Origin of the sequence: Moraxella porci DSM 25326 (assembly GCF_002014855.1) — a bacterium.
Lineage (GTDB): Bacteria > Pseudomonadota > Gammaproteobacteria > Pseudomonadales > Moraxellaceae > Moraxella > Moraxella porci.
In genome coordinates this window covers 1-115,343 of the sequence record NZ_MUYV01000011.1, presented here as the reverse complement: position 1 = coordinate 115,343, position 115,343 = coordinate 1, and the positions used below count along the sequence as shown (strand labels likewise).

The following is a 115,343-nucleotide window of genomic DNA, read 5'->3' as shown; positions in this document are numbered from 1 at the left end:
CCACTCGCACTCAATATGCTGACAAACTTGTCGCAGCAGGCGTGATTACTGCCGAAGAAAACGCTAAATACGAAGATGATTATCGTGTCGCTCTAGACAATGGCCAAAACGTCGCAAGTGGCTGGGTCAGTGAGCCAAATACCGAACTGTTCGTGGATTGGAAACCTTACTTGGGTCACAAGCTAGAAGATAACTGGGAAACTGGTGTCGATATCAATAAGCTAAAAGCTTATGGCGAAGCGATGGCAAAAATTCCAGAAGGCTTCACCTTGCAGCGTCAAGTGGCAAAAGTCATCGAACAACGTCTAGCCATGCAAACTGGTCAAGAGCCATTGAACTGGGGTGCGGCTGAGACTTTGGCTTATGCAAGTCTGGCTGATGAAGGTGCATTGGTACGTATCACTGGTGAAGATGTGGGTCGTGGTACATTCTCGCATCGTCATAGTGAGCTGTACAACATGAATGACGGCAGTATGTACATTCCGCTACAGCACATTTCGCCAAACCAAGCCCGTTTTGCGACTTATAACTCGCTGCTATCAGAAGAAGCGGTATTGGCATTCGAATACGGCTATGCAACCACTGTCCCAAATGCTTTGATTATTTGGGAAGCGCAGTTTGGTGACTTTGTGAACGGTGCACAGGTCGTGATTGACCAGTTCATCTCATCAGGTGAGACCAAGTGGCAGCGTCTGTGTGGTCTGACCATGCTATTGCCACATGGCTTTGAAGGTCAAGGCCCTGAGCATTCATCAGCGCGTCTTGAGCGTTTCTTGCAGCTATGTGCCGAAGACAATATGCAAGTCATCACGCCGACGACTCCTGCGCAGATTTTCCATGCATTGCGTCGCCAAGTGGTTCGCCCAGTGCGTAAGCCGTTGATTGTCATGTCGCCTAAGAGCTTGCTACGTCATCCATTGGCGACTTCTGAGCTGTCAGAATTGGCATCAGGTAAGTTTGAAACCGTATTGCCAGAGATTGATACCATCGACAACAGCAAAGTGACTCGTTTGGTGCTGTGTGGCGGTAAAGTTTACTATGATCTACTTGATCAGCGTCGCAAACTGGCTCAAGAGCACGTGGCAATCGTTCGTATCGAGCAGCTGTATCCACTACCAGAAGCACGTATCCTAGAAGAGATCGCTAAGTATCCAAATCTAGAAGAGATCATCTGGTCACAAGAAGAGCCATTGAACCAAGGTGCATGGTACTATCTAGCACCAGAACTATATCGCATCGTGGTGCCTGCACCAACCAAGGCAAAAATCATCGCACCATCAGCTCGCCCAGCGGCAGCTGCTCCTGCGACTGGTTCACCGAAGATGCACGCAGAACAACAAAAAGCCCTAGTTGCACAAGCGCTTGGCGTGACTGTTGATGAGCTACAATAATTGATCCGCAGCCAAATCATTTGACTGGTTTGGCTGTTACTTTTACGACTATAAATTAACAAATTTATAAACTTGAAGGAGTTTATTATGGCTGAAATCAAAGCCCCAGTATTCCCAGAATCAGTTCAAGATGGTACGATCGTTGAGTGGCACGTTGCCGAAGGCGAAGCAGTGAGCCGTGACCAGCTATTGGCTGAAGTTGAGACTGATAAAGTTGTTCTAGAAATCGTTGCCCCTGATGATGGCGTGATCACCAGCATCGTCAAAAATGTCGATGACACTGTATTGTCAGCAGAAGTGGTTGCAACTTTTGAAGCGGGCGCTGCCGCACCAGCAGGCGAAACCAAAGTGGCTAGCAAAGATGAAGCTGATGGCAACACCACAGTAGATCCTGCATCTGTTGCTGCCCCAGTACAGCCAAAAGCTGACACTGGTGCTGAAGGTGATTTTAAAGATCAAAGCCCAGCTGTGCGTAAAGCTGCCAAAGAAACTGGTGTAAACCCTGCTGATGTCCAAGGCTCAGGCCGTGGCGGTCGTGTGACCAAAGCAGATATGGTGAACCCAACCCTAAAAGGTGTCAACGGTCAAGTGATCGCAACAGCTGTTGGTCAGCGTATCGAAAAACGCGAACCAATGACGCGTCTTCGTAAGCGTATCGCTGAGCGTCTATTGTCAGCTACCCAAGAAACTGCAATGTTGACCACTTTCAACGAAGTGAACATGAAGCCATTGATGGATTTGCGTGCCAAGTACAAAGATCGCTTCGAAAAACGCCACGGCGTAAAACTTGGCTTTATGTCACTATTTGTAAAAGCTGCAACCGAAGCACTAAAACGCTTCCCAGCAGTGAACGCATCAATCGATGGCAACGACATCATCTATCATGGCTACTATGATGTGGGCGTGGCAGTATCTTCTGACCGCGGTCTGGTCGTACCTGTTCTACGCGACACTGATGTGATGAGCATGGCTGATGTTGAAGCAGGTATCCGTGACTATGCAATCAAAGCGCGTGAAGGCAAACTATCTATCGAAGAGATGACTGGTGGTACTTTCACCATCACCAACGGCGGCGTGTTCGGCTCACTACTATCTACTCCGATCATCAACCCACCACAAACTGCTATCCTAGGTATGCACGCAATCAATGAGCGTCCAATGGCAGTCAATGGTGAAGTGGTTATCCTGCCAATGATGTATCTTGCACTATCTTATGACCATCGTCTAATCGATGGTAAAGAAGCGGTACAGTTCCTAGTGACCATCAAGGAGCTGATCGAAGATCCACAAATGCTACTACTAGACCTATAATGTCTGTAGTGTAATTCATACAAAGGATTGTCAGCCGATGGCTTGGCAATTCTTTGTCCATTTTATAAATCGATAATAAAGAGTGTGTTATGAAACAATCATATGATCTAGTCGTCATCGGCGGTGGCCCAGGTGGCTATGAAGCGGCAATCCGTGGTGCACAGCTTGGCTTTAGCGTCGCGTGTATCGAAAAGCGTGTACACAAAGGCGAGCCAGCACTTGGTGGTACTTGCTTGAATGTCGGCTGTATCCCATCAAAAGCATTGCTTGACAGCTCACATCGTTATGAAGCAACCAAGCATGAGCTGGCTGAACACGGCATCACCACAGGCGAGGTGAATATCGACATCGCCAAGATGCTTGAGCGTAAAGATGCCATCGTCAAAGGCCTAACTGCTGGTGTGGCAGGCCTACTAAAAGGCAATGGCGTTGATTGGCTACAAGGCTGGGGTACGCTAGTTGATGGTAAATCTGCTGAAAAACAAGTGAAATTCACTTCACTAGCAGGCGAAGAGTCTACCATCACGGCTAAGTATGTCATTCTAGCAGCAGGTTCTGTGCCAATCGAGATCCCAGTAGCGAAGACTGATGGTGAATACATCGTTGATTCAACAGGCGCACTAGAGTTCGCTGAAGTGCCAAAACGCCTAGGCGTGATCGGTGCAGGCGTTATCGGTCTTGAGCTTGGTTCTGTATGGCGTCGCCTAGGCGCTGAGGTTGTCGTTTATGAAGCGATGCCTGAGTTCTTGGCAGTGGCTGATAAAGAAATCTCAAAAGAAGCAGCCAAGCTACTGAAAAAACAAGGCCTAGATATCCGTGTTGATACCAAAGTGACCAATGCTGAAGTGGTTAATGGTGAAGTTGTGGTTACCACTGATGTGAAAGGCGAAGTGAAAACTGAAACCTTTGACAAGTTGATCGTTTGTGTAGGCCGTCGTGCTTATAGCGAAAAACTACTTGCTGAAGGCTGTGGCATCGAGCTGACTGAGCGTGGCTTGGTGGCAGTCGATGATCAATGCAAAACCAACCTAGACGGCGTCTATGCCATCGGCGACCTAGTGCGTGGCCCAATGCTTGCACACAAAGCGATGGAAGAAGGTATGATGGCGGTTGAGCGTCTGCATGGCGAAAAAGCACAAGTTAACTACGACACCATCATCAGCGTCATCTATACCCATCCTGAGATTGCATGGGTAGGTTTGACCGAAGAAGCAGCCATCGCTAAGGGTTATGAAGTGAAAACTGGTAACTTTAGCCTATCAGCGAACGGCCGTGCGTTGGCACAGGGCGAAGGCATGGGTCTGGTGAAAGTTGTGGCAGATGCCAAAACTGATCGCCTGCTAGGTATGCACATGGTCGGCGTTGGTGCTGGCGACATCGTCCACCAAGGCATGATTGCGATGGAATTTGTATCTAGCATCGAAGATCTACAGTTGATGACATTTGCTCACCCAACCATCTCTGAAGCGGTACATGAAGCAGCACTATCTGCTGATGGTCGTGCGATCCACGCTATCCAACGCAAAAAACGCAAGTAATTAATGTAATACATTAATTTAACTTAAGTTTTATACACCCCAAAAGTTTGAAGCTTTTGGGGTGTTTTTGTGGCAAAATAACATAAAAAAATCACGACGGTTGATAACAGGAGTTTTGATCAGATGGCGAGCACATCACGCAAATCCAATAAGCAAGGGGCGATTTACTTGCTTGAAATACTTAAGAAAATTCCCAAACAGCCCAAAAGTATCAGTTGTGGCGAGCTGCATCACGCACTGACAGCACAGGGCTATACACAAAGCTTGCGTACATTACAACGGGATTTACAAGTACTGTGCGATGCGTTTGGGATTATGTGTGATGATCGTCAGACGCCTTATCGTTATCAGTGGTCAGCACAGTCTCGCGGATTGAGCATCTCGCAGATGAATGATCAAGAAGCGCTGCTATTGCAGTTGGCATATCAGCATCTGAAGCATTTTTTGCCAAATTCTGCCAAGGCATCATTGGAGTCGCTCTTTATGCAAGCAGGCTATGAGCTGTATCATCGGGATGCTGGCGATGATCACGCCAAGACATGGATGAAAAAGGTGGCGATTGCACCGATGGCTCAGCCGCTATTACCACCTGTCATTTTGCCTGAAGTGCTCGAAGCGGTCAGTGCGGCATTGTATGACAACCGATATTTGAACATCACTTATGCCAATCAGGCTCAGCGTCGCCACAATTTTTGTAGTGAATACAGTGTGAAACCACTGGCACTCGTGCAGCAAGGGAGCAATCTGTATTTGGTTGCGCAGTTTGATGGCTTTGATGATATTCGCCATTTGGCACTGCATCGCTGTCAGACGGCATCGGTGTCATCCTTGACATTTGAGTACCCAAGTGAGTTTGATTTATCGGAGTATATCAATCAGCAGGCAGGGTTTGGCTTTGGGCGAGAGCGGATTTGTCTTGAGTTTTGTATTGATAAGATCGAAGGATTTCATCTGACTGAGACGCCTTTGTCAGCAGACCAAGTGATACAGGCGCATGATGGCTATTATCATGTCCGTGCCACTGTGATGGATAGTGATATGCTTGATCGCTGGCTGAATGGCTTTGGCAAGAGCGTGTGGCAGGTGAAGAAGACAGTGGTGTGATGTGCGACATAAATTGTCGCCACATGGTGTTATCATGATAAAAAATAGCAGGAGAGTGTTATGAGCAAGACAGACTCAGATCCAAAATTGGGCGTCTATAAGATCAATGAGGTGTATGAAGAAGATCTATCCATCCCTAATTATCAGCGGCCGTATAAGTGGCGTGTGGAGAATGTACGCCAGCTACTTGATGACCTAAATCATCATTGTATCAATCAACCAAACAGCACCTATCGTCTGGGTACTTTAGTGATTCACAAAAATCAAGATAAATATGACATCGTTGATGGTCAGCAGCGCTTAGTAACTTTGGCGTTGATTTTGCATCGTTTGAAAGATACAAGCATTGATGCATTTTTGGAAAAAGATCAATTCGCCCACCCAATCAGCCAATACAATATCTACCATAATTATCAACTGATTAAGCAATATCTGGGCGCATTGGATGACAATAGTAAAACAAGCTTGCGGGAATTTATCCAAAAGCAGTGTGAGTTTGTGTGGATTGAGCTGACCAATCAAAATGAAGCGTTTCAGTTTTTTGATTCACAAAATGCTCGTGGCAAAAGCCTTGCGCCGTATGATTTGCTCAAAGCGTATCATCTGCGAGCCATCCCATCCGATCACCCAAATAAGCTTGACTATGTCATGCGCTGGGAGCGGGCTATTGATGGTACGCCAAGCTTAGATCAAGTCATCAGCAAGACATTGTTTTGCTTGCGTCAGTGGTCAAAATCTCGTCGGGCAGATGAGTTTACGGCCAAACAGCTGCCTGTGTTTAAAGGTGTGACGCTTGATGACCCTTACCCCTATCTCAATGCTGTGCGTGCCAATTTGGCATTATACCAAGAGCATCAAGCAAACCCATGGCGTATGGTACAGCCACCACCCTCACCATTTCAGACCACGCAGCCATTGATTGATGGTGAGTTGTTTTTTATGTATATCGACCATTATGTGCAAATGTATCAGCGGTTGTTTGATAAAGATCAAGGTGCGTTAAATGGCTATTTTTTCACCTATGGTGCCAGCGAAGACAAAAAGCAAATCAGCTATTTGAAAGCGATGGACTATGATGGTTCGCATCGTACAGGTGATGGCTATTTACGCATCTTATTTTATGCGATGGTATTGATGTATTATGATAAATTTGAGACACATGGCTTGGATGTGGCATTATCACGGATTTTTAATTGGGCGTTTCAAGTGCGTTTAGACAAAGACCGAATTGATTGGGGTGCGATTGAAAAAATCGTCGCTGAGCGTGATGGTTTGTTTGATGTGTTGTTGCACGCCATCCATCCTGAACAAATTGCCAATTTTATCGTGATGCCTTTATCTGAGCCTAATGTCAAATATGTCAAATCCGAGAAATTGGCAGAGTATCTATCAGCACTAAAGCCGTCATCATAAGAGGAAAAGTTATGAGTGAAGCAGTCAAATTATTAACCATCGAGCAGCTATTAAGCCAAGAAAGCCAAGATCACTATCTAATCCCCGTCTATCAGCGCAACTATGCATGGGGCGGTGTTGAGATTGGGCAATTGGTTCAGGATTTGTATAAAGCGTTTGAGCAGGATAAGGACAAGGCTTATTATCTCGGTACTTTAGTGGTGCATCACCGAGCTGATGGCAGGTATGAAGTCATTGATGGTCAGCAGCGATTGACAACTTTGCATATTTTGAACAAATGTTTATCAAAGTTTGATGGCGGTCTTACATTGAGTGAAATTCAATGGGATGCAGAACAAACCAACCTTGACTTTGAATCTCGTCCAGAGTCCAAAGCACAAATTGATAATCCAGCGGTGGCGATAAAAGCCGATAGCGGTATCGCTCATGGCTTTGAAGCAATGTGGCAGGCATTGATCAATCTTAAAAATTTAGAAGATGCAAAATTGAAAGATCGCGAATTAATTGATCAATTTAAAGAATTTATCAATAAGCAAGTAAAAATCTGTCGTACCATCGTACCCAAAGATACGGATCTGAACCATTATTTTGAAATCATGAACACACGCGGCGAACAGCTTGAAAAGCATGAAATCATCAAGGCGCAGTTGATGGGTAAATTAAACCAAGAAGACCAAAAAGCGTTTGCGACGATTTGGGATGCCTGCTCGGATATGAGCCGCTTTGCGGTATCGGGCTTGCCGACTCAGATGCGAGAGGAATTCTTTAAACAGAAATTTATTGGTCAATACAACTTAGGATTTGATGAATTTAAAAATTCAATACAGCCAACGGAAGGGCAGCAGGATAATGAGGAAGCTGATGACTCAGAGAATCAATCGAATGCCGAGAAAGACGGAGACTCACAGAATCAATCGAATACCGCAATGCCAATACTAAGTTTGATTGATTCAAATAAAAACCCATCCATCAACAAACCCGAAGATAAGGATAATACCGATGATGGCAAATACCAATCGGTGATTGATTTTCCAAACTTTTTATTGCATGTGCTAAAAGTGCGAGCAGATGACGCAGAAAAAGAAAAAATCAGCTTGGATGATGAGTCTTTGCTGACAGCATTTGAACATTTGACAGATGCAGATGCAGATGCAGATGCAATAAAGCAATTTGTGATGGATTTATTAAAATGCCGTTTGTTGTTTGATTATTATGTCATCAAACAGGACAATCGCAAGGCAAGTGACGGGACGGAGGTTAAATGGGCGATTTTACAGCCTGAGCTCAGTAATAATAGTATCTATGCCAAAAATACTTTTCAAACCAATCAGGGTGGGGAGTCTACATTTAATGAGCAACTGGTGATGGCGCAGGCGATGTTTCATGTGTCGCACTCGAGTCGTATTTATAAAACTTGGCTACAGGATGTTTTGGCGTATTTGTGGAAGAATTATTCGTCGATTCAGAATGGCGGTGAGGCATTTCTTGATGAGCTGCATCGTTTGGCGCATAACTATTACAAAAAGCAGCGGGACAAACTAAGCTATCCTAATGTGTCTTATTTTATGCTTAATTATGTTGATTATCGTTTGTGGTATGAGTGGAAACAGGAATGGAAACAGGCTGGGCAGAAAGGTGAACGAGATTTTTTTGAAAAATACGCACCAAATCAAAACTCCAGTGCCAAAGAACTAAAAAAGGCTTTTGATAAGTTTGTCTTTATGCATCGTTCATCGATTGAGCATTGCTATCCACGCAATCCAGAAGATGATGCCAAAAAAGTGGATGAGCGTCAATTGGATGAGCTGAATCAATTGGGCAATCTGTGTTTGGTGAGCCATAGTGAAAACTCACGGCTATCCAATCTGCTACCTGATGCAAAACGAGGAAAGGTCATCGCACGGCTCAATAGTGGGCGTAGCACCCAAAGCCTAAGTCAGCTGATCATGCTGATGCATGAAAAATGGGAAGTAAGTCAGATTGATGGGGAAGTAAGTCAGATTGATATCTATACAGGCGAATTAAAAAACTTGATCGAAAATCAAATTGAAGCTATTGCTCAATAATAAATAACCGCCATTGTGCGGTTATTTTTATGCACTCTCCTGTGCGCGACACAAAATGTCGCACTGTGTTGTTATACTGCCCTCGGTGCCTAGTAATAAAAAAGGTGATTGTCTTACCAATAGCAAGTCTGTGCTTGATATGATCAGCAGGTGCGATCTTGATGAAAAAACCTCATCTGTTGCAACCGATTGGGTTTGCGGTGTGATCCAAAGGTAGTAATACGCTGTTAAGAGCAGTTATGATTTATAAGATTTACCTATAAATTACAGCACAGATCGGCCGCAGATTATGCATCATCCTTGTCTTAATTATGCAGATAATCCGACATATTTATCAGAAAAAACATAGAATCAACCAAAGTATGATGGCTAAAACTTTAGACAAGGGCTGATTTATAAGTTATTTTTCTGATAATAGTAAAAATATCTGAAATGGTGACAGGTGGTGCCGATGGGTATTTTTTTATTCCAAAATTGCATAAAAATTATAATGATTTTTTAAGAAATTGGCTTTTACTTTAGACCGAATTATGGTTTAATTTAGTAAATTTAGAAACAATTAGCAGTAATTGGCAACAATTTTTATACATATCAGCTTCAATAGGATTTTGTGATGAATAAAGTATTTAAAGTAGTGTTCAATTGAACGACTCAACAATGGACAGTGACATCTGAGCTGGCTCGTGGTGCGGTCAAATCATCAAGCAGCGAGGTCAAAAAACCATCCTTAATAAAGGCGGTGAGTACGGCTGCACTGGCTGGTGGCGTCTGCATCGGTGACCGCGTTGGCTTTTGATGATCTTGAGCTTGATTTTGAAATGACGGATGAGCAGTATCATAAAAATGTCGCCGCTCAGACAACGCCTTCTGCGCCAAACACGACGCCTGTGACGACGCCTTCGCACACCGTTGAGATCGATGGTACTGTGCTGCCACCAGCGACCAGTCCGACGCCTGTGCATGAAGTTGTGATCGATGGTGAGGTCTTGGCACCTGCACCAAAAACCAAACCGATGCCAAGCACACCTGTGACACCGCCGACTTCTGGGCATAATGTGACGATCGATGCTGGTCCAAATGAAGTGACAAATCCGACGCCAGACACAATGCTTGCGACGGTGGCTTATGTCGATGCACAAAATCAAGTGCAGGATGCAGCGATCGCAACCAAGGCCGATCAATCAGCTTTGAATGACCTTAGCCAAACTGTCGATGCCAAGGCCGATCAAGTGACGCTGGATGCGCTGAATGAAAAAGTCAAACAGATCGACAATGCCAAAGCAACCAAGCAATCGGTAAGTGCTGCGACAACGCGTATCAAAGAGATCCAGACTCAGTTAACCACCTTGTCTGAACAAGTGGATACTAAAGCCGATGCTGCCACTGTCAATGATTTGACTACAAAAGTAGAAGCTAACACCCAAGCAATTGCTACCAAAGCCGATGCCACAACTGTCACTGCTTTGACCGAAACCGTCAATACCAAAGCAGGTAAAGAAGAGGTATCAGCAGCACTTTCTCAAGTTGCTAATCATGCTAAAGGTTATGCCGATCGTCAAGATGCTGCTATCAAAACACTTGCAGATGCTGCTCAAGCTACTGCTGATAAAGCACAAAAAACTGCTGATGCAAACACTCAAGCAATTGCAACCAAAGCAGATACTGAAACTGTAAATGCTTTATCTACAAAAGTAGACACCAAAGCAAGCAAACAAGAAGTATCAGCAGCACTACTCAAGTTGCTTCACACGCAGAAGGTTATGCGAATCGTGTTGTTCGTGATATAAAAGTGGATATTGACAAGGCTCAATTGGTTGCAGAAGCTTCAGCAACCACCGCCAAAGCGTCACAAGATGCGGCAGCTCAATCGGCAAGCACTGCCCAAGCCGCTCAAGTTAAATCAGCTGAACAAGCAGCTGCCGCTGCAACTTCAGCTAATAAAGCACTGACTGCTCAATCAGCTGCTGAAAAATCAGCCCTTGATGCCAGTGCTTCAATGAGTGCAGCAACTCAACAAGCAGCTGCTGCCAACACTTCAGCTGCCAATGCCACCCAATCAGCGACAACTGCTGCAGAACAAGCTAAAACCGCAACTACAGCTCAAGCTGCATCGACCCAGTCTGCAAGTGATGCTCAAAAATCAGCCACTGCCGCACAACAAGCACAAATTGCTGCGACTGCATCTGCGACAAAAGCAGCTGATTCAGCTCAAACTGCCGCTACTGCTCAAGTTAAAGCGACTGAACAAGCAGCGGCTGCTGAACAATCAGCAACCGCTGCAGCTGGCGCACAAACTGCCGCTGCAACTTCAGCTGATAAAGCCCAGACCGCTCAATCAGCTGCAGAAACTGCAGCAACAGCCGCTAAGGCTTCACAAGACGCCGCCAAAGCCTCTGCAGAAAAAGCAGTTGAGCAAGTCATCTTGGCTACCGAACAAGCACAAGTTGCCAAAGCATCTCAAGATGCTGCTAACACATCAGCACAAGCTGCTTTAGCTGCTCAAACCCTTGCAACCACTCAAGCTGGTCTTGCTCAAAACTCAGCAACTGCTGCCAATCTATCAGCCGATGCCGCTAAAGCTTCAGTGCTAGCTGCTGAACAATCAGCAACCGCTGCAGCTGGCGCACAAACTGCCGCTGCAACTTCAGCTGATAAAGCTTTGACCGCTCAATCAGCTGCTGAAAAATCAGCCCTAGATGCCAGTGCTTCATTAACCGCAGCAGCCGACCAAGCAGCTGCCGCCAAAACTTCAGCAGCCGATGCCGCCCAATCAGCAACAACTGCTGCAGAACAAGCTAAAACCGCAACTACAGCCCAAGCTGCATCGACGCAGTCTGCAAGCGATGCTCAAAACTCAGCCACTGCCGCACAGCAAGCACAAACTGCTGCCACTGAGCAAGCTGCCGCTGCCAAAGCGTCACAACAAGCCGCATCTGCATCGGCCGCCACTGCCAGCGAACAGGCAAGCGTCGCCCAAACTGCTGCCACTGCCGCCACCGACTCAGCGCAGCAGGCCAAAACCTTGGTGGTCAATGCTCAGCAGCTGGCCAGCGAAGTACGCACCACCGCAGCCAATGCTCAGCAGCTTGCCAATCAGGCAAATATCACCGCAGCCAGCGCTTTGAGCATCGCTGAAAATAAAGCCGATGCCGGTGTGGTGACAGCACTGGGTCAGCAGGTGGCTGCACACAGTACAGCGATCGAGACACTAAACACCCAAACGCTGCAACACACTCAAGCCATCAGCCGCTTGGACACCCAAGTCGGTGCGCTTGACAATAAAGTCACCGAGCTGTCTGGCAGAATGGATGTGCTAGAAAAAGACTTTGAAAGCGGTATGGCGGCGAACGCAGCATTGAGTGGTCTGTTCCAGCCATATGGCATCGGCAAATTTAACGCAACTGCAGCGATTGGCGGCTATCAGTCACAGCAGGCCGTCGCCGTCGGCGCAGGCTATCGCTTTAATCAGAACTTTGCTACCAAAATGGGTGTTGCCACCAGCACCAATGGTGGTGGTACAGCCTATAATGTCGGCGTTAATTTTGAATGGTAATTCACCATCATAAAAAAACCGAGCCATCATCAGCTCGGTTTTTTTATTTATAAATACTTATTATTTAAACTTTACTACACCCACGCCATCGGCTTTGGCATTTTGTTCTTGGATGATGGCGGTCTCATCAGGGGTGGGGCGGTGTTCGCTATGACCGCAGTCGATGCACTCGATGTACTCATCAAAATCAGGCGTGAATACCTGAATCTGCACGATGACATCGACTTTTTTGCACGATGGGCAAGCGACGCCAGCCAAGAACTGCCGCTTTGGGCGAGTGGATTGATAGCGCATCTTAAGCCTCCAGATTGCCGGTGATGCCACGATGGCGCAGCAGGGCATCGGGTGTGGCAGTGCGACCACGGAAGGCCAGATAGTTATCCTTGGCGTCACGCGAGCTGCCACGAGCCAAAATCTCAGCACGGAAGGCACGGCCAGTGGCGGGATTAAAGATGCCATCTTCTTCAAATTTAGCAAAGGCATCCGCCGAAAGCACTTCTGCCCAGATGTACGAATAATAGCCACAGGCATAACCACCAGCGAAAATATGGCTAAAGCCATTACCAAATCGCTGATAAGCAGGCGGCATCACCACCGCAACCTCTTGGCGGACGGCATCGGCGACAGACAGGATGTCTGTATAGCTGACATGGCCAAAATTTGTCATCGTAGCGGTATGCAGACGCAAATCATACAGCCCAAACTCCATCTGGCGCAGAATCTGCATCCCTGCTTGGAAATGTTGGGCATTTAACAGCGCGGCTTTTTTGTCGCTTGGCAATGCCTCACCCGTATCGACATGGCGGCTGATCAGCGCCAAGCCCTCATCAGTGATGGCAAAATTTTCCATAAACTGACTGGGCAGCTCAACAGCATCCCACTCCACGCCATTGATGCCAGAGACCTCAGCGACATCGACCTCAGTGAGCAGATGATGCAGCGCATGGCCAAATTCGTGGAATAAGGTAGTGACCTCATCAAAAGACAGCAGGCTTGGCTTATCACCCAATGGCGGGGCAAAATTGCCCACGATCACACCCGTCGGCAGCTGCAAGTCATCGCCCGCTTTGCGCCGAGACCCAAAGCCATTTAGCCATGCGCCGCCTTGCTTGCCACTGCGCGCGAACAGATCCAGATATAAACCGCCAAGCAGCGTATCATGGTCATCATCCATCACTTGACAAAACAGTACATCCTCGTGCCAAGCGCTGTAGTCGCTTTTATCCACCATCGCAAGGCGCACACCAAACAGCGTGCAAAAAATTTCAAACATGCCATCTAAGACCACAGGCAGCGGAAAATAAGGACGCAGCTCATCTGAGGTGAGGCTAAATTTAGCTTGGCGCAGTTTTTCGCTGACATAGGCGACATCCCAAGGCTTGAGCTCATCAATGCCCAACGATTTGGCAAAGTCTTGTAGCTCGGCATATTCCGCCATCGCTTGTGGCTTGGCAGCTTTTGATAGGCTTAATAAAAAGCGTTCGATTTCATCGCTGCTGTCAGCCATTTTGGGCGCCAAAGAGTACTCGCTGTAATCGTTTAGGCCAAGCAATTTGGCTTTTTGGGTGCGCAGATTTAAGATATCGACCATCACCTTGGCATTATCAAACGCTGTGGTATCAGGGCTTTGGTCGGATGCGCGCGTATTATAAGCATGATACAGCTCTTCGCGCAAAGATGCATCGTGAGCAAACTGCATCACCGCCAAATACATCGGCACATCCAGTGTCGCTACATAATCAGTCGGCGTTTTGGCATCGGGATGGGCAGCGCGGTAAGCATCACCTGCGGCCTTGAGCAGCGCCAAGCCATTCTCACTTATCCCCGATAACTCATCAGCGGTCAGTGGGCGAGCATAGTGGCGCGTGGCATCCATCACATTGTCGGCAAATTTGGCAGAAAGTAGGCTAAGCTTGCTTTGGATGTCGCCAAATTCTGCTTTTTTGGCATCATCGAGCGCCACGCCTGAGCGGATAAAGCTTTGTAATTGTTTATCGATCGCTGCACGCCACGCATCGGTCTGATAATCGCTTGGTAGGCTGTCAAATTGATCGCTGACCAGCTGATATAGCTGATACAAGGCAGTCGATTGCCCCACGCGTGTGCTAAAGTCGGATAGTTTGGGCAGCATCTCATGATGGGCTTGGCGAATCTCATCGGTGCTTGCCACGCTGTTTAAATGGGATAATGCCCCAAAATAGCGCTCGATGGCGACATTGGATTCATCGAACTTTTCTATGAGGGCGATGGCGGCAGTGGCATCGGTTGGCAGTGCATCAGTTTCAATGACATCCAAAGCTGTGATGGCATCGTGTAGTGCCGCTTCAATGAGCGTCATCAAGGTGTCGGGCGTGGCCTTGGCATAGTCAATCAGCTGTAGGCGGCCATCAAGTGTGGTGTTTGTTAAATCAATCATCATTTTCCCCGATTTTTGTATTTGATGGCATATAGATGCGTTCGATTTTCGATTTTACAAGCAAATCAGCAGGTAAATGATAACATGAATTCACACCAAATCGCTGCCATCGTGCTAAAATACGCTGCAAAATTTCATCCAAATTCACGGATAAGCACGCATGAACACCATCACCATCACCAGTTATAATATCCATAAAGGCATGTCGCCGATGAACCGTTTGGTGCGACTTTTGGGCATGAAAAATGCGCTGGCACAAATCGATCCTGACATCATCTGCCTACAAGAAGTCCAAGGGCAAAACCTAAAGCGGGCGCTAAGTTTTGCTGAATTTCCCGATGGTGCGCAGCATGAATGGTTTGGCGAGTTTTTGGGCGTATCCTCAAGTTATGGCAAAAATGCCGAGTACGAGCATGGTCATCATGGTAATGCCGTGCTGTCACGCCATCCACTCGACCCTAAGCACAATCTGAACATCACCGTCAATCGCCTAGAAAAGCGCGGCGTGCTACACTGTGAGGTGCATCCTGAGGGTTGGCCGAATCCTGTGGTCGTGCTGTGCTGTCATTTAAATTTACTACATAAAGACAGGCTAAAACAGTATCAAGCCATCCGTGAGTATATCGCCACATTGGATGCACAGGTGCCATTGATTTTGGCAGGGGATTTTAATGATTGGTCAAAAAAGTCTTGCCAAGCATTGTCAGGACTTGGGCTGGTTGAAGTGTTTGATGCCTGTCATGGTGCATATCCTGCGACTTATCCTGCCAAGATGCCTGTGCTGAGTCTTGATCGTATCTATGTGCGTGGACTGCAGGTGCATAATGCGGTGGTGCATGGCGGTGTGCCGTGGTCAAATTTATCCGATCATCTGCCAATCAGTGCGGTGGTGTCATTAGTTTAATTGAGTAATATTGAAGGAAATCTTATGAAGCAATGGGTCTTAGCCAGCAATAACAAAGGTAAGCTTGCCGAATTTCAAGCACTGTTTGATCAGGCAAATCTAGGCGTTCAAATCATCAGCCAAGGCAGCTTAGGCATTGATGATGCCATCGAAGATGGGCAAAGCTTTGTCGAAAATGCCATCATCAAAGCCCGTCATGCCTCGGCTGCCAGTGGCCTACCTGCCATCGCTGATGACAGTGGCCTGTGCGTGCCTATCCTTGGCAATGCCCCTGGTATCTACTCGGCGCGCTATGCAGGCGTGCATGGTGATGATGCCGCGAACAATGCCAAGCTGCTTAATGATCTGCTGCCACATCGAGCGAATGCACCGATTGCAGGGTTTTTTGTCTGTGTGCTTGCGATGGTGCGTCATGCCGATGATCCACTGCCACTGATAGCCATTGGCAAATGGCAGGGCGAGATTTTGGATGCACCGCGTGGCGAGCAGGGCTTTGGCTATGATCCGCTGTTTTTGATCCCAGATCTTGGCAAATCATCGGCTGAGCTCAATAAAGCAGATAAAAATGCCATCAGCCACCGCGCTCAGGCGATGGCACAATTATTGGCACAGCTTTAAACATCAGATAGTCAATTAGCCACCATGAAATCCGTGAAAAATCAATCACTTTTGGTATTTATGGGTGATATTTTGTCAAAATTTACAATGAAACTTTTGGTGTTTTGGTTGTAATTTTTGTGATGATTGGCTATACTGTGTTACTTTTAGTATTTTTATGTGCTTATTGTTAATTATCATTAAAAAATTAAGTTAGTTATCATTGGCACAGCCAGATTTTTGGTCAGTTTTTGACCGACCTGTTTTGTTTTTTATTTTAATATTAAGGTGAGTTATGAGCGATCTACAAGTATCTGTGAATGTCATCTCTGACAAAGAAACACAGCTAACCGTTAAAGTGCCAGTGGGCAATATCCAAAGCAAAGTCGAAAGCCGTATCCGCAGCGTCGCTAAGACTGCTAAGATTGATGGCTTCCGCAAAGGTAAAGTGCCAGTGTCGCACATCCGTGCCCAATACGGCGCAGGCATCCAGCAAGAAGTGATCAACGATGTGATTCGTGACACCGTATTTGAAGCTTTGGCTGCCGAAAAAGTACGCGTGGTTGGCGTGCCAAACATCGATGATGTCAAGCTAGAAAATGATTTCTTGGTATATCAAGCGACTGTTGAGACTTTCCCAGAAGTGGAAGTTAAAGGTCTTGGCGAGATCGAAGTTGAGCGTCAAGTTGCAAGCGTCTCTGACGAAGATGTCGATGTGATGATCGAAAGTCTACAAAAACAACGCCAAACTTTTGAAACCAAAGATGGTGCAATCGAAGATGGCGACCAAGCGACATTTGATTTCTCAGGCTCAATCGATGGCGAAAAATTCGAAGGCGGCAGCGCTGAGAACTACAACCTAGTCATCGGCTCAGGTCGTATGATTCCAGGCTTTGAAGATGGCATGAAAGGCATGAAAGCTGGTGAAGAAAAAACCATCACCGTCACTTTCCCTGAAGACTATCAAGCAGAACACCTAGCGGGCAAAGAAGCTCAATTTGTCATCACTGTCAAAGAAGTCAAAGCAGCTGCATTGCCTGAACTAAACGACGAATTCTTTGCACTATTTGGTGTGACCGAAGGTGGTCTTGACAAGCTAAAAGCCGATGTTCGCAAGAACATGGAGCGTGAAGTTAAGCACGCAGCACGCAACCAAGTCAAGCAAGCGGCATTTGATGCACTGCTAGAAAAGAACGAATTTGATGTGCCAAAAGCGATGCTAGATCAAGAGATCGATCGTCAGCGTCAAATGATGCTAAACCGATTTGCACAGCAGTTCGGTGCCAACCCAGCGACTTTTGATGCAAATATGCTACCAAATGAGCTATTTGAAGACCAAGCACTTCGTTCAGTGCGCCTAGGCGTATTGGTCAGCCAACTCATCGAAGCACAAAAGCTAGAAGTGGATCAAGAGCGTGTTTCTGCGTTCATCGCTGAGGCTGCTGAAAACTACGAAGACCCACAAGAAGTCATCGACTACTATACCAACGACAAGCAACAACGCGCTCAAGTTGAGTCTGTGGTGCTAGAAGATCAAGTCGTGGATTATCTACTGGGTCAAGCCAAAGTGACTGACAAAGAAGTCAAGTACCAAGAGCTATTGGCGGCAGCACAACAACAAGCCATCTAATTGCCCAGTACTTAGACGGCTAAAAGTTGAATTTAGCAAATTGACAAATGCCCCAAAGCGTATGCATTGGGGTTTTTGTTCTCAAGTATGGCAATTTACTCAATACAATGTTGGAAAAATTATGAATATCAAGCAAAATCCTTTTTATGATCAGCTGGCGGATGCTTATCATGCACCACAAAATGCACTGGTGCCGATGGTCATTGAGCAGTCAGGCCGTGGCGAGCGTTCATTTGACATTTTCTCTCGTCTATTGCGTGAGCGGGTGATCTTTTTGACTGGTCAAGTCGAAGATAATATGGCAAATCTAATCGTCGCTCAGCTACTGTTCTTAGAAGCGGACAATCCTGAAAAAGACATCCATCTGTATATCAACTCACCCGGCGGTGTGGTGACGGCAGGTATGGCGATTTATGATACGATGAACTTCATCAAGCCAGATGTCTCAACCATCTGCCTAGGTCAAGCCGCATCGATGGGGTCATTCCTATTGTCAGCTGGCGAAAAGGGCAAACGCTATGCACTGGCGAACTCTCGCATCATGATCCATCAGCCGTTGGGCGGATTCCGTGGTCAGGCATCGGACATCGAGATCCATGCTCGTGAGATCATTGAGCTAAAAGCCAAGCTGAACCGCCTATTGGCCGAGCATACCGGTCAGCCTGTGGAGAAGCTTGAGCGTGATACCGATCGTGATAACTTTATGAGTGCCGAACAAGCCAAAGACTATGGCTTGGTCGATACTGTCCTACAAAAACGCCCAAAAGAATTATAAGAGAAGAGTGCTATGACTAAAACACAAGTGCCAAGCTGCTCTTTTTGTGGCAAGAAAAAAACCGAAGTCGAAAAACTCATCGCAGGCACTGATGCCAATATCTGCAACGAGTGCATTGAGGTATGTGGTGATTTATTGGGCAATCAAAAAGTTGATAAGGATCAGCCTGCCAAAGCCAAAAAAGCAGACGACCGCAAGGCAGAAAAATCAGCAAGCGATGCCGATGACTGGTTAAATCAGCCTCTGCCAAAGCCAACAGAGCTGCGAGCGCATCTGGATGACTATGTCATCGGTCAAGATGCTGCCAAAAAAGCGCTGTCGGTGGCGGTCTATAACCACTATAAGCGTCTAAAAGTCGCCCAAAGTGAGATCGCTGATGCTGGCGTGGAGCTTGCCAAGAGTAACATCCTATTGATCGGGCCGACAGGTTCGGGTAAGACCTTGCTGGCCCAGACGCTTGCCAAGATGCTTGATGTGCCGTTTGCGATGGCGGATGCGACGACCCTGACTGAAGCAGGCTATGTCGGTGAAGATGTCGAAAATATCGTCCAAAAATTGCTACAAGCAGCGGACTATGATGTCGAAAAAACCCAAAAAGGCATCATCTATATCGATGAGATTGATAAGATTTCTCGTAAGAGCGAAAACCCATCCATCACCCGTGATGTCTCAGGCGAAGGCGTGCAGCAAGCACTACTAAAGCTCATCGAAGGCACGGTGGCAAATATCCCGCCGCAAGGCGGTCGTAAGCATCCACGCCAAGAGATGATTCAGGTGGATACCAGCAATATCTTGATGATTGTTGGTGGGGCGTTTGCAGGACTGGATAAAGTCATTCGTCAGCGTACCGAGAAGACAGGTATCGGCTTTAATGCCGATGTCAAGGCGGCGGATGAATCAAGCATCACTGAGCTGTTCCGTGAAGTGGAGGTTGAGGACTTGATTAAGTTTGGTTTGATTCCTGAGCTGATCGGTCGTCTGCCTGTGATTGCAAGTCTTGAAGAGCTGGACGAAGCGGCGTTGGTGCAGATTTTGACCGAACCAAAAAATGCACTGGTCAAGCAGTATCAGTACCTGTTTGATATGGAAGGGGTGAAATTAAGCTTTGAGCCTGATGCACTGACCGCCATTGCTAAGCGTGCCATGACTCGCAAAACTGGCGCCCGAGGTCTAAGATCGATCATCGAAAATGCCTTGATGGACACCATGTACGAGCTACCAAGCATGACCGATGTCAGCGAAGTCATCGTCACCCAAGATGTCATCGAACAAGGCGCTAAGCCAACGATCAAGCACAAATAAGCAAATCAGCTTGGCATGATTAAGCCCATCGATCATTATATCGGTGGGCTTTGTTGATTATTCGCCAGTCGGAAAGGGGCGTAGCCTATCGGCATCGATCCATGCTTGCACCCATGTATCAGGTGGTATGCTAAGCTCACCCATCCCAAGCGCATCCAAGACTTGCTTGGTGTCAATAACTTTGCCTGTCATCAGATTGGTGACGCCAGTACGCAGCAGTGCATGAGAGGTCGGCACGCCTTTAGCATACATCGTCTGTTCGATATAAAACCAGCGTTCATCGATGGCGCAGATGCGTGTCTTGATGGTGATTTTATCAAATAAGCGGATGCGTTTGCGGTACTGAATGGTGCTGCCTGCCACCACCAGTCCCCAGCGGTTGGTGAGGAGTTTTTTGCCCAAGCCTGTACGGATGGCAAAATCATTGCGTCCCAAATCAAACAGCGTCAAAATCCGCCCATTATTCATCTCAAGAAAATTATCAATGTCATTGACATTACACACAAAGCTGACTTCGCTGGTGTCAGTCACGCCAAGCGTCTCGCCTTTTAGTGTGTGATAGATGCTTTTGCCGATGCCTGTGCCAAGGCGGATAAATGGGTACATGGGTGATTCCTAATGTATGTAATGAGATTTGCCCATGATAGCAAATTTTACCCAATTTCCATAGGGGAATGATGACTGGTGGGTCGTAGAATTCCCAAGTTCTAGAATCTAAAAAGCCTAAAGAATAAAATGTAGACTTACAAAAAAGAACCAAATACAAAATCAATTTGACGCCTTATATGATAAACATCAAATTGATTTTTTTGATAAATGTCGCCGAACAGAAGCTGTCAAGATGCTAAATTTGATAGTTGCCAGATGTTATTTTATGATGTTGATTTCGGCAGTAGGAAATCTAATGCCGTCAATATAAACTTGATGAATATATTTACCAGTCGGCGTCTCTGGGTGAAATTTCCAGCAGTTATATATGCCTTCACCATTTTGATTGACACTAGTACCCAAGACGACAGCATCATTTTGGCTTCCAAAGATCTCAAACGGCATTGTTGATTTGGCTTGTAGTCGAGCACCATTTAAGCCGCTAAAAACTTCGGTGGCATTGTAGGCACGATAAGGGTCTAAATTGCGCACAGACCAACAAAACATATCTCCATCTTTAATGGATATGCGTTTTGACCATTTGCTTGAGCCATCAGAGTTTAAAAAATCATATGAAATAGTGGGTGATGACGGATAATAGCCGTAATATCCGCTTTGTCTATTGGCTTGCCTTGCTGCTTCTGCACCCCTTTCGTAAGAGCCGAACAAGTCGGGAATAACAATAGCCTGAGCGGTTGGGATGCCAAGCGTAAGCAAGGATGCAAATAGTGTGAATTTTTTCATGAGATTACCTTTAGATGCAGTAATTAGTTGTATTATCGCTAAACCGCCATTTGCGACCATTTTGGTCATTGCCTTCGGTTTGGAACATCATGCCGCCTAGAACATAAGGTGATGTAATTTCGACCACGGTTGTGGGCGCATTTGACCAATTGATAAATGCATAGTTGGCGTAACTTTTGATATTTGGGTTGTAAGCACCACGTGATAATTCCATGCCGCTATAGATCTGAATAGTCATGGCTTGAGAACGCGTCCATTGAAAACCGCTCTGATAGCTGCCACAGACTTTTTTGACTTCATAAGCATAAGCTTGACTGCTCAATATCAAAAGAGCACCTGCTAATAGTAATTTTTTCATTGCGACACCTATCATACTAGTAAACATCCTGGGCTGTGGTCAGCGACTCGCCACTGGCGACCGCCCTGATCCACACCAGTTGGGCTAAGCAACAATGAGCCGCTATACATACCATCAAGCTTGATAACGCTGGCTTGACCATAATCCCACCAAATGACCACATAACTGGTGAAAAAATTGGCAAACAGGCTTGATTGGCCTATGGCTTCAAAGTATTCTTGTTCGCTGTAGATTTGTGCTTGCAATTCATAGGCTTTTGACCAACCTTGTTGGGTTTGGTATTTGGCACAGATATTTTTGACTTCATAGGCGTGAGCGTTAATACCAACCGTAAGTCCAATTAAAGACAATGCGAGCGTTTTTAAAATGCTTTTCAAAATGACTCCAATGACTAAAAAATAATCAATAATCCAATGGTGACGAAACAAATTTGTCTTGGCTGATGGTTTAATGATATGATAACTCTTGCTTAATTTCTACCAACTCATAATGTGCAAACGCACCCACTGCCAGTAGGTTTTTTATGATGATTTATGACACAATTCGAGACTATCGAGAAGAACGCCAATGGTCGCAAGAACAGATGGCAGAAAGGCTTGGTATGTCAAAAAACGGCTATGCCAAAATTGAGCGTGGGGAAGTAACCTTGAATCTTGAAAGGCTTGAGCAAATTGCACAGATTTTGGGTGTGGGTATTGTGGATTTGCTACAAAATAAAGATAAAAATGTCGTGGTACAAACGCAGAATCATAACGCAATTTATTATGCAAATTATGCCAGCGATAACATGGTTCTACAGGCGGAAATTGAGAAACTGCAATTAATCATCAGTCATAAAGATGAGTTGCTTGCACAAAAAGATGCTTATATCACTGCACTTCAAGCATTGCTAAATAAGCAATAAAACAAAAGCCCGTCGGATTTGACGGGCTTTGACCTTAATAATACGCCGCCAATTCTTCGGCGCGGGCATCCATCTCAGGCACTTCACACAGATAGCGAGCGATGGTTTGTTCAGATCGGCTGGCATAATTTTCTTGGGCAAATTGTCTGCAGCGCGCCTCACGATCGGCATTGATCATGCGCTGATCCGCACGCAGCGCTTCACGCGTCTCATCAGGCAGCGCATTCCACACACCATTAAGATTGGCGACGGCATCATCATACAGTTGTTTGGCTTCAGCGGTGCTCAGGTTATACACAGGGTCATCACTGCCCTCATTGATGTAGCTTGTGTCGGTGTCGCTTGGCTCATCGACATAGCTGATTTGGGCAGCATAAATTTGTAAGGCCTCTGTGCGCGCATTTAGCTGCGGCACTTCACAGCGATAGCGCGCGGTCTCGATCTCGATGGCTGTCGTAAATTGACTGGCTGCTTGGGCTTTACAATTGGCTTCGCGTTGGTTGTTGATACTGCGCTGTTCAGCACGCAACGCCTCTTGGATGGAAGCAGGCAGATTATTCCAAACGGCGTTGATTTGATTCACCGCGGCCAGATATTCAGCATGTGCTTGATCGCGGGCAGCTTGTTGCTTGGGCGTGACGACAGGCTCTGCTGGGGCGATGGGTTTGATGGGCTGCAGGTTGGCTGGGTTTTGTTGGGCAGTTGTTACAGGGGTAACGGGCGCTTCATTATTCCCAAAAAATCCTGTCGAGGACACCAAATAATAAGCCAAAGCCGCCACAGCAGCCAGCATGATGATCAGCCCAAGGATCCATCGGATCACCGAACCAGATTTCTTGGCAGGCGCGCTGCTACGATATTCTGGCGCCGATGTTGGTGTACCATAATGTGGCGCGCTGTAAGCATTTGGCTGATGAGGGCTTGCTTGCATATGATTAAAACGCAGCCATGCATCATAATCAGCGCGCTTGATCGGATCTGACAGCACATCATAAGCCTGACGGATGAGGCTGGTCATATAAGCGGCATCATTGGGCGGCAGGGCGGCGTATTTTTTGGTGAGCGCTTGATAAGCGGCATGAATGATTTCAAAGTCGGCCGTCTGGGAGACGCCAAGCATGTCATAATAAGTTTGTTGGTTCATGAGATCTTTTGGTTAAGATTGATTAAAGTGGATATTATTTCGCTTATCTTACATAAAATACGAATTATTGTAAATAATTATTATGCCAAAAGTACGCAAATCGCCAAAAATGCTCAGTTTCGTCGCGGGATGGCTGATAAGCAGGGTGGGTAAAGCCATAAATTTCACGATGATTCGTCTTAAAGCCAAAACAAGCCAAAACTTTGATGACCCATCGGTCATATTTGTCGAATGGGTCAATGTATGAAATGGGGATAGGGGTGTGCTATATTATGGATTACCACGGTCGCGCGAGCAGCACGGCTATGACTAACACTCAATAAGGAGTAGGCATGATTTTCCAAGGAAATAAAATTCAGGTCGATTTTCTTGACCAAGCGGCGGGTATCGTCGAGTTTCGCTATGACGCCAAAGATGGCAGCGTAAATAAATTTGACCAACAAACCAGTACCGAATACGAGCAAGCGGTCGGCGCACTCGAGGCTCGTGATGACATCAAAGGCCTGGTGGTCACCTCAGGCAAAAGCGTCTTTATTGCAGGGGCGGACATCACTGAGTTTGTGGGACACTTTCAAAGATCTCAACAAGAGCTTGAGAGCTGGCTGTACGAATTTAACCAAGTATTTAACCGTTTTGAAGATTTGCCATTTCCAAAAGTCGCCGCCATCAATGGTGCGGCATTGGGCGGTGGCTGTGAGATGACTTTGGTTTGTGAATACCGTGTGATGGGTGCATCAGGTCAAATCGGTCTGCCTGAGACCAAGCTTGGCATTTTCCCAGGCTGGGGTGGCACGATCCGTGGTTCACGCTTACTTGGTATCGATAACATCCTAGAAGCGGTGGCGACGGCGAAGTTTTATAAGCCTGATGAAGCTTTGAAAGTGGGTTTTGTGGATGCGGTCGTGGCGGATGATGCTTTGGTGGATTCTGCTGTCGATTTGGTCAAAAAATGCATCAAAGGCGAGCTGGATTGGCAGGCCAAACGCCAAGAAAAGCTTGAGCCGATTAAGCTTAATCAACTTGAGCAGGCGATGGCGTTCAATAGCGGTAAGGGCATGATTTTTGCCAAAGCCAATCCAAAGCAGTATCCTGCGATTGCTCTTGCGGTCGAGGCCATCGAAAAACACGCCAATCTTCAGCGTGATGAGGCGGTGAAAGTCGAGGTGGCGGGCTTTGCTAAGGCTGCCAAGACCCCGCAAGCAGCGGCATTGGTTGGCTTGTTTCTCAATGATCAGCTGGTCAAAAAGCTTGCCAAAGAGCATAGCAAAGCAGCGCATGACATCACAGAGGCTGCCGTACTTGGTGCAGGCATCATGGGTGGTGGCATCGCCTATCAAGCAGCAAGCAAGGGCTTGCCAATCATCATGAAAGACATCAAGAGCGAGCAGCTTGAGCTGGGTATGAGCGAAGCAACTAAGCTGCTATCTAAGCAAGTGGAGCGTGGCAAATTCACCCCAGCCAAGATGGGTGAGACCTTATCTCGTATTCGCCCGACGCTCAACTACGGCGATTTTGGTGAGACTGACATCGTCATCGAAGCCGTGGTAGAAAATCCAAAGGTTAAAGAAGCGGTGCTTGCCGAAGTCGAAAGCTTGGTCAAAGAAGATGCTATCTTGGCGTCGAACACTTCGACCATCTCAATCACTCGTCTCGCCAAAGCATTAAAACGCCCAGAAAACTTCGTCGGTATGCATTTTTTTAACCCTGTGCATCGTATGCCGCTTGTGGAAGTCATCCGTGGCGAGCAGACGAGCGAAAAAGCCATCGCCACCACTGTTGCCTTGGCTCAAAAAATGGGTAAGACACCGATTGTGGTCAATGACTGCCCAGGTTTCTTGGTGAACCGTGTGCTATTCCCGTACTTTGGTGCGTTTGATTTGCTGCTCAAAGAGGGCGTGGACTTTGTACAGATCGATAAAGTCATGGAGCGTTTCGGCTGGCCGATGGGTCCTGCTTATCTGATCGATGTCGTCGGTCTAGATACAGGCGTGCATGGCGCTGAAGTGATGGCAGAAGGTTTCCCTGACCGTATGAAGCCTGATTATAAAGGCGGTATCAAGCATTTGTTTGAAAATAACCGCTTGGGTCAGAAAAATGGCGTTGGCTTTTATAAATATGAAACGGACAAAAAAGGCAAACCAAAAAAAATGGCTGATGAAGCAACCTATGAGCTGTTAAAAGCAGTGCAAACCGACAGCCGTCAAGTGGATGATCAAGAGATCATCGACCGCATGATGATCGCGTTTTGTAATGAGACCGTCCGCTGCCTAGAAGATAATATCGTGGCATCGGCAGGTGAGGCGGATATGGCGATGATTATGGGCGTCGGCTTCCCACCGTTCCGTGGCGGTCCATGCCGCTATATCGACCAGATTGGCGTGGCTAACTATGTCGAGCTGTGCAATAAATATGCACATCTTGGCAAGGCGTATGAAGCACCTGCCAAGCTTGTGACTATGGCTGCCAATGGCGAAACCTTTTACTAATAAAAGATAAGGAATATTATAATGACAGTATTAAGTCCAAAAGATGTAGTCATCGTCGATGGCGTCCGCACGGCGATGGGCAAGACCAAAAATGGTATGTTTCGTCATGTGCGTGCCGATGAGCTGTCGGCAAGCCTAATCAGTGCGTTGATTGCGCGTAATGGTATCGATCCAAGCGAGCTTGAAGATGTGATTTGGGGCTGTGTCAACCAAACGCTAGAGCAAGGCTGGAACATCGGCCGCTACGCATCACTATTGGCAGGCGTGCCAAAATCAGTCGCTGCTCAGACGGTGAACCGTCTATGTGGCTCATCAATGCAGGCACTACACACCGCGGCCGCTCAGATTATGACCAACCAAGGCGATATGTTCATCATCGGTGGTGTCGAGCATATGGGCCATGTGGGTATGATGCATGGTGTCGATCCGAACCTAAAAGCATCTAAGCACTTCGCACGTGCGTCAAACATGATGGGCTTGACCGCTGAAATGCTCGGTCGCCTAAACGGCATCACTCGTGAAGAGCAAGACCAATTCGGCGTCAATTCACACAAAAAAGCTTGGGCGGCGACCGTCGAAGGCAGATTTGCTAACGAAATCGTCGGTGTCGAAGGTCATGACGCTGATGGCAATCTACAGCTCTGCACTGTCGATGAAGTAATCCGCCCTGATGCCAATATCGAAGCATTCCAAGCGCTCAAGCCTGTCTTTGACCCAAAAGGCGGCACAGTCACCGCAGGCACATCATCAGCACTATCAGATGGGGCATCGGCGATGCTGGTGATGAGTGCTGCCAAGGCAAAAGCACTGGGGCTAAAACCACGCGCTCGCATCCGCTCTATGGCGGTCGCAGGCTGTGATGCTGCCATCATGGGCTATGGCCCTGTGCCTGCCACCCAAAAGGCGCTCAAGCGTGCAGGTTTATCATTGTCTGATATTCAGACCATCGAGCTCAACGAAGCATTTGCCGCCCAAGGTCTATCAGTGCTCAAAGGTCTAGACCTACTGGATAAGCAAGACATCGTCAATCATAACGGCGGTGCCATCGCCCTAGGTCATCCGCTCGGCTGCTCAGGCGCTCGTATCACCACGACGCTACTGAATGTCATGGAGCAACAAGACACCCAAATCGGTCTTGCCACCATGTGCATCGGTCTGGGTCAAGGTATCGCCACGATTATTGAGCGTGTGTGATGGACTGATCGTATTTACAACGCCAAACCCAATTGTGTACAATGCAATTGGGTTTTTTGTTGAGTGGTAAATGGTAGGCGTAAATCCGATGTTGTCCAATCGATCATTGGTTATCGCTTAAGATTTGAGAATATGAACTTTTTTGAAAATCTTGATTTATTACTAGATGACATTGATAATCAAAAGATTGTCGATGAGTGGTATTTGTGTGATTTTATAGACAATCATATAAAAACATTAAGTGCTCAACAGGCATTTGATACGCTTAAATCATATGTGCCATATTTAGTAAATAGACAGGGTTTTGATTATGAAATGCTGAATGTGTTATTTGCGCTCAAAAATCAAGCAAATACAAATGAGAAATTTTACACCGAAGAACAAAAAAATATCATTTTAAATAACTATCGTCAAGATGTTGAGATAGATAAAATCCGTGATATTTTTTATTGATTGGGCGTGTCAGTGGTATGGTGCGTATAATGAACCGTAAATCTGTTTCAATGGTGCGTTGTACGCACCCTACGCACTAAAATAGATTCTTTTTTAGATTCTAGGAATCGTATACATAAGGGGCAGGATCTTGATAAAAGAGTTTAAGCAAAAGCATGAGGTGAGATAATGAATGAATATTATTCTGAATTTACCCTGATGTTGGTATCAATAATAGTTGGATTTTTTGTTATCCAACCCTTATCCCTGTTGATTGTGTTGATGTTTTTGTATCGCTATTGGATGAACAATGATTCGCTTGAATTAAGAATAGCGATCTATGTACTACTCGCTATTCATGGTTATTCCTGTATACTTTTTATTTTAAATTTGGTGTTTTTTAGTGATTTTGCTCTATCCGTTTTTAATGATATTGACGAAATGGCTGAACTATTTGTCGTGTATGCCTTATCACTTGTTTGGATTCTATCTTCTTTGTTTGTTCTTGTTGGTTGGAGTGCTTTAATAACACGCAAATATTTTTTTGCATTTTGTTGGCATTTGTCAATATTGCTTATTAGTTTGGTTGTAGGTGTTGTTTGGTTTGTTTCTAGGGTTTAACTGAGATCGACCAATAAGGATTCAATCACATGACAACCTAAGAATCTTTGACGGCATCACATCAGCCTTGTACGCACCTACGCACTAATCCCAACACAACCAAAACAAGGCTTTCTCGGGGTGGCTTTGAATTTCGCCTGCCCAATTGGCAAGGGGTAAGATGCAATTCAAATGGTGAATTTAGAGGCTTTTTAGATCCAAAAAATTAAAGGAGGAAAGTATGTTGAAAGTGGACTATATCAATCAGGGCAAACATGACTATCTTGGTGCGGAGATTTCAATCAATGATCAGATTATCTGTTTGATTGGCATTGGAGATGATTTAGATATTTTTATTGAGTTTTTTCATGACTACAGATTGATAGAGACGCATGATTTGAAAATTTCTTTTGACAGTCTTTTGTCCGTTCTTATGGACTGTAGAAAAGAACTGAATGAAATTATCGCAAATATAAACAGCCCGTAGATACCATCTATCCCCCCTCTGCCAAATCAAACTATTAGCTGAGTTTTACTTGGCTTTAGTAGGGAGTTTGGTGCTTAATCACACCAAAACAGATTTGAACCAATTTACGCGTACAAGCATATAATTAAGTGGCAAGGTGTGTACAACGCACCATAAATCTGTTTCAATGGTGCGTTGTATGCACCCTACGCACTAATTATCATTAGGCTGTCCACAATTAATACACTTTGTCTGATGATAAAAATTAATTGATTTTGTTCCATCTTTTTTGAAAATAAAAAATTTATCATCACACCAAGGGCAACGATTGCGTTTATAAAACCAAAACACACCAATACACAACAAAATAACCACTACATCAATAAAAATCATCGGATTGTGATAGACAAATTTAAATAAAACAAATGCTATCATTAGTCCAAAAATAGGATAGCCAAACAATATAAATGTTTTAAATGACATTAAACTTTCATATTCATCTATTTTTTGAGTAAGTAATATTTGTTCATCATTGATAGTAGAAGTGGTTTTAATTGCGATGGGTTTGTTAGTATCATTGGCAACTGGCTTAAATACCAATTCTTGATGGTTATATTTTTCTTTTGATGTAGAGTGTGCCAAGCTATTTTCTTTATGGTTATTTGGTGTTAAGTCATTACCATGGGGTCGTCCGCAGTTAATACATTGGGTTTGGGTAAATATCTTAAAGCTAATATCTTGTGTACCATCTTTTCTAAAAAGAAAAAAACTATTTCCACACCAGGGGCATATATTTTTCTTTCTAAACCAAAAATCTATGGGGATTTGCATTAAAATAGTAATAAAAAAAGTATAAGAGGGCTTTTAATACCCAAAAAATGGTATAAAGACCAAAAAGTTATTATATAAAGAGGAGGATAAAAGTTAAATATCCTGCTTTTAAAATTTAATAGGCTTTCGTATTGCTTCTGCTTATCATTTTCCATGGTTACTTCTTGCCTTTTTTACGCCACCATCTTTCATGCGATTAGACTGTACCGGTCAACTATTTTCAAATAACCCCTAAGAGGGTTTTGTAAAAAAACTGTCGTTCTTTTTTTCAACAGGGCTTAGGTAGTGGTAGGACGCATACCACGCACCATAAATCCAAACCGTTTCTAATTTCCTTGATTGTTTTATTGGTGGCAAGCGTGTTACCTGCATTATTTTAATTCAACAAAAACGGTCAATATACCATTGACCGTTGTTTGAAACAAGAAAGCATTATTGAGTGTTGCCCACGTAGCGATATTGTGCGGTGGCGATGGCTTGTTTGATGGCATCGATTTGGGCATCGGTGGCGGTTTTGCCAGCTTGAATCAGTGCGGTACGACCTGTGGTATCAAACACTGCTGACTTGGACAAATCAGGCGCAATCAGCACATCACTGGCTTTGATATCGGCAGGATTGGCTTTGATATTGGCGCCGACATTGCCAAACAGTTGCCAAAATTCTGATGGACTCTTTGGCAGGGTCTTTGGCAGTTCTTTTGGCAGTTCGATTTGGGTGTTTGCAGGGATGGCTTTTAGCACATTGCCAAAAATATCCCCAAGTGGCAGCTCAAACGGCAAGCCCTTGGCGGCATCATTCATCTGAGCGAGATCAATCGGAATGCGGATGGTTTCATTGCCCCATTTGGCATGGACGCCTGTGTCATCACGGCCGATGCTGACGGTGTTTGGGGTGTCTGGCTTGTCGGTGCTTGTCTTGGTATCGCTGTCGGTATCGATGGTATCGGCATTTGCCATCAAATCCACCGCAATCACCACATCAGCGCCCATGTTCTTGGCGATGCGAGCAGGCAGTAGGGCAGACTGTGAGCCGTCGATGTATTTTTTGCCGCCGTTTTCGGGGATGCGTGGTGGGATAAATAGGTTTGGCACACTGGCAGAAGCCTGTACAGCCAGACCTGCTTCACCTTGGCGGAAAGTGACCGCTTGCTTGCTTTGCATCTCGGTGGCGACAGCAGCAAAGCGAATTGCAAATGCTTCTATCGGGCGATTGCCCACTTGGGTATTGATATACTGACGCAGGCGAGAGCCATCGATGAAGCCTTGTTTGGATGGGCTGATATCAATCAAATCAGTTTCTTTGAGTTCATCTGCCATCGCGACAAGCTTGGCAGATGTCGCACCACTGGCATAGACACTGCCGACCATCGCACCGACGCTCGTACCCACCACCAAATCAGGGCGGATGCCGTGTGCTTCGAGCGACTCAATCACCCCAATGTGCGCAAAGCCACGAGCACCACCACCGCCAAGCACGAGTGCTACGACAGGACGCTGTGGTGTATCGGCTGTTTGGCTGATGGTTGATGTGGGGGTCGGCGTCGTACTGGCACAAGCACTCACAAATAAAGTGGCAAGCACGGCACTGACAGCAGGTACAAGGCGTGTCATCATCGCAAATTTTTCCTAATTTGGGTCAATTTCATGGTTCAATGTCATCCTGATGTCGGCATTGATGGATTGATTGTACACACTATAGCATAATTTATTGGCACAATTTTTATCATTTGACGGTGTTGTGTGGCAGATTTGTAGCGACAAAACCGACCAAAACCAAGCAAAAAAATCAGCATCTGCTCAGCATCTGTGATGGTTATAATTTTCTAATGCCAAAAAGCGATTTACTTTGTACAAAAAGTAATTTTCGATTTTGCCGTTTCAGTGATAATTTTATCATGTTTATTTAAATGCTCATTTTCACGCCGCATTGACATCATTATAACAAGGCAAGCCACCTGCAATAGGGAGCCACTATGATTACTAAGCCAAAATTTTGGCAGATACCCACGCCAAGCGATGCTGATTTTGCCGCTTTGGACGACAAAATTATCACGCTACACGAGCGACTACGCCAAATCGACAGCCAACACAGCCAAGTCAAATTTGCAAGCTCTCTTGCAGTCGAAGATATGGTGATTACCGATGCTTTGGTGAATGTCGGTGCCAAGATTGAAGTCTTTACCCTTGAGACAGGGCGTCTGAATGCTGAAACGCTGGCTTTGATTGATGTGGTCAAAACTTGCTATCCAGACCTAAATTTTAAGCTGTATCATCCCATCGATACGGCAGTCGATGAGTATGTCAAAACACAGGGGCTTAATGCCTTTTATGACAGTGTCGATGCGCGCAAACAATGCTGTTTTATCCGCAAAGTTGAACCATTAAACCGAGCATTGGCAGATGCTGATGCATGGCTAACAGGACAACGCCGTGAACAGTCGGTCACCCGCACGGATTTACCCTTTGAAGAGCATGATGATGGTCGTGGCATTGCTAAATATAATCCGATTTATGATTGGTCAGAGATCGATGTTTGGGCATATATTTTAAAGTTTAACATTCCATTTAATGAATTATACCGTCAAGGTTATCCAAGCATTGGCTGTGAGCCATGCACCATGCCTGTCAAAGAAGGCGAAGACATCCGCTCTGGGCGTTGGTGGTGGGAAAACCGAGACAGTAAGGAATGTGGACTTCATAAGTAATTATTTTTTGTTAAATTGTCCAATGGCGTCGCAAAACTTACTGATCAAGCCTTGCATAATTGACACAAAAATTCTTGGTTTAAGTTTTTAAGAGTTAATAAAATTAGGTACTGATTATGACAGAACAAACAACCCTGCAAAATAAACACCTTGACTGGCTCGAAGCGGAGTCAATTTATATCATTCGAGAAGTCATTGCCGAATGTAGTAACCCTGCTTTGCTGTTTTCGGGTGGTAAAGATTCGGTGGTGCTGTTGGCATTGGCACGCAAAGCCTTTGCCATTGAAGGACGAGACATTGAACTGCCGTTCCCACTTGTGCATATCGATACAGGGCATAACTATCCAGAAGTAATTGCCTTCCGTGATGAACAAGTCAAAAAATTAAATGCTCGCTTGGTGGTCGGTCATGTTGAAGATTCGATTGCCAAAGGCACGGTCGTTTTGCGTAAAGAAACCGATTCACGCAATGGTGCTCAAGCCGTCACTTTGCTTGAAACCATTGCCGAGCATAAATTTGATGCTTTGATGGGTGGTGCAAGACGAGATGAAGAAAAAGCCCGTGCCAAAGAGCGTATTTTCTCTTTTCGTGATGAATTTGGACAATGGGACCCGAAAGCCCAACGCCCAGAATTATGGTCATTGTACAATGCCAAACACCATAAAGGCGAAAATATGCGTGTTTTCCCAATTTCAAACTGGACAGAATTAGACATCTGGCAATATATCGCGCGTGAAAACTTAGAATTACCATCGATTTACTATGCACATGAACGAGAAGTTGTGGCAAAAAATGGCTTACTTGTACCTGTTACCCCATTAACGCCAAAAGGTGCTGATGATGTCAGCGAAATTCGCTCGGTACGTTTCCGTACGGTTGGTGATATTTCATGTACTTGTCCTGTGGCAAGTACGGCAAGCACTCCAGAAGAAATTATTGCTGAAACTGCTGTGGTTGAAATCTCTGAACGCAGTGCCACTCGCCTTGATGACCAAGTGAGTGAAGCGGCGATGGAAGAGCGTAAAAAGCAGGGCTACTTCTAACAAGTCATCCGAAATTGCCTGCCAAATGACTTCTGCTACGTCGTTAAACTCGCTCGTAGTACTACTTGTACAACTTCGCTCGTTTGCCTAGTAGCAAAAGCCATTTGTATGGCAATTGCATCAGATAACGTATTAAATTGAAAAAAAGGATAACAAGATGTCAAATTTAAATCAATATGCACCATTACGCTTTATTACCGCTGGTAGCGTGGACGATGGTAAAAGTACGCTCATTGGACGCCTGCTATACGATAGCAAGGCATTATTGACCGACCAACTCAATAACCTTGCTAAAACCAAAAATCAATCTGAAGTGATTGACTTCTCTGTTTTAACTGATGGCTTAGAAGCTGAACGAGAGCAAGGCATTACCATTGATGTGGCGTATCGCTACTTTTCAACGGCAAAACGCAAATTTATCATCGCCGATACCCCAGGGCATGAACAATATACCCGTAACATGGTCACAGGGGCATCAACAGCACATGCGGCGGTGGTATTACTTGACGCATCACAAATTGATTTTAGTCAAGAACCCGTCCAATTATTACCACAAACCAAACGCCATTCAGCGATCTTAAAGCACCTACGCTGTCCACACGTTTTAGTAGCGGTCAATAAAATGGATTTACTTGGCTTTAGTGAAGATAAATTTAATGCCATTGTCCGTGCTTACGAAACTTTGGCGGAACAATTGGGCTTAAATGATGTACGATTTATCCCAATTTCAGCGTTAAATGGCGATAATATCGTCCACGAAAGCGACAATACACCGTGGTATCAAGGCGGTGCATTGCTGGGTATTTTAGAAGAGTTACCGACAGGCGAATTTGTCCAAGAAGATAAAGCGAATTTCCATTTCCCTGTACAATTTGTTCTGCGTGCAGATGGTGATAAACAAGATGATTTCCGTGGTTATCAAGGGCGTATCGAAGCAGGTCAAGTGGCTGTTGGCGATGAAATTCGTGTTGAGCCATCAGGTCATGTGAGCCGTGTGAGCGAAATTATCAGTCCAAATGGGATTGTACAATCTGCCAGCAGTGGTGAACAAGTTACCATTCGCCTTGCAGATGATATTGACATTTCTCGTGGTGATACGCTGATTTCAAGCAATTCAAAGCGTATGCCAACCAAAGAAATTAAAGCAACTTTATGCTGGTTTGATAGCCGTGCATTAAACCCTGCTCGTAAATATTTATTAAAACACACCACGCAAACTGTGTTTGCCAAAGTCGATAGCATTGACCATGTGTGGGATGTACATACCCTAAGCAACTTTAGCGATAAAGATACTTTAAATATGAATGACTTAGGTGAAGTTACTTTACGCCTACAAAAGCCAATTTTGGCGACACCATATGCCGAAAATACAGCAACAGGGTCATTTATTTTGATTGATGAAGCAACCTACCATACCGTTGCAGGCGGTATGATTCTACAAAATGATAGCGAAGATGATGATTGGTAATCTACAAAAATCATCATCATGGCAAAAAGTCGGCAGGGTGTCGGCTTTTTGCTTTTTTGGGTGAATTATTTTAAAATTCTCTCATACAATTCACACTAGGTACCATCATGAACGCATCTGCCATGACCATCCATCTGCCTGTCACTGCCCTTGCTGGGGTGGGATCAGCCTTGGCAAATCGCTTGGCAGAGCTTGGGATTTATCGCATTTTTGATATGCTGATGCACTTGCCACGAGATTATGAAGATCGCAGCCGTATCGTGCCGATCGGTGAGCTTGAGCATGGGATGAGTGCGTTGGTGTCAGGGACAGTGACTTGGGTCGAAAAAAACAAAACTGGCCTGTCGGTGACTTTGGAGGATAAAACTGGGCTTGTGGTGCTTAGGTTTTTTAAGACTTATGCCAGTTTGCTATCTACAATGGAAGTAGGGGCGCGCATCACCGCTTTTGGTGAGGTGAAAATCAGTCGTTTTGGTACGCAGATGTCGCATCCTGAATATCATATCACAGGCAGTAAGTCCTTTGAGACGGGGCTGTTACCCATTTATCCTGCGGTCAAAGGACTGCATCAAAATAAGCTACGCCAACTGGTGCGATTGGCGCTACAAGCCGTGAGCCGTGAGGGTATCAGCTGTCTGTCGGATGATGAGCTGCGTGCGGTGGGCGTGGGGCTGTCGGGCGATTTGTTGCCTGCTCTGCATCAGATTCATTTGCCCAAGCAAGATGCGGATATTTTTGGGCAGACGGCACTGCTAAACGGACTTAAAGACCGCTCACATCCTGCGTGTCGGCGTATCATCATTGAGGAGCTGGTGGCGCATCAGCTGAGTTTCTTATTTCGTCGTAATAATGTCTATCATCACAAAGCGCCAAAATGCCAAAGTCATAGCCCATTGGCACAGAGTTTGGCAAGCAGTTTGCCATTTGCACTCACGGGTGCACAGCAGCGAGTGATCGGTGAAGCGGTGGCGGATATGGCGACATCGCAGCCGATGCTCAGGCTCATCCAAGGCGATGTCGGTGCGGGCAAGACTTTGGTGGCGGCGATGACGGCGTGCTATGCACTCGATAGCGGCTGGCAGGTGGCAGTGATGGCACCGACGGAGATTTTGGCGGAGCAGCATTTGCTGAATTTTAAAAAATGGTTTGAGCCACTGGGCATCGGTGTGGGTTGGCTTGCTGGCAAACAAACCGCTAAAGAGCGAGCGGCTGCCCTTGAACAAGTAGCCAATAACGAAGTGCAAGTGGTGGTGGGGACGCACGCGCTGTTTTCAGATACGGTGATATTTGCCAAGCTTGGACTGGTTATCATCGATGAACAGCATCGCTTTGGGGTGGAGCAGCGGCTTAAGCTGACCAACAAAGGCGTCGCAGGCGGTACACCGCATCAGCTGACAATGACGGCGACGCCCATTCCCAGAACGCTTGCGATGAGTATGTATGGTGATATGGATGTGTCAGTGATTGATGAGCTGCCGCCCAATCGCACACCAATTACCACCGTGACCATCAATCGTGATCGCCGTGATGAAGTCATCGAGCGTATTCGTGAAAACTGCAAACAGGGCAAGCAAGCCTACTGGGTCTGCCCACTGGTCGAAGAGTCAAGCGTGCTTGATGCGCAGTCGGCAGAGCTGTTGTACGAGGATTTGACCGATAGGCTGGATATCCGCACGGGGCTTGTGCATGGTAAGATGAAGCCTATAGATAAGCAAGCGGTGATGACGGCTTTTAAACATGGTGAAATTGATCTACTGGTGGCGACGACGGTGATTGAGGTGGGCGTGGATGTACCAAATGCATCACTCATGGTGATCGAAAATGCCGAACGACTGGGCTTATCTCAGCTGCATCAGCTGCGTGGGCGTGTCGGCCGTGGCAGTGCCAAAAGCTTCTGCGTGCTATTGTATCAGCTGCCGCTGTCACCGACAGGCATCGAGCGGCTCAATGTACTGCGTGATAGCACCGATGGCTTTGTCATTGCCCAAAAAGACCTTGAGCTGCGCGGAGCAGGCGAGCTACTGGGCAAGCGACAAACGGGCGATATGGGCTATTATCTGGCGGACATCGTGCGTGATGAAGCACTGCTAGAAGCAGCAGGCAAAATCGCCCATCAGCTGATCGCTACCCCTGATGCCATCCCAAAAGCCGTGTCCATCATGAATACTTGGATACCGACTGCCAAGGAATATGTCGGTGTGTGACATAAATTATTGAATAATAAGGAAAAACTGTGCCATTATCCATCCAAGACAGACCCAAGCTTGTCATCTCATCCGATGCCGTCTGGCGGATGTCTGCCGTTGAGATCAAAGACATGATCACCGCGCATCTGGGTGAGTGTATGCCATCACTGCATGAAGATAAGCTTGCCACCATCACTGCAGCGATGACAGTGGTGCGTCTGCCCGCCAAGCACTGCTGGTGTCAGGCAGGACAAAGCATGGATAAGATGGCATTTATCGTCTCAGGTCTGTGTAAGCTTAGCTATCAGACGGCGGATGGTGATGAGATTAATGTGCAATTTATGGCAGAGCAAGACGGCGTGGGCGACTATATGGCAGCGATTGAGAATCTGCCGAGCAAATACAGTGTCTATACCATCGAGCCGACGATTTTGATGGCGTTTGATAAGTCGCATTTTGAGCGATGTTTAGAAGATTTCCCAGAATTTTTCCGCTATGTGCATGAACATACGCTCAAGTTGCTATTTAAATATATCGAACGCACTGAGAGTTTTTTGATCAGTGACAGCACCGCACGCTATGTCAGTTTTGTTACGGATAATCCCGAGCTTGCCAAGCGTCTTTCTATCCAAGATCTCAGCTCATATCTGGGCATGACTCGCCAAAGCATCACTCGTATCCGCAAAAAACTGGGTCAGGCTGATAATTTGTAGCAAAATGGTAAAAATGTGTCAGTCATTGCTTATCAAAATACCGTATAATGAAGCATTTTTAGTATTTTTTTGGCGAATTTGACACAGCTTATGACGACTTCTTATAAAAACTCACAATCGCAAAAATCCAAGTTTGCATGGTGGCAACTTGTGGTAGCCGTTGTTTTGGTGGCTGTCGGTGTGTTCATCGGTAAAAGTGGGCTGATTGGCGCGACGCCGGCAGCACAAACTAAAGCGACCAAGTCCGACACCCCAGAGATTGCCGAACCAAAAGCAGTGATGGCAGTCGAAGCTGTCACGCCAATGCTACACACTATCGAGCAGACACTGTTTGCCAATGGCTTGGTGGCGGCGACCGAGACTGCCGAAGTCAGTGGACAGCTGACAGGCGTGACCGTTGAGCGTGTGCTCGTCGATGTCGGCGATGTGGTCAAGGCAGGTCAAGTGCTTGCTGTGCTAGACACCAAGACACTCTCTGAACAAACCGCCCAAGCCCAAGCGGATTTGGCGGTGGCCGAAGCCAGTTATGAAAAGGCACAAACAGACCTAAATCGCACCGAGCCACTGCTTGCCATCGATGCGGTCTCTCGCCAAGAAGTCGATGGCTATCGCACAGCGCTCAAGCAGGCACAGGCGAATATCACCGCTGCCAAAGCACGGCTTAATACCGCCAAAAATAACGAAGCCAATGCCAAAGTAACCGCCCCAGTATCAGGCGTCATCAGTGCCAAGAGCGCCCAAGTCGGCGTACTGGTGACAGGTGCATCGCTATTTAGCATCATTAAAGATGGCGCAGTCGAATGGCAAGCCACACTCTCAAGCGCAGATGCTGGCTCGGTGCGTGTTGGTCAGCCTGCCCAAGTGACATTCAATAACCAGCTACTCACAGGTACAGTCACCAAGCTATCCCCGACAGCGAACAGTAGCCGTGAGATGATTGCTCATGTCAAGCTGTCCAATGGCACAGGCATCAAAGCAGGGATGTACCTATCAGGGCAGTTTATCCTAACTAGCCAAAGCCTGCCAACCGTACCATTGACCGCCATCCTAAATAATGACGGCATGGACTATGTATGGGCATTGACCAAAACCGATACAGAGCTGTACAAGGTGGTACGTACCCAAGTCACCATTCAAGGTCAAAAAGATGAGCTGGTGGCGGTGGATGTGCCAACCGACCAGCTGATTGTCGCCAAAAGTGCCAGTTTCTTGAATGATGGTGATTTGGTCACTGTTGCCAGTGTCAATGCACAGGGTGCGACCGATGTGACCAATCAGCCAGCGGTTATCAAGGAATAAGCCATGAATTTTTCTGCCTATTCCATCAAAAATCCGTTGGTGGCGATTTTATTTTTTAGCTTATTGACCTTGCTTGGGGTGTTTGGCTTTTATCAGATGAAAGTCCAGCAGTTTCCTGATATTGACTTTCCGGGTGTGGTGACGACCATCACCCTAGCAGGGGCAACGCCTGACCAGCTTGAGAGTGATATCGCCAAAAAAGTTGAGAATAAAATCACCAATATCGAAGGTGTCAAAACCATCCGTACCACGCTACAAACGGGGGCGGTGACGGTTTTTACCGAGTTTGTACTCGAAAAAGATGTCGATGAAGCGCTCGATGATGTACGCTCGGCAGTGAGTGAAGTGCAGGGCGATTTGCCCGCTGCTGCCAATGCGCCGATTGTCTCAAAAGTCTCTACCGCAGGCTTTCCTGTGGTGACTTATTCGGTGTCGGCGGACAATATGAGCGATACACAGTTGTCATGGTTTGTCGATGACACCTTGACCAAAAGACTTTCGGACATCGCAGGCGTGGGTAGTATCAGCCGTATCGGCGGTGTTGAGCGACAAATCATGGTACAGCCCAAGCCGGATATCTTGGCAAGTCTAAGTATGCCCATCACCACCTTATCACAGCAGTTATATGCCAAGTGGCAAGACGGCTCGGGCGGTGAAGCCAAAATCGGTGGCAATACCCAGACAGTGCGTGTGCTTGGCATGGGTCAGCAGGTGCGTGAGCTCAATGATATCCAAATCACCACGCCACATGGTACGGCGGTCAAGCTCGGTAGTCTTGCAAGTATCCAAGATACGCACGCGGATATCACATCGCTTGCCAAGCTAGACGGCAAATCGGTCGTCGCCTTTAATATCACTCGCTCAAAAGGTGCAGGCGAAGTGGCGGTGGTCAAGGCAGTCGATGAAGAAATCGCCAAATTGTACAGCGAAATGGATGGCATTAAAATTGACAAAATCGTCGATTATGCCGCACCCATCGAAGAAAACTACCACGCCACCATGCGAATGCTCATCGAAGGCGGTATCTTGGCGGTGATTGTGGTCTTTGTGTTTTTGCGTGATTGGCGCGCGACATTGGTGGCGGCTGCGGCATTGCCATTGTCCATCGTGCCTGCGTTTTTTGCGATGTATTGGTTTGGCTTTAGCCTAAATACGATTTCGCTACTGGCGCTGACCTTAGTGGTGGGCGTGCTCGTTGATGATGCCATCGTTGAGATTGAGAACATTGTCCGACATCTGAATATGGGTAAGACGCCGATGGCCGCTGCAATGGAAGCGGCTGATGAAATTGGACTTGCGGTGATTGCCACCACCTTTACGCTGATTGCGGTGTTTTTGCCGACGGCGTTTATGAGTGGGATTGTTGGGCAGTTTTTCCGCCAGTTTGGCTGGACGGCGGTGATTGCTATCTTTATGTCGCTACTGGTGGCGCGCCTTGTGACGCCGATGATGGCAGCCTATATACTAAAGCCGACCAAGCATCAAGATAAGCCACCAAGCCGTGTGATGCGTGCGTATTTGTCCGTGGTCAAATGGACGCTTCACCATCGCTTGATGACGATGCTGATGGCGTTTGGATTTTTTGTGGCATCGCTTGGCTTGGCAGGGCTATTGCCGACGGCGTTTATCCCACCTGATGAGATGAATCAAACCAAGGTTTCGATTGAGCTGACCCCTGATGCGACCATCGATGATACCTTGCGTATCAGCCAGATGGCACTTGACAAGGTGCAAGCCATCGATGGCGTGAGTGAAGCGCTGTTAAGCGTTGGCGAAGGTCAAAGCACAGACGACCCAAGCAGTATGCGTGGCGGTTCGGTCAATGTGGCAAGTCTTGAAGTCAAACTCGTCAATCGTACCGAGCGTGCAAGCAAAACTGACATCGAAAACCAAATCAACCAAACCCTAAAATCCGTGCCATCGGCTCGCTTTAATGTCGGTATCGAAGGTGGCGGTCAAGAAGGTTATAGTTTCTCGGTCAAAAGTAGCGACAAAAGACTATTGGATGACACAGTCAAAGCCATCATGAATGATGTGCGAGCCTTGCCAAGTGTCGCCAATGTCATCAGCAACAAATCACTGCCCAAGCCTGAATTGGCAGTGATACCCAATGAGCTTGCGATGGCGGATAAAGGGGTGACGACAGCGGATTTGGCGGCGACATTGCGTGTGGCGACGGTGGGGGATTATGACCAAACCTTGCCCAAGCTGAATCTTGATACTCGCCAAGTGCCGATTTTGATTCGCTTATCAGATGCGGACAAAAAGAACCTGAGTGATTTACAAAATCTATATGTCCCAAGCTCAAAAGGACAACCGGTACAAGTCAAAGAAGTGGCGACACTACGCTTTGGCACGGGTGAATCAAGCGTCAGCCGTCTCAATCGTGAACGAGCGATTAAGATTACCGTATTCCCAAATGGCGGTGAAGTCGGTGAGCTGATGACGGCGGTCAAAGCCACCCAAACCCTAAGCCGTCTGCCTGCAGGCGTGTCGGTGATGGATGAAGGTCAAGCCGAAAACATGGCGGAGTTGTTCTCAGGCTTTGTGATGGCGATGGGCGTGGGGGTGTTTTGTATCTTTGCGGTGCTGATGCTACTATTCCATCGAGTCTTGCAGCCGTTTACCATTTTGATGGCGTTGCCGTTGTCGATTGGCGGGGCGTTTGTGGGCTTGCTCACTACAGGCAGTAGTATGTCGATGCCTGCGATGATTGGCTTTATTTTGCTGATGGGTATTGCCACCAAAAACTCGATTTTGCTCGTTGATTATGCCATCATCGCCCAAGACCAAGGCGGGCTATCTCGCTTTGATGCACTGATGGATGCGTGTCGCAAGCGTGCTCAGCCGATTATCATGACGACCATCGCGATGGGTGCGGGGATGTTGCCATTAATCATCGGCTTTGGCGGTGTGGATTCGACCTTTAGCCGTCCGATGGCAGCAGCGGTGCTTGGCGGTCTGATTACATCGACTTTTTTGAGCCTTGTGGTGATTCCTGTGGTTTATACGCTGATGGATGATTTGGGCAGGGTGTTTCGTCGCAAGACTGCTCAGTGATGTCCGCTGATGCATAAATCAACCCCAAAAGTTGTTCGGCTTTTGGGGTTTGGCTATTTGACGGTCTGTCTTTTTTCTAGTGTGTGGCGATATATTCACGCAGTGCTAGATTTAGGCGCGTCTGCCAGCCTTTGCCACCTGCTTTGAAATACTCAAGCACATCTGCATCTAGGCGAATGGTCGTGGCTTGTTTGGGATTGTCAAGGCGTGGTCTGCCTTGGCGAACCAAAGTATTACCATGATACATATCCGCACGCTCAAAAAACGCATCATCAAGCTCTGGTGCATCATCGATGGACAGCGGCGGTAAATTTCTTAATTTCTCGGTCATTGGCTCTCCTCATTGAAATAATACGGCGGTGTGTCGGTGCATCGATAGGGCGATAAGTCCAAACACAAACCACCAATCTGCCTTGTAAATAACCCATGCTGATATAACGCATCTCACCATAATCTGTACGGTCATCAACGGCGGTCAGGTGTATGCCATCGAATAGTTGGGCAGCGTGAGCAAAGTCCAAACCACGCTCATCTAAGGTGTGCTGTCGTTTGTTTTCGTCGTATTCAATTAACACGGCAATGATCCATAGAGTTTGATTTATTGTAATAACAAAAAGTCAAGCTGTCAATATATTGATGATTGAACGCTATCCAAGTCGCTAATGAGATGGCAAGATGGTTAAAAGAATAGAAACTGGATAAATAATGTATAAAAATCAAACTCATGGCGTAATGTCATGGGTTTGATTTAGCCAAAAGTAAAAAACTTAACCCCAAAAACATCACGTATTTTTGGGGTTTAAAAACTGATAACAAAATCAATCCACCCGCTGACCTTGTTTGTTGATATAAAATTCTTCACCGTCTTTGTAAACCCATGCCAATCCTTCATAAAAGGCACCAATATCATCATATTGCAAAGGAACAATTATTTTGCCTGTTTTATTAATAAAACCGTATTTGCCATCTTTTTAACCACCGCCAAGCCTTCAAAGAAGCTGTAAGCATCATCATATTGCAAGGGAATAACCACTTTACCTGTTTTATCAATATATCCCCATTTACCATCTTTTTGAACCCATGCCAATCCTTCGGATAAACAGCTAACGCGAGTATATCCTGCAACTTGCGGTTTGTGGCATTCCCAAATGTTCGCCCATGTAGGTTGGGCAAAACAGGTGGCACTGATCAAAGCAATGAGCGGAAGTTTGTGCAGGGCTTGGGGCAGATGGTTCATGATGATTTCTTTAAGTGCTATTTGTTGACCATGTTGGCGGTGATTTTTTTTGGAAAATGACTATACCCAATAATCATCCGGCGAATGTGGCATATCGAGCAAAATCTGCTTCAACCCTTCTGACCAACGTGTGCGTAGCATCTGAAAATACTCATCATGCTCATCGATGCGCTTGCCTTCGGGCAGGGCTAGGCTGTCAGCTTGATACACCATCAAATCAATCGGCAGACCGACCGACAGATTGGATCGCAAAGTCGAATCAAATGAGATCAAGATCGCCCTCAATGCATCTTGTAAGCTAGAATCATAATCCAGCGAACGATCTAAAATGGGCTTGCCGTATTTAAATTCACCCAGCTGAAAAAACGGCGTATCGGTGGTAGCTTTGATAAAATTACCTTCAGGATAAATCAAAAAAATCTCAGGCGCTTGGTCTTTGATTTGACCACCAAGAATGAAGCTGCTGGTAAAGCCGCCACTATCTTGGGCGAGTGTCTGTGAATAGATAGTCACCTCGCGCACGCATTCACCGACCATCTGCGCTGCCTCAAATAGGCTACTGGCGTTGTGCAGATTGCGCTCAAGGTTTTGGTCGATGGCCTGCTGAATCTTGCCAAACACCGCTTGGCTCGTGGCAAGATTGCCTGCTGTTTGTAGGGTCAAAAATCGCTCACCTTCGATGCCGTATCGGTACATCTTTCGAAAGGTAGAAATGTTATCAATTCCCGCATTGGTGCGTGTATCACTGACAAAAATCATACCCGCTTTTAGGCGAATGGCGACACAATAAGTCATAAAAAACTTCCAAATCAATCAGCGCCCAAAACCATCTTGGGCACAATCGGCCAATTATACTGTAAGTCTTGGACGGATGGCGATAAAATTTTGTATCTGTCTTGTGCAAAATCTCATGACGCCACCACTCTAATCCATCCGTTATAGCTGATGAATCAGCACTTGGCTGTACAGATTCTCATAGCCGCCGCCGATTCTGACGCCGCGCACGGGCGCTGCATCCAAATAATCACGACCGATGGCGACATAGACATGCGCCTCTGGTCGAAAATGCTGATTGGAGACATCAAATGTGTACCAATTACCCTCGATCCAAGCCTCAGCCCAAGCATGACTGGCCATGTGCTGGCCGCCAGCTTCATACAGATAGCCTGAGACATAGCGAGCAGGGATCTGCATATCGCGCAGACAGGCGATGAAAATGTGGGTATGATCTTGGCAGACGCCCATGCCCAGATCAAAGGCCTCAGCTGCGGTGGTGCCGACATGGGTGGTGTTTTTGGTATAAGGTACGCGTGCGAGTAGGGCGTGGGCAAAGCGCTGAAGCAGGGTTTTTTTGTCTGCTTCATTCGCCTGATGATACCCAGACAGATGCACCTGATAAAAGGCGCGCATCGCCTCATCACAGGCGGTTAGTGGTGTCGGCACTGCGAATAATAGGTACGGCACGCTTGGATCATCGGCGATACATGCGGTATTTGGGTCGATCTCGATCACGCCTGAGGCTTGGATTTGTAAATTATCATGCGGCTCATTGCGACTTAATACCAGCCACTGATTGCCAAAGCCATCTGCCTGAGCTTTGGCGACTTTGGGCAGCATCACCTGCCAATGCTCAATGCGCTGATGTGCCAAAGTCATCGGCGTCATGCGGATGTATTGAACGCTACGCTGCGCCAATTCATGATAAAAATAATTAGTTTGATGGGTGATTTGTAGTTTCATGATCATACCCCCTGTGCCAAGATGGCTTGAAATTCTTCGCTCAATGCCCAAAAGTTCTCCTCAAGCTGTGATTTGGCGACCTGATTGGCCAGTCGCTCAAGCTCACGCCAGCGGGTGTTTTCGGGCAAGGCAGTGACCAACAGGCGAAATTCTTCGGAAGCTTCTTTCCAGTCTTCTTGTAATAAAATAGTACGCTCCAAGATCTCATAGCGTCGCCCAAGTCGCCAAAACAGCATTACGGTGGCATCTTCTAGCTTCATCGCTTGGTTACAGGCGTACAGCTGGATGGTGGCGGCATGGTATTTGCCGGTGTTGGCTAGGCGTTTGATGAATTGGTACAGCTCGGCGCTGTCTTTGCCGATGACGCCTTTGACATCTTGGACATTTTGGTCGATGGCTTTGGTGGTCTCGGGGATTTTTTGACCAAGTAAATAGCGATACAGCTGTTCGGCACTTTGCTCTTTGGTATCGCCAAGCACGACGCCAAGTCCCAGTTTTAAGACGATATGCTCGATCTCTTGTAAGGTCAGCTCGTCTTTTTTGAGGGCGCTGATGATGCCATCATAATGCCGTAGCCGCTCACTGTATCGACCCAGCCATACCAGACAGCTGGCGGTTGATAGCAGTAGAATCAGCGTGCGTCGTTTATCGCTTTCGCTGGCGATGTCACGGCTGATTTGGGTTAAGGATAAATGATGATCACTTGTGATGTCTTGATGCTCGGTCGGGGTGTGGCTATCGACAACCCAGGTGTCTTTGATGCCACCGCCTTGGGATGAGTTCACCACTAGCGAGCCTTTGACCATCGCCACACGCGTCAAGCCGCCAGGCACGATATCGACACTGCCATCACCATGCGATAGGATGAATGGGCGCAGATCGATGTGGCGTGGCTCGATGCCATCTTCGGTGATGGTCGGGTTGGTGGACAGTGACAAGGTTGGCTGTGCGATGAAGCCCTCAGGATTGGCAAGTAAGCGCTTGCGGTAGGCTTCGATTTCTTTTTTGGTGGCAGCAGGGCCGATGAGCATGCCATAGCCGCCTGAGCCTTGGGTTTCTTTGACCACCAGATCGGCTAGATTATCCAACACATACGACAGATCATCTTCTTTTCGGCATTGATAAGTATCGACATTCGGCAGGATTGGCTTTTCGTTCAGATAATAGTCAATCATCTGCGGCACAAACGGATACATGCTCTTGTCATCAGCGACACCAGTGCCAGGGGCGTTGGTGATGACGACATTGCCTGCTCGATAAGCGCTCATCAAGCCTGAGACCCCAAGGATCGAGTCTGAGCGAAACGCCAAGGGATCCAAGAACGGATCATCGATGCGTCGATAGATGACATCGACCTGTAGTCTGCCGCGCACACCTTGGATATAGACTTTGTTATCCTCGACGATCAGATCATAGCCATGCACCAATGGCACATTCATCTCTCGTGCTAAATACGCATGCTCATAATAGGCAGAATTGAAGCGGCCAGGGGTCAGCACGACGATTTGGGGATCGTATTTATTGGTGGCACTGCTCAGGCAGCGCTTGAGCCTTTTGGGATAATCCATGATCGGCTTGACCGCCATGCTGCGATACACATCGCCCATCAAGGCCTCTGAGATGCCGCGACTCTCTAGCATATAAGACACACCCGATGGCGTGCGTAGATTATCCTCGAGCACTCGGTATTGCCCTTGTTCATCACGGATCAGATCGATGCCTGAAATGTGCGAGTAGATCGGCTTATCCAGCTTGATATTCATCATCCATGGCTCATAGCAGCCGCTGGCATAGACATAGTCGGCAGGGATGATGCCGTCTTTGATGATGGATTGACCGTGATAGATGTCATCCAAGAAGTGGTTGAGTGCTTTGATGCGCTGCTTGCAGCCCGCTTCAATCATCTGCCATTCGGACAGCTCGATGATGCGGGGGATGATGTCAAACGGAATCATCCGCTCGATGTTGTCAGCGTCGCTATAAACGGTAAAGGTGACGCCTTTGCGATAAAAAATATTCGCCGCTTGTTCGTTAAGTCCATTTAAGGTGTCGTTATTGGTGGCGGATAACCACTCACCGATGGCTTGGGCGCTGGTGCGATAACTGCCATCGCTGTTTTTGAGCTCATCAAAACTTCTTCTCATAATTCACTTCTCCTTATGACCCTATGACCGAAATTTATTATTAATGAGTTTATCACATTTTATCAAAAACCAAAGAGGCTGGATAGTAAAATTTTATCAAGCGCATATTTTGAGCGATCATCTGTGTACGCAATGTATCATAAGATGAGCAAATGACGAATTGATCAGATAAATAAAAGGGCATATTTGCTTTTTGAATCTGTGCTACAATGGCCAAAATGATTTGGAGCATCCTCATGACAATACAGTCACAAGATCAGGCACAAGCGGTATTGGATTTTTGGTTTGATGATCAGACCAAGCCTTATTGGTTCGCTAAATCAGATGACTTTGATCAGCTGATAGCAGATCGCTTTGGTGAAGTGTTGGTGCAGGCCAGTCAAGGCAAGCTTGATCACTGGCAAGATACCGCCAAGGGCAAGGTGGCACTGATCATCGTTCTTGATCAGTTTTCGCGCAATGTCTATCGAGACACGCCAGAGGCCTTTGGTCAAGATGCGATGGCACTCATGATCGCCCAAACTCTTGTGGCATCGCCAGAGTTTGAGCAGCTCAATGAGGCCGAGCGCCACTTTGCCTTGATGCCGTACATGCATTCAGAGTCGGCGACGGTGCATGAAGAGGCGGTAAAGCTATTTGCGCGATATACAGATGCCAAAACTTTGGATTTTGAGCATCAGCACAAGGCGATCATTGACAGATTTGGGCGTTATCCACACCGTAACGCCATTTTGGGGAGAGCGTCGAGTGAGGCGGAATTGGCGTTTTTGAGTGAGCCGAATTCATCATTTTAGTGATGATGACGCCAGTTGCCAAATGTCCTTAGGCTCTAGGATCTCGACACCTGCCTGCTTTGCTTTGGCGGATGTAATCATCGCGGCCGCCAGCGCATCCACCGCCATCGGACGCATATTTTTGAATATTGCGACGCTGCCAAGTGCCTTTAAGATGGGCAAGCTGATTTTTTCGCTCAGTCTGTCGGTATCAGGGCGAATCAAGCTTGGTGGACGCAAAATGCTCAAGCGCTCAAAGCCAAGCGCCATCACATCTTGCTCAAGTTGTCCTTTTAGACGCATATAAAAGCTGCGCGAGCCCGCATCGGCAAAGGCGGATGACACCAAGACCAAGTGCTTGATGCCGCCTTCTTTGGCAAGCTTGGCAAAGTGATATTGATAAGTATGATCAATCCGCCACTGGACATCTTGGCTGCCGGCGGCTTTGATCGTCGTGCCAAGACAGCAAAACAGCACATCACCAAAAATCAGCGCTTGATAATTCTCTAAATGTTCAAAATCAATCACATGCACAGTTAATTTGTCATGCGTGATGGCGACAGGCTTACGCACAAAAATACTCACCTGTGTAACGCTGTCATCTGCCAAAAGCTGCGATAGCAGTGCCAAGCCTGTTGCACCTGTGGCGCCAATGATCAGTGCGTGCATGATCGTCTCCTTATCAAGGCATCAAAGCTTATCTTAACATGCTGTCATCAAATGCACGCATCGGCTCTGCTCGTAAGACACTCGGATCGGCTTTATAGTAGCCTGCGGTGGATTTTGGCAGCTTTTTGCCACGGATGGCATCAGCGATCTTCTCACCGATCATGATGGTGGTGGCGTTGAGATTGCCTGTGATGATCAGCGGCATGATGGAGGCATCGACCACGCGCAAGCCCTCCATGCCATGCACGCGACCCTCACTGTCCACGACTGCCATGTCATCTTCGCCCATTTTGCAGCTGCATGAGGGGTGATAAGCGGTCTCGGCATGCGCACGCACAAAGGCATCCAGTTCGGCATCGGTCTTGGCTGCGGCGCTTGGGCTGATCTCACGACCACGATAAGGGTCAAGCGCAGGCTGATGCATGATTTCGCGGGTAATGCGAATGGCATCACGGAACTCCTGCCAGTCTTGTTCGTGCGACATGTAGTTAAATAAGATGCTTGGGTGGTCGTGTGGATTTAAGGATTTTAGGCGGATGCGACCACGAGACGGTGAACGCATGGAGCCGACATGCGCCTGAAAGCCGTGTTCATTGACTGCATTGGTGCCATTATAATTGATGGCGACAGGCAAAAAATGGAACTGAATGTTTGGCCATTCAAACTCTGGACGCGTGCGGATAAAGCCACCTGCCTCAAACTGATTGCTTGCGCCGATGCCTGTCCCCATAAACAGCCACTCAGCGCCGATGGCAGGCTGATTGTACCATTTTAGGGCAGGATACAGTGAGACAGGCTTGGTGCATTCATACTGTAGATACATCTCTAAGTGATCTTGCAAGTTTTCGCCGACGCCAGGCAAGTCATGCACGACAGGAATGTTAAATTCATCAAGCAGTGCTTTATTGCCCACACCAGAGCGCTGTAGGATCTGCGGTGAGGCGATCGCGCCTGCTGAGACGATGACCTCGCGGTTGGCGTGGACGATGGTGGGATTGGTGTCTGAGCCTTGTAGGTACTGCACACCGATGGCTTTTTTGCCTGAAAATAGTACTTTATCCGTCACGGCATGGGTTTTAATGGTGAGGTTTGGGCGATGTTTTGCCATGTCCAGATAACCACGCGCGGTTGAAGAGCGACGACCGTTTGGGGTGACGGTGCGATCCATCGGCCCAAAGCCCTCTTGTTGATAGCCATTCAAATCATCGGTACGCGGATAACCTGCTTGTACGCCTGCTTCCACCATGGCATTAAACAGCACATTATTGCCGATATTTTGGCCGCGCTGTGAGGTGGTGACACGCACAGGGCCATCACCGCCGTGGTAGTCATTTTCGCCGACATCGCGCGTCTCAGATTTGCGATAATATGGCAAGCAGTCGGCATAGCTCCAGTTTTCAAGCCCTTTGATCGTCGCCCAATTATCCAAATCCATCGCATTGCCACGAATATAGCACATGCCATTGATCAGCGATGAGCCGCCCAAGCCCTTGCCGCGGCCGCACTCCATACGGCGGTTGTTCATGTGCGGTTCAGGGTCGGTCAGATATGCCCAATTATAGCGACGACCTTGCAAAGGATAGGCCAGGGCAGCTGGCATCTGCGTGCGAAAATCCAAGCGATAATCTGGGCCGCCAGCCTCTAATAGCAGTACGCTGACATCAGGGTCTTCGCTCAAGCGCGTGGCCAGCACATTGCCTGCCGATCCTGCGCCGATGATGATGTAGTCATAATGTTGGCTCATGGTTTTTCCTTATAAATTATTTATTAATATTAAAATTATACTTCGCTTATTCGCTAAATACTGATGCAAATTCACCCATCTCCACCTGCACCGATTTGATGCGGGTATAATGGTCTAAGGTGGTCATGCCGTTTTCGCGGCCAACGCCAGATTGCTTGTAGCCGCCCACAGGCATCTTGGCGTCTGACTCGCCCCAAGTGTTGATCCAACAAATACCCGCTTGCAGCTGATGGATGATCTGATGGGCAGCATTGATATCGCGCGTCACCACACCGGCTGCCAGGCCATAATCGGTATCATTGGCGCGCTCGATGGCTTCTTTGACCGTCTGATAAGTCAAAATGCTCATCACAGGGCCAAAAATCTCGTCACGCACGATGCTCATCTCATCGCTGCAGTCGCTAAAGACCGTCGGCACAACAAAAGCACCTTGCGCCAGATCGCCCACCTCTGCTTCTGTGGCGCGGTAGCCGCCGTATAGCACGGTCGCGCCCGCTTGCTTGCCTTGTTCAATATAATCCAGCACTTTATTCATATGATCAAGACTGACCACCGGCCCCATATTGGTGGCAGGATCGGTCGGATCACCAAGCTTAATGTACTGCATGCGTGCCAAAATCGCTTGTTCAAATTTTTGTTTTAAAGATTGTGGGACAAACACGCGCGTGCCGTTGGTGCAGACTTGCCCTGAGCTATAAAAATTTGCCATCATCGCCACATCGGCAGCCAGATCGATGTCAGCATCTTCACAGATGATGAGCGGTGATTTGCCGCCCAGCTCCATGGTCACTTCTTTTAAAGATGAGCTGGCTGCACCGGCCATCACTTTTTTGCCAGTCGGTACGCTGCCTGTAAAAGAGATTTTTTCAATGTCGGGATGGTTGGTGAGCATTGCGCCGACATCACCACCGCCTTGCACCACATTAAACACGCCATCAGGCACGCCAGCTTCGGTGTAGATCTCAGCAAGCTTTAGCGCGGTCAGTGGCGTCACTTCGCTTGGCTTAAATATCATCGCATTGCCCGCGGCCAGTGCAGGCGCGGATTTCCATAGGGCGATTTGGATGGGATAGTTCCATGCACCAATGCCTGCCACCACGCCCAAAGGCTCACGGCGAGTATAAAAAAAGCTCGATTCGCGCAGCGGCACCTGAATGCCCTCAACAGCCGCAGCCAGTCCAGCATAATACTCAAGCACATCGGCGCCTGTGACGATGTCCACCGTGCCAGTCTCGCTGATGGCCTTGCCTGTATCGGCGGTCTCAAGCTTGGCAAGCGCATCGTTACGCTCGCGCAAAATCGCCACCGCCTTTAATAAAATGCGGCTGCGCTCCACAGCAGTCATACTTGCCCAGACTTTTTGGCCTGCTTTGGCGGATTCGACGGCTTTGTTGATGTCATCTTGCGAGGCTGATTGGATGCTTGCGATCACTTCGCCTGTGGCAGGGTTGATGGTGTCAAAGGTTTTGTTGCTTGTGGCATTGACATAGCCGCCATCGATGTATAAAGCAAGTGCAGACATGTGATTATCCTTAATTAACTATCATAAATTTATCAACTTAAGGTTGGTTGATGTTAAATCAGTGCTGCTGATCAGCACGCAGATTAAAATCAACAAACCAAGGGCAGCACTAAGTGCATCGCAAGTGTTGCCGTCCATCAAAAACTAAGTTATCATAACAAAAATGCGATACATTCGCAAATCATTGATTTTTATCATAAATTCTGTTACTTGACTGTAAATTATGTCGATGTGAGTGGTATTTTTACAGTTTTTTTGTAACCAAAATCGCCATGGCGCTATGATTGCTCATTGGATTAATGACTAAAAATCAGTGAAACTGGCAACTGCCACATGCTTTATGGGCTGATCGTCAAGCCTGTGAGTGTGATGGCTTGGGATTTACAACAAAAATCGGGACGCTTATGACAACCAACTCTTCGTATGATGTCAAGGCCAATGACACTAAGCCTGCGCTTCAACCAGCAAGTACGCTCAATCGCGTGGTGTTCTTTTGTTCGGCGGCGATTATTGTGTTTTTTAGTTTATATACCATGCTATTTAATGATAGTGCGGCGCTGATCTTGGATACCACTTTAGATTGGGTAAGTAATACTTTTGGATCTTATTACTTTTTTGCCGCCAGTGTGTATATCATTTTTGTGCTGTTCATCGCCTGTTCGCGATATGGCGATATTAAGCTTGGGCCCAAGCATTCGCAGCCAGAGTTTAGCTTGCTTAGCTGGTCGGCGATGCTGTTTGCAGCAGGGATTGGCATTGATTTGATGTTCTTTTCGGTGGCCGAACCCATCATTCAGTACATGAACCCACCTGTGGGCGATGCGCAGACGGCAGAGGCAGCCAGACAGGCATTGACTTGGACGATTTTTCACTATGGCTTAACAGGCTGGTGTATGTATGCACTCATCGGCATCGCGCTTGGCTATTTTGCGTATCGCTATAATCTGCCGCTATCGATCCGCTCAGCGCTGTATCCGATGATCGGCAAAAAAATCAACGGCGTCGCTGGTGATGCGGTGGATGTGGCGGCGATATTGGGGACGATTTTTGGCATCGCTACCACCTGCGGTATCGGGGTGGTGCAGCTGAATTATGGTTTGCATGTGATTTTTGATCTGCCTGAGAATATGGGTTGGCAAATTGCGCTGATTGCTTTGGCGGTTGCCATCACGGTCGTGTCAGCGACGACAGGCGCCTCTAAGGGCATCAAAATTTTATCTGAGCTTAATATTTATTTTGCGCTTGGGCTGATTTTGTTTGTGCTGTTTTTGGGCAATACTGAGTTTTTGTTGGGAGCGCTTGCCACCAATGTCGGCGATTATTTAAGCCGCTTTCCGATGCTGACTTTGGATACTTTTGCGTATCATCAAACGCCAGAACAAGAGCAGTGGATCAAGGATTGGACGCTGTTTTTCTGGGCATGGTGGATTGCTTGGTCGCCATTTGTCGGACTGTTTTTGGCAAAAATCTCCAAAGGGCGCACCATTCGTCAGTTCGTCGTCGGCACGCTGTCGATTCCGTTTATGTTTACCTTGGCGTGGCTGTCGGTGATGGGTAATAGTGCGCTGGATCAAGTGTTTGCAGGGCATTTGGACTTTGCCAATGCTGTCAGTTTGCGCCCTGAGATCGGCTTTTATGAGCTGTTGTCGTTTTATCCATGGTTTGGGGTGACGGCGGTGGTGGCATTTGTGTCGGGTCTGTTGTTTTATGTCACCTCAGCGGATTCTGGCGCGATCGTGTTGAGCAGTTTTAGTTATAAAAGTGAGGATAATGATGCGCCAGTGCCTGTGTGGAATCGCATCTTTTGGGCGGTTGCGATCGGGACGCTGACGGCAGCGATGCTGATGACCGATGGGGTGAGCGCACTTCAAAAAGCCACCATCATCATGGGGCTGCCGTTTAGTTTTGTGATGTTTTTTGTGATGGCAGGATTATTCAAATCCTTGCGCCTTGAGGATTTTCGCGAGGCATCAACCAAGCTGCACGCTGCACCAGTGGCTGGCAATGTCGATGTCCAAAATTGGCGCGCCAGACTCAACCGCATCACCGCCTACCCAGATGCCTCAAAGACCAAGCTTGCGCTGGATGTCGTCTGCTTGCCTGCCATCGAATCAGTGGCGGCGGCACTGCAGGATAAAGGACTGCCTGTGACGGTGACGGTCACGCCAGATGAGCAGACTGATTTATATCACATTGATCTGCAGATCAGCTACCAAAATGAGCATAACTTTATCTATGGCATCCATCCGATCGCCTATCCTGTGCCGATGCGCCCTGTGGTGCCAGATGCCCAAGAGGATTATTATCGATTGGAGACGATGCTGTTTGATGGCTTGCAGGACAATGACTTGTCAGGCTATAACAAAGAGCAGGTGATCAATGACATCTTAGACAAATACGAGCGCCATCGCACTTTCTTGCACATCAATCGCGAGACGCCTGGCAGCCGACCTGTGTTTGATGAATAAGATCAGCTTCGTGGATGGTTAATCCTCATACAAACCCAGCGCATCTGCTGGGTTTGTGTTATTGCGCCATCAATAAATAGCGCTCATGCAGCTTGCCAAGCTTGGCGTGCAGCTCATCGAGTGCGCCTGTATTATCCACCACATCAGCACCCAGCTCATAGGCCAACTGTAGGCGGTCATTATGGCTGATCTGCTTATCGATGATGGCGACAGGCTTACGCACAAAAATACTCACCTGTGTAACGCTGTCATCCGCCAAAAGCTGCGATAGCAGTGCCAAGCCTGTTGCGCCAGTTGCGCCAATGATCAGTGCTTGCATGATATTCTCAGAGTTTTCTAAATTAATACAAAAATTTCAATCAACATTGTATTTAACATAGCGCAATTTTACTCAAATGCGATGATTTATTTTGAATTTTCAGGATCTTGATTGTATTTGGCAAGTGCGTTAAGTGCATCGCAATATTGAGCCACTATGGTGCATTGTAATTCATCTGGGTGTGGAGTCTTTAAGTTAAGACCAATGCCGTTTGATGCGCCTGTGATTTTTGCGTTTTGTTTCGTCTGCTACCTTGTGGTATCTGATTGTCAAAAATATATCATCTGTGGTCACTGTTTGCTGTTGCCAAGCTTGGATTTTGGGCGTATGATGTGTTGTTAGATAAATGCAATTTTTGCATGATATCAGATATGATTAAATTTCTATTAATCATATGTAACCTTATAACAAAACTAAGCGAGAATTATTATGCTAAAAAAAGCTTTGGCTGCGCTGATGGGTGTAACTTTGTCAATGACTGCGATGGCAGCGTCCGATACAGGCACGCCATTTGACCGTTCTGCTTATGCTGATCGTGAGACTTTGCCGGATTTTACAGGGGGTATGTGTGACACTTATGCACCGACTTTGGTGCATATCAAGGATAATATCTATCGCCATACCAATGGTGGCGGACTAGCGGTGCATAGCGGTCTTGTGATGATCACCAAAGAAGGGGCGTTGGTTGTCGATAGTGGGGCGACTTGCGCCGCTGAATGGCTCAATAAAGAAATCAAAGCTCGCTTTGGTGTGCCGGTCAAATATGTCGTGATGACGCACGCTCATGCCGATCACATCACAGGCACCAAAGTCTTCCAAGATGCTGGCGCAACCATCGTCGGCAATCAGCGTGCGGTTGAGCCGATCATCGGCGAAAAGCTACCAGTCGCACTGCCTGATAAGATTTTTGATAAAGACATGGAAATCGAGCTTGGCGGCGAAAAAGTGCTACTGCACCATGTTTCACCAAGTCACTCGGACAGTATGGTGATGGTGCTATTCCCACGCCAAAAAGCCCTGCAATGTACTGATGTTTGTGAAAGCAAATCAATGCCATATAATGATTTTCTAGATTTTTATTATACCGGCTGGATTGATACGCTCAACTGGGTGATCGAACAAGATGTTGAAGTCATCGATGTCGGTCACTACAGCCCTGCAACCAAGCAAGATCAAGAAGCGTTGCGTAATTATATGGTGGATTTACACCAGCAGGTGCTTGACTTGACTCGTCAAGGTCAATCATGGGATCAGCTGTATCGCAATGTCAAATTCAGCCCAGAGGTCCAAAGCTGGATCGGCTATGACACCATGCGTATTCCAAATATCTTGGGTATGTATCGCTGGGTATCAAATCACCGCCGTGGCAACTGGTAAGCTGATCAATCCCGCCATCTGATAACCATATCTGATGGCAAGCAGCCCAAAAAACCGTGCGTTTTTGGGCTGTTTTTTTTGGTGATACTTTTGTTTATACAGTTGAGCAATAAAAAACTGGCAACTTGTGATGCCAGTTTTGTTTTTGGGATGTTAATTAGCCTCGATTGACATTGAATCTGGCATTTTCGCCGACGATGTCGATGAAGTTTGGGTTGAGATCACCAAGCTTGCCTGCGCCTGCTAATAGCATGGCGGTTTTTAGATCGTTAGCAAGCCAATCAAGAGTGGATTGGACACCTTCGGCACCACCCATCGCCAGACCATACAGCATTGGACGACCAACAGCGACCGCATCTGCACCCATAGCGACTGCACGCACGATATCAATACCACGGCGTACACCACCGTCCAAGATGATTGGTACGCGGCGATTCACAGCTTTAGCGATTGCAGGGAGAGCAGTTATACTGGCAGGCACGCCATCGATTTGGCGACCACCATGGTTGGAGACTTGGATGGCATCTGCGCCAGCATTGATGAAACGATCAGCGTCATCAGCACGCAAGATACCTTTGATGATGACAGGCAGACCAGTAAAGTCTTTGATAAATTTGATGTCATCAACAGTCAGATTGGTTTTTTGGGCGAAGAAGTTGCCTGAGCCACCACGCTTTGGATCGTGATTACCAAACACCATGTCAGAGCGGAATGGACGACCCATGGCGATGAAGGCATCAGATTGACCAGGACCAAGTGCATCAGCGGTCAAGACGATAGCACTATAGCCGGCATTTTTAGCACGAGTCAGCAGTGAACGAGTGACTTGTTCATCTTTGTTGTAGTATAGCTGAAACCATTTTGGACCTGTAGTAGCAGTAGCAATCTCTTCTAGTGATGCGTGCGATGCGCCTGATGAGCAGTAGAGCGTCTTGGCAAGTCCTGCGCCTTTGGCGGTCAGGATTTCGGTGCCTTCATGCACCATGCCATGCACGCCCATTGGTGCAATCATGATCGGCATCGGTAGGGTGAGATCTAGTAGCTTAGTGGAGATGTCAATGTCGCTGGCTTGTAGTCCGACCAAGCGTTTTGATGCGATGCGATAGTCATCAAAGGCACGGCGGTTTTCACGCAGTGTCCATTCATCGCCAGCGGCACCAGAGACGAATTTATAGCCGGCTTCTGGGATGACTTTTTTAGCTTGTTCTTCAAGTAAGTTTAGATTGACGATATTGATTTTGCCTTGTCGAGTACTTGCACCGTAGGCAGTCTTGGCGAGTGTAGGCGTACTAGCAGTAGGGGCGACGGTGGTGGTCACGCCATTACCTGCGGCCAAAGCAGCCTTACTCATCAAAGGCAGTGTGGCAAGCCCAATGCCAGTGGCGGTCAGCAGCTTGCGGCGAGAAAGTGAAATGCTGTGATCGTCTTGTACTATCGTTTTGTTATTTTCCATGATAATTCTCGATAAAAAGTTAATTTATTTTATATAGTTTATTTTAGATAACCGCTGAATTAATCCGCTCAAGGCTATCGTGTGATATGATATACCCATCAGTAGATCTATGCAACAAATAATATATTTCTATTTAATCAATGAAATTAACAATAAAGTCACAAAATCCTTGTGGAATGTGTAACAAAGCGCAATGATCACTTGATTTGGCGAAAATTTTGGCGGAATGATGGGTATTTCGCCCGAATTTCATCATATTTAGCATGGTTATCGCCTTCAGTCAGGTGACAAATCAAGGCGGAGTGGTCACACCAGATTTATCGATTTAACGGTCTTGCTTGGGCTGGTCTTGCCATCAATAAATAGCGCTCATGCAGCTTACCAAGCTTGGCGTGCAGCTCATCGATCGTGCCTGTATTATCCACCACATCAGCACCTAGGCTTTTGGCGAGGCTTAGGCGGTCATCACGGCTGATCTGCTTATCGATGATGGCTTGGATCTGGGTGATGGCATTGGCATCACGGCGACTGGCGCGCTCTAGCTGCACAGATACTGGCACATCGACGACGATGAGGTGACTGCACAGCGCGAGCAGATTGGACGTTTTGTGCCGACCCTCAAACAGCAGCGGCACCGATAAGATGGCATAAGGTGAGGTGGCGTGTGACAGTTGATGAAGTATCTGCTCATAAATGGCAGGGTGCATGATGTGGTTTAATTTGGCAAGCTCATCAGGCTTATCAAAGACATAAGCACGCATGGCAGCGCGGTCATAGTTGCCATCAGCATCGACGACCCAGTCGCCAAAGGTGTGTTTGAGCGTATCCAAAATAGGACTGCCCTTGGCGGTCAAAGCATGGGCGATGACATCAGCATCGATGACGGCTATGCCCATCGTGGCAAAATAATCACTGACCGCGCTTTTGCCGCTGCCAATGCCGCCTGTCAGACCGATGACGATGGGCGGTGTGTGTGCTGAGGTGTCCATAGTACTCCTTTGTTGTTTGAGTGATTTTGTTGTTTGGGTAATTTACTGCTAAACTGTGAAAGCGGTGAGCTGTTGGCCGCGCGTATCTAAAATATCACTGCTCAAACAGCCCTAAATACAGCTGTGTGATCTGATCGCCATACAAAAGCGACAGCCAAGCAGCGATGATCAGATAAGGACCAAAGGCAAATGGCTGTGAGCTGCCCAAACGCATCTGATGCATGATGCCGACCAGCACCCCAAGCGTGGCTGCGATCAGCACCACCACAGGCAGCTGATGCACCCCTAACCAAGCACCGCAAGCCGCCAATAACTTGGCATCGCCCAAGCCCATGCCATCATGGCCACGCAACAGTCGATACAGCGCATTGATGCCCCATAATGCCACAAACCCGATCACCGCACCAAAACTGGCATCGCTGGCACTGGTGATCAGCCCAAAGCCATTGGCAAACAAACCGATCATTCCCAAAGGCAGCACCAAGCGATCAGGCAGCAGCTGCACGCGCAGATCGATGCCGCCAAGCACCACGCCAAACCACATAAAAGCCAGCGACAGTGCGTACAGCATCGTCCAGCCATGCACAGCATAAGCCCAAACGCTCAGTAGTGCGCACAGCAGCAGCACAGCCAGCTTGCCTGCAGGGTGGGGTGCTTTTGGCGTCATCACTTCTGATGCGTGGTCTTGTTGTGTTGGATCTGGTTGGATGTGTTTGTATCTGGCGAGAACATCCAAGGCATCGCGATGCCATTCATCATACATCTGCTCAGGCACGCGCGCGATCGTGTGCCAAGCTGCCATCCCCAAGACTGTGCCAATACCAAGCGCCAACGCACCGATCATCCACTGTGACTGCATCATCCGCCCATCCCTAAGTTAAAAATCGGTAAATACATCGCCAGCACCAAGCCGCCAATCAGCACGCCCATCACCAAGATAATCGCAGGCTCAAGTAGGCCAATCAGCGCATCGGTCGTCTGTTGCACTTGCTTGTCATGATGGGTGGCGACCTCATCGAGCATCTGGGTCAGCCGTCCTGCCTCTTCGCCCACTGTCACCATCTGCACGCTCATCGGCGAAAACAGTCGCGTCTTGGCCATCGCCGCACCAAGCGAGCTGCCTGTGGTGATGACTGCCGCGATGTGCTGACTGGCTTGTTCAAATAACGGATGATCGCAGGCCTTACCTGCCAGTAGCACACTTTGGGCAAGTGGTACGCCTGAGGCGAATGTCAATGCCAAAGTCTGTGCAAAACGGGCGCTGCCCACCGCTTGAATCACCGCACCGATGACGGGCAGTCGCAGCATGGCTGCCGCGCACCACAGGCGTAGGCTGGGACGGGTTTTATAAAGCCATCCAAACATCAGCGCGCTGATCACGAGCATACCGATCAGCCACCAAAAACTTGCTCTAAGCCAGTCAGACAGTGCCAGCACCCATACGGTGATGGCAGGCAGTGGCGTATCGATGCCATCGAATGTCACCGCAAAACTTGGCACAATTTTTAATAATAAGATGGCACTCACAATCCAAGCCACCGCCATCACCAAGGCAGGATAGCGCAGGGCTTTGGCTAGCTGAGATCTTCTGATGGCTTGCAGTTGGGCGTGCTGTGCTGCGCGCTCAAGCATGGTGTCTAGCTGGCCTGATTTTTCGCCAGCATCGATGAGCGCAAGGGTGACCTTATCAAACTCACGATGTTTGGCGATGGCTTGATAAAAGCTTGAGCCTTGCTCGATGTCGGTCTTGATTTGTTTAAGTGTGTTGGCAAGTTTTGGGTGCTGAGTGGTGCTGGCGGCGATCGATAAAGCCTTTGTCAGCACCACGCTGGATTTTAATAAGGTGGCCAGTGTTTGCAGTGCCAATAAGATGTGCTGGCGAGGGATCGATCGCGGTGGCTGCCAGCGCATGGTGCTGCTGCTGATTTTGATGTCGCTCAAACCCTGCTTTCTCAGCCGTGCTTTGGCCAAGATCGCAGTACTGGCGCTGATCTCACCGCGAACGACTCTGCCGCGCGCATCATAAGCACGATAAGAAAACAGGCTGTCGGTGGTGGATTTTGGTAAGTTATCCACAGTCAAAGTGCGTTGGGAGTCATCTGAGTTAAGTTGATGATTTAAATTGTCTTTTTTAATTTTTAGCATATATTTTTAAAACTTATCCACAGATTAACAGTCAGTTATCCACATGATCACTGGCTGATGACGCGATGCATTTCGCTTAGGCTGATGTCTCCAGATAGCACTTTTTGGATGCCTGCTTGTCTGAGCGAGTCATTGCCAAGCGCACGATTTTTTTGGTCGATGTCGGCAGCACTGGCACCAGATAAGATCAGCGCAGCGATGTCAGCGGTGATGGGTAAGCACTCAAAGATGCCGACGCGTCCGCGATGGCCGTTTTTGCATTTGGGACAGCCTGCCGCCTCAAACAGCACCATGCCATCTTGGATGTCATCGCGATCAAAGCCAGCTTCTAGCAGGGCGTCGGCAGGCATCTCGATGGGTTGTTTGCAGTCATCACACAGACGGCGTGCCAGACGCTGAGCGATGATGAGCGTCAAGCTGCCTGATAGATGAAATGAGGGTACGCCCATACTGTGCAGGCGCGTGATGGTCTCACTGGCTGAAGTGGTGTGCAGGGTTGATAGCAGCAGATGGCCGGTTTGGGCGGCAGCGGTGGCGATCTTGGCGGTGTCGGCGTCGCGGATCTCACCGACCATGATGACATCGGGGTCTTGGCGCAAAAATGCTCTGAGCGCATCGGCAAAGTCCAGCTGCACTTTGGGGTTGATATTGACTTGATTGATGCCCTCGACATTAATCTCCACAGGATCTTCACAGCTTAGGATGTTTACCTCAGGCTGATTGAGCAGGCTTAAGGCGGTGTATAAAGTGACGGTCTTGCCGCTGCCGGTGGGGCCAGTGACCAAGATCATTCCTTGAGGGCGAGCCAATGCCTCCAAAAATTGCTGTTTTTGAACCGCGGTCATTCCCAGTGCATCCAGCCCGATCAGTGCATGCTGTGAATCCAAAAGTCGCAGCACGATCTTTTCACCATATAAAGTGGGCAAGGTGCTGACGCGAAAATCGACAGCACGACCATCGGCAGTAGGGAATTTGATGCGACCATCTTGGGCGCGGCGGCGTTCGGCGATGTCCAGATGTGCCAGCACTTTTAGATAAGAGGCGACTTTGATGGCAAGACCAACAGGCGGTGTGTGCATCACTTGCATCATGCCATCGATGCGAAAGCGGATGCGATACTGGTACTCATAAGGCTCAAAGTGAATATCAGAGGCCTTTAGGCGAATGGCATCGATAAGCAGCTTTTGCACGAAACGCACCACAGGTGCATCCTCAGCCGCGCTGGCGTCGCTCGTGGGTTCGACTTCCTCGATCTCATCAAACTGCATGTCATTGCCCAGATACAAAGAGTCGAGTACCACAGACAGTTTGTCATCTTGAACCAGTATCGGCACGATGCGTCTTTGTGCATGAAAGCGAATGGTGCTGATCGCCTCAGTGTCATACAGATCGCTCATCGCCAGATGCACACTGCTGGCATCGGCACGCATCGGCAGCACTCGGTGTTTGATGAACAATGTCTCATCACAGCCGATGTCTACAAACGAGGCATCCATCACCAAAGGATCTTCGATGGGCGTATTTTGGGCTTGGCTTTGGATGGCGGCCAGTGTCTGCGCATCCAACAATCCTTCGCGCACCAGATGATGCACCAGCGTGATGCCGCAGGCTTTGGCATCATGGCTGGCTTGATGGGCAGCATCAAGGCTCATCAATCCGCGCTGCACCAAAAGATGCCCAAGACCCGATAAGGCCGCCGTCAAAGATGTCGATATAGGTGCGTTCATGCGTTTTTTTGATGGATTGTTGATTGGATTGGTCAATAAAGATCTTAAGTGTGCGCCAAACTCATCCCTTGCGCCGCTGATTTGGCAGTCAGCTTTGTTTGTCAAAATGGCGACAAGCTGTGATACAATAGCATTTTTACGAATGTCTTGACAACACAAAATAAGAGAATTTAACGCATTTTAATGATCTAAAGCCAAGCGTTAATGAAATTAAATAAATAAAAGAAGTAATTATGACAACAAAAAACCATGAAGCTCATTTTCCCGCCTTATGGGTAATGATGCTGGGGGTGATGGTCGCCATCGGCCCTTTATCGATTGATATGTATCTGCCAGCTTTTCCAAGTATGGCGGAGGATTTTGGGGTGAGTGTGTCGGTGATCGCCAAATCGGTGCCGGCGTACTTTATCGGGCTGGTGTTTGGCCAGTTGTTTTATGGGCCATTTAGTGATCGTGTGGGGCGCGTCAAGCCCATGTATCTTGGGATGACCATCTTTATCATCGCCTCGATCATTTGTGCCACCACCAATAATGAATATGTGCTGTTCGCCGCGCGCACGCTGCAGGCCTTGGGCGCTTGCGTGACGGCGGTGGTGACACGAGCTGCGATCCGCGATACCCTAAACCCTGTCCAAACGGCCAGAGCCTTTAGCCTGATGGTGCTGGTGATGGGCGTGGCACCGATTTTAGCGCCGAGTCTGGGCGCGATGATTTTGCAAGTGGCAGACTGGCATGCGGTGTTTTGGTTTTTGGCAGGGTTTGGGCTACTCAATCTGATCTTAACCAAATTGTTTTTAAAGGAGACGCTTAAGCCTGAATATCGCAACACCAAGCCGATGCGCGAGACTTTTGGGCAGTATCTTAGCTTGATAAAAGATGGCCGATTTATGTTGCCAGCTTTAGCAGCAGGACTGCTTCAAGGTGCTTTTTTTATTTATTTGTCGATCTCAAGTGAGCTGTTTATGGTCAATTATCATCTGACAGAGCAGCAGTTCGCCATCGCGTTTGGGGCCAATGCATTTGGATTTATTGCATTAACTCAGGTCAATCAGCTACTGACCAAGCGCTTTGATTTGGTACAATTATTACGCGTAGGCGCTCTGATTCAGCTGATCGCATCAAGCTGTCTGCTCGTGCTTGGATTGATGTTTGGCGGGCAGGCTGATTTTTATTTGGTGTTCTTAAGCATCTTTATTTGTATTGCTGGATTGGGATTTACTCAGCCAAACGCTGCTGCCATCGCGCTGGCTTTCCAAAAAAGCAGAGCAGGTATGGCCAGTGCCATGCAAGGGGCGCTGCAGTTTTCGGTGGGGATTTTTGGCGGCTTGTTGATCGGGTTATTTGAGTTAAATCCAGTGACCAAGCTTGGCATCATCGTCAGCATTTTGGTGATGGTTGGCACTTGGTTGGTGTTTCGCATTGACCCAAAAACCGATTTATCAAGCATGCAGTAGCATCGGTCTTTCAAGCTGGGTAGCAATTTAATCAAGGAGATGAAATGAAAGCTGTCATTTTAACCATCATGGGCGCATCGCTTGCCATCACAGGCTGTGCCAGCTTATCAAAAGCAGAGTGTCAAGTCGCGGACTGGTATCAAATCGGCGCTAAAGACGGCGCCAATGGTCATGACTGGAACCGCCTAGCCAGCCACGCCAAAGCCTGCGCCAAAGTTGGCATCGCTCCAGATCGCGATACATGGGAGCGCGGCCGCCAAGCAGGATTGCACAGCTACTGCACCCCTGCCAACGCTTACCGTGTGGGCAGCCAAGGATCATCCCTAAAAAATGTCTGCCCGCTTGAGTTACAAGATCATCTCAATCGCGCCACCAGTTACGGCAACAGCATCTATCGACTTAGAAGAAATCTGGAGAATGGCCGAAAAGAGCTAAGCACCCTAAAAGATCAGCTCAAAAAACTGCAAGAGGGTGATAATTTAGAATTTAAGAGTGAAAAAGAAGCGCGCGCTTATATGCTGCAATTACCTGCCAAAATCCGCGAGCTTGAGGCGAATTTGGCGTATTATGATGCGCAGCTAGATCAAGCAATCGCAAACAATCCATTTCTCTGATCACTGCAAGCCCCAAAAAGGACGATGATGCTGAATTTTTCGTCCTTTTTTATCACTTGTCAAAAATTTTGCCTTAATTTTCTGTTATAATAGACAGTATTTATTTTTTGATCATCTTGCCAGTTTAATGGCGTCATTTGCAAGGGTAAACACCATGATGAGCACCATCGCCGGTTTGGGTTTTTTGACCGATTTTCAAGCACAAAAATTAGCCGAACAGCTCAAAGACAAAGCAAATCTCACTGTGAGTGCGTTGAGCAGCCAGCAGGTTTATGTATTTGATGCACCATTGTCTGATAGCGACCGCAAAAAAGCCTTGGATCTATTGAACCAAGGACAAGCGCCAGAGCTTATGGGTGCTGGTGATGGACAGGTGCAAGTTGTGGTTGCACCGCGTTTTGGCACAATTAGCCCATGGGCATCGAAGGCGACCGATATTTTTAATAACTGTGGCGTGGATATTCACCGTGTTGAGCGTGTGGTGGTTTATACCTTGACAGGCGAAAATCTGCCAAGCCGTCTACCACCTGCCGCCGAAGCTATCTTGCACGATCGCATGACCCAAAGCTTGGTTTATGAGCTTGGTGATGTATCAGCCTTGTTCGTCGATGGTGAGCCTGCACACCTAAGCACAGTGGATATCATGGGCAAAGGCCGTGATGCACTGGTGTCTGCCAATACTGAATTTGGCTTTGCGTTATCGAGCGAAGATATTGATTATTTGGTCGAAAACTTCACCAAGCTTGGCCGCAATCCAACCGATGTCGAGCTGATGATGTTCGCCCAAGCCAACTCTGAGCATTGCCGTCACAAGATTTTTAATGCCGAATGGACGGTCGATGGCGAAGTACAGCCAAAATCACTGTTCAAGATGATTCGCAACACCCATGAAAAGCATTCTGAAGGCATCCTATCGGCCTACAAGGACAATGCAGCGGTGATGGAAGGCTTTGTGGCTGAGCGTTTTTATCCAACCAAAAATGATGCAGGCGAAGCACAGTACGGTTTTCATAATGAACAAGTCGATATCTTGATGAAAGTCGAAACGCACAACCACCCAACGGCGATTGCTCCATTTGCAGGTGCGGCGACAGGTGCTGGCGGTGAGATTCGTGACGAAGGTGCGACAGGTCGTGGCGGTAAGCCAAAAGCAGGCTTGACAGGCTTTAGCGTCTCGCATCTGCATCTGCCAACGATGCCTGAAAAATGGGAAACATCAGGCAAGGTATCGGCAGCCGACTATGGCAAGCCATCACGCATGGCATCGGCGCTAGATATCATGATCGAAGGCCCATTGGGTGGTGCGGCTTTTGCTAACGAATTTGGTCGTCCGAACCTAAACGGCTATTTCCGTACCTTCCAGCTGGATACATCCGCCGAACAAGACGGCAGTCAAATGCGTGGCTATCATAAACCAATCATGATTGCCGGTGGCTATGGTAATATCAAGCGTAATTTGGTTCAAAAAAATGCCATCCAAGAAGGGGATTTGCTCATCGTACTGGGCGGCCCTGCGATGCAAATCGGTCTGGGCGGTGGTGCAGCAAGCTCGGTGGATAGTGGTGAGTTGGACGAAGGCTTGGATTTTGCCTCTGTACAGCGTGATAATGCTGAGATGGAGCGTCGTTGCCAAGAAGTCATTGACACCTGTTGGGCGATGGCAAAAGATGGCAATGATAACAACCCAATCGTCTCAATCCATGATGTCGGTGCAGGCGGTCTGTCAAATGCCATGCCTGAGCTTGTCGATGATCATGAGCTGGGTGCACACCTAAACCTGCGTAAAGTGCCATCACTAGAAGCAGGTATGTCGCCGATGGCTATCTGGTCAAACGAAGCCCAAGAGCGTTATGTGCTGGCTATCCGTCCTGAGAGCGAAAAGCTATTTGATGACATCTGTGCGCGTGAACGCTGCCCATATGCTATCTTGGGTACAGCGACTGCGGTGCGTCAGCTACAAGTCGATGACAGCCTATTACCAGAGCAGCCTGTTGATATGCCAATGCAAGTGCTGCTTGGTGGTACGCCAAAGATGAAGCGTAGCTTTAGTCGTCGTGACAATGACCTGCGCGCCTTGGATGTCTCATCAGTGGATTTGGCAACGAGCATCAAAGATGTCCTACGCCACCCAACGGTCGCCAGCAAGTCATTCCTAATCAGCATCGGTGACCGCTCAATCACTGGCATGGTGACCCAAGATCAGTATGTCGGCCGCTACCAAGTGCCTGTGGCAGACTGTGCGGTGACCAGCACGAGCCTAACCGCCACCACTGGTGAAGCGATGGCGATGGGCGAGCGTGCGCCAGTGGCATTGATTAGCCCAACGGCATCAGCACGCCTAGCAGTCGGTGAAGCAGTGACCAATATCGCATCAGCACGCATCGCCAAAATCAGCGATGTGACTCTATCAGCCAACTGGATGGCAGCCTGTGGCGACGAAAAAGAAGATGCTGCACTGTTTGATGCGGTGCACGCAGTCGGCGAAGAGCTGTGCCCTGCGCTTGGTATCACCATTCCTGTGGGCAAAGACAGCTTGTCAATGAAAGCCAACTGGCAAGATGATGGCGTGGATAAGACAGTCAGCTCACCGATGAGTCTGATCATCACTGCTTTTGCGCCAGTACAAGATGTTGCAGGTACGCTGACGCCGGCACTTGTCAATAGTGACTCAGTGCTGTATCGCATTGATTTGTCAGGCGGCAAGCTGCGTTTGGGCGGTTCGATTTTTGCACAGACCTTGAGCCAATTGGGCAATGATTGCCCTGATTTGGACAAGGCAGCCGACCTTGCCAATTTCTTTGCCTTTATCCAAGCAGCTGCCAAAGCAGGCGTGATCAAGGCATATCATGACATCGGTGATGGTGGCCTTGTGGCAGCAGTGGCTGAAATGCAGTTTGCCAGCCGTATTGCGATCAATCTTGCTCTGACTGATGAAAACCTACTTGGTCAGCTATTTGCCGAAGAGCTGGGTGCGGTGGTACAGGTATTGCCTGAAGATGTCGATGCCTTTGTCGCATTGGCAGATGAGCATGGTGTATCAGCATTGACAAGCCTTGTTGGTGATGCCAAGGCGACACCAGCAGGTGGTGCGGGCGTGGATAAATTGACCATCACGACGCCAACGGTACAGCTTGCCTTTGATCGCAGTGAACTACAACAAGAATGGGCAAAAGTCAGCCATGCCATCCAAAGTCTGCGTGACAACCCTGCCTGTGCCGACCAAGAATTTGCCCTAATCAGCGACATCAACCATCATGGTTTGATTGCTGATGCCAATTATGACCTAGATTTGGCGGTCGAAGCACCATACATCAACAGCCGCACCAGTCTACCAAAAGTTGCCATCTTGCGTGAACAAGGCGTGAACGGCCATCTTGAGATGGGTGCAGGCTTTGTGCGTGCAGGCTTTGATGCCATCGATGTGCATATGAGCGACTTGATGAGCGGTCGTATCAATCTGCGTGACTTTGAAGGTTTGGTGGCGTGTGGTGGCTTTAGCTACGGCGATGTCTTGGGTGCAGGCTCAGGTTGGGCGAACTCGGTACTGTTCCACGATGAGCTGCGTATGCAATTTGCCCGTTTCTTCCATCGTCCTGAGACCTTTGCGCTGGGTGTGTGTAACGGCTGTCAGATGATGAGTCAGCTCAAGGACTTGATGGTCGGTGCTGAGCATTTCCCACGCTTTAGAGCCAACAAATCTGCCCGCTTTGAGGCACGCACGGTCAATGTCCGTGTTGAGCGTACCAAATCAGTCCTACTAAAAGGTATGCAAGACAGCATCTTGCCAATCGCCATCGCACATGGTGAAGGCTATGCCGATTTGGATGATAAATCAATGGCGGAATTGGTGCGTCATGGTCAAATCGCACTACGCTATGTCGATAGCCAAGGCAATCCAACCGAGCATTATCCGCTGAACCCGAACGGCTCACCAGAAGGTGTCACGGGTGTATGTAGCAATGATGGCCGTGTCACCTTGATGATGCCGCATCCAGAGCGTAATCTGCGTGCGGTGAATCATTCATGGAAGCCTGATGAATGGCAAAATGACGGTGCGTGGATGCGTCTATTCCGCAATGCTCGAGCATTCTTGCGTTAAGCACAGATTAATAGCAGAATAACAACTTGCCCCAAATCACTCATGGTGGTTTGGGGTGTTGTTTTGGGTTATCCATATTTAGATAGATAATTTATAAATAACTATATAAAAAATTCGCATAAATTAGATTAAATTTCATCCAATATTAACCAAATATAAAAATAATTTGTCAAATCAATGAGATGTTATCAGAAATTTTGCCCAATTTATCCCAAAAATAACTTATAATTATAGGGTTTGCTCATGGGGTCATGAGTATTGCAATAATTGTTCTGATTTTCTTATGAATCATGCTTTGTCGGCTCGATGCTTGATAGGTGCGTGATGATGTTTTAAAGGAGAGTTGTGTGGAAATTACACTCAACGGCTACTATACGCTGATTTTGGCGACGCTTGTGTTGCTATTGGGGCGTTTTTTGGTTAGAAAAATCAAATTTTTAGGCGATTTTAACATTCCTGAGCCTGTGGCGGGCGGTTTGATCGCTGCGGTGATTGTTTATTCTTTAAACTTTTTCTTTGGCTATAGCTTTACTTTTCAAAAAGAGCTACAGACCGCGTGTATGCTGATGTTCTTTGCATCCATCGGTCTGTCAGCGGATTTTGGCCGTCTAAAAGCAGGCGGTAAGCCATTGTTGATTTTCTTATTCGTGGTGTCAGGATTTATCCTGTTCCAAGATCTGATCGGTGTGGGTCTGGCGACGGCACTGGGACTTGATCCGTTGATGGGTCTGGTGGCAGGTTCGATTTCTTTGACGGGCGGTCATGGCACGGCAGGTGCTTGGGGCGCCACATTTGAGGATAAATATGGCGTGGTGGGCGCAACCACACTGGGCATCGCTTGTGCGACCTATGGTCTGGTGGCAGGTGGCATCATCGGCGGTCCTGTGGCCAAACGCCTGACCAATAAGCTTGGCATTCGACCGACAGCTGATAAAGCCAACTTGTCAGATGTGGAGCAATTGGCAGACGATCAGTCACTGTACAGCACCAAGCATAACTTTGATGACGACACCGCGCACAAAGAGATGTTCGAGCGTCCTGATAACATCCGCCTGATCACGGCATCATCGACCATCGAGACGCTGGCGCTGTTTGCGGCGTGTTTGGCATTTGCTGATATCATGACAGGCATCGCCAAGGATACTTGGATTGAGCTGCCGACCTTTGTATGGGCATTATTTGGCGGCGTGGTGATTCGCAATGTCTTGACCACTTTCTTTAACTTTGACATGTTTGACCGTGCCATTGATGTCTTTGGTAATGCGGCGCTGTCATTGTTCTTGGCGATGGCGTTACTGTCGCTAAAACTGTGGGAGCTGACGGATCTGGCTGGGCCAATTTTGATCATCTTGGTGGTGCAGACACTGGCGATGATTGCTTATGCGTATTTTGTTACCTTCCGCATCATGGGCAAGGACTACGATGCCGCGGTGTTGGCGGCAGGTCATTGTGGTTTTGGTCTGGGTGCGACGCCGACGGCCATCGCGAACATGCAGGCCATTACCGATCGTTATATGCCATCGCATAAGGCGTTTTTGATCGTGCCGATGGTGGGTGCGTTCTTTGTCGATATTATGAATGTGGCGATTTTGCAGGCATTTATTGGTATCATCGGTTAATCACCCAAAAAAAATCAACCCTTTTATCATCTGGTAAAAGGGTTGATTTTTTTATGAGATTATAGCTGTTTTTTTAAGACTTTAGAGTTGCGGCTGTGGTCATAGATCGCTTGGCGTTCGACAGGCAAAGCATCGACCCCAACCTCATTAAAGCCTTGTTCGACGAACCAATGCGCAGTGTGTGTCGTCAGAGCAAACAACTGATGGCGACCGTGACTGCGCGCTTGCTGCTCCAAAAAAGCAAGCAAATCTGCACCACGACTACCCTTGCGATAGTCAGGATGGATGGCAAGGCTTGCCACTTCAGCCGACTGCTCATCGAGTGGATACAGTGCAGCGCAGCCCAAGATGGTGCCGTCTCGCTCGATGACATTATAATACTCAATTTCTTGTTCTAGGCGCTCTTGGGTGCGACGGATCAAGATGCCTTGCTCTTCAAGGGGTCTTAGCAGCTCTAATAAGCCGATCACATCATTGACCGTGGCACGGCGAATCTCTTCATAAGGATCGTGGCTGACCAGCGTGCCTGAGCCATCGCGGGTGAACAGCTCTTCGATCAGCGCGCCGTCTTTGGCATAGCTGATGATGTGCGTGCGATGCACACCTTCGCGGCAGGCGGCGGCGGCACAGCGCAGAAAGTGGGTGATCTCTTCTTGGTCATTGCGATCTCGTAGCAGACGATCGACCTCGTTTGGAATCATCTCGCGCAGCAGGCGACCATCACGGCTGATGATGCCATCGTCTTCGCCTAAGAAAATCAGCTTATCAGCGCCCAATGCCACCGCAGTCTGCAAGGCGACATCTTCAGCCAAGAGATTAAAAATCTCACCAGTCACCGAAAAGCCTGTCGGGCCTAAGATGACAATGTGGTTATTATTCAGATTATGGCGGATGGCAGCGACATCGATCGAGCGCACCTCGCCAGTCATCTGATAATCCACACCATCACGAATGCCAAAAGGACGCGCGGTGACGAAGTTGCCTGAGATGGCATCAATGCGAGAGCCATGCATCGGTGAGTTGGCAAGACCCATCGACAGCTGCGCTTCGATCTGTAGGCGAATCGAGCCGACCGCTTCAAGCAAGGCTGGCATCGCTTGCTTGGGGGTGATGCGCACATCGTCATGGATATTGGTGGCAAGCCCTTGTTTGATGAGGTTTTGCTCGACTTGTGGGCGCGCGCCATGCACCAGCACCAGTTTGATGCCTAGGCTATGCAGCAGGGCAAAATCATGAATCAAGGTGCTAAAGCCATCACGCGCGACCGCCTCACCGCCGAACATGATGACAAAGGTCTTGCCACGATGCGTATTAATATAAGGGGCAGAGTTGCGGAACCAATGCACTGGTGTCAGCGCTGGCACAGCCTCAGATGAGCTGATGGGATTCATGGGTACTCCAAAAGGCACAAGCGGTAATCATGCCGACAATGAGAAAATTTATCCAAAAAAATACATCTGTATCAGATGATCGATCATCGTGATACGATAGCAAAGTTTTTGGCAGATGCCAAGCGATTTATTAAGTTTTTATGAGGTGTTGAGCATTGGCAGTGATTTGACTGTGGTGGTATGATTGATGGTCATCACATCGCGGTTACTATAATTAAACAGTCGAGAAATTCACTCTTTTGCCAAGCTGTGCTATGCTTAGTGTACATTTGGTTTTTATCTAATAAAAGGATGACTTATGAAACTGTCTGCTGCTTTATCTTTGGGTGCATTGACTTTGGCTTTGGCTGCATGTTCGACCACACCGACCAGCACTGCCACCAACACGGCTGCCACGCCATCTGTACAGGCGTCTGCCACCACACCGACGGTGGTGACCAGTAATGATGTTGATACGGTGATGAATGCCTTTTTGGTACGCACGGTCGATGGCGCAGAGGTTTTGGAGCCCGTCACAGCTCAGACTCAGATCAAAAAAGGCGACTTGGTGGAATATCAAGTCCTACTCACCAATAATGGCAAAGATCGCGTGCGTGACATGCGTGTGGCGCTGAGCTTGCCAGCAGGCGCTGAGTTTACAGGATTTGTCTCACCAAGTATCGGTACACAAGCCAGCGCTGATGGTTCGCGCTTCGTGTTCATGCCGATCCGCTCATCGGTCAATGGCACCACCCAAAACCTGCCATTCGCCCAATACCAAGCATTGCGCTGGAGCATCCAAGATTTGGGCATTGGTGCGACCACCGTGGTCAAATACCGTGCGATCATTCGCTAATTTGTGCTTGATAAGACACCAGATTCTGATGAGTCTGGTGTTTTTATTTGCCATCATCTGGATGCCGATGGGGTGTTTGCTTTTCTTAAGCATCACCCAAGTGTGTATTTTTTGTAATATAAATCATTTACAAATAAAAAATATTCTTATTTGGTTTGAATCCTTGTCCAAGCTGTTTTATAATGTAGGATGTGATGCCGCGATGGCAAAGATATTTACAACAAATCAATTAAGCGAAGGGGTACTGCGATGACCGCACCAACCAAAAAACACATCTATCTTGCGACTGTGACGCTGATGAGCGCCATTGGCTTGGCAGCCTGTGCCGATAAGCCTGCTGAGCAGAGTGCGACAGCCGACACGCAAGCGCAAACCAGCATCACCGAAGCGGCTACCCCAAGCGCGGATGCTGTCGCACCAACAGGCGATATCACCATCAAAACTGCCACAGGTGATGTGACCATTGCGGGCAATCCACATCCACTGGCGGTGTATGATATGACAGCGATGCAAAACTTGGCGGTACTCGGCGTCCCAGTCGAAGGTATGCCAGCCGATCTTCGTCTGACCAACCTAAAAGCCGCCAACACCCCAGATGCTGCCGAGATTGGCACTGTACTTGAGCCAAATCTAGAAGGCTTGAACGCTCTACAACCAAAAGCCATCATTGTCGGCTCTCGCATGGCTGAAAAAGCTGAAGAGCTTGGCAAAATCGGCACTGTGCTGAATCTTACCATCGACACCAAAAATCCTTATGAAGCCACCAAACAGCAGCTGACTGATTTTGGTAAGCTATTTGGCAAAGAAGCTGAAGCGACCACCGCCATCAGCGACATCGATGCAGCGATCGCAGCCGCCAAACAAGCAGCGGCAGGCAAGGGCAATGGCCTAGCCATCATGGTCAATGGCAATAAGCTGTCTGCCTATGGCGACAAATCTCGCTACGGCTTTTTGCACACGGCCTTTGGTATCCCGATGGCAGATGCCAATATCGAAGATGCACGCCACGGTCAGCCGATCAGCTTTGAATACCTACAAAAAGTCGATCCAGATTGGCTATTTGTCCTAGATCGCGGTGCTGCCATCGGTGAAGAGGGTGAGTCTGCCGAAGTGGTGCTAGATAATCCACTGATGCATGGCACCAAAGCTTGGAAAAACAAACAAATCGTCTATCTAAGCCCAGACAGCTATTTGGCATTTGGTGGTTATTATCAATGGCTTAATGACGCCCAAATCGTCACCGACGCTTTCAACGCCAAAACAGCACAATAATCCCAATGATGGCAGGTGTGATACTTGCCATCTTTTATTTCGTCAATTTGTGTGTCCTAAGAGTGTTATGAATACCGCTGCATCAATCAATCCTTGGCAAAAAGCCATCGGCATCAATGCAATCAGCTTAGTGCTGATGGCGATGCTGATTTTGGTGAGTTTATCGGTTGGTGTGGCAGAGTTTAGTTGGCAAAGTCTGATATCAGGTCAAGTCAGCCAAGATGCCCAAATCCTAATCCAAAGCCGTATCCCCCGTACGCTTGCCATCATCTTGACTGGTGCAGGTATGGCGATCAGTGGCATGATGATGCAGGTGGTGCTCAAAAACCGCTTTGTCGAGCCATCGATGGTGGGTGCTACCCAAAGTGCGGCACTGGGTATGCTCATCACGGCACTCATGCTCCCATCAGCACCCATCATCGCCAAAATCAGCATCGCCACCGTCTGTGCGATGGTGGGTATGATGATATTTATGAAACTGATTAAGCGGCTGCCAGCGACGGATTATCTGATGATTCCGTTGGTTGGGATTGTCTTTAGTGGCATCATTGATGCGATGAGTACATTTATTGCTTATCAAACTGAGATGGTGCAGATGCTTGGTGTGTGGCGATTTGGCGATTTTTCCAGTATTTTGGCGGGTCGCTATGAGCTGTTATGGCTGGTTGGTGGTGTGTCGCTGATGGCCTATATTTTGGCTGATAAGCTGACCATCATTGGGCTGGGTGATCATATCGCCACAAACTTGGGCGTCAACCGTGACACGGTACTTCGGCTGTCGGTTGTGATGGTCGCCTTGGTCAGCTCGGTGGTGGTGGCGACGGTTGGTATGATTCCTTTTGTGGGGCTTGTGGTGCCAAACATCATCAGCCGTTTGATGGGCGATCGGCTTAGACTCACTCTACCTGCAGTGGCACTGCTTGGTGCATCCGCGGTGCTATTGTGCGACATCATCGGGCGACTGATAATTTATCCGTTTGAGATTCCGGTCACGGTGGTCTTTGGGGTACTGGGTGCGGCGGTATTTTTATATTTATTATTAAAAAATCCCAAATAACTCTCTATAACCTTCTATAACATTCACTAAGATTTTGCCAATTTTTAGGCTTTTTAACAATTAACAATTAACCTGATTCATCATGCCTGCTCTCCAAATTTTTGCCCGTCCCGTTTCTCTGATCAAGGACAGACCGCTGACCGTGATGGCGATATTGCTTGTCATCGCCATCTTGCTGTTTATGAGTGTCAATGGCACAGGCAACTGGTCATTTATCCTAAGCTTGCGTGGCAAAAAACTGTTGGCGCTGATGACTGTTGGTTTTGCCATTGGCACATCGACGCTATTGTTTCAGACCTTGACGCACAATCCGATTTTGACGCCAGCACTGCTGGGCTTTGATAGCTTGTATGTGCTGATCAAGAGTCTGATGGTGTTCTTTTTGGGTGCGGTGGGGATGGCATCGATACCGACTTTGGGCAAGTTTGGCTTTGAAGTCATCATCATGCTTGGCTTGTCGCTGGTGATGTTTCGCACGCTGTTTGGGCGGCATAGTCAGGATTTGACACGGCTGATTTTGGTGGGCGTGGTCTTTGGGCTGTTGTTTCGCAGTCTGTCATTTTTGGTGGCACGAATGATTGACCCAGAAGAATTTGTGACCATCCAATCGGTGAGTTATGCAGGGTTTAACACCATCAATACCCAGGTGCTCAGTGTGGGCATGGTGCTGTGTGCCATCTGTGCACTGCTGATGTATCGGATGCGTCACAAGCTTGATATTCTGCTGCTTGGGCGACTGCCTGCGATCAATCTGGGCATCAATTATACGCGTCTGACGCTGGGCGTGCTTGCGATGATTGCACTGCTTGTTGCGGTATCGACGGCGATGGTGGGGCCGGTGACTTTTTTTGGGCTGTTGGTCTGTGCCTTGACCAATGCCATCAGCCCATCGATGCATCATGGCAAGCGATTGCTACTGGTTAGCCTAATCGCCATGCTGTGCTTGGTGGCAGGGCAGATGATTTTTGAGCATCTGCTCAAGATGGCAGGCGTGCTTGAGGTGGTGATTGAACTGGTGGGCGGTTTGGCATTTTTGTGGATTATTTTTCATCAATATCAAAAGCAGGCAACACGATGATACAGGTTCAAGGTGTCGGATTTCGACTGGATAATGGCACGCAGATTTTGGATGATGTCAACCTGTCCTTACAGACAGGGCAAGTGGTGGCATTGATTGGCCCAAATGGTGCGGGCAAATCGACGCTGTTCAATCTGATGGCGCGCATCCTGCCGCTACAGTCAGGCAAGGTGAGCTTCGGTGGCTATGATGTGGCGACGACAGATAGCCGAAAGCTTGCCTGTACGCTTGCCATGCTGACCCAAGAAAATCACGTCCAAGGCAGGCTTCGGGTGCGAGAGCTACTGATGTTTGGGCGTTATCCGCATCATCAAGGCACACCAGCGCCAGAGGATGTCCAGCGTGTCGAAGAAGTGTTGGCAGAGTTTGAGCTGACAGCACTGTCCGAGCGGTTCTTGTCCGATTTATCCGGTGGTCAGCGTCAGCGAGTGCTGATCGCCATGGTGGTATGCCAAGATACACCGTATCTGCTGCTCGATGAGCCATTGAACAATCTGGATATGTATCATGCAGGGCGACTGATGCGAAAGCTGCGAGTGCTTGCCAAAGCTGGCAAAACCATCGTCATCGTCCTGCATGACATCAACCAAGCGGCACAGTTTGCCGATACGGTGGTGATGATGAAATCAGGACAAGTCATCGCCACAGGCAAACCCATCGATGTGCTGACTGCAAGCACGATGAAGCAGCTGTATCAAGTCGATGTCACTGTGCTATATCACGATGATAAGCCGGTGATTGTTGATACAATGACAAGCTAAAGTATGCATGACAAGCCGTCTGCCAGTGACTGATGCGACGGCTTGATGATGACTCAAGTATAATTATTATAACATTACAATTTGTTTATTTATCATAAAAATCCATAAAAAATTTTTATCATTTAACTGGACATCAGAATGGTTCTTATTTATAATTGATAACAACTATCATTATTGATAATATTCTTAATTGGGAATAGCTATCCGCTCGCTATGAATATTGCAAAGTGAGCGGATTTTATTTGCTGATTATTTGGGTGTTATTGGTTGTAGTTATTGTTTTTTGTTGTTTTATAGGATGTTAAGATGAAATCACGACGCCCAACTGTGTTTGCACCGTCTGTATTATGGTTGGCGGTCGCTGCTGCCAGTGGTGTTTTGCCAATGGCTGCACTGGCCAATACTGCAGAGGCAAGCACTGAGCCTAACATTGTCTTAGAAGGCGATGTTATCACCATCAAGCGTGACCAAAGTAAGCTCAAAGAGTCTGCCCAAAAAGTGCTGATCATTGATCGCCAAGCCATCGATGACCAACTGCTACTGAGCGATGACACGTCTGAAGCACTGTCGAAGCTGATTCCTGGCTATGCGCCAGCGAGTGAGAAGCTAGGCACGGTGGGCGAGAGCTTCCGTGGTCGTGATGTGCTGTTTATGATTGATGGTGTGCCGCAGTCCAATCCACTGCGTGATGGCAGTCGTGAGAGCCGCACCATTGATTTGGCGATGGTGGAGCGTATCGAGGTGGTCTATGGGGCATCTGCCGAACAAGGTCTGGGTGCGACAGGCGGTATTATTAATTTTATCACCAAATCCAACCGCAAAGATGGCATCGCTCAGCAAATCGCCATCACCGCGAGCAGCGATAATCATGCCAATTCTGATGGCTTGGGTGGCAGCGTGCGTTATCAAGCAAGCTTTGGCGGTGAGAAGAGCGATGCTTTATTTGCTGTCAAATATGCCAAAGAAGGTATGTACTATCAAGCCGACAACCGCATGACGGGCATCTATGGCAACCAAGGCGATGTCCAAGGTTCGCAAAGCTACGATGTATTTGCCAAAGCAGGGTATCAGATTGATGCGGATAAACGAGTCGGTGCATCGGTGAATTATTATCACCTAGATTCTGATGCGACCCTTGATTATGAAAATGTGGCAGGCAATCATGCTACTGGCTTGACTGATACCGCTGTCAAATATACAGGCACGGCATATCGTGGCGAGACGCCTTATAATGATGCTTTGACGGTGAATGCCACTTATAGCGATGACGACTTCTTTGGCACTCGTCTGTCAGCGCAGGCGTTTTATAACGACTTTACCGCGCGTTATGGGGCGAATAATGCCAATAACTACCAAGACATCAGCATCGCACCAAATGGCACGCTTCTTGACCAATCACAAAACGAATCGACCAAAATCGGTGCAAAACTGACGCTCAACAAAGACGACCTATGGCAAGACCGCATCTCTGTGACAGCAGGCGTGGATGCACTACAAGATGAAACCGAACAAAAATTGATCCTAACCAATCGCAGCTGGGCGCCATTGATGCAGTATCGCAGCGTGGCACCGTTTGCACAGGCGCGCGTGCGTCTGGCTGACCGTCTCAATCTCAGTGCTGGCGTGCGTTATGAGCATGGCGAGCTTAAGGTGGATGATTTTGAGACCGTTGTAGGTAATACTCGGGATGATAAATTCGGATCTCGTCAGTGGACGCAGACACCAGTTGAGGGCGGTACGGTGAAGTTCGATGAAATCTTGCCAAGTGTCGGCTTGGTCTATGATGTCAATGACAGTACGCAAGTGTTTGCCAACTATGCCAAAGGTCTGGGTATGCCAGATGTGGGGGCGAAACTGCGTACCATTACCGACCTGGGACATAGTGTACAGACCGTCAATCTTGAGCCGATTGTCACTGATAATACCGAAGTGGGTGTGCGTTATACTGGCGATAAGCTGTCAGCGGATTTGAGCGTATTCCAATCCAAATCAGATCTTGGCTCGACGCTTGAATATGATGCGACAGTTGAAGGCTATCGTGCTAAGCGTCAAGCCACCGACATCAAGGGCGCTGAAGTGGCGCTGCGTTATCAAGCGACCGACAATGCCCAATTCACCGCAAGCTATGCCCACACCCAAGGCGAATACGATGCCAAGGGTGATGGTGTGATGGTGGATATGCCAGCACGCAACATCAGCCCTGATAAGCTATCTGTCGGCGTGAACTATCGCTTTGGAGACAGTGGCAAGCGATTTAGCATGACAGCGACGCATTTGTTCTCTCGTGATTATCCTGCTGTCAATAATGCCGAATCCAAAGCCGATGCTTATACCTTGGTGGATATGACCTATAAGCAGCCACTGGGCAAAGGCGTGGTCGGATTGGGTATCAATAATCTGCTGAACGAAGACTATGATGTCTTCTTGACCGATGCAGTCTTGCCGACTTCTGATCGTTATACTGGTGGTCGTGGCCGCAACTACAATGTGAGCTATACCATTGATTTTTAATTAGAAAATTTATAAACCGTTTGTGGGTAACTGCAAACGGTTTTTGTCTTTTTGTCTATGTGCAACTGTGTTGTTGTGATTAATTAATAAGCGGTAATTTATGGATTGGCAAAGTGAACTGACTGGCTCAGCCATGTGGTTTGTGCAGACATTGACTTGGGTGACGGCAGCGTTTGCGGTGGCGTTTTTTATCTTGACACGCCATACAGATACAGGGCGTAAGTTTTGGCATATTACTAAACCATGCTTAACAAATACCAGCATCATCAAGACAGTGCTGATGGTGGTGGTGCTCATCGCCTTTGTGCTGATCGAAGTGCGTATCAGTGTGCTGAATACCTTTTTTTATAATGGGCTTTATACATCACTACAAGAGATGAAGCCTGATGCGTTTTGGTTTTTTGCATTGATTAATGCCAGTCTGGTCGGCATCAAGGTCATCCAAGAGATCATTGATGTGCTGATTGGGCAAGTGTTTGAGATCCGTTGGCTCGAAAAATTAAACGCTGTGTTATTAAACCGCTGGCTGGATAATCAAAACTACTACCGCCTAAGTCGCCCAGATAATGCCAAGCCTGATAACATCGATCAGCGTATCGAACAAGATGCGACCGCCTTTATCACTGATACGCTTGAGATGGTGCGTGGGGTGCTAAACGCCATCTTATCATCGATTGAGTTCACCATTATCTTATGGGGCTTGTCGGGGGTGCTGGTGCTGGCGGGCATTGAGATTCCAAAGGGCGTGGTGTTTTTGGTGTATGGATTTATCATCACTGCTACCGTCATTTCGGTGTGGATTGGGCGACCGCTGATTCGTCTGAATTTTGAAAAAGAGCATCGCCATGGCGACTATCGCTATGCACTGGTGCGAGTGCGTGACCATGCTGAGAGCATTGCGTTTTATCAAGGTGAAAAACAAGAAAAGCTCAGCTTGAGCGCTTATTTTCGTGCCATCATTGATAACCGCTGGGCGATTGTCCGTCGTTCGCTGGGCTTGGGCGGCTTTAATACTGGGGTGACACAGTTCGCGATGCTGTTGCCGATTATGCTACAAGCACCGAGATTTTTTGCAGGGCAAATCAAGCTTGGTGATGTGCATCAGACGGTGCAGTCGTTCAACCGCTTGATGCGTGCTTTGTCATTTTTCCGTTTGTTTTATGAAGATTTTACCTTGTATCAAGCGCGGGTCAATCGTCTGTACGGATTTTTACATTCTTTAGATAAAATTTATAAAAAATCTGATGTCGCTGAGACAGTCAGTACCGATTTGCCTGCCCAGTCGCCATCAGAAGCAAAGCTTGCCTTGCAGCAATTTGGACTGATCAATAACAAAGGTCATCTGCTGTTTTCGCCTGTGGATGTGGTGCTCAATCGTGGTGATCGCCTATTAATCCAAGGTGAATCAGGTGTGGGCAAAACCAGTCTCTTGCGAGCGATGGCGGGGATTTATCCACTGCCGACAGTGGGTGCGATGCATATTGCCATGTCGCAAAAACTGCATTTCACACCCCAAAAAAGCTACATTCCCCAAGGCAGTCTGCGTGATGTCGTCACTTATCCTGCAATGGTAGTAGATGATGAGAGTATCGCCAAGTGGCTGAGTGTCGTGGGACTCAAACAGCTTGCCAAACGCTTAGATGACATCGAAGATTGGCAGGCGTATCTGTCCCCAGGGCAAGCACAGCGAATTGGCTTTGTGCGGATTTTATTGGCACGCCCTGATGTGATATTTCTTGATGAAGCGACATCGGCGCTCGATGAAGCCAATGAGAAGCTGATGTACACACTACTTGCGACGCACTTGCCTGATAGTGTGGTCGTGAGTATCGGTCATCGCAGCAGTTTGCATGAGTTTCATCATAAGACCATACAAGTAACAAGAGTGGTACACAGTAATGCTCATGATGGGCTATAATGGATGCTTTGGAGAATTTTATGACTGATTTTAAACAAATTATCGAACGCTCGATGGCAATCCGTGCCAAATATCATGCGCTAGAAGACAAGCACCATGGCTCACATTGGACGGTCGAAGAAGATGCTTTGGCATTTTTGACCGATGCAGGCTTGGTGGGTCGCTTAACGATGGCACATGAGGGGCGTTGGACGAAGTCAGATAGTGATGTGGATAGCGAACTTGCCCATAAGCTTGCCGAAAATATTTGGTGGCAAATCGTACTTGCCGAGCGCATGGGTATTGATATTCATGGTGAGATGGAAGCATTTTTGACAAATCTAGAGCGTCGATTGTCTTGACTCACACAAAGCCGACCTGTATCACTGGGTTGGCTTTTTTTATACTCGCCAAAATCGTTTGCTCAATCTCGCCCTTATCCTTGATTTTTTTGATGATGTGCCACAGTGTGTCCGCTTCATCATAACCTTTGGTGAGCATACCCAGCCACTGTTTATAGCGACCAATCAGCCCATTTTGGTTCTCTGTCTCATCCGCCAAAAACTGCAACTGATATTGGCATAAGCTTGCCCAGTCCAAACCCTCCAAGCCTGCAATAGTCGCAATCAAATCAGGACGAGTGACCGCGCCACGACCAAGCATCAGATGAGGTGTATTGGCTTTTGCCATGCAGCGTTTGGCATCATCTGCTGTCCAAATCTCGCCATTGGCGATGATGGGCATCCCAAGCGTGGTAAAAGGGGCGACCTTATCCCAATAAGCAGGGGGTTTGTAGCCGTCCACCTTAGTGCGAGCATGGATGGTCAGCCAGCTGGCATTTGCCGAGCGTACCGCATCGCCGATGTCGGTCATCAGACTCGTGTCTGTATAGCCTAGGCGGATTTTGGCGGAGACAGGGATGTCGCTTGGTACAGCCTGTCGCACAGCACTGATGATGTGGTATAGCACTTCGGGCTCTTGTAGTAGTACCGAGCCGCCTTTGTGGTTATTGACTGTCTTGGCAGGACAGCCAAAGTTTAGGTCAATCGCCGCCGCCCCAAGCTCCACCGCCGTCACGGCACTTTGTGCCATCGTCTCAGGGTTGTTGCCCAGTAGCTGAATATGCACAGGCGTACCGCTGGCAGTCCGACCGCCATGGTGCAATTCTGGGACAAATTTATAAAACACGTGCGCAGGTAAAGGATAATGTGTGACACGGATAAACTCACTCACCGCCCAGTCATAAGGCGCACCAAGTGTATAAGCGATATCGGTCAAAATCCGTCGCATCAATGGGTCGGTAAGACCTTCCATTGGCGCAAGCAGGCGGACAGGATGGGGGAAAAAGTGGTCAAAATTCATAAACTAAAATGGCTGTTATTAAAATTCTTGGAATGGGGTTGATACAATCATTGATGGCAAATTAGCCATAAATCACTTTTTTGTGCACCAAGCCATGCAGCAGATCAGTGATGTGATGAATGTCCAAATTGGTTTTGCCACGAGTGCAGGCGACATAGAGTAGGCGTAGCTCTTCGGGGGTGATTTTGACGGACAATGTATTGGTATCATACAAAAAATCATCGCTGATTTGCACGCGATTCCACTCAAGCCCCTTGGATTTGTGAGCGGTGGAGACGACATAGTCAGCATGGCTTTGGGTGGTTAGGCTATTGATGGCTTTGGTGATGGTGGCAGTGCCATGCTCTTCGATGAGTTTGACCCAAGTTTTTAGGTCGCTGCCTTCACCAGTTTCGCTAAACTCTTGGACTTCACCCCAGTGATTAAAATACGCAAGCTCAGGGATGCCATAGGCGGATTTGCCATTTTTTAGGCTGTCTGCCCCTTGGCAAAACCGCAAAATCCGCTGACTGTCGGCTTGTAGAGCCACTTTATGCCCAAGCTTGAGCCCATCAAGCAGATGGCTCATGGCGGTGGCATTGGTACGGCAAAGAATGGCATCTTTGGCACCATGTACAAGGCTTTTGCCGACGGTGGACGGCTGATTGGGATTGCCTTTGAGCGGAATGTCTTCTTGCAAGGCGGTCAAAAACACATTGGCAACATCAGCAATCGACTGCCCAAAGCGAAACGACTGCGTCAATAGCGTCTGCGGATAAGGCAGGCGTTTCATGGCGTTTAACGCACCCCGCCACTCATAAATCTGCTGATGCGCATCGCCGACATAGATGGTCTGCTTGTCTTGGCGAATGAGTGCGCCCATCATCAAGGGGTCAGCGTCTTGAGCTTCGTCAAATAAGATAAAATCAGCCGGAATGACAGGATTGGACAGTGTCCAAAGCTTTAGATAGACATCATGGCTGATACCCGATTGATGGCGTGGATCAATCGACTGTAGCCATCGCCGCTCAAAGGCAGGATAGAGCATCTCTCGTAGGCGACTGGCATCTGCTTCATCCATCCATGATGGCGCACTGATATGGCGTGGTGCAGGGTAGGCGGATGAGGTCTTGCAAAATGTGGTAATCGACTCGCTGATAATGTTGGCAAGCTTGGCAGGTGTGAGCGTGACAGGTTTTTTGATGCCATCGACCACTCGCTCAGTGCTGATGCCTTGTAAATCAAGCTCAGATGCCAGTCGTGAGGGTGTCAAGCGTGGCAAGCTGATCTTGGCGGTGATGTCGCGATTGACATGACGAAAGGCGAGCGAATGAAAGGTTTGACAGCGGACATTGGGCGGAAATTTGCCCTGCGCTTCGGTGGCGATCGCCTTATTAAATGCCAAATATAGCCCACGACCCCGTAGATTTTCGCTAATCAGCCGCAGTGTGGTCGTCTTGCCCGCTCCTGCATAAGCGACAATCTTGAACGACTGCCCTGTCATCGCCATGTCCAAAGACGCCAACTGTTCGTCAGTCGGCGTAGGCGTGGTAGAATGTGGGTGGTGCATCGGCATCATTGGATAAAAGTGGCAAAAATGCCATTATACCACAGCTTTATCCAGATTCGCGGTGCGTAAGTCATAAAGCTTAAAATCCATCACATCTGGTAAGATGGCAGCATCTTGGGCTTTACTTATAAAGTACCGCCAAATGAAAAACGACTGCCAGGATGCCACATATTGGCAAAAGTGACAGGCAGGCCTTGGGATTTGGTGTGGCGCACATGCAGCAGAGCAGGCTCTTGACTGTTCATTTGCAAAGCTTGGCGCACATGATCTGGCGGCAATTTGGCCTGAATTTGATAATCGCCATACTCCAAAGGTACATGACCGATCAGATAGTCGCTGGTGTTGATGGTATTAAAATCTTGATTGATAAAATCAGGCACGACGCCGGCATTTACCCATCGCTCTTCGTATTGGATCGGCAAATCATCACCATAATGCACGATACAGACCTGATATAGCTGATCATCACTGCTGGGATTGCCATCAAAAAACATCATGCCAAGCCAATGATTATTCGGTTGGCGCAATGCCTGAACATCAAGCGTGTCTTGCGAGACGACCTCGGCATGATAAGTGCTATAATGCTCTCGGATGTCTTTGGCGATATTGCGAATCTCGATGTACGCATTGTTATATTTTTGTTGTGCCACATAAGTGCCAGAGCCTTGGCGACGCTCCAAGATGCGCTCTGCTTCTAATTCTTTGAGCGCGCGATTCACCGTCATGCGCGAGACTCCGAAAGTCTCAGCCAAGCTGATCTCGGCAGGGATGGCGCTGCCCTCTTGCCATGTTCCTGAATGAATATTGGCCAAAATCGAGTTTTTGATGGTCAGGTACGCAGGTTGTTTTGGCACAGTTTACCTCTTGTATGGATAGAATGCTTGGATGATCGCGCATGGGTGTCTGATTGATGCATCGATGCGGTGTACGAAATTTGACCGCAATAAATGCGATTTAACATGATAACATAAAGCAAAAAAGAATGGGAAGTGTTATGCAGACGAATGCGTCAAATATCGGCGAAAACAGCAGCTTAGCGCGGTGATGGGGCGATTTTTGCCAGTTTTTATTTATTTTATTGATAGGTTTATCATTATTATCAAATTATGATAATAAATGTGCTGTGATATAATTTGCCAAAATAATAACATCAGGGTGTGCTGCGGCATACCCTTCATTGCATTGTGGATATGAGTGATGCCCAACCTAAAACCCGATAACCATTCTGCCAACTTTTTCTTTTTGGTATTGCCGCGCTTTGCCTTATTTTGGGTGTGTGTGGCGCTGATTCCCATTTCGATTTTGTTTAAAATCTGGTGGCTGTTGTTCATCGCCACTTGTTTGACATGCCTTGGGGTGTATAACATCCATCAAAAGCGGCATGCGATTTTGCGCAATTATCCGATCAGCGGACACATTCGGTTTTTGTTTGAAAATTTCCGTCCAGAAGTGCGCCAATACTTCATCGAAGGCGATCGCGAAGAGGTGCCATTTTCACGCTTGCAGCGCTCCATCGTCTATCAGCGCGCCAAGGATTTGGACAGCACCACCGCCTTTGGCAGCTTAAATGACTTAAGCAAGCCAGGCACGGATTGGTTTTTGCATTCAGGTCGCAGCCATAAAATTGATAACCACGATTTTCGTGTGCGTGTGGGGAATGAGCGCTGTCTTCAGCCTTATGATTTGTCGGTGTTTAATATCTCGGCGATGAGCTTTGGCGCGCTGTCTGCCAATGCCATCGAAGCACTGAATAAAGGCGCCAAAGAAGGCGGTTTTGCCCATGATACAGGGGAGGGTAGTATCAGCCCTTATCACCAAAAGCATGGCGGGGATTTGATTTGGCAGCTGGGTACAGCATATTTTGGCTGTCGTGATGAGCATGGCCGCTTTAATCCTGAGACATTTGCCGAGCGTGCCAAATCGCCGCAGGTCAAGATGATCGAGATCAAGCTGTCCCAAGGCGCTAAGCCAGGTAAGGGCGGTGTATTGCCTGCCACCAAAATCACCCATGAGATCGCCGCCACGCGCGACATTCCGATGGACATCGACTGCATCTCGCCGCCGACACATCCTGAATTTAGCACCCCAAAACAGCTGGTCGAGTTTTGGCAGCGGCTGCGCGATCTGTCTGGCGGTAAACCTGTGGGCATCAAGCTGTGTATTGGTATGCCATGGGAATTTATGGCGATCGTCAAGGCGATGAAAGAGGAAAATAACTACCCTGATTTTATTGTCATCGACGGTGCTGAGGGCGGTACGGGTGCGGCGCCTGTGGAGTTTATGGATTCGGTGGGGATGCCACTGGTCGATGCACTGATTTTTGTACAAAACACCTTGGTTGGTGCTGGTATCCGTGATAAGATCAAAGTTGGCGTCAGCGGCAAAGTCATCACTGCTTTTGACATCGCCAAAATGATGGCGCTTGGGGCGGATTGGTGTAACTCAGCGCGCGGCTTTATGTTTGCTGTCGGCTGTATTCAGTCGCGTTCTTGTCACACCAACAAATGCCCGACAGGGGTCGCCACTCAAGACCCTGCGCGTCAAAAGGCATTGGATGTCCCTGACAAATCCCGCCGCGTCAAAAATTATCATCACAATACCCTAAAAGCACTGGCAGAAATCGTCGGCTGCTCGGGGCTGGATCATCCCAGTCAGTTGATGCCGCATCACATCGTTCGCCGTCAGCCTGATGGCTGGATCAAGCTGTTGTCTGAGCATTATCAATTCATCGAGCATGGATCACTATTGACTGGCGACAGCGGCCGCCGCGTGCTTGATGATATGTGGAAGCTGGCTGATTCAAACAGTTTTCAGGCAATGACCATCGCTGATGAGATCGTCGATGCCGAAAATGAACGCAATCGCATGCTATGATTCTGATAAAAAAGACCAGGCAAAAGCTTGGTCTTTTTACATGGTGATTCGGCGATTATCTTTGTAGATGCTCAATGCACAGCTTAAGATGCGCCCATAATAGCTGCTCTTTGTCAATCAATGCATTATACACAGCATCCTCGCTTAACACACTGTGCTCTCCAGGCGTTCTGGTGTCTAGCAGGCCTTTGGCATCGGCATCGTGCAGCTGCATGAATGCATCATCAAAATACGCCGCCTCAAGCTTTGCCATCACTGCCATCGCATGCACTATGGCGGCATAAGCCTCATCGGCCTTTTGCTTGGCGCTCAGCCATTCGCGGTACAGCGCTTGGGTTTCATCAAGCTTGGCCTGTAGCTGCTTGATCTGATCCATGTTCACCCCTCATCTGCCTCAAGATCATCTGAAGGCCTATCTCTCACTAAGACTTTGGCCATCAACAATCCCAGCTCAAACAGCAAGCACATCGGAATGGCCAGCATCAGCATGCTTGCGCCATCAGGTGGTGTGACCACAGCTGCGACAGCAAAGCAGCCGACGATGATATAGCGACGCTTGTCCGCCAAGGCTTGAACGCTGACCAGTCGCATCAGCACCAAAATCAGCGTCACCACAGGGATCTCAAACATCACGCCAAAGACCGCAAACAGCTTAAGCACGAAGCTTAAATAGCTGTCAATGTCGGTCATCGGCAGTACATTATCTGGCGCGAACATCACAAAAAATTTCAGTGCAGGCACCAGTACGATAAAATATGCAAATGCCACACCGGTATAAAACAGCACAATCGCAGACAATAGCAGCGGCAAGGCAGCGCGTTTTTCGTGCTTATACAATCCAGGTGCAATAAAACCCCAAATCTGTGCCAAAATAAACGGCACGGTGACAAATAAAGCAATAAAAAAAGTTAGGCGAATCGGTGCCAAAAAGCCTGAGGCGACATCGGTGGCGATCAGACTGGCTTCGGCTGGCAGCAGCGCCACCAAAGGATTGGAGATAAAATCATACAATTCACGGCTAAATCCCACCAAGCCCAAAAACACCAGCAACACCGCCAAAAACATGCGGATAAAGCGGCTGCGCAGCTCAATGAAATGTGACATCAAAGGCGTGTCAGTTGTGTCTGGAAAATCGGCTTGGCTCATGAATTATCCATGTGTTGATACAACAAAGGGTCAGCCAGATAGTTTGGCATCCTAGGTGCAGGCGGCAGGCGACGCTGGGCGTCATAGTGGCTTAATAAAAACCAGCGATTGGCCATCGGCAGAGTGCCAGCAGAGGCGGCGACAGGCGGTACGCTGCCAACTTGTGCATCCTGTGATGGTTGGGTGTGCCAAGCATCCATCGTTTGGCGCTTGGCGGTGTCAAACTGCGCTTGGTTCTGCTTGAGTGAGCGCTGCAGTTCATCCATCTGGGCTTTCATCTTCGCTTCAGAGTCGCGGATTTGCTGTAGCTCTTTTTTGAGTAGCTCTTGGGTTTCGAGCAGTTGTAATTCGCTTGAGATGTCGTTTTGCAGCTTTTGGCTGGCACGACGCAAAGTGCCATACCAACGGCCAAGCGTACGAGCAGCCACTGGCAGCTTTTCAGGGCCTAAGACAATGAGCGCGATGATGCCAAGCAGTGTCAGCTCAAAAAAACCAAGATTGCCTATCATAAGTGAGGATTAGCCTTGATGATGGTCTTTGGGTTCGACCTTAACCTCTTCGACGACGATGGTTTTTTCGCGGTTGTCGATTGTTGGTTTGTCTTCTTCTTTGACGGCATCTTTAAAGCCTTTGACCGCACCGCCCAAGTCTTTGCCAGCGTTTTTTAGCTTACTGGTGCCAAAGACAATGACCACGACGACCAATAAAATTAACCAATGTGTGATAGAAAATGAACCCATAACCACTCCGTTTTAATGTCAATAATAAATTGTTCAACCCAACTGGGCCATTAATTGTTCACTCGGCTGTTTTTTTCATCAATGCCTGATACGCCAAAGCGACGCGCCAGCTCATCGATCACAGCTTGTGATGACAGATCGAGCATCGATAATGCCACCATCTGATGAAACCAAGTGTCAGCCACTTCATAGACCAAATCATGCGCCATCTCAGCCACATCACTGCCAGATCTTTTGGCGCGTTCTAACTCTTTGGCGGCGATGATACTCTCCACCGACTCTTCACCGACTTTTTCTAGGATTTTATTTAAGCCTTTATGGTATAAGCTTGCGACATAAGAACTGTCTTTGTCCGCAGATTTGCGATCGGCCAAGATCGCATCCAGTGCGCCCAAAACATCCGCTGAGGATGGCTTGGTGGCATCGCTGTGTTGCGCATCTTCACCATCAAGCGGCTTGGCGGTTTTACCATAAATATCTTTAGGGTCTTTTAAGACATCACTGATGGTTTGCCAGTCGCCATTGTCATCGAGTTTTTGATAAAAACATGAAGCACGGCCTGTGTGACAGGCGATGCCACCGATTTGGGTGATCGATAAAATAATGACATCTTGATCACAGTCGGTATAGATGTCATGCACGATTTGCGTATGCCCTGAGGTCTCGCCCTTGTGCCACAGCTTGCCTCGTGAGCGCGAAAAATATACCGCTTGCTTGGTTTGGAAGGTGAGTTCTAAGGCTTGTTTGTTTTGCCAAGCGACCATCATCACCTGTCCTGTGGCACGATCTTGGGCGATTGCAGGAATTAAGCCATCGGCATCAAATTTTAGGGTATCAAGCCAGTTCATGTCGTCTCTTTGTGGATGTTATCGATGAATAAGAAATCAGATGCTCAGCCGATAAGCATTGGCGGTGCTGAGGGTTACTGCCACGCAATTTTAGCACTGACCCAGCTTTGATGGCAAAGACAGCTTATCTTAGGCCACAATTATGTCATCATGATGACAGTTTGATGGCAGCTTTGTCATAGTGATCAATGATGGGGCTAAATCAGCGTCCAAAGCCATTGGGCTGTAAGATGATGACCAGTGCGCCCGCCATCACCAAAGCACCACCTGCCAGATCCCACGCGCTTGGCATGATCTTATCGACAGCAGCCAACCATACCAATGCACAAAGAATATAGATGCCGCCATAAGTAGCATAAATGCGCCCCGATGCAGCTGGATGCAGTGTCAGCAGATAGACAAATACCATCAAACTCAACGCAGTAGGCAGCCATAACCATGCGCTTTTTTGATGCGTCAAAATCAAATAAGGCAAATAACACCCAATGATCTCAGCGATGGCAGTCAAAATAAACAAACCTAAGGTCTGAACAGTTTGAAGTGGTGTCATAAGCATGTGCCAAATACAGTTATTGTAACGCTTGTGGGGGTGTAAGTAAAGAAAGATTCGGCTTGTTTTTGATCAAAGGCTTTGATATAATGTGCGCTCCCACCTTTAGACAGCGTTTGGATTGATTCCAAATCGACTGGCGAACAGGTATTCATCAAGCCGATAGGCTTTTGATTTTAAAGAGGTTATTATGAAACTTAAGACCAAACGTGGTGCCGCTAAGCGTTTCAAGAAAACTGCAAACGGCTTCAAGCGTAAGCAAGCATTCAAGCGTCACATCTTGACCAAAAAATCTCCAAAGCGTATCCGTCAATTGCGTGGTTGCACTATGGTGCACGCATCAGACGTGGCTTCAATCCGTCGTATGTGCCCATACATCTAATCAACTTTTCGGATATTTTAGGAGAATAAAATGGCTCGTGTAAAACGTGGTGTACAAGCAAACCGCCGTCACAAAAAAGTTCTAGCTCGTGCAAAAGGCTACTATGGCGCACGCTCTCGTGTGTATCGTGTAGCAGTACAAGCTGTTATGAAAGCTGGTCAATACGCTTATCGTGACCGCCGTAACAAAAAACGCTCTTTCCGCCGTCTGTGGATTGCTCGTATCAATGCTGGTGCTCGCCTAAACGGTTTGTCATACAGCCGTCTAATCAACGGCCTTAAAAAGGCAAATGTTGAGATTGACCGCCGTATTCTAGCTGACATCGCTATGCATGATGCTGCTGCTTTCACTGCAATCGCAGAAAAAGCAAAAGCTGCTCTAGCATAAGCTGTCAATCAGACACAAAGCCCTGCTCATTGAGTGGGGTTTTTGTTTTTAGTGCTGTTTGAATTGTCATGCTTGATAAGCAATCAAGTCAGTGAATGCTAGCGATAGGCAGACAGATGGTAAAAATCAGCCAGATACAACAAAAGTTTTTTAATTTTGCTGATTTACCAACCCAAAATCATTTACAAAATAGACCCAATTCTTTAGAATAATCAGTTTTACTATGATTAAATAACGCCTGCCTATTTGGGCAAGATTGATAAAAGAGATATTATGACACAGCCTGAGATTACCGTGAATTTGCCCACTTTGGACGCACCGCTTGCCACCATCAGTCCTGATGAGCTGACCGCATTTGGCGATCAGGCGGTGGCGTTGATTGAGACTGCTTGTGACGAAAAGACTTTGCAAGAGTTTCGTGTGAATTTGACGGGTAAAAAAGCCGCCCTGACCGCACTGTCTAAGCAAATGGGTAGCCTAGATGCCGATGCCAAAAAGCAATATGGTGCTTATCTGCATGACTTGCGTACGCGTATCGGCAGTGCTTTGGATGCCAAAGCCCAAAGCCTAGCGGCAGCGGCAATGAATGCCAAGCTTGCTAGTGAGCAAGTGGACATCACCATGCCAGCACGCGGTGCAACAAAAGGTACGCTACATCCGATTACCCAGACGACCGAACGCATGAAGCAGTTCTTTGTGCAAGCTGGCTTTAGTGTCGCGACAGGCCCTGAAGTTGAAAGCGATTATTATAATTTTGAAGCCCTAAATATCCCTGGCCATCATCCTGCCCGTGCGATGCATGATACCTTTTATTTTGATACGCATTATTTGCTACGCACACACACCAGTAGCGTACAGATTCGCACGATGGAAAAGAGCGAGCCACCGATTCGTATCATCTGCCCAGGCCGTGTGTATCGCTGCGACTCTGACCAGACGCATTCACCGATGTTCCATCAGATGGAAGGTTTGATGATCTCAAAATCAAGCAATTTTGCTGAGCTTAAAGGCTTGATTCATGAGTTTTTGGATGCGTTTTTTGGCAAAAAAATGACCGTGCGTTTTCGCCCATCATTTTTCCCATTCACCGAGCCATCAGCTGAAGTAGATATCTTATCGGACAATGGCAAATGGCTAGAAGTGCTTGGCTGTGGTATGGTGCATCCACAAGTACTCAAAAACTGTGGCATCGACCCAAATGAATACACTGGCTTTGCCTTTGGTATGGGGATTGAGCGATTTGCGATGCTGTATTATGGCATTGATGATTTGCGATTGTTCTTCCAAAATGATTTGCGATTCTTAAAGCAATTTGGCTAAACATTGAACAAGTTTTTCAACAATTCAACCAAAATTTAAAAATTACAAAGAGAAAAATCGTATGAAAATCAGTGAACAATGGCTAAGACAATGGGCAAATCCAAGCGTTGATAGTCAGACTTTGGGCGAGCAGCTGACCATGGCAGGGCTTGAGCTTGATGGCATGGAGATGGTCGCACCACCGTTTAGTGGTGTCGTGGTCGGTGAAGTCATCGAATGTACTCAGCATCCTGACGCCGACCGTCTGCGTGTCACGCGTGTCAATATCGGCACGGGCGAGCTGTTACAAATCGTCTGCGGTGCGCCTAATGTGCGTGTCGGTCTAAAAGTTGCCGTGGCAACCATCGGTGCGGTGCTACCAAGCGATGATGACAAGGGCTTTAAGATCAAAAAAGGCAAACTGCGTGGCGTGGAGTCACAAGGGATGCTGTGCGGCGCATCTGAGCTTGGACTTGAAGATAAAATTGATGGCCTACTTGAGCTGGCTGATGATGCACCGATTGGTGTGAATGTGCGTGATTATTTGAACTTAAATGCTAAGATTTTTGAGATTGCCATCACGCCAAACCGTGGCGACTGCCTAAGCGTACTGGGTCTAGCCCGTGAGATCGCAGTGATCAATCGCTTGCCGCTTAACCGTGTACAGTTCGATGTCATCAGCCCAAGTGCGACAGCAAGCACAGGCGTGCAAGTGGCGAATACGACCGCTTGCCCACGCTATTTGGCACAGCGTATCGATGGTATTGATCGCAGTGTGGCAACACCTGAATGGATGGAGTCGGCACTTGTTGCATCAGGTGTGCGTACGCATAATTTCTTGGTGGATGTGACCAATTTTGTCCTGCTTGAGCTGGGTCAGCCGCTGCACGCCTTTGATGCTGATAAGATTGTCGGTGATATCGTGGTGCGTGATTCTGTGGCAGGTGAGACGGTTGAGCTGTTGAATGAGCAGACAATCACATTAACAGGTGATGAGCTAGTGATTGCTGATGATGTTGGCGTACTTGCCTTGGCAGGGATTATGGGCGGTGCTCGCTCAGCGGTGAGCGATGAGACGACCAGTATCGTGCTAGAAAGTGCACATTTTGATCAGCTTGCCATCGCAGGGCGTGCGCGTCGCTTTGGTCTGCATACGGATGCATCACAGCGTTTTGAGCGTGGGGTGGATTTTGAGCTGCCACGCACGGCGCTTGATCGAGCGACCAGTCTGATTATCGGTGTTGCAGGCGGTGCAGCAGGAGCAATCACCACAGTCGAAGCGATAGATAAGCTACCTGCCCGCCATAGCATCCGTGTACCTGTGGCAAAAGTTGAGCAGCTACTGGGTGTGGCCATTTCAAGCGATGAGATTGTCGATATTCTAAACCGCTTAGAAATCGCCACCAGCTTGAAGGGTGATACACTTATCTGCCAAGCACCAAGCCATCGCTTTGATATGAATATCGCCGAAGATGTGGTCGAAGAAGTCGCTCGCATCTATGGTTATGATAATATCGACGTACGCTTGCCAAGCTTTGCTGTGGATATGCGTTATGATGATACGGCGGATTTGATTCATGTTGCCAAGCTTACCCTAGCTGATGCTGGCTACCATGAAGCGGTGAGCTTTAGCTTTAGCGATGCTAAGATCGAATCACTATTTGATGATGAAAGTCTGGGTTCGGTATTACCGCTTGCCAATCCGATTTCAAGTGATTTGGCGGTGATGCGTCGCACACTACTATCAAGCCTATTACCCGTGGTCAGCTACAACCTAAACCGTCAGCAGGCTCGTGTGCGTCTGTTTGAGACAGGTCTGAGCTTTGTTGGGGCGGATGTGGCAAGCCTCGTGCAGACACCAAGCCTTGCCATCGTGGCGACAGGCACGGTATATCCTGAGCAGCACCATGCCAACCGTGCGATGGACTTTTTTGATCTAAAGCGTGATGTCGAAAGTCTGCTGCCTGCGACCTTAAATAAAGCACATATCAGCTATGAGCGTGCAGATTTGGACTTCTTGCACCCGGGTCAAAGTGCTTATCTGTCGGTGAATGGCGAGCGTCTGGGCTGGTTTGGTCAGCTACATCCAAGCATTGCCAAAGCGATGGATCTGCCGAGCGTTTGGGTCGCTGAGCTGAACCTAGATAAGCTGATTGCGCTCAATCACACGCAGTCTGCCATCAAAGCGCCAAGCAAATTCCCAAGCGTACGCCGTGATTTGGCGGTGCTTGTGGATACTGATATTGCTTGGCAGTCGCTTGAAGCAGACATCCGTGCGGCAGCAGGTGGTTATCTACAAGATGTGTGGCTATTCGATGTCTATACTGGCGAGCGACTGCCGACAGGTACGCGTTCACTAGCGTTTGCGATGGTGTTCCAAAACCATGATGCGACGCTTGAAGATGAACAAATCAAAAAAGCAGTGGATAAAGTTGTCGCTGTACTTGATGAAAAGCACGGTGCCAAACTGCGTGACTGATGCGTGATTTGTAGCGTAATTATCATACGCTAAAACCATCAAGCCAAGACCGCCACAGTGTGCTTTGTGGCGGTCTTGATTATAGGACAAAGGATTTGGTATACAATGGGTAGTGGTGCGGTGCATCGTGCATACTCTACCCACCAGAGTAATCGTTAAGGGATGTATTATGGATGTGCAGATAAAATTGGATATTCTAAAAGATAATTTACTGATAATTGAAAGATGTAATCAGGAAGTTCAATCAATATTAAATCAAGCGGAATATTCCATTCGCTTTAAGATGGAGCAAGCAAAGAATTTGGATTTTGATTAGTCAAAAGATTTAATTCATGAGCTTTTCTTAATACAAGAGCAAATAGCTTTCATTGTTTTTCAGTTTAATTATCAAGTTAGTGATTTTTTATATAATTTTATCCGTGATTTCGATAGATGTGATGAATATGCTGCTCGGTATGTCTTTGAAAAATATATGGCTTAGCTGAATGAGTCGGAGTGCTTAAAATTAGTATCATTAAAAAAGCAATGGTTTGCCCTGTGCATCTTATATATTTGACCGATGACTGAAAATATTGATAAGACCCACTCGCCATAGTTTGTTGTGTTGTGGTGTTTACCAATTTAATTGACCAAAAATCGCTTTGAGATAAAAATTTAAATTGCATTAAGCATACAATCAAGTGTACAATGATAAATACGATTGAATTTGAAATCGTGCATTAGGTAGCTTATTGATACATAAGGATAAAATCATGAGTGCACTGACCAAGGCGGATATGGTAGATCAGCTGACCATTCGCCTACGATTGACCCGTCAGCAGGCGCGCAAGCTGGTGGATGGATTTTTTGAAGAGATTAGCCAAAGCCTTGCTGATGGCAAAGAAGTCAAGCTGTCAGGATTTGGTAATTTTGAACTCAAGGACAAAAAATCACGCCCAGGACGCAACCCAAAAACTGGCGAGAGCATCCCTGTCGAAGCACGCCGTGTGGTGACCTTTAAGGCAGGTCAAAAACTGCGTGGCTGGGTCGATAGCCAAAATAACCAAAACGGCGAAAAGTAAGCAAAATTGCTTGATACTCAAGTTGGTTTTTGCTAAAATATTGGCTTTATGTTCCCACTTAAGATGGCTAATAACATAGACAAACATGGTGCGGCATGCCAAATAGGTTGGTGATGGCGTGGCTATGTTCCACTGATCTGGTGCGCCAGCAGTGCTTATTAGTGCTTAGGTTAATTGGATAAGAGATTTATCATGCGTAAAGACATTCACCCAGAATACCGCGAAGTATTGTTCCACGATACCAATGCTGATGTATATTTCCTAACTCGTTCAACAGTTGCTACCAAGACAACTCGCGAATACGAAGGTCAAGAGTACCCATACTTCCCATTGGATATTTCAAGTGCATCGCACCCATTCTATACTGGCGAACAACGCAAAACTGCAAACGAAGGCCGTGTTGCAAGCTTCAACAAGCGTTTCGGTGCTTTTGCAAACCGTGGCAAAAAATAAGCCATCGCTTGATATTAAAATCGTCTCTTCGGGGGCGATTTTTTTGTTTGTTAAGGAAAAATTGTAACAATTTTTCATGTTTTAAAGTTCAAAGGATGACGAAAAAATCAAATTCTGCTAAACTAGTATAAAATACCCGTGTTTTATTTGACCAAACTGTGATTTTTAGCATTTGTTGATTTTTTGGGTATGGGTTTTGGGTGGTGTTTTGCCATAATTGAATAATTTTTTGTCATCTGGTGTGTGATGGCGATATCTGATGGGGCTGGATATGCAGTGGAATGGAATGTGGGTGGTGTTGGCGCTCGTGGTGGTGCTGGTGGGTGTGCTGATTGTACTGCGCAATTTGCGACGCAGTCAAGTGGCGTTGGAGTCTGATGAGTTCGCCGAAAAAACCAAATACGGGCTGCCGATCATCCCACGCGAGGACAGACAGCTGCCTGATCGCAGTTCTAAGCTTTTGATTGATGATCAAATTAGCGATCAAGAAGATGCCTTATCCAGCATGGCGGCAGCGGTCGCTAGTGCACCGATAATCAGCCACGATCTGCATGCCACGACACCAACAAGCAGCGATGTGCAGCCAATGCGCGCGCATGCATCCACCAAGTCAGATGCCGATGAGCATCTACTGGCCGAGGAGTTTGATGCCGATGAAGAAAAGCTTTGGCAAGACGATGCGTCTGATGAAAATGCGGCGCAACAGACGGCTGACATGGCATTTCAAAAACAATCGCCTGTGCTCGACCGACATCTCGATGAGCGTCAGGCCTTTGACCAAAATAACGACCCCTTGCTTCACGCCACCGAAACCGTAAGCATCGCCATCATGCCGCGAAACTCATTTGCAGGACTGCCAGGCAAAACAGTGCTGGAAATCGTGCGCACTTATGGGATGAAATATGGCGTGATGAACTTGTTTCACCGCTATGAAAACGAAGATGGCACAGGCGATCTGTGGTTTAGTATGATGGGGGTGGGGCATGAGGGCGTGCGCGCCTTTGATCTAAATAGATTGCCTGAAGATCATTTTATGGGGCTGACGGTGTTTTTGCCACTGCCGCATCCGCATGCACTGCGCGGTTTTGACAGCATGGTCTCGGTCGCCAATATGATCGCACAAGATCTGTCGGCCGATATGCTTGATGAGCAGGGTAATTTGTTTGATGATACTTATTTTGCCAAATTGCGCTCGGTGGTGGCCGAACAGCACGGCCAATGAGACTGACTTTGGCTGATGGATGTAGATGTTAAAAAGATGGTGGCTGATGGCACCATCTTTTTTTGGCTAAGTGCTGAGAGCTTGGATTGGCTGACAGCTGGGGCAATACACACTGGCTCGCCCGCCGATTTTGGTATTTTCAAGTAGGCTACCACAGTGATAACAGTGTTCACCATCACGCCCATAGACCAGTAGCGTCTGCTGAAAATAGCCAGTTTTGCCGTCGCCGACGGTGAAATCCTTAAGGCTTGAGCCGCCTTGAATGATGGCTTTGGCAAGGATGTCTTTGATATTGGCGACGAGCTTTTCAAGCTTATCATCATCGATGTGGCACGCTGGTGTCAAAGGGTGAATGTGCGACAAAAATAGGCTTTCGGCAGCATAGATGTTGCCCACGCCAACGACCACCGACTGATCCATGATCAGCGTTTTGATAGGTTTGGCGACAGGTTTTTTGCTGGCAGGGAAAATTAACGCTCGCAGATAATCGACATCAAAGGCATCATCGAGTGGCTCAGGGCCTAGGTGTGCCAAGAACCGCTCGGCGGTGTCTGGTGTATCGATGTAGTCGTCATTGTGCGTCCACAATATCATCCCAAAGCGTCTGGGGTCGTGATAATGCAGTGTCGTCACCATGCCATCATCATTGATAAAGTCGATGAGCAGATGATCGTGTTTGCGTGGCTCGATGTCGTGATGTTGCTGTAGGCTACCTGACATACCAAGGTGCACAAGCACGGTTTTGTGGCGATTATCCGCTTGATGATAAAAATCCAGCAATAGATATTTGGCACGGCGACGCACCGCCATCAGACGAAAACCAATGAGCGAATCTAAGTCCTTGGGGATGGCATAACGCAAAGTCGGATAGCGAATGCTGACTTTGGCGACAGTTTGGTGCAAGAGTGGCTCAAGGCTTGCCTTGGTGGTTTCGACTTCGGGTAATTCTGGCATGGTATCTGGCTGTATAGGTTAAAAAAGCCAATGCCGCTTGCTATCACGGCATTGGTCAATATCACTAAAGCGTTAGGCGGTCGCTCGACGCGCGTGTAATACGCCTGGCTGTTGTTCGATTTTGTTGAGCAGGCGTGATAAGTGCGATATGCCTGCCACTTCCACATAAAACTTCATATGGCTCATTGCACCGTCATTACTCACCGTTTCGGCTCGGCTGATATTGACCTTTTCGCGGTCAATGACATGGACAAGGTCGCGCAGTAATCCTGAGACATTCTGTGCTTCGACATGAATTACCACAGGCTGATAGCGACCAAAGCTGTCTTGCCAATGTGCATGAATGCCACGATCAGGTTCTTTTTCGATCAGTCTTAGGTACTCAGGACAGCCTTGATTGTGAATACTGACGCCATTTGAAAAAGTCACGAAACCCGCAATCGGCTCGCCATGCACAGGATTGCAGCACTTGGCAAGGTGCATCTCGACATTATCAAAGCCATCAAGCTCAATCTTAAATTTATTGGTGCGAACAGGTGTCTTGATGTCGATGGTCGGCACATCTTGGGCAGGTTCTGCGATGTGCAGTTTTTGGGCGACCAAGTTGCTGATTTGGGTGACACTGATATCACCGATGACCAGTGCGACATACAGATCATCTTCGGATTTGACATTGAGCGTCTGAAAATAGTCGCTTAAGTTCACCTGATTGGCGGCGATGGATAGGCGATCAAATTCTTTGAGCAGTAGTCCCTTGCCTGTCTCGATATTCTTATCGCGATCTTGTTTGTTGAACCACTGACGCAGTTTGGATTTGGCGCGGCTGGTGTGGATATAGCCCAGTGACGGCATCAGCCAATCACGATTCGGCTCACGGCTAGATTTGGTGATGATCTCAATCTGATCGCCTGTCTTTGGCTGATGAGTCAGTGGTACATAGCGACCATTGACACGAGCGCCTTGGGCACGGTTGCCGACTTCGGTATGTACATAATAGGCAAAGTCTAGCACTGTTGAGCCTTTTGGTAGCTCGGTGATATCACCATCACGGCTAAAGACATAAATCCGCTCGGCATTATCCACATCCAGATCGATCTCATCTTCGCCATCAGGGATGTCTTGACCCAGTAGCTGACGCAATGAGCTGATTTTTTGGGTGAGATAATCGTCTTTTTTGGCTTTTAGTCCTTCTTTATAATTGACGTGCGATGCCTTACCAAGCTCTGCCTCAAAGTGCATATCAAAGGTACGAATCTGCACCTCAAGCGTGCGATTCTCAGCGATCACCGCTGTGTGCAGTGACTTATAGCCGTTGGGCTTGGGGTTGGTGATATAGTCGTCAAACTGCTCAGGAATGTGCCGCCACAGACCATGCACGATGCCCAGCGTATAGTAGCATTCGGCATTGGTATTGACCATCACTCTGAGGGCACGGATGTCATATAGCTGATCAAAAGACAGGTTCTTTGATTTCATCTTACGCCAGATGGAGTAGATGTGCTTGACACGCCCAGAGACTTCGCCTTGGATGCCAGCTCGTTCAAGCTCGGCACTGAGTTTGGCTTTGACTGACTCGATATAGGCTTCTCGCTCGCTACGCTTCTCGGCAAGTAGCGATGCGATTTTTTTGTATTCTTCGGGGGCAAGATAGCGAAATGCCAAATCTTCCAGTTCCCACTTCAGCTGAGCAATCGATAGGCGATGTGCCAGCGGGGCATAGATAGTCATTACCTCACGAGCCACCCGTTTTTGGCGATCAGGCGGCGAGAATGACAGCTCACGCATCGCAAAGGTACGCTCAGCAAGCTTGATCAGTACCGCGCGCACATCATTGGTGGTGCTGATGAGCATACTATAGATATTGGATAATTGGTCTCTTTGATTGCTCTCAAAATAATCTTCAAGTCGCTTATTGCTCTCGATGCTCTCAGACAGTTTACCCATCGCTAGCGTATCTGTGACAAGCTGAGCGATGTCATCGCCGAAGTTTTTGTTGATGGTGTCGATGCTGACGAGCTCACGGCGAGCGGTGCGATACAGCATGGCAGCAGCTAGGGCGTTTTCGTCTTGGAATAGATAGGCCAAAATATCTGCCATGCCGATGCCTGTGATATAGGCACCTGAGCGGGTGACATGGGGTTTGTTGACTTGGATTTGGACAAATTGGCAGGCTTTACGCAAAATGGGCAAATCATCCTTGCCGATACGAGCAGCCACTTTGGCAATCCATGCTTCGATGTCGATGTCTGAGACATTCAGATCGGATGGATTGATGGTGCTGTTGGTGTGGTCAAGGGCGCTGACCAGCTTGTGATTGGCAAGCTGTGCCTTAAAATCAGGATGCAGCTGTTTGGCGACCAAACTTGCTGCCAGTGTCGCACTATCCATGCTGCTACTGTTGCCACCCAATAAGGGCAGGCTGTCACGAATCTGTACCACGGTTGTATCCTTGTCCAAACCAGTTTTATTTTATATAGTATATCCCATGTATTATGGCACCTAAAAGGGTAATTTTAAAGATGAAATCGATAAATTTTATGCCAAAAAGTCATGACGCATAATTTTTATAAAATAATCCAAGTAATTTTATCCAAGCTGTGCTATAATCTCATTTTTCGTGAATAATTCACACACGCTTTTGATGACATCGCACCGATTTTGATGGGTAAGTTTGACTTGACCCATGTGATGATATGATTTCTTGCTAAGTTTGTGGCTTGCCACCTGCTTTGTCTATTTTATCTTTATTAGTCCTAACTGTCGCGATGATTTTGGCTTGTTCTTTATTGTGCTTTTGCACCACGGCAAGCAGTTGAGCGACAATACGCCACCCAAATCCAAAATGCAATTTTGTAGCAAGCCTTAAGCATCTGCTTAGAGTTGGCTTGTCGGTTTTTTGACCAAAAAATTGGCTCATCGTGGGGGCATGACTGATACAAGGTTCTTATGACTGATCAATTACACACCACAGACACCGCCCAAACAGACGAGCAAGCAGGCGAGTTCGTACTACAATTTTCTGACTTAGGTCTGCACAAAGGCATCATCAAAGCCCTGACCAAAAGTGGCTACACCACCCCAACACCCATCCAAGCCCAAGCCATTCCGCACGCCTTGAATGGCCGTGATTTGCTGTTATCAGCTCAGACAGGCTCTGGCAAGACAGCGGCGTTTGTACTGCCTGTGCTGGATAAGATGAGCCGCTTACCAAAGCTTGAAAAGCATATCCATGCACTGATTTTGACCCCGACACGTGAGCTTGCCTTGCAGGTGCATGACAGCGTGCGTCGCTATGGCGATGGGATGCGTGGGATGTTTAGCGTACCTTTGGTGGGCGGTGCACCTTATGGTGGACAGCTGCGTGCACTACGCAAGGGCGTGCAGGTCATCGTCGCCACCCCAGGCCGTCTGATTGACCATATGCGTGAAGGTCGCATCGATTTATCAGGTCTGGATATGCTGATTCTCGATGAAGCCGATCGTATGCTGGATATGGGCTTTGCTGATGATATCAAAGAAATCCTAGAAAACACCCCAAGCACTCGCCAAACGGTGATGTCGTCTGCCACTTGGGATGGTGCTGTGGGCAAAATTGCTGAGAGCTTCACCACCAATCCTGAACGTGTCTCGATCAAGGTTGAGTCAGCGCATATAGATGAAAGTGTGTATTTTTGTGATGACTTTAACCACAAAAACAAAATCCTGCTTGAAGTGCTGAACAATCCTGAAATCAAACAGGCAGTCATCTTTACCGCCACCAAGCTATCTACCGAAAAGCTTGCCGACACCCTAAACGAAGTCGGCTACAAGGCACGCTATCTGCATGGCGATTTGCCACAAGGTAAGCGTAACCGCATCGTCGGTGATATGAAATCAGGCAAATGCGATCTGCTTATCGCCACTGATGTCGCTGCTCGTGGTATCGACATCTCAGCCATCAGCCATGTGGTGAACTATGATTTGCCACGCCAAGTCGAAGACTATGTCCATCGTATCGGTCGTTGTGGTCGTGCAGGTCGTACAGGTGTAGCGGTGAACTTGTGTAGCCTAGATGATAATAAACAGCTTGCCAATATCAACCGCTATCTTAAGCGTGATATGACCACAGCTACCATCGAAGGGCTAGAGCCACGCCGTAATTTTGGTATCATCGATGAGCCACGCCGTAAGGGCGGCCGCAACCGCCGCCGTGATGATCGTGATGGTCAAGGTCGTGGCGATCGTGGTGGATATGGTCGCAAGCCGCGTTTTGAAGGTCGTTCGGATCGCTTTGATGGCCGTGATCGTTCAGAGCGTTTTGATCGCGGGTTTGATAAGCAAAGATTTGACAGCCGTGAGCGTTTCGGTGGCAGTGAGCGTCGTTCATTTGACCGTGCGGAGCGTCAAGACCGTTTCAACCGTGGCGACCGCTCAGAGCGTTTTGACCGCCAAGACCGCTCAGAGCGTCAGTTTGATAAGCCGAAGTTTGAGCGTGATCGTGATTTTGGCAAGGCTTATGACAAGCCGTACAAAGCCAAAGACAGTGCAGAGCGTCGCTCATCGGATCGTTTTGAGCATCGTGGCGATCGTGGCTATGGCCGTGAGCGTGAGTTTGGTCGCACGGAGCGTTTCGGTGGTAGTGAGCGTCGTTCATTTGACCGTGCGGAGCGTCGTACAGAGCGTGATGAGCGTTTTGATCGCCGTGAGAAGTTTGGTAAAGATAAGCCAAGCTTTGATAAAGGGGCAAAATCAAGCGGCAAGCCATTTGCCAAAGCGCGTTCATCACATCGCCCAAAGGCGGTCGAAGAAGTATTCTTTGCCAAACGCCAAGCCAAAAAAGCTCGCAAATTTGGCGATGCCTAAGTGCCAAATCAGTACTACATCAGTGCTAATTAGATGACAAAAACCCAAGAAATTGATTTTTCTTGGGTTTTTTGGGCGGTGAATAAAAACAACCGCATCTCAATGGGATTTAGCCATGCTATAATTTGCAGTAGTAGATTTAGGAAGGTATCATGAAAATACGACAATTTACCACAGTGCTTATATTGTTTGTTGCCACGCTTGGCAGCAACAGTTATGCTGAATCAAAGCCATCACCCAATCAACCGAACGCACCAGATGCGCCACAAAAACCGTCGTACTCACCATCGCAGGCATCTTGGATGGTATTGTATGATGATGTTGTAGCGTCTCAAGGGAAATATATTGTAAAGAAAAGCGGGCGATTTGGCGTGCTTGATCAATCAGGCAAAGTGGTTGTTCCTGTTCGACATAATGAACTGTATGACCTAATGCGATATGAGCAGGTACAACAAGGTGGTACGGCTTATTTGGCCAAATTGGATGATCAGTACGGCATCTATGATGGAAAAGGGCGTATCATACTGCCATTTGAATATGATAAGCATGGCAAGTTTGACAAGGGTGCATTGCCATTATCCAAAGATGGTAAATGGGGCGTGATCCAGTTTGTAACCGATGCTGATGGCACGCCAAATTTTAATCAGCCTTATTGGGTATTGGTGGACTTTACTTTGGATTATGATTATTTGCGCAGTTTTTCCAATGGTTTGGCACTGGTGCGCAAAGGGGGTCTCTTTGGTTATATTAACCAAAATGGCAAAGAAGTCATCTCGCCATCCTATGATCAAGCATTGCCATTTTATCCAGTATCATTTGCAATTGAAGACAATCAAAACTCGAAACTGAGCAATCAGCCAGTTGCATTTGTCGGCATCCAGTCTGACGAACGGATGCGCTATGGGGTGATAGATGTCACAGGCAAAGCCGTGATTCCGATTGAGTTTGATGCGATACATTCCAACATCAAAGATTATGTTATCGTCGTATCAAAGGATGGTAAATTTGGTGCATTTGGTCGTGGTGGTGATGTAATATTGCCTATTGAATATGATAATATTTTTATGCATCATTGTTTGTTTATTGAGTCCAAACCGGATGATGGACAGTCGCGCCAATGCCAAGTGCTTGTGACTAAAGACGGTGTAAAAGATACGGTCGGCATTGAATATTAAAAAAACCAGCCATCGCCCAAAAGAAGTCGAAGAAGTATTCTTTGCCAAACGCCAAGCCAAAAAACTCGCAAATTTGGCGATGCCTAAAATCGCCATCTAATCGGCTAATTGCCAAAACCAAGCTTTGTAAAAAAAGCTTGGTTTTTTATTTGACAAATGGACGGTATCAAGGTATGATATGTTTAAGTTTTTAAACCTATCAACTCAAAATAATGACACAAGGTGACCTATGCCACAGCAAACCATGGCTCTGATGAAAGACTGTACTCCTATTTTTACCGTACTTTCCGATGAAAATCGCCATAAAATCCTACAACTGCTGCTTGAAAATGGCTCAATGAATGTGGGTGATATTACTGAGCGATTGCATTTATCTCGTCCTGCGGTGTCGCACCATCTCAAGATTATGTTACAAGCGGGTACGGTGAGCGTGGAGCAGGTGGGTAAAGAGCGTTTTTATAGCATTGCTATGCATGATGCCACCGAAAAATTGGGGCAATTGGCACAGCTGATGGCGTATCACTGCCCATCAAAGCAAAATCCACCAAATTAGTATTATTTTTTTATTCAATCAGTTTAAATTTTTAAACTTATTAACTCAATAGGATATTTTATGTTATTTCAACCTTTTACATTTACAAATGGCAAAATCGCCAAAAATCGTTTCTTTAAATCCGCCATGGAAGAGCAACTTGCCAAACACAATCAGCCAACCAATGAACTTGTCCGCCTATACGACACATGGGCAAAAGGCGGTATCGGCATCTCGGTAACGGGCAACGTCATGGTGGCGGAAAACGGCAAAGGCTCTATCAATGATGTGGTCATTACCGATGAGCGCAGTTTAGATACACTAAAAGCATGGGCAAAAGCAGGTACACAAAATGACACTTTGCTCATCATGCAAATCAACCATGCAGGTAAGCAATCACCAAAAGTCATTAATCCTGTGCCTGTTGCACCAAGTGCGGTTGCCTTAAAAGGCATGGACGGTTTTATCAATCCGCCACGAGCTTTGGCAGACAATGAAATTGAGATGCTCATTCGTCAATTTGCCCACACCGCGCAAATTGCTGAAAAAGCAGGGTTTTCGGGTGTATAAATTCATGGGGCGCATGGCTATCTTGTGAGCCAATTTTTATCACCGCATCACAATCAGCGTACTGACAAATGGGGTGGTAGTTTAGAGAATCGTATGCGGTTTTTGGTAGAAATTTATCAAGGAATTCGTGCGGTGGTGAGCCCAAGCTTTTTGGTCGGTCTTAAGCTAAATTCAGCCGATTTCCAAAAAGGCGGTTTTGATGAAAATGACAGTATTCAAGTTGTGCAAAAAATGTCGGAATTGGGCATTGATTTTATTGAAATTTCAGGTGGCAATTATGAAAGCCCTGCGATGATGTCCACCAAAGCCAGCACGAAGCAGCGTGAAGCCTTTTTTATTGATTATGCCGAAAAAGCACGCGCGGTTAGTCAAGTGCCGTTGATTATCACAGGGGGCTTTCGTTCAGAACAGGCGATGAATGATGCCTTAAACAGTGGACATTTGGATTTTATTGGTATTGCTCGTCCGCTTGCTATCCTACCTGATTTACCCAACCAAATTAAAAATGGTACTTATCAGACCATCACCACAGGGCGGATTGTGACAGGTGTGAAAAAAGTGGATAAGCTATTTGCATCGGCGCTGGGCATGGGCTGGTATATGTATCAGATGGCACTGATTGGGCAGGGTAAACAGCCAAACCCTAAACTTTCGCCGTGGAAAGTGCTCGCCAAAACCATTATTGCCAATGGTAAAGCAGGGCTTTCTACAGGGCGTTCGTAAGCCTAAAAAAACAGCATGGCATCAAAGTGTCATGCTGTTTTGCAGTTATGGATCAAACCTTCTCAAACCTTCTCAAATCGAGCGATACTCTCGACATGACCGGTATGGCTAAACATATCCATCACGCCCGCATGGGTCAAGCGATAGCCAGCATCGATGAGTGCTTTGGTATCACGGGCAAGCGTGGCAGGGTTGCACGAGACATAGACGATGCGTTTGGCGTTGAATTTTGGCAAATATGCCATCACTTCCCACGCACCAGAGCGTGGCGGATCGATGAGTAGCGCATCAAACTGATGTTCGCCAGTCGCCCACGGCTTATCCGAAAAATCCTGCGTCAAGTCTTGGGCATAAAACTCGGTGTGATGGATGCCATTGGCAATCGCATTCATCTTGGCACGCTCGGTCATCTCAGCCGAGCCTTCGACACCGACGACAAAGCCTGTCTCGCCGACTTTGCGAGCAAGTGCTAAGCTAAAATTTCCCAAACCGCAGAATAGATCCAGCACTCGTTCACCTGCTTGAAGGTCTAGTAGCTTGCACGCCAAATCCATCATCTTGCGGTTTACCGATAGGTTCACCTGCGTGAAATCCAGTGGCGAGAATTCATAAGTTAACTCAAAATTTGGCAAATGATAAAACAGTCCGCCCGTCGGTGGCACGGTCAATGAGCTATCACGAGCGCCATCGGTATCGATGCGATGCACGGTGTCTGAGCCTTTGGGCTGTAAGAACAGTTGCCAGTTACGCTCGGCAAAGAATGCTTGTAGTTTGGCGATATCATCATCGCTTAGAGCGACCATATGGCGTACGATGATGGCGACTGATTTAGCACTGTCAGGGACATGGTCAAGCGTCTCACCCATCGCCACTTCTAGCTGTGGAATATGATCACGAGCATCAAGCGTGGTGATGAGTGCTTTTAGGTTGTCAATCTCAAAGCCGATGCGTGGATCTAGGATGTGGCATTCGTGCAGTTCGGACAAGAAATTACTGCCCCGTTCACGAAAGCCGACCAGCGCCGAGTCTTTTTTGGCGACATAACGCACGCCCATACGAGCCTTAGTGCGATAGCCCAAGCGATCGCCAACCAGTGGCGGTAGCCAGTTATCAGGCTGTACACCTGCTTGATGCTCAAGTAGCTCTGAGAGCACCGATTGCTTGAAGGCGATTTGACCATCGGCATCCCAATGCTGAAGGCTACAGCCGCCACAGACGGTAAAATGCGGACACGGTGGCGTCTGACGCTGTGGGTGGGGATTGCTCACGACAGCTTTGGCATCGCCTTCTTCAAAGGTTTTTTTGCTACTGGTGACCTTGACTGAGACGGTTTCGTTTGGCAAGGCAAAGCTGACAAAGATTTTTTTGCCAGTTTTATCAGGATTGTGCGTATCATTATCGGCTTCATAGACCGCCACACCACGCCCATCGTGGGAGAGATTGGTGATAGTAAAATCAATCGGTGGTGCATCTGCCAAGCGTTTGCGAGCTCTTGCGGTGGGCTTGCCTTTTTTGCTTGGGCTTTTGATTAAAGAATGTTGTGCGGTCATGAGTTGCCTGTCTTATCAATGCTAAAAAAATGCTAAAAATAGATAGATGGGTAAACGGATTATTATACCACAGTTTATAATCCGCTTTTTGATGATTTTATGCCCAATCCATCCGCAGTTTTGGCAGATTTTGGGTATAATGTCATCATCAGATGCGTGCATTGGGTGTGGTTATGATTGCGATAAATGAGCTCTTATTGGCGCTGGCCAATCTGCTGACTTCGATTATCTCAGGGATTGCCGGTATGGGCGGCGGGGTGATTTTGGTGGGGCTATTGCCACTATTTTTGCCTGCGACCGCCATCGTGCCTGTGCACGCTACAGCACAGCTAGCGAGTAATGCCAGTCGAGCATGGTTTGGGCGTGCGCAGATGGATTGGCGTTATATCTTGCCTTATGTGATTGGGGCGGTGGGCGGTACGGCGGTGTTTTGGCTGCTCGTGCGGGTGATTAGTCTTGAGTGGGTGCCGCTGTTTATTGCGGTGTATATTTTGCTGACACAGTGGATAAAGCCTGTCAATCGATGGCTTAAAAACCGTGAAAATTTCTACTTGATTGGCTTTATCCAAGTGGGTATCGGGATGTTTGTGGGTAGCCCAGGGCCGCTACATATGCCACTATTAACCAAAAAATACGACGATACACACACGGTGGTGACGGTCGCATCAGCGATGATGACCTTTTTTCATGTGTTCAAGCTCGTCGCTTATTTGGCGCTTGGCTTTGTATTTATGGATTATTGGCAGTTGATTGTGCTGATGAGTGTCTCGGCGATCATCGGCTCATGGCTTGGGGTGCGTCTGCGTCATCGTATGCCGATGACATGGCTCAAAGGGGCGATGCCGTGGATTTTGACGGTGATTGCTTTGCAGGTGATGGTGAAATTTGTGCTTGAGCGAGTTTGAGCGGGCTTATTCATCAATAGGATTGATGAGTGTGATTGGTAGATGCTCAAAGTCTTTGTGATTTCTGCTGGCAAGCTTCAATTGGTGACACATTGCTGTTGCACAGATGATGGCATCAGGCAATTTGATTATTTTTCCATAGCCCAAATGTTGCCATCAGACTATCACTATCATCAGTGGCTTGGTTTTGCACCAATTCACCGATGATCTGACCATGATTGGTGAATTGCACTGTTTCGCCGTGTTGGATTTGTAAAATCTGCTCTTGGATAATGGGTGGCAAGGTGCTGATTTCGATTAACATGGTATTTTCCTTATTTGCTATTATTATTGATTTTATTCTACTGGTATTTTTATTAAATTGCAAAATATGCTTTGGTGTCAAAAAAAGCCATGGGTAGGTTTTGGCCAAGTAATATGCAACATATCAGTGACGAGGTATAAAAAAAGTTGGATTTATTCACCCAACTTTCAAGTCTCTACCGCACCCACGCATCCAAGAATCCTTGATGACGCAATGAGCCATCGGCATTATGCAGTGATTCCACAAAGCCATAAGTCGCATCGATCAGTCCATCAGCGGCAGGCGTGTCCATTTTGCCAGTCAAAATCAGCCATCTAAGGTAAATCAGCCAAGTGTTCAGCACATCTGATTCACAATAGGTGGTAAGCTTTTGCCAGTCGCCTGCTTGCACCATTGGTACGACTTGTGAGCCATCGATATCGCCTTTGCCAGCGAACCCGCATAAGCTTGCGATGGTGTCGAGCTTTTGGCGTTGATAGCCGTTATACAAAGACATCTTATCCATCAAATCAATGTGCATCTCACCATAGCGATACAGATAATCAGGCTTGACGGCAGGATTGAATAGGGCAGGGGCGGACAGCTTGTGATGCATGGCTCGGTACATGATGACAGGAATATCAAAGCCTGCACCGTTCCAGCTGACTAAGGTGGGTTTTTTGTCAAAGGCACGCAAAAAAGTCGCCAAAATCTGATCTTCGCTCATCGTCTCAAGCGATAGCGATTTGAGACGAAAACTTACCCCATCAAACCACAAAAACGACAGGCACGCCACCTTGTGCAAGGGCAGACGCATAAAATCCGTGCCTGCTTCAGCCTGACGCAGTGCGGTCAAGGCAGACAGTGCATCGGCATCATCCAAGTCCTTGAGTGTCGGATACAGACGGCGACCTGTCTCAACATCAGGGATGGTCTCAATGTCAAAGACCAGTATCGGTGATTGGCTATTCATATCGGCTTACTCTGACTCTGATGGTGCATCGACGACACCAAACAGTCCTGTGGATAGATAGCGATCACCACGGTCGCACACGATAAAGGCAATCACGGCATCAGGATTGTCTTTGGCGATCTGATGTGCTGCCCACGCCGCACCGCCTGATGATACACCGCAGAAGATGCCTTCTTCGCGAGCCAGCTTACGCATATAGCGTTCGGCATCGGCTTGGCTGACATCCATGATGGTATCGACCAATGACGCATCAAAAATCCCTGGTAGGTACTCAGCAGGCCAACGGCGAATCCCTGCGATACTTGAAGCGTCATCTGGCTGTAGTCCGATGACTTGGATGGCAGGGTTTTGCTCTTTGAGATATTGGCTCACGCCCATGATGGTGCCTGTGGTGCCCATGCTGCTGACAAAGTGTGTAATCTTGCCATCGGTTTGCTCCCACAGCTCAGGGCCTGTGGTTAGGTAGTGGGCTTGCTTGTTGTCAGCGTTGTTAAACTGATCGAGTACGATGCCCTTGCCTTCAGCTTGCATCTGTAGTGCCAGATCTCGTGCTGCTTCCATACCGTCAGCGACTTCGATCAGTGTGGCACCATAGGCGGTCATTGCATCTTTACGCTCTTGGGTGGAGTTGGCAGGCATCAGCAGGGTCATCTGATAGCCACGCATGGCAGCGACCATCGCTAGGGCAATGCCTGTATTGCCGCTGGTGGCTTCGATGAGCGTATCGCCTGGTTTGATATCGCCACGCTGTTCGGCTTGATAGATCATATTAAAGGCAGGGCGATCTTTGACCGAGCCTGCCGGGTTGTTGCCTTCTAGCTTGGCAAGCAGTGTCGCACCTGTGTTCTTGCCAAGTGTGGATAGCTTGACCAGTGGTGTATTGCCCACGCAGTCAGATAGCGTGGTGGTATGATGGATAAAGTCTGTCATAAGGATTTCCATAAATTGTTATATCAGAATCGATGGTTTGGTGAATTATAACATACTTCTGCGATATGTAGATGATGAGCAGACTGCAAGTTGATGCATCATCACATGGCCGAATTGTCCCTGTAGTCAGCACGATGGCACAGCAGCGTAATTTTTAATATTAATTCATCAATCTAAGAGCGCTAAACAGAATTATTGACTTAAAAATTTGATTAAAAATTATACAAATTAAGTAATATAATGTAATTTTGTGTAAAATAATGTAATTTAAAAGATGTCTACTGTTTTAAATATTTATCTAAAATATTGATTTTTATAACTATTTATTGATATCTATTTTGTTTAACAAAATGTAAATTGTATAGTAAGTATGTAACTATAGTGATAGAAAGTGAATCAAAGTATAATGGTTACAATTTTATCTAATAATACCCTTTGATAAAATCAAGTACCGATATAATGAGCCATCCAGTTGCCCAAACCTAGGCATTGGTCGGCTATGGGTTGTTTTAGCTAATTTTTCAAATCTATTAATGCAGGAAGTTTTATGAACAAAATTTATCGTATCGTATTTAATCAAGCGACCCAAACTTGGACAGCGGTCGCTGAGAATGCCCGCGCCAAAGGCAAATCAGGTCGTACCACTGTCGGCTCAAGCAAGTTAACGACGCTTGTTGGCGCATCAGCCATCAGTGTAGCGGCATTGCTGTCAGCTCAGGCGATGGCAGAAGATACTTATTTCCATGTGAATAACGGCACCAACAGCGGAACCGGTGATGCGACAACGAACTTGGGAAGTGTGACGGATGCGGCTGGCGCAACAAAACTATATTCGCTTGCTGCAGGTATGAGTGCCAAGGCTGATGGTCAAATGGCGATCGCAATCGGTACAGGCGCAAATGCCGCGGATTCTAGCGCAATTGCCATTGGTGAAAGGGCTGGTACTGAGGGTGTAGCAAATCGCACGATTATGATTGGTTCGTACGCTGGTACAAAGTCAAGCACATCAGACAGTATCTTGGTGGGCTCACACTCAGCTTATAATCGAACAGGTAGTGGTGGTTTGATCGCAATCGGTAATGGCGCTGGCTCTTACGAAATGTCAACGACAGAAAATCCAGGTTTTCCTGAAGGTTTAGCTTATACAACAGCCATAGGTAATATTGCTGCTGTCAATGCCACAGGCACATATAATGATTATATAGGAACTCAGGCTGGTTACTATAGACATGGCGACTATAATGTCAGCATGGGTTATTTGGCAGGCGCAGCTCAGGCATCTTATTCAGCAGTGGATATCTCAGGCATACGAACAGGGGCTATGGGTCACGACAATGTATTCTTCGGCACATACTCTGGACTGGGTCTAAATGGTAATGACAATATCGCTATCGGTCAGATGTCCAATGCGGCTTGGAAATTTGATGACAAAAATAAGACTGGCTCGATGAACGATGAAAGTATTAAAGTGGCATATGCCGATGATACCATCGCCATCGGTCAAGAAACCACTGCTCAAAAGAACACAGCTATTGCCATCGGTAAAGGCGCAAAGGCAGCGACTGCTGAAGGTGATGTGGCATTGGGTGCAGGTTCGGTAACGCGTGCGGTTACGCCAACCAGTTCAGCCACCATTAACAATGTCACATATGAAAAATTTGCTGGTGCAGAGCCGACCAGTGTGGTATCGGTAGGTGATGTCGGTCAAGAGCGTCAGATCCAAAATGTCGCAGCCGGTCAGATCACTGCTGATTCAACCGACGCCATCAACGGCAGTCAGCTGTATGCAGTGGCGGATAAATTGACAGCAGTCGATACTGCAGCCAATCGCACCAACTATTTCCATGTCAATACCGGCAATGCGAATCAAGCCGATGGCAATGCCACCACCAACGAAGGCACAGTAGATGCCAAGGGTGGTGCAACAGCAACCGGTGCGATTGCGGCAGGTGTGAATGCTAAGGCGTTGAATTCACACGATATTGCCATTGGTCAAAATGCCACGGCTCAATCAACGGCGGTCGGTGCGATTAGTATAGGTTTTGAGGCCAATGCGGCAGCTAAAGAGAATGGAAGAGCTGCATATAGCCCAATTGCTATCGGAGCCAGATCGAGTGCAAAAGGTACACAGGCTGTAGCTATTGGCTGGGTGTCGCAGGCAACTAATGAGTATGCCACGGCCGTGGGCGGCGGAGCAACTGCATCGGGTTACAATTCATCTGTTGTTGGTAATTATGCACAAGCTACTCAGGAAAATGCTGCTGCTTTTGGCGCTAATGCCGAAGCGCTTGGCCAAAATGCCACAGCTATTGGTACTTACTCTAGGGCTACTGTTACCGGTGCCACAACATTAGGCGCAGCATCAACCGCATCTGGTGCCTTTAGCACAGCCAATGGCTATTCGGCAGATGCCACCGGAACACGCTCTACTTCTATTGGCTCTGACTCACAAGCTACTGCAAATTTTGCGACAGCACTGGGAAATGGTGCATGGGCAACCGCTGCCAATGCAACTGCAGTCGGCAGCGGCGCCCGAGCAACAGGTGCAGCAAGCCTAGCAGCAGGTGGCGCAGCTCAAACACAAGCGTTTCAATCAGCTGCTTTTGGTAATGGTGCTAGCGTTTATGCAGGCGGTGTGCAGGCACTTGCCTTAGGCTCTAATGCCACTACCAATGATGCCAATGCGGTAGCATTAGGATCTGGTGCTAGAACGACAGCAGCGGTTGCCACCACCTCTGCGACGATTAACGGCGTCACTTATGATGGCTTTGCAGGTACGGCACCGATCGCAACCGTTTCTGTTGGTAACGACACCCAAAAACGCACCATCACCAATGTCGCAGCCGGCCGTATCAGCGCTGATTCAACCGATGCCATCAATGGCAGTCAGCTGTATGCAGTGGCGGATAAATTGACAGCAGTCGATACTGCAGCCAATCGCACCAACTATTTCCATGTCAATACTGGCGATAAAAATCAAGCGGTCGGCGATGCTGATACCAACGAAGGCACAGTAGATGCCAAGGGTGGTGCAACAGGACTGTATTCACTTGCTGCAGGTATGAGTGCCAAGGCTGATGGTCAAATGGCGGTCGCGATCGGCACAAGTGCAAATGCTGTGGGTTCTGGCGCAGTCGCCATTGGTGAGCAGGCAGGCACCAAAGCCACTATGGCTGACCGTACAGTGATGATTGGTTCGCAAGCTGGTAATTCTTCGAATACAACAAACAGCGTCTTGCTTGGTAGTCAGTCAGCTTATAATCGAGTGGGCAGCGGATTGGTGGCAATCGGTACCAATGCTGCCGGTGCAAGCACGCCGTTAGATTTTGACAATAACCTAACTTCATCTGTAGCCATCGGTGAATCTGCTGCTTTTGATGCAAGCGGTATTTGGAACTCTTATATTGGGACAATGGCAGGTTCATACAAACAAGGTGAGAATAATGTCGGTATTGGATACTATGCTGGCGCAGGCGAGATAGGCAGCTCTGGCAAAAAAACTGAAGCAGGTGATACGGGTAGTATCGGTAGCAATAATGTGGCTTTTGGTTATTTTGCAGGCTCGGGTGTTGATGGAGATGATAACATCGCCATCGGACAATGGGCTAATACTGGTGCCAATCCAGATGGCGGTTTTATTGGCTTTAATGACACTGTTGCTTTAGGTCGTGATACAGTTGCTAATTTAGATAGTAATGTTGCCATCGGTGCAGAAGCCAAGGCTACAACAGCTGAAGGTGATGTGGCATTGGGTGCAGGTTCGGTAACTCGTGCGGTTACGCCAACCAGTTCAGCTACCATTAACAATGTCACATATGGTACATTTGCTGGTGCAGCGCCGACTAGTGCAGTATCAGTAGGCGCAGTTGGAAGCGAGCGTCAGATCCAAAATGTCGCAGCCGGCCGTATCACTGCTACTTCAACCGATGCCATCAACGGCAGTCAGCTGTATGCAGTGGCGGATAAATTGACAGCGGATATCAAGGCGGCAGACACCAATATCCACGGCCGTATCGATAATTTGGACAAAGACTATCGCGCAGGCGTGGCGGGTAACGCTGCCATGGTCAATATTCCGCAGGTAACGCGTCCTGGCGCGAACCTACTGGGTATTGGTCTTGGTCATCATAGAGGCGAAAGTGCTGTAGCGGTCGGTTTCTCAAGCTCAAGCGATAATGAGCAGCTGATCTTTAAGATGTCTGGCAGTGCCAACACCCAAGGTGATTTCACCATCGGTTCAGGTTTGGGTTGGCAGTGGTAATTTAACAAGATGAAAATCTGCCTTGAGCGTAGGGCAGATTTACCAATTTTAAGGAATAATGATGAATACAATCCCAAAAACACTTTTTGCTTCAGCAGTGGCACTGGCGATGACCGC

95 protein-coding genes and 3 pseudogenes (1 of these 98 running past the window's edge) are annotated in these 115,343 nt (G+C 47.7%); 56 read left to right on the top strand and 42 right to left on the bottom strand.

Annotation, left to right across the window (positions count from 1 at the left end; translation table 11 throughout):
• The 9 genes and pseudogenes from B0681_RS08280 to B0681_RS08245 all read left to right on the top strand — a co-directional run.
• A protein-coding gene (locus B0681_RS08280; protein ID WP_078318266.1) for a 2-oxoglutarate dehydrogenase E1 component crosses the window boundary here: on the top strand, positions 1 to 1,391 show its 3' end. The gene continues 1,465 nt to the left of window position 1, outside the view; 1,391 of the gene's 2,856 nt are visible here — the last part of the coding sequence; the start codon falls outside the window, past its left edge; it ends in the stop codon at positions 1,389 to 1,391.
• 87 nt (positions 1,392 to 1,478) lie between these two features.
• Positions 1,479 to 2,702 carry a 2-oxoglutarate dehydrogenase complex dihydrolipoyllysine-residue succinyltransferase gene (odhB, locus tag B0681_RS08275; protein ID WP_078318265.1) on the top strand — a complete coding sequence of 408 codons (1,224 nt, stop codon included), beginning with the start codon at positions 1,479 to 1,481 and terminating at the stop codon, positions 2,700 to 2,702.
• An 89-nt stretch (positions 2,703 to 2,791) separates the two neighbouring features.
• Positions 2,792 to 4,240: a dihydrolipoyl dehydrogenase gene (gene lpdA, locus B0681_RS08270; RefSeq protein ID WP_078318264.1), complete on the top strand. Its 1,449-nt coding sequence runs from the start codon at positions 2,792 to 2,794 to the stop codon at positions 4,238 to 4,240.
• A gap of 123 nt (positions 4,241 to 4,363) precedes the next feature.
• Positions 4,364 to 5,344, top strand: coding sequence for a helix-turn-helix transcriptional regulator (locus B0681_RS08265; protein WP_078318263.1), 981 nt, complete (start codon positions 4,364 to 4,366; stop codon positions 5,342 to 5,344).
• 60 nt (positions 5,345 to 5,404) lie between these two features.
• Complete coding sequence (locus B0681_RS08260) at positions 5,405 to 6,757, top strand: DUF262 domain-containing protein (RefSeq protein WP_078318262.1); 1,353 nt, start codon at positions 5,405 to 5,407, stop codon at positions 6,755 to 6,757.
• Between the two features lie 11 nt (positions 6,758 to 6,768).
• The gene (locus B0681_RS08255) at positions 6,769 to 8,823 is read left to right on the top strand and encodes a GmrSD restriction endonuclease domain-containing protein (RefSeq protein WP_078318261.1); all 2,055 of its coding nucleotides are present in this window, start codon (positions 6,769 to 6,771) and stop codon (positions 8,821 to 8,823) included.
• 658 nt (positions 8,824 to 9,481) lie between these two features.
• Positions 9,482 to 9,619 (top strand): annotated as a pseudogene (locus B0681_RS10535) (hypothetical protein); the annotation flags it as partial.
• Positions 9,600 to 10,610 (top strand): hypothetical protein, encoded by a 1,011-nt coding sequence (locus B0681_RS08250; protein WP_078318260.1) that lies wholly within the window; start codon positions 9,600 to 9,602, stop codon positions 10,608 to 10,610. The pseudogene B0681_RS10535 and the gene B0681_RS08250, both read left to right, overlap by 20 nt.
• Before the next feature lie 2 nt (positions 10,611 to 10,612).
• Positions 10,613 to 12,376 carry a YadA C-terminal domain-containing protein gene (locus tag B0681_RS08245; RefSeq protein ID WP_078318259.1) on the top strand — a complete coding sequence of 588 codons (1,764 nt, stop codon included), beginning with the start codon at positions 10,613 to 10,615 and terminating at the stop codon, positions 12,374 to 12,376.
• Positions 12,377 to 12,436: 60 nt separating this feature from the next.
• On the opposite strand, the gene B0681_RS08240 is transcribed toward B0681_RS08245, so the two are convergent.
• Together B0681_RS08240 and B0681_RS08235 are read right to left on the bottom strand one after the other, a co-directional pair.
• Positions 12,437 to 12,670 carry a YheV family putative metal-binding protein gene (locus B0681_RS08240; RefSeq protein WP_078318258.1) on the bottom strand — a complete coding sequence of 78 codons (234 nt, stop codon included), beginning with the start codon at positions 12,668 to 12,670 and terminating at the stop codon, positions 12,437 to 12,439.
• A 1-nt stretch (position 12,671) separates the two neighbouring features.
• Positions 12,672 to 14,792 (bottom strand): M3 family metallopeptidase, encoded by a 2,121-nt coding sequence (locus B0681_RS08235; RefSeq protein ID WP_228143893.1) that lies wholly within the window; start codon positions 14,790 to 14,792, stop codon positions 12,672 to 12,674.
• Between the two features lie 160 nt (positions 14,793 to 14,952).
• Between B0681_RS08235 and B0681_RS08230 the strand changes: the two genes are divergently transcribed.
• The 5 genes from B0681_RS08230 to clpX all read left to right on the top strand — a co-directional run bounded on the left by B0681_RS08230 (position 14,953) and on the right by clpX (position 20,000).
• Positions 14,953 to 15,696, top strand: a complete 744-nt coding sequence (locus tag B0681_RS08230; protein WP_078318256.1) for an endonuclease/exonuclease/phosphatase family protein — start codon at positions 14,953 to 14,955, stop codon at positions 15,694 to 15,696.
• Between the two features lie 24 nt (positions 15,697 to 15,720).
• A complete protein-coding gene (gene rdgB / locus B0681_RS08225; protein ID WP_078318255.1) occupies positions 15,721 to 16,314 on the top strand; it encodes an RdgB/HAM1 family non-canonical purine NTP pyrophosphatase in 594 nt (197 codons plus the stop codon).
• Positions 16,315 to 16,588: 274 nt separating this feature from the next.
• On the top strand, positions 16,589 to 17,923 hold the full coding sequence (tig, locus tag B0681_RS08220; RefSeq protein ID WP_078318254.1) for a trigger factor: 1,335 nt from the start codon (positions 16,589 to 16,591) through the stop codon (positions 17,921 to 17,923).
• Positions 17,924 to 18,044: 121 nt separating this feature from the next.
• Positions 18,045 to 18,698, top strand: coding sequence for an ATP-dependent Clp endopeptidase proteolytic subunit ClpP (clpP, locus tag B0681_RS08215; RefSeq protein WP_078318253.1), 654 nt, complete (start codon positions 18,045 to 18,047; stop codon positions 18,696 to 18,698).
• A gap of 12 nt (positions 18,699 to 18,710) precedes the next feature.
• On the top strand, positions 18,711 to 20,000 hold the full coding sequence (gene clpX, locus B0681_RS08210; RefSeq protein WP_078318252.1) for an ATP-dependent protease ATP-binding subunit ClpX: 1,290 nt from the start codon (positions 18,711 to 18,713) through the stop codon (positions 19,998 to 20,000).
• A 57-nt stretch (positions 20,001 to 20,057) separates the two neighbouring features.
• Here clpX and B0681_RS08205 read toward each other — a convergent pair whose 3' ends face one another.
• From B0681_RS08205 to B0681_RS08190, 4 genes are all read right to left on the bottom strand, one after another.
• Positions 20,058 to 20,606: an acyl-CoA thioesterase gene (locus B0681_RS08205; RefSeq protein WP_078318251.1), complete on the bottom strand. Its 549-nt coding sequence runs from the start codon at positions 20,604 to 20,606 to the stop codon at positions 20,058 to 20,060.
• Positions 20,607 to 20,867: 261 nt separating this feature from the next.
• Positions 20,868 to 21,392 carry a hypothetical protein gene (locus B0681_RS08200; RefSeq protein ID WP_078318250.1) on the bottom strand — a complete coding sequence of 175 codons (525 nt, stop codon included), beginning with the start codon at positions 21,390 to 21,392 and terminating at the stop codon, positions 20,868 to 20,870.
• A 10-nt stretch (positions 21,393 to 21,402) separates the two neighbouring features.
• The gene (locus B0681_RS08195) at positions 21,403 to 21,750 is read right to left on the bottom strand and encodes a hypothetical protein (protein ID WP_078318249.1); all 348 of its coding nucleotides are present in this window, start codon (positions 21,748 to 21,750) and stop codon (positions 21,403 to 21,405) included.
• 11 nt (positions 21,751 to 21,761) lie between these two features.
• Positions 21,762 to 22,127, bottom strand: coding sequence for a hypothetical protein (locus tag B0681_RS08190; RefSeq protein WP_078318248.1), 366 nt, complete (start codon positions 22,125 to 22,127; stop codon positions 21,762 to 21,764).
• A 146-nt stretch (positions 22,128 to 22,273) separates the two neighbouring features.
• On the opposite strand from B0681_RS08190, the gene B0681_RS08185 reads away from it, so the two are divergent.
• Positions 22,274 to 22,654, top strand: coding sequence for a helix-turn-helix domain-containing protein (locus B0681_RS08185; protein WP_078318247.1), 381 nt, complete (start codon positions 22,274 to 22,276; stop codon positions 22,652 to 22,654).
• A gap of 34 nt (positions 22,655 to 22,688) precedes the next feature.
• On the opposite strand, the gene B0681_RS08180 is transcribed toward B0681_RS08185, so the two are convergent.
• On the bottom strand, positions 22,689 to 23,798 hold the full coding sequence (locus B0681_RS08180; RefSeq protein ID WP_078318246.1) for a J domain-containing protein: 1,110 nt from the start codon (positions 23,796 to 23,798) through the stop codon (positions 22,689 to 22,691).
• Positions 23,799 to 24,130: 332 nt separating this feature from the next.
• On the opposite strand from B0681_RS08180, the gene fadB reads away from it, so the two are divergent.
• The 5 genes from fadB (at position 24,131) to B0681_RS08155 (ending at position 28,997) form a co-directional block, all read left to right on the top strand.
• Positions 24,131 to 26,284, top strand: coding sequence for a fatty acid oxidation complex subunit alpha FadB (gene fadB, locus B0681_RS08175; protein ID WP_078318245.1), 2,154 nt, complete (start codon positions 24,131 to 24,133; stop codon positions 26,282 to 26,284).
• Positions 26,285 to 26,305: 21 nt separating this feature from the next.
• Positions 26,306 to 27,478 carry an acetyl-CoA C-acyltransferase FadA gene (fadA, locus tag B0681_RS08170; RefSeq protein ID WP_078318244.1) on the top strand — a complete coding sequence of 391 codons (1,173 nt, stop codon included), beginning with the start codon at positions 26,306 to 26,308 and terminating at the stop codon, positions 27,476 to 27,478.
• Between the two features lie 132 nt (positions 27,479 to 27,610).
• On the top strand, positions 27,611 to 27,931 hold the full coding sequence (locus B0681_RS08165; RefSeq protein WP_078318243.1) for a hypothetical protein: 321 nt from the start codon (positions 27,611 to 27,613) through the stop codon (positions 27,929 to 27,931).
• A gap of 168 nt (positions 27,932 to 28,099) precedes the next feature.
• Positions 28,100 to 28,531: a hypothetical protein gene (locus B0681_RS08160; protein ID WP_078318242.1), complete on the top strand. Its 432-nt coding sequence runs from the start codon at positions 28,100 to 28,102 to the stop codon at positions 28,529 to 28,531.
• Positions 28,532 to 28,751: 220 nt separating this feature from the next.
• Positions 28,752 to 28,997: a hypothetical protein gene (locus B0681_RS08155; protein WP_078318241.1), complete on the top strand. Its 246-nt coding sequence runs from the start codon at positions 28,752 to 28,754 to the stop codon at positions 28,995 to 28,997.
• A gap of 192 nt (positions 28,998 to 29,189) precedes the next feature.
• Here the strand turns inward: B0681_RS08155 and B0681_RS08150 are convergent, their stop codons facing one another.
• Positions 29,190 to 29,807, bottom strand: a complete 618-nt coding sequence (locus tag B0681_RS08150; RefSeq protein ID WP_143821232.1) for a hypothetical protein — start codon at positions 29,805 to 29,807, stop codon at positions 29,190 to 29,192.
• Between the two features lie 432 nt (positions 29,808 to 30,239).
• Positions 30,240 to 31,421 (bottom strand): patatin-like phospholipase family protein, encoded by a 1,182-nt coding sequence (locus tag B0681_RS08145; protein WP_228143892.1) that lies wholly within the window; start codon positions 31,419 to 31,421, stop codon positions 30,240 to 30,242.
• Positions 31,422 to 31,780: 359 nt separating this feature from the next.
• Between B0681_RS08145 and B0681_RS08140 the strand changes: the two genes are divergently transcribed.
• From B0681_RS08140 to B0681_RS08110, 7 genes are all read left to right on the top strand, one after another.
• Positions 31,781 to 32,512, top strand: a complete 732-nt coding sequence (locus tag B0681_RS08140; protein ID WP_078318239.1) for a phosphoadenylyl-sulfate reductase — start codon at positions 31,781 to 31,783, stop codon at positions 32,510 to 32,512.
• Between the two features lie 116 nt (positions 32,513 to 32,628).
• On the top strand, positions 32,629 to 33,555 hold the full coding sequence (gene cysD / locus B0681_RS08135; protein ID WP_078318238.1) for a sulfate adenylyltransferase subunit CysD: 927 nt from the start codon (positions 32,629 to 32,631) through the stop codon (positions 33,553 to 33,555).
• 157 nt (positions 33,556 to 33,712) lie between these two features.
• A complete protein-coding gene (locus B0681_RS08130) occupies positions 33,713 to 35,023 on the top strand; it encodes a sulfate adenylyltransferase subunit 1 (protein ID WP_078318237.1) in 1,311 nt (436 codons plus the stop codon).
• A gap of 107 nt (positions 35,024 to 35,130) precedes the next feature.
• Positions 35,131 to 37,227 carry an ATP-dependent DNA helicase RecG gene (recG, locus tag B0681_RS08125; protein ID WP_078318236.1) on the top strand — a complete coding sequence of 699 codons (2,097 nt, stop codon included), beginning with the start codon at positions 35,131 to 35,133 and terminating at the stop codon, positions 37,225 to 37,227.
• Between the two features lie 29 nt (positions 37,228 to 37,256).
• Positions 37,257 to 37,922 (top strand): Crp/Fnr family transcriptional regulator, encoded by a 666-nt coding sequence (locus B0681_RS08120; RefSeq protein ID WP_078318235.1) that lies wholly within the window; start codon positions 37,257 to 37,259, stop codon positions 37,920 to 37,922.
• 150 nt (positions 37,923 to 38,072) lie between these two features.
• Positions 38,073 to 39,221, top strand: coding sequence for an efflux RND transporter periplasmic adaptor subunit (locus B0681_RS08115; protein ID WP_158077930.1), 1,149 nt, complete (start codon positions 38,073 to 38,075; stop codon positions 39,219 to 39,221).
• 3 nt (positions 39,222 to 39,224) lie between these two features.
• Positions 39,225 to 42,281 carry an efflux RND transporter permease subunit gene (locus tag B0681_RS08110; RefSeq protein WP_078318233.1) on the top strand — a complete coding sequence of 1,019 codons (3,057 nt, stop codon included), beginning with the start codon at positions 39,225 to 39,227 and terminating at the stop codon, positions 42,279 to 42,281.
• A gap of 76 nt (positions 42,282 to 42,357) precedes the next feature.
• Here the strand turns inward: B0681_RS08110 and B0681_RS08105 are convergent, their stop codons facing one another.
• The 7 genes and pseudogenes from B0681_RS08105 to B0681_RS10590 all read right to left on the bottom strand — a co-directional run.
• Positions 42,358 to 42,612, bottom strand: a complete 255-nt coding sequence (locus B0681_RS08105) for a BrnA antitoxin family protein (RefSeq protein ID WP_078318232.1) — start codon at positions 42,610 to 42,612, stop codon at positions 42,358 to 42,360.
• Positions 42,569 to 42,856, bottom strand: a complete 288-nt coding sequence (locus B0681_RS08100; protein WP_078318231.1) for a BrnT family toxin — start codon at positions 42,854 to 42,856, stop codon at positions 42,569 to 42,571. The genes B0681_RS08105 and B0681_RS08100 overlap by 44 nt, the downstream gene beginning before the upstream one ends.
• Positions 42,857 to 43,099: 243 nt before the next feature.
• Positions 43,100 to 43,201 carry a WG repeat-containing protein gene (locus B0681_RS10625; protein ID WP_158077929.1) on the bottom strand — a complete coding sequence of 34 codons (102 nt, stop codon included), beginning with the start codon at positions 43,199 to 43,201 and terminating at the stop codon, positions 43,100 to 43,102.
• An 8-nt stretch (positions 43,202 to 43,209) separates the two neighbouring features.
• Positions 43,210 to 43,518, bottom strand: a complete 309-nt coding sequence (locus B0681_RS08090; RefSeq protein WP_078318229.1) for a WG repeat-containing protein — start codon at positions 43,516 to 43,518, stop codon at positions 43,210 to 43,212.
• 60 nt (positions 43,519 to 43,578) lie between these two features.
• A complete protein-coding gene (locus B0681_RS08085) occupies positions 43,579 to 44,313 on the bottom strand; it encodes a peptidase (RefSeq protein ID WP_078318228.1) in 735 nt (244 codons plus the stop codon).
• 141 nt (positions 44,314 to 44,454) lie between these two features.
• Positions 44,455 to 45,258, bottom strand: coding sequence for a transglutaminase family protein (locus B0681_RS08080; RefSeq protein ID WP_078318415.1), 804 nt, complete (start codon positions 45,256 to 45,258; stop codon positions 44,455 to 44,457).
• A gap of 2 nt (positions 45,259 to 45,260) precedes the next feature.
• A pseudogene (locus B0681_RS10590) lies at positions 45,261 to 47,390 on the bottom strand (circularly permuted type 2 ATP-grasp protein); the annotation flags it as partial.
• A 248-nt stretch (positions 47,391 to 47,638) separates the two neighbouring features.
• Between B0681_RS10590 and B0681_RS08065 the strand changes: the two are divergent.
• The gene (locus B0681_RS08065; RefSeq protein WP_078318225.1) at positions 47,639 to 48,196 is read left to right on the top strand and encodes a DUF924 family protein; all 558 of its coding nucleotides are present in this window, start codon (positions 47,639 to 47,641) and stop codon (positions 48,194 to 48,196) included.
• Here the strand turns inward: B0681_RS08065 and B0681_RS08060 are convergent.
• Genes B0681_RS08060 through betB form a run of 3 tightly spaced genes read right to left on the bottom strand, consistent with a single transcriptional unit; the run spans position 48,188 to position 52,110 of the window.
• Positions 48,188 to 48,844: an NAD(P)H-binding protein gene (locus tag B0681_RS08060; protein ID WP_078318224.1), complete on the bottom strand. Its 657-nt coding sequence runs from the start codon at positions 48,842 to 48,844 to the stop codon at positions 48,188 to 48,190. The two genes, B0681_RS08065 and B0681_RS08060, sit on opposite strands and share 9 nt — an antisense overlap.
• Before the next feature lie 28 nt (positions 48,845 to 48,872).
• A complete protein-coding gene (gene betA, locus B0681_RS08055) occupies positions 48,873 to 50,588 on the bottom strand; it encodes a choline dehydrogenase (RefSeq protein WP_078318223.1) in 1,716 nt (571 codons plus the stop codon).
• Between the two features lie 46 nt (positions 50,589 to 50,634).
• Positions 50,635 to 52,110 carry a betaine-aldehyde dehydrogenase gene (gene betB, locus B0681_RS08050; protein ID WP_078318222.1) on the bottom strand — a complete coding sequence of 492 codons (1,476 nt, stop codon included), beginning with the start codon at positions 52,108 to 52,110 and terminating at the stop codon, positions 50,635 to 50,637.
• 404 nt (positions 52,111 to 52,514) lie between these two features.
• Here betB and betT point away from each other — a divergent pair, with 404 nt between their 5' ends.
• Positions 52,515 to 54,578, top strand: coding sequence for a choline BCCT transporter BetT (gene betT / locus B0681_RS08045; RefSeq protein WP_078318221.1), 2,064 nt, complete (start codon positions 52,515 to 52,517; stop codon positions 54,576 to 54,578).
• 58 nt (positions 54,579 to 54,636) lie between these two features.
• On the opposite strand, the gene B0681_RS10475 is transcribed toward betT, so the two are convergent.
• Positions 54,637 to 54,897, bottom strand: a complete 261-nt coding sequence (locus tag B0681_RS10475) for a Rossmann-fold NAD(P)-binding domain-containing protein (protein ID WP_211271521.1) — start codon at positions 54,895 to 54,897, stop codon at positions 54,637 to 54,639.
• A gap of 429 nt (positions 54,898 to 55,326) precedes the next feature.
• On the opposite strand from B0681_RS10475, the gene B0681_RS08035 reads away from it, so the two are divergent.
• On the top strand, positions 55,327 to 56,274 hold the full coding sequence (locus B0681_RS08035; protein WP_078318220.1) for an MBL fold metallo-hydrolase: 948 nt from the start codon (positions 55,327 to 55,329) through the stop codon (positions 56,272 to 56,274).
• A 157-nt stretch (positions 56,275 to 56,431) separates the two neighbouring features.
• On the opposite strand, the gene B0681_RS08030 is transcribed toward B0681_RS08035, so the two are convergent.
• From B0681_RS08030 to B0681_RS08010, 5 genes are all read right to left on the bottom strand, one after another.
• Entirely contained in the window at positions 56,432 to 57,727 is a 1,296-nt protein-coding gene (locus tag B0681_RS08030) for an alpha-hydroxy-acid oxidizing protein (RefSeq protein ID WP_078318219.1), read from the bottom strand.
• Between the two features lie 317 nt (positions 57,728 to 58,044).
• Complete coding sequence (gene coaE, locus B0681_RS08025; protein WP_078318218.1) at positions 58,045 to 58,716, bottom strand: dephospho-CoA kinase; 672 nt, start codon at positions 58,714 to 58,716, stop codon at positions 58,045 to 58,047.
• Positions 58,717 to 58,810: 94 nt separating this feature from the next.
• Positions 58,811 to 59,578 (bottom strand): prepilin peptidase, encoded by a 768-nt coding sequence (locus tag B0681_RS08020; RefSeq protein ID WP_078318217.1) that lies wholly within the window; start codon positions 59,576 to 59,578, stop codon positions 58,811 to 58,813.
• A complete protein-coding gene (locus tag B0681_RS08015) occupies positions 59,575 to 60,861 on the bottom strand; it encodes a type II secretion system F family protein (RefSeq protein ID WP_078318216.1) in 1,287 nt (428 codons plus the stop codon). The genes B0681_RS08020 and B0681_RS08015 overlap by 4 nt, the downstream gene beginning before the upstream one ends.
• Positions 60,862 to 60,908: 47 nt before the next feature.
• Positions 60,909 to 62,693, bottom strand: a complete 1,785-nt coding sequence (locus B0681_RS08010) for a GspE/PulE family protein (protein WP_228143891.1) — start codon at positions 62,691 to 62,693, stop codon at positions 60,909 to 60,911.
• A gap of 128 nt (positions 62,694 to 62,821) precedes the next feature.
• On the opposite strand from B0681_RS08010, the gene B0681_RS08005 reads away from it, so the two are divergent.
• The 4 genes from B0681_RS08005 (at position 62,822) to gltS (ending at position 70,374) form a co-directional block, all read left to right on the top strand.
• Positions 62,822 to 64,042: a multidrug effflux MFS transporter gene (locus B0681_RS08005; RefSeq protein ID WP_078318215.1), complete on the top strand. Its 1,221-nt coding sequence runs from the start codon at positions 62,822 to 62,824 to the stop codon at positions 64,040 to 64,042.
• Positions 64,043 to 64,086: 44 nt separating this feature from the next.
• Positions 64,087 to 64,656 carry a DUF2799 domain-containing protein gene (locus B0681_RS08000; protein WP_078318214.1) on the top strand — a complete coding sequence of 190 codons (570 nt, stop codon included), beginning with the start codon at positions 64,087 to 64,089 and terminating at the stop codon, positions 64,654 to 64,656.
• A 154-nt stretch (positions 64,657 to 64,810) separates the two neighbouring features.
• Complete coding sequence (purL, locus tag B0681_RS07995; protein WP_078318213.1) at positions 64,811 to 68,755, top strand: phosphoribosylformylglycinamidine synthase; 3,945 nt, start codon at positions 64,811 to 64,813, stop codon at positions 68,753 to 68,755.
• A 347-nt stretch (positions 68,756 to 69,102) separates the two neighbouring features.
• Positions 69,103 to 70,374 carry a sodium/glutamate symporter gene (gene gltS, locus B0681_RS07990; protein WP_078318212.1) on the top strand — a complete coding sequence of 424 codons (1,272 nt, stop codon included), beginning with the start codon at positions 69,103 to 69,105 and terminating at the stop codon, positions 70,372 to 70,374.
• Positions 70,375 to 70,433: 59 nt separating this feature from the next.
• Here gltS and argA read toward each other — a convergent pair whose 3' ends face one another.
• Positions 70,434 to 71,765 (bottom strand): amino-acid N-acetyltransferase, encoded by a 1,332-nt coding sequence (gene argA / locus B0681_RS07985; protein WP_078318211.1) that lies wholly within the window; start codon positions 71,763 to 71,765, stop codon positions 70,434 to 70,436.
• 298 nt (positions 71,766 to 72,063) lie between these two features.
• Between argA and B0681_RS07980 the strand changes: the two genes are divergently transcribed.
• From B0681_RS07980 to B0681_RS07945, 8 genes are all read left to right on the top strand, one after another.
• Positions 72,064 to 72,600 (top strand): DUF11 domain-containing protein, encoded by a 537-nt coding sequence (locus B0681_RS07980; RefSeq protein ID WP_228143890.1) that lies wholly within the window; start codon positions 72,064 to 72,066, stop codon positions 72,598 to 72,600.
• Positions 72,601 to 72,849: 249 nt separating this feature from the next.
• On the top strand, positions 72,850 to 73,872 hold the full coding sequence (locus tag B0681_RS07975) for a siderophore ABC transporter substrate-binding protein (RefSeq protein WP_228143889.1): 1,023 nt from the start codon (positions 72,850 to 72,852) through the stop codon (positions 73,870 to 73,872).
• 67 nt (positions 73,873 to 73,939) lie between these two features.
• The gene (locus tag B0681_RS07970) at positions 73,940 to 74,929 is read left to right on the top strand and encodes an ABC transporter permease (RefSeq protein WP_114144977.1); all 990 of its coding nucleotides are present in this window, start codon (positions 73,940 to 73,942) and stop codon (positions 74,927 to 74,929) included.
• An 82-nt stretch (positions 74,930 to 75,011) separates the two neighbouring features.
• Positions 75,012 to 76,007, top strand: coding sequence for an iron chelate uptake ABC transporter family permease subunit (locus B0681_RS07965; RefSeq protein ID WP_078318210.1), 996 nt, complete (start codon positions 75,012 to 75,014; stop codon positions 76,005 to 76,007).
• Positions 76,004 to 76,768 (top strand): ATP-binding cassette domain-containing protein, encoded by a 765-nt coding sequence (locus B0681_RS07960; protein ID WP_078318209.1) that lies wholly within the window; start codon positions 76,004 to 76,006, stop codon positions 76,766 to 76,768. The genes B0681_RS07965 and B0681_RS07960 overlap by 4 nt, the downstream gene beginning before the upstream one ends.
• A 306-nt stretch (positions 76,769 to 77,074) precedes the next feature.
• Complete coding sequence (locus tag B0681_RS07955) at positions 77,075 to 79,279, top strand: TonB-dependent receptor (RefSeq protein ID WP_078318208.1); 2,205 nt, start codon at positions 77,075 to 77,077, stop codon at positions 79,277 to 79,279.
• A 100-nt stretch (positions 79,280 to 79,379) separates the two neighbouring features.
• The gene (locus tag B0681_RS07950; RefSeq protein ID WP_078318207.1) at positions 79,380 to 81,197 is read left to right on the top strand and encodes an ABC transporter ATP-binding protein/permease; all 1,818 of its coding nucleotides are present in this window, start codon (positions 79,380 to 79,382) and stop codon (positions 81,195 to 81,197) included.
• Positions 81,198 to 81,217: 20 nt separating this feature from the next.
• A complete protein-coding gene (locus B0681_RS07945) occupies positions 81,218 to 81,538 on the top strand; it encodes a nucleoside triphosphate pyrophosphohydrolase family protein (RefSeq protein ID WP_078318206.1) in 321 nt (106 codons plus the stop codon).
• Position 81,539: 1 nt separating this feature from the next.
• On the opposite strand, the gene B0681_RS07940 is transcribed toward B0681_RS07945, so the two are convergent.
• The 3 genes from B0681_RS07940 to B0681_RS07930 form a co-directional block, all read right to left on the bottom strand.
• The gene (locus B0681_RS07940) at positions 81,540 to 82,538 is read right to left on the bottom strand and encodes a tRNA dihydrouridine synthase (RefSeq protein ID WP_078318205.1); all 999 of its coding nucleotides are present in this window, start codon (positions 82,536 to 82,538) and stop codon (positions 81,540 to 81,542) included.
• A gap of 61 nt (positions 82,539 to 82,599) precedes the next feature.
• Positions 82,600 to 84,087: a UvrD-helicase domain-containing protein gene (locus tag B0681_RS07935; RefSeq protein ID WP_078318410.1), complete on the bottom strand. Its 1,488-nt coding sequence runs from the start codon at positions 84,085 to 84,087 to the stop codon at positions 82,600 to 82,602.
• Between the two features lie 125 nt (positions 84,088 to 84,212).
• Complete coding sequence (locus B0681_RS07930; protein WP_078318204.1) at positions 84,213 to 84,941, bottom strand: UTRA domain-containing protein; 729 nt, start codon at positions 84,939 to 84,941, stop codon at positions 84,213 to 84,215.
• Positions 84,942 to 85,284: 343 nt separating this feature from the next.
• On the opposite strand from B0681_RS07930, the gene B0681_RS07925 reads away from it, so the two are divergent.
• On the top strand, positions 85,285 to 86,961 hold the full coding sequence (locus B0681_RS07925; RefSeq protein WP_078318203.1) for an FMN-binding glutamate synthase family protein: 1,677 nt from the start codon (positions 85,285 to 85,287) through the stop codon (positions 86,959 to 86,961).
• A gap of 55 nt (positions 86,962 to 87,016) precedes the next feature.
• Here the strand turns inward: B0681_RS07925 and B0681_RS07920 are convergent, their stop codons facing one another.
• From B0681_RS07920 to B0681_RS07895, 6 genes are all read right to left on the bottom strand, one after another.
• Entirely contained in the window at positions 87,017 to 87,337 is a 321-nt protein-coding gene (locus B0681_RS07920; RefSeq protein ID WP_078318202.1) for a DUF4298 domain-containing protein, read from the bottom strand.
• Positions 87,338 to 87,339: 2 nt separating this feature from the next.
• Positions 87,340 to 88,107 carry a twin-arginine translocase subunit TatC gene (gene tatC, locus B0681_RS07915; protein ID WP_078318201.1) on the bottom strand — a complete coding sequence of 256 codons (768 nt, stop codon included), beginning with the start codon at positions 88,105 to 88,107 and terminating at the stop codon, positions 87,340 to 87,342.
• On the bottom strand, positions 88,104 to 88,616 hold the full coding sequence (gene tatB / locus B0681_RS07910) for a Sec-independent protein translocase protein TatB (protein WP_078318200.1): 513 nt from the start codon (positions 88,614 to 88,616) through the stop codon (positions 88,104 to 88,106). Before tatB ends, tatC begins: the two co-directional genes overlap by 4 nt.
• Positions 88,617 to 88,625: 9 nt before the next feature.
• Entirely contained in the window at positions 88,626 to 88,847 is a 222-nt protein-coding gene (tatA, locus tag B0681_RS07905) for a Sec-independent protein translocase subunit TatA (protein WP_078318199.1), read from the bottom strand.
• A 50-nt stretch (positions 88,848 to 88,897) separates the two neighbouring features.
• Positions 88,898 to 89,695: a bifunctional phosphoribosyl-AMP cyclohydrolase/phosphoribosyl-ATP diphosphatase HisIE gene (hisIE, locus tag B0681_RS07900; protein ID WP_078318198.1), complete on the bottom strand. Its 798-nt coding sequence runs from the start codon at positions 89,693 to 89,695 to the stop codon at positions 88,898 to 88,900.
• Between the two features lie 202 nt (positions 89,696 to 89,897).
• Positions 89,898 to 90,245 (bottom strand): YnfA family protein, encoded by a 348-nt coding sequence (locus B0681_RS07895; protein ID WP_228143888.1) that lies wholly within the window; start codon positions 90,243 to 90,245, stop codon positions 89,898 to 89,900.
• 187 nt (positions 90,246 to 90,432) lie between these two features.
• Here B0681_RS07895 and rpmI point away from each other — a divergent pair, with 187 nt between their 5' ends.
• From rpmI to B0681_RS07860, 7 genes are all read left to right on the top strand, one after another.
• Entirely contained in the window at positions 90,433 to 90,627 is a 195-nt protein-coding gene (gene rpmI, locus B0681_RS07890; RefSeq protein ID WP_078254654.1) for a 50S ribosomal protein L35, read from the top strand.
• A 30-nt stretch (positions 90,628 to 90,657) separates the two neighbouring features.
• Complete coding sequence (gene rplT / locus B0681_RS07885) at positions 90,658 to 91,014, top strand: 50S ribosomal protein L20 (RefSeq protein ID WP_078254653.1); 357 nt, start codon at positions 90,658 to 90,660, stop codon at positions 91,012 to 91,014.
• A gap of 273 nt (positions 91,015 to 91,287) precedes the next feature.
• Complete coding sequence (gene pheS, locus B0681_RS07880; RefSeq protein WP_078318196.1) at positions 91,288 to 92,334, top strand: phenylalanine--tRNA ligase subunit alpha; 1,047 nt, start codon at positions 91,288 to 91,290, stop codon at positions 92,332 to 92,334.
• 61 nt (positions 92,335 to 92,395) lie between these two features.
• The gene (gene pheT, locus B0681_RS07875; RefSeq protein ID WP_078318195.1) at positions 92,396 to 94,792 is read left to right on the top strand and encodes a phenylalanine--tRNA ligase subunit beta; all 2,397 of its coding nucleotides are present in this window, start codon (positions 92,396 to 92,398) and stop codon (positions 94,790 to 94,792) included.
• 752 nt (positions 94,793 to 95,544) lie between these two features.
• Positions 95,545 to 95,853 carry an integration host factor subunit alpha gene (locus B0681_RS07870; protein WP_078318194.1) on the top strand — a complete coding sequence of 103 codons (309 nt, stop codon included), beginning with the start codon at positions 95,545 to 95,547 and terminating at the stop codon, positions 95,851 to 95,853.
• Positions 95,854 to 96,045: 192 nt separating this feature from the next.
• Positions 96,046 to 96,306, top strand: a complete 261-nt coding sequence (locus B0681_RS07865) for a type B 50S ribosomal protein L31 (protein ID WP_078318193.1) — start codon at positions 96,046 to 96,048, stop codon at positions 96,304 to 96,306.
• A 271-nt stretch (positions 96,307 to 96,577) separates the two neighbouring features.
• On the top strand, positions 96,578 to 97,528 hold the full coding sequence (locus B0681_RS07860; protein ID WP_078318409.1) for a cell division protein ZipA C-terminal FtsZ-binding domain-containing protein: 951 nt from the start codon (positions 96,578 to 96,580) through the stop codon (positions 97,526 to 97,528).
• A 66-nt stretch (positions 97,529 to 97,594) separates the two neighbouring features.
• Here the strand turns inward: B0681_RS07860 and mutM are convergent, their stop codons facing one another.
• The 3 genes from mutM to B0681_RS07845 form a co-directional block, all read right to left on the bottom strand.
• On the bottom strand, positions 97,595 to 98,482 hold the full coding sequence (gene mutM, locus B0681_RS07855; RefSeq protein WP_078318192.1) for a bifunctional DNA-formamidopyrimidine glycosylase/DNA-(apurinic or apyrimidinic site) lyase: 888 nt from the start codon (positions 98,480 to 98,482) through the stop codon (positions 97,595 to 97,597).
• A gap of 72 nt (positions 98,483 to 98,554) precedes the next feature.
• On the bottom strand, positions 98,555 to 100,921 hold the full coding sequence (locus tag B0681_RS07850; RefSeq protein ID WP_078318191.1) for a RelA/SpoT family protein: 2,367 nt from the start codon (positions 100,919 to 100,921) through the stop codon (positions 98,555 to 98,557).
• Positions 100,922 to 101,186: 265 nt separating this feature from the next.
• Positions 101,187 to 101,399: a hypothetical protein gene (locus B0681_RS07845; protein WP_078318190.1), complete on the bottom strand. Its 213-nt coding sequence runs from the start codon at positions 101,397 to 101,399 to the stop codon at positions 101,187 to 101,189.
• Positions 101,400 to 101,428: 29 nt separating this feature from the next.
• Here B0681_RS07845 and B0681_RS07840 point away from each other — a divergent pair, with 29 nt between their 5' ends.
• The 4 genes and pseudogenes from B0681_RS07840 to B0681_RS07825 all read left to right on the top strand — a co-directional run bounded on the left by B0681_RS07840 (position 101,429) and on the right by B0681_RS07825 (position 106,324).
• Positions 101,429 to 103,324 (top strand): DEAD/DEAH box helicase, encoded by a 1,896-nt coding sequence (locus tag B0681_RS07840; protein ID WP_078318189.1) that lies wholly within the window; start codon positions 101,429 to 101,431, stop codon positions 103,322 to 103,324.
• 152 nt (positions 103,325 to 103,476) lie between these two features.
• Positions 103,477 to 104,499, top strand: a complete 1,023-nt coding sequence (locus B0681_RS07835) for a WG repeat-containing protein (RefSeq protein ID WP_078318188.1) — start codon at positions 103,477 to 103,479, stop codon at positions 104,497 to 104,499.
• A 229-nt stretch (positions 104,500 to 104,728) separates the two neighbouring features.
• Complete coding sequence (locus B0681_RS07830; RefSeq protein WP_078318187.1) at positions 104,729 to 105,052, top strand: ArsR/SmtB family transcription factor; 324 nt, start codon at positions 104,729 to 104,731, stop codon at positions 105,050 to 105,052.
• A 60-nt stretch (positions 105,053 to 105,112) separates the two neighbouring features.
• Positions 105,113 to 106,324 (top strand): annotated as a pseudogene (locus tag B0681_RS07825) (NADH:flavin oxidoreductase/NADH oxidase family protein).
• 62 nt (positions 106,325 to 106,386) lie between these two features.
• Here B0681_RS07825 and rlmD read toward each other — a convergent pair.
• Positions 106,387 to 107,874, bottom strand: a complete 1,488-nt coding sequence (rlmD, locus tag B0681_RS07820; protein ID WP_078318186.1) for a 23S rRNA (uracil(1939)-C(5))-methyltransferase RlmD — start codon at positions 107,872 to 107,874, stop codon at positions 106,387 to 106,389.
• Between the two features lie 173 nt (positions 107,875 to 108,047).
• On the opposite strand from rlmD, the gene B0681_RS07815 reads away from it, so the two are divergent.
• A complete protein-coding gene (locus tag B0681_RS07815) occupies positions 108,048 to 108,779 on the top strand; it encodes a sulfite exporter TauE/SafE family protein (protein ID WP_078318408.1) in 732 nt (243 codons plus the stop codon).
• Between the two features lie 115 nt (positions 108,780 to 108,894).
• Here the strand turns inward: B0681_RS07815 and B0681_RS07810 are convergent, their stop codons facing one another.
• The 3 genes from B0681_RS07810 to cysM form a co-directional block, all read right to left on the bottom strand.
• Positions 108,895 to 109,083 carry a hypothetical protein gene (locus tag B0681_RS07810; protein WP_078318185.1) on the bottom strand — a complete coding sequence of 63 codons (189 nt, stop codon included), beginning with the start codon at positions 109,081 to 109,083 and terminating at the stop codon, positions 108,895 to 108,897.
• Positions 109,084 to 109,258: 175 nt separating this feature from the next.
• The gene (locus B0681_RS07805) at positions 109,259 to 110,035 is read right to left on the bottom strand and encodes a 3'-5' exonuclease (RefSeq protein WP_078318184.1); all 777 of its coding nucleotides are present in this window, start codon (positions 110,033 to 110,035) and stop codon (positions 109,259 to 109,261) included.
• Positions 110,036 to 110,041: 6 nt separating this feature from the next.
• Positions 110,042 to 110,977, bottom strand: coding sequence for a cysteine synthase CysM (cysM, locus tag B0681_RS07800; protein WP_078318183.1), 936 nt, complete (start codon positions 110,975 to 110,977; stop codon positions 110,042 to 110,044).
• 535 nt (positions 110,978 to 111,512) lie between these two features.
• Between cysM and B0681_RS07795 the strand changes: the two genes are divergently transcribed.
• Positions 111,513 to 115,226 carry a YadA-like family protein gene (locus B0681_RS07795; RefSeq protein ID WP_078318182.1) on the top strand — a complete coding sequence of 1,238 codons (3,714 nt, stop codon included), beginning with the start codon at positions 111,513 to 111,515 and terminating at the stop codon, positions 115,224 to 115,226.
• The last annotated feature ends 117 nt before the right edge of the window (positions 115,227 to 115,343 follow it).

Bases quoted from the DNA above. Each gene is read 5' to 3' on its own strand.
- B0681_RS08110 (WP_078318233.1), top strand. From the start codon at position 39,225: ATGAATTTTTCTGCCTATTCCATCAAAAATCCGTTGGTGGCGATTTTA.
- B0681_RS07920 (WP_078318202.1), bottom strand. From the start codon at position 87,337: ATGGATCAGATCAAGCAGCTACAGGCCAAGCTTGATGAAACCCAAGCG.
- B0681_RS07965 (WP_078318210.1), top strand. From the start codon at position 75,012: ATGCCTGCTCTCCAAATTTTTGCCCGTCCCGTTTCTCTGATCAAGGAC.
- odhB (WP_078318265.1), top strand. From the start codon at position 1,479: ATGGCTGAAATCAAAGCCCCAGTATTCCCAGAATCAGTTCAAGATGGT.
- B0681_RS07870 (WP_078318194.1), top strand. From the start codon at position 95,545: ATGAGTGCACTGACCAAGGCGGATATGGTAGATCAGCTGACCATTCGC.
- B0681_RS08185 (WP_078318247.1), top strand. From the start codon at position 22,274: ATGATGATTTATGACACAATTCGAGACTATCGAGAAGAACGCCAATGG.
- tatB (WP_078318200.1), bottom strand. From the start codon at position 88,616: ATGATAGGCAATCTTGGTTTTTTTGAGCTGACACTGCTTGGCATCATC.
- B0681_RS07795 (WP_078318182.1), top strand. From the start codon at position 111,513: ATGAACAAAATTTATCGTATCGTATTTAATCAAGCGACCCAAACTTGG.
- B0681_RS08200 (WP_078318250.1), bottom strand. From the start codon at position 21,392: ATGAAAAAATTCACACTATTTGCATCCTTGCTTACGCTTGGCATCCCA.
- B0681_RS07895 (WP_228143888.1), bottom strand. From the start codon at position 90,245: ATGACACCACTTCAAACTGTTCAGACCTTAGGTTTGTTTATTTTGACT.
- coaE (WP_078318218.1), bottom strand. From the start codon at position 58,716: ATGGACACCTCAGCACACACACCGCCCATCGTCATCGGTCTGACAGGC.
- B0681_RS08140 (WP_078318239.1), top strand. From the start codon at position 31,781: ATGATTACTAAGCCAAAATTTTGGCAGATACCCACGCCAAGCGATGCT.
- cysM (WP_078318183.1), bottom strand. From the start codon at position 110,977: ATGGAAATCCTTATGACAGACTTTATCCATCATACCACCACGCTATCT.
- B0681_RS07860 (WP_078318409.1), top strand. From the start codon at position 96,578: ATGCAGTGGAATGGAATGTGGGTGGTGTTGGCGCTCGTGGTGGTGCTG.
- argA (WP_078318211.1), bottom strand. From the start codon at position 71,765: ATGAATCCCATCAGCTCATCTGAGGCTGTGCCAGCGCTGACACCAGTG.
- pheS (WP_078318196.1), top strand. From the start codon at position 91,288: ATGACACAGCCTGAGATTACCGTGAATTTGCCCACTTTGGACGCACCG.
- recG (WP_078318236.1), top strand. From the start codon at position 35,131: ATGAACGCATCTGCCATGACCATCCATCTGCCTGTCACTGCCCTTGCT.
- B0681_RS08030 (WP_078318219.1), bottom strand. From the start codon at position 57,727: ATGGAAAATAACAAAACGATAGTACAAGACGATCACAGCATTTCACTT.
- B0681_RS07810 (WP_078318185.1), bottom strand. From the start codon at position 109,083: ATGTTAATCGAAATCAGCACCTTGCCACCCATTATCCAAGAGCAGATT.
- B0681_RS08145 (WP_228143892.1), bottom strand. From the start codon at position 31,421: ATGATGACACGCCTTGTACCTGCTGTCAGTGCCGTGCTTGCCACTTTA.
- pheT (WP_078318195.1), top strand. From the start codon at position 92,396: ATGAAAATCAGTGAACAATGGCTAAGACAATGGGCAAATCCAAGCGTT.
- B0681_RS08150 (WP_143821232.1), bottom strand. From the start codon at position 29,807: ATGCAAATCCCCATAGATTTTTGGTTTAGAAAGAAAAATATATGCCCC.
- B0681_RS08160 (WP_078318242.1), top strand. From the start codon at position 28,100: ATGAATGAATATTATTCTGAATTTACCCTGATGTTGGTATCAATAATA.
- B0681_RS08235 (WP_228143893.1), bottom strand. From the start codon at position 14,792: ATGATTGATTTAACAAACACCACACTTGATGGCCGCCTACAGCTGATT.
- betT (WP_078318221.1), top strand. From the start codon at position 52,515: ATGACAACCAACTCTTCGTATGATGTCAAGGCCAATGACACTAAGCCT.
- B0681_RS07955 (WP_078318208.1), top strand. From the start codon at position 77,075: ATGAAATCACGACGCCCAACTGTGTTTGCACCGTCTGTATTATGGTTG.
- B0681_RS08195 (WP_078318249.1), bottom strand. From the start codon at position 21,750: ATGAAAAAATTACTATTAGCAGGTGCTCTTTTGATATTGAGCAGTCAA.
- B0681_RS07865 (WP_078318193.1), top strand. From the start codon at position 96,046: ATGCGTAAAGACATTCACCCAGAATACCGCGAAGTATTGTTCCACGAT.
- B0681_RS07805 (WP_078318184.1), bottom strand. From the start codon at position 110,035: ATGAATAGCCAATCACCGATACTGGTCTTTGACATTGAGACCATCCCT.
- B0681_RS07835 (WP_078318188.1), top strand. From the start codon at position 103,477: ATGAAAATACGACAATTTACCACAGTGCTTATATTGTTTGTTGCCACG.
- B0681_RS07960 (WP_078318209.1), top strand. From the start codon at position 76,004: ATGATACAGGTTCAAGGTGTCGGATTTCGACTGGATAATGGCACGCAG.
- mutM (WP_078318192.1), bottom strand. From the start codon at position 98,482: ATGCCAGAATTACCCGAAGTCGAAACCACCAAGGCAAGCCTTGAGCCA.
- rplT (WP_078254653.1), top strand. From the start codon at position 90,658: ATGGCTCGTGTAAAACGTGGTGTACAAGCAAACCGCCGTCACAAAAAA.
- rdgB (WP_078318255.1), top strand. From the start codon at position 15,721: ATGAAGCAATGGGTCTTAGCCAGCAATAACAAAGGTAAGCTTGCCGAA.
- tig (WP_078318254.1), top strand. From the start codon at position 16,589: ATGAGCGATCTACAAGTATCTGTGAATGTCATCTCTGACAAAGAAACA.
- betB (WP_078318222.1), bottom strand. From the start codon at position 52,110: ATGTCTGCACTTGCTTTATACATCGATGGCGGCTATGTCAATGCCACA.
- tatC (WP_078318201.1), bottom strand. From the start codon at position 88,107: ATGAGCCAAGCCGATTTTCCAGACACAACTGACACGCCTTTGATGTCA.
- B0681_RS07970 (WP_114144977.1), top strand. From the start codon at position 73,940: ATGAATACCGCTGCATCAATCAATCCTTGGCAAAAAGCCATCGGCATC.
- B0681_RS08205 (WP_078318251.1), bottom strand. From the start codon at position 20,606: ATGTACCCATTTATCCGCCTTGGCACAGGCATCGGCAAAAGCATCTAT.
- B0681_RS08155 (WP_078318241.1), top strand. From the start codon at position 28,752: ATGTTGAAAGTGGACTATATCAATCAGGGCAAACATGACTATCTTGGT.
- betA (WP_078318223.1), bottom strand. From the start codon at position 50,588: ATGAGCCAACATTATGACTACATCATCATCGGCGCAGGATCGGCAGGC.
- B0681_RS07950 (WP_078318207.1), top strand. From the start codon at position 79,380: ATGGATTGGCAAAGTGAACTGACTGGCTCAGCCATGTGGTTTGTGCAG.
- B0681_RS08090 (WP_078318229.1), bottom strand. From the start codon at position 43,518: ATGAACCATCTGCCCCAAGCCCTGCACAAACTTCCGCTCATTGCTTTG.
- B0681_RS07935 (WP_078318410.1), bottom strand. From the start codon at position 84,087: ATGCACCACCCACATTCTACCACGCCTACGCCGACTGACGAACAGTTG.
- B0681_RS08005 (WP_078318215.1), top strand. From the start codon at position 62,822: ATGACAACAAAAAACCATGAAGCTCATTTTCCCGCCTTATGGGTAATG.
- B0681_RS07830 (WP_078318187.1), top strand. From the start codon at position 104,729: ATGCCACAGCAAACCATGGCTCTGATGAAAGACTGTACTCCTATTTTT.
- clpP (WP_078318253.1), top strand. From the start codon at position 18,045: ATGAATATCAAGCAAAATCCTTTTTATGATCAGCTGGCGGATGCTTAT.
- clpX (WP_078318252.1), top strand. From the start codon at position 18,711: ATGACTAAAACACAAGTGCCAAGCTGCTCTTTTTGTGGCAAGAAAAAA.
- B0681_RS07925 (WP_078318203.1), top strand. From the start codon at position 85,285: ATGCCCAACCTAAAACCCGATAACCATTCTGCCAACTTTTTCTTTTTG.
- lpdA (WP_078318264.1), top strand. From the start codon at position 2,792: ATGAAACAATCATATGATCTAGTCGTCATCGGCGGTGGCCCAGGTGGC.
- purL (WP_078318213.1), top strand. From the start codon at position 64,811: ATGATGAGCACCATCGCCGGTTTGGGTTTTTTGACCGATTTTCAAGCA.
- B0681_RS07945 (WP_078318206.1), top strand. From the start codon at position 81,218: ATGACTGATTTTAAACAAATTATCGAACGCTCGATGGCAATCCGTGCC.
- B0681_RS07815 (WP_078318408.1), top strand. From the start codon at position 108,048: ATGATTGCGATAAATGAGCTCTTATTGGCGCTGGCCAATCTGCTGACT.
- B0681_RS07845 (WP_078318190.1), bottom strand. From the start codon at position 101,399: ATGAGCCAATTTTTTGGTCAAAAAACCGACAAGCCAACTCTAAGCAGA.
- B0681_RS08020 (WP_078318217.1), bottom strand. From the start codon at position 59,578: ATGATGCAGTCACAGTGGATGATCGGTGCGTTGGCGCTTGGTATTGGC.
- B0681_RS08240 (WP_078318258.1), bottom strand. From the start codon at position 12,670: ATGCGCTATCAATCCACTCGCCCAAAGCGGCAGTTCTTGGCTGGCGTC.
- B0681_RS07940 (WP_078318205.1), bottom strand. From the start codon at position 82,538: ATGAATTTTGACCACTTTTTCCCCCATCCTGTCCGCCTGCTTGCGCCA.
- B0681_RS08080 (WP_078318415.1), bottom strand. From the start codon at position 45,258: ATGAAACTACAAATCACCCATCAAACTAATTATTTTTATCATGAATTG.
- B0681_RS08035 (WP_078318220.1), top strand. From the start codon at position 55,327: ATGCTAAAAAAAGCTTTGGCTGCGCTGATGGGTGTAACTTTGTCAATG.
- B0681_RS07980 (WP_228143890.1), top strand. From the start codon at position 72,064: ATGAAACTGTCTGCTGCTTTATCTTTGGGTGCATTGACTTTGGCTTTG.
- cysD (WP_078318238.1), top strand. From the start codon at position 32,629: ATGACAGAACAAACAACCCTGCAAAATAAACACCTTGACTGGCTCGAA.
- B0681_RS08065 (WP_078318225.1), top strand. From the start codon at position 47,639: ATGACAATACAGTCACAAGATCAGGCACAAGCGGTATTGGATTTTTGG.
- B0681_RS08265 (WP_078318263.1), top strand. From the start codon at position 4,364: ATGGCGAGCACATCACGCAAATCCAATAAGCAAGGGGCGATTTACTTG.
- B0681_RS08015 (WP_078318216.1), bottom strand. From the start codon at position 60,861: ATGCTAAAAATTAAAAAAGACAATTTAAATCATCAACTTAACTCAGAT.
- rlmD (WP_078318186.1), bottom strand. From the start codon at position 107,874: ATGACCGCACAACATTCTTTAATCAAAAGCCCAAGCAAAAAAGGCAAG.
- B0681_RS08180 (WP_078318246.1), bottom strand. From the start codon at position 23,798: ATGAACCAACAAACTTATTATGACATGCTTGGCGTCTCCCAGACGGCC.
- B0681_RS07975 (WP_228143889.1), top strand. From the start codon at position 72,850: ATGACCGCACCAACCAAAAAACACATCTATCTTGCGACTGTGACGCTG.
- B0681_RS08000 (WP_078318214.1), top strand. From the start codon at position 64,087: ATGAAAGCTGTCATTTTAACCATCATGGGCGCATCGCTTGCCATCACA.
- B0681_RS08260 (WP_078318262.1), top strand. From the start codon at position 5,405: ATGAGCAAGACAGACTCAGATCCAAAATTGGGCGTCTATAAGATCAAT.
- tatA (WP_078318199.1), bottom strand. From the start codon at position 88,847: ATGGGTTCATTTTCTATCACACATTGGTTAATTTTATTGGTCGTCGTG.
- B0681_RS08230 (WP_078318256.1), top strand. From the start codon at position 14,953: ATGAACACCATCACCATCACCAGTTATAATATCCATAAAGGCATGTCG.
- B0681_RS08085 (WP_078318228.1), bottom strand. From the start codon at position 44,313: ATGACTTATTGTGTCGCCATTCGCCTAAAAGCGGGTATGATTTTTGTC.
- B0681_RS08060 (WP_078318224.1), bottom strand. From the start codon at position 48,844: ATGCACGCACTGATCATTGGCGCCACAGGTGCAACAGGCTTGGCACTG.
- hisIE (WP_078318198.1), bottom strand. From the start codon at position 89,695: ATGAACTGGCTTGATACCCTAAAATTTGATGCCGATGGCTTAATTCCT.
- fadB (WP_078318245.1), top strand. From the start codon at position 24,131: ATGATTTTCCAAGGAAATAAAATTCAGGTCGATTTTCTTGACCAAGCG.
- B0681_RS10475 (WP_211271521.1), bottom strand. From the start codon at position 54,897: ATGCAAGCACTGATCATTGGCGCAACTGGCGCAACAGGCTTGGCACTG.
- B0681_RS08165 (WP_078318243.1), top strand. From the start codon at position 27,611: ATGAACTTTTTTGAAAATCTTGATTTATTACTAGATGACATTGATAAT.
- B0681_RS08105 (WP_078318232.1), bottom strand. From the start codon at position 42,612: ATGACCGAGAAATTAAGAAATTTACCGCCGCTGTCCATCGATGATGCA.
- B0681_RS08255 (WP_078318261.1), top strand. From the start codon at position 6,769: ATGAGTGAAGCAGTCAAATTATTAACCATCGAGCAGCTATTAAGCCAA.
- B0681_RS07840 (WP_078318189.1), top strand. From the start codon at position 101,429: ATGACTGATCAATTACACACCACAGACACCGCCCAAACAGACGAGCAA.
- fadA (WP_078318244.1), top strand. From the start codon at position 26,306: ATGACAGTATTAAGTCCAAAAGATGTAGTCATCGTCGATGGCGTCCGC.
- B0681_RS08130 (WP_078318237.1), top strand. From the start codon at position 33,713: ATGTCAAATTTAAATCAATATGCACCATTACGCTTTATTACCGCTGGT.